Below are 114796 nucleotides of genomic sequence, written 5' to 3'. Positions count from 1 at the left end.
GCCGGCCAGGGCGACGGCGAGCGGCCCGAGGAACTCCAGGGTCACCGCGAGGCCCAGGCCGATGCGGTCGACGGCCGTGTACAGCGACAGGTTCATCGTCCCGAACACCAGCGCCAGCAGCACCACCGGCCACCACTGCCGGGCGGTGAACGACCTCAGCCGGGGTCGGCCGACGGCCACGAGGACGACCGCGGCGACGTACTGCCGGATCGCGACGACCCCGGCGGGCCCCAGCACCGGGAAGGCCAGCGCCCCGAGCGCGGCCCCGACCTGGTTGGAGGCACCGCACCCGACCATGGTGAGAACACCGGCCAGCCGCGAGCCACCCGGCCCGGGAAGAGGACCGGGAGCCGGGGCGGAGGCGGCGGACGCGGGGAGGGGACCGGAGGGGGCCGGCGCGGAGCCGGCGGCGGGGCGGGCGGCGGTGTCCATGGGCCGATCGTGCGCCCGGGCCCGTCTTGCGCAAAATGCATCCGCGTCCCGATCCATACGCCTCAGTCATCCATACGCTGGAGTCATGGACGCACACGGCGACACGGAACCGGTCGGGAAGGTCGAGCTGCGGCAGCTGCGCTGTCTCGTGGCGATCGTCGACGAGGGCACCTTCACCGACGCGGCCCTCGCTCTCGGCGTCTCCCAGGCGGCGGTCTCCCGCACCCTGGCCTCGCTCGAACGGGCCCTGGGTGTACGGATGTTGCGGCGGACCTCGCGCGAGGTGACGCCCACGCCGACCGGACTGCGGGTGGTCGCGCACGCCCGGCGGGTGCTCGGCGAGGTCGACGACCTGGTGCGGGAGGCCACCTCGGGGCAGGCGCGGCTGCGGATCGGGTACGCCTGGTCGGCGCTGGGCCGGCACACGCTGACGTTCCAGCGCCGCTGGGGCGCCGCGCACCCGGCGACGGACCTGCAGTTCGTCCGGGCCAACTCCCCCACCGCCGGGCTGGCGGAGGGCTCGTGCGACCTCGCGGTGGTCCGGCGGGCGGTGGACGACCGCCGGTTCGACTCGGCGATCGTGGGGCTGGAGCGGCGGCTGTGCGCGATGGCGAGCGACCATCCGCTCGCCCGGCGCCGCTCGGTGCGGCTCGCCGATCTGAGCGGGTTCACCCTGCTGGTCGACCGCCGCACCGGCACCACCACCACCGACCTGTGGCCGCCCGGTTCCCGTCCAGCGACGGAGCGGACGCACGACGTCGACGAATGGCTGACCACCATCGCCACGGGCCGGGCCGTCGGCGTGACCGCGGAGTCCACCGCGAACCAGTACCGGCGGCCCGGTGTCGTCTACCGGCCGGTGCGCGACGCCGAGCCGATCGCCGTCCGGCTGGCCTGGTGGCGGGACGACCCGCATCCCGCCGCCCCGGCCGCCATCGAACTGCTCACCGCGCTCTACCGCACCGGCTGAGCCGCCGCCGCCTCCCCCGTCCTCGGCGTCAGCCGCAGCACGGTGCCCTCACCGTTGGCGGACAGCAGGAGGGTGCCGTCCGGGGCGGCCGCGAGGCCCGCGAAACGCCGGGCCATCCCGGGCATGACGTCCGCGAACAGCGCCGGTTCGGTGCGCGGGACGACACCCGGCGGCGGGCCCACCGGCAGGTCCTCCGCGTCGGTCCGCCGCTCCCCGGTGGTGAGACGGACCGCGCTCAGCGTGCGGGACCCCGTCTCCACCACGAAGAGGTCGTCACCGAGGACGGCCAGCCCCTGGGGTGCGGCCAGCCCGTCCGCGACCACGGCCGTGGTGCCGTCCGCCTCGATCCGGAGCACGGTTCCGAGGCGCTCCTCGCTGACGTAGAGGCGGCCCTCCGCGTCGAGGGCCACGTCCGTGGGCCGGTCGAGGCCCTCGGCGAGCGCGGTCACGGTGGCCGCACCGGAGTCGGTGCCGTCCTCCGCGAGGGCCACCACACGGCCGGCGCCGGTCTCGGCGACCACGAGGGAACCGTCCGGCGCGACGGCGATGCCGATGGGCCGGTCCAGCCCGCGCGCCCGCTCCCGGAGCGCCCCGCACTTCGGGTCGTAGGTCTGCACCGTGCCGAACTGCGAGGTGTAGTGCAGCAGTTCACCGTCGGCGGTGACGCCGTGGGCGAAGGGCAGCAGCAGCGGCGTCGCCACCTCCTTCGGCGTCGGGCTCGCCAGCCGGTAGTGGTCGGCCGCGTAGACCGTGCCGCCGAGGTCGACGGTCACCCCGTAGGGGCCGTCGAGACCCGGCGGCACGATCTCGCGGGTGCGGCCGTCGGGGTGCAGCTCCGTGACGCCGCCGCTCGCGTAGCTGGAGACGAACATGCGGTTCTCGTCGTCGAACGCCGCGTTGTCGAGGCCCTTCAGCCCGCTGGTGACGAGGGTGCGGCTGCCGTCGCCGTGCAGGTCGACACGGGTGACGATGCCCTCGACGCCCCGGGAGAGGACGTGCAGGACTCCGCCCCGGTCGAAGCGGACCGCGACCGGCTCGTGCACGTCCTCGGCGACCACCTCGGGCCTCCCGCCGTCCGGTGGGATCCGCCAGACCTGACCGGTGATCATGTGCGGGTAGTAGAGGTGTCCGTCCGGGCCGAGCTGCATCGCGTTGCCGAGGGCGAGCCCCTCCGTGAGGACGACCGGGTCGTCGCCGTCCGGGAACAGCTCCATCAGCCTGCCGTCAGGCTTCATCTCGTTGACGAAGAGCCGGTCGCCGACACAGGTGATGCCGTTGGGGTTGGTGACGTCGTCGGAGACGAGGTGGTACGCCCCCGCCGGGCTCCGCCGCCACACCCGGCCCGGCACCAGGTCGGCTATGTACATCGAACCGTCGGCGCCGAAGGCGAGGTCGTCCGGCGACTGCACGGGACCGTCCATCGGGACGACGACATCCACGTCCCCGGTCGCGGTGTCGACGGCGCTGATCTGTCCCGCGAGGTACTGCGCCACGTACAGCCGTCCGTCGGGGCCGAAGGCGACGCCGTTGGAACCCCACAGCGGGTTCGGCGGGTTGAGCCGCCGCGCCTCCCAGCGGGCGCTGGTGGTCCGCAGCTCGCCGCTCTGGTCGTACCGGTTGGGCCGTCCGCTCCGGTGCTCACTCCGCGTGGTCATGTCTGCTCCCGCCCGTCTCACTCGGCGCCCACGAGGACGTCGTCGATGCCGCCGTCCGCACGCCATCGCCTCAGCAGTTCGTGGAAGGCGACCGGTCCGTCGCCGTACGACTCGCTGCGCTCCCTCGGCCGGCCCTCGTTGTTGTAGTAGCCGGGGGTGCACTCCGCCTGGAACTGGTACAGGTCGGCGGCCTTCTCGCGGATGGTGGCGACCCAGGCGTCCTGGGCCTCGGCGCTCGGCTCGACGTACCGGGCGCGGCGCCTGCGGGCCTCGGCGACGACCTCGCCCACATGGATCGACTGTTGGTCGAGGATGTGGACGTAGTTGACGGCGCTGGCGTTCTGCAGGGGGCCGAGCTGGAAGAGGTTGGGGAAGCCGTGGCTGTAGAAGCCGTGGAGGGTCTTCGGGCCGGCCGTCATCCAGGTCTCCAGCAGACCGACGCCGTCCCGGCCGTACGCCGGGAGCCGGCCGGAGAGCAGCCCTGAGACGCCGACCTCGAAGCCGGTGGCGAAGATGACGCAGTCCACCTCGTACTCGACCCCGCCGACCACCACGGCCTTCTCGGTGACCCGTTCGACGCCGTGGGTGTCGGCGGTGTCGACGAGCGTGACGTTGGGCCGGTTGAAGGTCTGGAGGTAGTGGTCGCTGAAGGTGGGCCGCTTGCACATGTAGCGGTACCAGGGTTTCAGCTTCTCGGCGGTCTCCGGGTCCTCGACGAGGGTCGCCACGCGGTCGCGCAGCTCGTTCATCTTCTGGAAGTCGGCGATCTCGTAGGCCTGTTCGCGCTCGTCCGCCGGGACGTCCGCGTACGCGTCGGTCGGGATCAGCTTCTCCTGAAGGCGGGCGCTGCTGGTCCAGGCGTCGTTCACCAGGTCCTCCCCGGTCCGGATCCCGGTGACGGTCCTCAGGAAGTTGTCCATGCGCTCGGCCTGCCAGCCGGGGGCGAGGGTCTCGGCCCACGCCGGGTCGGTGGGCCCGTTGTCGCGCACGTCGACCGTCGAGGGGGTGCGCTGGAAGACGTACACATGGGCCGCGTCGGCTCCCAGATGGGGGACGACCTGGATGGCGGTGGCGCCGGTGCCGATCACGGCCACGCGCTTGTCGGCGAGGCCGGTGAGGCCCCCGCTCGCGTCACCGCCGGTGTAGTCGTAGTCCCAGCGGCTGGTGTGGAAGGTGTGGCCCTTGAAGGTCTCGATGCCGGGGATGCCCGGCAGTTTGGGCTGGCTGAGCGTACCGCTGGAGACGACCACGTACCGGGCGCGCATGCGGTCGCCCCGGTCGGTGCTGACGATCCACTCCAACTCGGTGTCGTCCCAGCGCAGTTCGGTGGCGACCGTGCGGAAGGCGGCGTCCCGGTAGAGATCGAAGTGCCGGCCGATCGCCCGGCTGTGCTGCCGGATCTCCTCGCCGGGCGCGTACTTCCACTTCGGGACGTAGCCCAGCTCTTCGAGCAGTGGCAGATAGATGTACGACTCGATGTCGCAGTGGATGCCGGGGTAACGGTTCCAGTACCAGGTGCCGCCGAAGTCGCTCCCCTTCTCGATCACCCGGATCGACTCGACGCCCGCCTGGCGCAGCCGGGCCCCGGCGAGCAGCCCCCCGAAACCGCCGCCCACGACGATCGCCTCGACGCGGTCGGTGAGCGGTGCCCGGGTGAACTCCCCGTCGGCGTACGGGTCGTCGTCGTAGTGCTCGAACTCGCCGGCGATCCGCTGGTACTGCCGCCCGCCGTCCGGGCGGATCCGGCGTTCACGCTCGGCGCGGTACCGGGCGCGGAGGGCGTCCGGGTCGAAGCCCAGCTCCTCGAGGTCGAGGGACGGCGGGCCGGACGGAGTGCGGGGGGTGGACATCGGTGTCCTCTCTTCGGGCCTTGGACCTCTGTGGTCATGGAGTCGTGCGGTGGAGCCCCGGCGCCCGGGGCGTCAGGCCGGTCGGTGGTGTCGCAGCCAGGCGGCCTGGCCGCCGTCGACGAGCAGGTCCGTGCCGGTGATGTAACGCGCCTCGGGGCCGAGGAGGAATGCCACGGCATCGGCGATCTCCGCCGGAGTGCCGGTGCGGCCCGCGCCGCTCGCCTCCAGCATGGCCAGCATGCGCGCGCCGCTCGGGCCGTCGGCCTCGGCCTTCGCCATGGCGGTGGCGACGACCCCCGGGCTGACGCTGTTGATCCGGGCGCCGCGCCGGCTCCAGGCGAGCGCGGCGGCCTGGACGCGCAGCTGGTTGGCCCTCTTGGACACGATGTACGCCCGTGTCGCGCTGTCCCCGACGGCCTTCACGGCACCGATGTCGAGGAGTTCCGCGGCCGGGGCCGTGGCGAGGGCGGTCTCGTCCGCGCGGCCGAGGGAGGCGACGTGGCCGGCCATGCTGGAGACGCACACCATGGCCGTGCCGGGCCCCGCCACGCCCTCGAACGCGTCGATGACGTGGACGGTGCCCAGCAGATCGACCTCCAGGATCGTCTCGGCGGAGCCCTGCGCGGCGGAGACTCCGGCGGTGTGCGCGACGGCGGTCACCCGGCCCGCACCGGCGGCCGCCGCCGCGAGCGCGTCGACGGACCCGCGGTCGGACACATCGGTGAGGACGCCCCGCGCCGTGTATCCCTCGTCGCTCAACGCACCTACCACACGGTCGAGTTGACCGCGTGAGGCGTCGGCGAGCAAGACCGTGCGTCCGCTGCCGATCCGGCGGGCGATCGCCACGCCCATACCGCCGGCGCCGGTGACGACGACCACGTCACGCGACGGGCCGGACCGCTGTTGCGTCATGGTCGACCTCCTTCGATGCCGCCGGGCCCTCCGGCGGGAACGTCTCGCGCCATCCGGCGCCGGAGGCGATGGCCTGCCGCCACCGCCGGATCGCCTTGGGCGGCATGCCGACCGCGAGCGCGCCGGTGACCCGGTCGTCGGTGCGGTAGACGGCGACGAAGCGGCGCTCGGCCGGATCGCCGTCCACGACCGCCACCTCGTCGTGGCCGCGCAGCCAGCCGTAGGCCTGCACCTTCATGTCGTACTGGTCGGACCAGAAGTACGGCACCGGGGCGAAGGCCCGGCGGGCCTCCCGATCGGCGGCGAGCAGGTTGCGGGCGGCCGCCATGCCCTGCTCGGCGGCGTTCGTACGGTGCTCGACGCGCATCGAGGTGCCGAACAGCGGGTTGTACCAGCGGGCCACGTCACCGGCCGCGTACACGTTCTTCGCGGCCTCGCAGTACTCGTCGCACAGCACGCCGTCTCCGAGGCCCAGGCCGCTGTCCGCCAGCCATTCGGTGTTGGGCCGCGAGCCGACGGCGACCAGCACCTCGTCGGCCTCGACCACCTCGCCGTCCGCGAGCCGCACCCCGTCCTCGGTCACCTCCGTGACGGTGACGCCGGTGCGCAGGTCCACCCCGTGGTCGAGATGGGCCCGGGACAGCACCGCGCCGACCCGCTCGCCGACCGCGTGCGCCAGCGGCACCGGCGCCGGTTCCAGCAGGGTGACCTCGGCGCCGAGCCGCCAGGCGACGGCGGCGGCCTCCGCGCCGAGGAACCCGGCACCGACCACCACCAGCCGGGTCCCCGGCGTCAGCCGGTCCCGCAGCGCCAGCGCGTCGTCCAGGGTGCGCAGCACGTGCGCGCCCTCACCGGGCAGCCGACGCGGGCGTACGCCGGTGGCGAGGACCAGTCCGTCGTACGGCACGGTGTCGCCGTCGGCGAGCCGTACCCGGTGCTCCCGCAGGTCGAGGCCGGTCGCGGCGGTCCCGAGACGCAGGTCCAGGTCGAGGCCGGCCAGGTGGTCCGGGGCGCGCAGGGTGAGCCGGTCGGTGTCCCACTCCGCCGAGAGGAGCTGCTTGGACAGCGGGGGCCGGTCGTACGGGGCGTGGGGTTCGTCGCCGACGAGGGTGAGCGTGCCGTCGTAGCCCTCGCGGCGCAGTGTCTCGGCCGCCGCCAGTCCGGCGGCCGAGGCACCCACGACCACGATCCGCCTCACTGGCCCACCAGTCGGATCGCGGCGGCGGGGCAGATCGCGATGGCCTCCTGCACCCCGTCCATCAGGTCGTCGGCGGGGTGCTCCTCCAGCAGGATCGCGACGCCGTCCTCGTCACGCTGGTCGAACACCTCGGGGGAGGCCATCACACACTGGCCGGAGGCCACGCACTTGGGTTCGTCGAGTTCCACACGCATGGGGTGCTCCTTGATTGGCGTGTACTTGTGGGGGGGGTGTCACCAGGTGACCGGCAGGCACTTCACCCCGTAGGTGGTGCCGGTGTGGTTGAAGGCCAGCTGGTCGAGGGGGGCGGCCGGGCGGAGGGTGGGGACGCGGCGGTAGAGCGTGCCGTAGACGACCTGGAGTTCGAGGCGGGCGAGGTTCTGGCCGAGGCACTGGTGGGGGCCGTAGCCGAACGCGTTGTGCCGGCGGGCGGGGCGGCTCAGGTCCAGGCGCTCGGCCTCCGGGAAGGCGCCGGGGTCCCAGTTGGCCGTCTGGAGGTCGAAGACGAGGCCGTCGCCCTTGCGGATGACCTGGCCGCCGATCTCGATGTCGTCCTTGGCGACCCGGCGCAGGCCCGAGTGCACGATGGAGAGGTAGCGCAGCAGCTCGTCGACGGCTCCCGCGACGACCTTCGGGTCCTCGGTGTCGCGCAGCACGGCCAGCTGGTCGGGGTGCTCGAACAGCGCGAGCGTGCCGAGGCTGATCATCGTGGCGGTGGTCTCGTGCCCGGCGATCAGCATGGCGACGCCCATGCTGACGGCCTCCTCGTGGGCCATCTCGCCGCTCTTGACCCGACCGGCCATCTCCGACAGCACGTCGTCGCCCGGCTCGACGAGCTTCTCCCGGAACAGGGCGTCCAGGTATCCGCCCAGGTTGCGGGCGGCGGCGGCCGCCTCCTCCGCCGTCAGGGCGCTGTCGAGGGCCCGGTTGCTGTTCTCCTGGAAGAACGCGTGGTCCTTGTACGGCACGCCGAGCAGGTCGGCGATGACCAACGAGGGCACCGGCAGGGCCAGTGCGGTGAGCAGGTCGGCCGGGTCGGGGCCGGCCAGCATGTCGTCGATCAGGTCGTCGACGATCTTCTGCACCGCCGGGCGCATGGCCTCGATCCGCTTCACCAGGAACGGCGCGTTGACCGAGCGGCGCAGCCGGGTGTGCTCGGGGGCGTCGGTGTTGGTGATCAGTTTCGGGGTGTGCGGGGCGATGGCGGCGCGGTGGGCGTTGACGTGGGGGAAGTCGGGCTCGTGGTCGTCGTTGCTGACGCGCGGGTCGGTGAGCAGGGTGCGCTGGTCGGCGTGCCGGGTGATCAGCCAGGGGGTGGTGCCGTTCCAGATCCGCACCTTGGTGACGGGCCGGTCGCCGCGGAGTTCAGCGGCGGCCGGGGGCGGGGCGAGCGGGCAGCCCGTCGCCCTCGGCATGGGGTACTCGGGGATCGGGCCGCCGGTGTCGGAATCGGCGTCGGTGAGGGTGTCGGCCATGGTCTCTCCTCGGTCGTGGGGGCTCCTGCGGGGTGGGGAGCGCCGGGGGATGCGTCGAGGCCTCGATGAACACATGCAAACAGAGCGGTCTGACGGCTCCCGGTCAGTCACCTGACAGAAAGCTGACGTGACTTGGATCACATAGGGGGTGGGGATGATGGTGGTGGGCGCGCCGACGGGGCGGGTTTCGGCCAACCAATGGGCCTTCACCAGTGACCAGTTGACGAACTCAGGCGCCTCCGGGGCGGAGCCCCTTCGGGCACACGGAAGGGCGGCACCAGAGGGGTCCGGTGCCGCCCTGTCGCGGGTGGGGCGGGTGTCAGCCGCCTCCGCGTGGCCGGGATGATTTGCTTCCCTGCGTGTGCGGCGGGGCCGTGTGCGGGTGGCGCGTTCAGCGGTCCCCGGTGGGGGTGCCGAGCCAGTAGCCGAAGCCACGGCGGGTGTGGATGAGCGGCGGGGCCTCGCGGTCGACCTTGCGGCGGAGCCGGGAGACCAGTTGCTCGATGGCGTTGTCGCCGTGGAAGTCGCCCCAGACGTAGCGGCCGATCTGCTCCTTCGACAGCACCTTGTGCGCGTTGACGAGGAGGTAGCGCAGGAGGCGGTACTCCGCCGGGGTGAGGTGCAGCGCCCGGCCCGCGCGCCGGGCCTGGCAGGCGGGGTCGTCCAGGACCAGGTCGCGGTAGGACAGCTCACTGTCCCGGCGGACGGGTTTTCGGCCACGGAGCAGGACCTGGGCGCGGGCCAGGACCTCGGCGATGCGGAAGGGTTTGGTGACGTAGTCCTGTTCACCGAGGCCGACCTCCGGGAGGAGGCTGCCGAGGGAGTCGTACCGGGTCAGGAACAGGACGGGTGGGCGGTGGGCCAGGGGGCGGCGCTCCCGGCCCAGGCCCTCCAGGTCCGGCAGCGCGAGGTCCAGTACGACCAGGTCGAAGCGTTGCTCGGTGAGCCGGGCCACGGCTGCCGCGCCCGACTCGGCCGTGTGGATCCGGTATCCCGCCAACTCCAGTGTGGTGGAGAGGAGTTCGGCCACGTCCTGGTCGTCGGCGACGACGAGGACGTGCTGGCCCGCGCCCCTGGGGAGCGACGGTTTCTCACTGGCACCGCCGTGCGTGGTCAAGGCCATTCGCGTCCGTCTCTTTCCTCACGGGGCGGGTCGGGCGTCGGTCGACATGGACGACACCCTACCCCTCTCGTTGCTTGACTCAAGTAAGTCTCCTGTGCTTGCCTCACTCAAGCAAGCAGACGTCAGCAGCAACCACGGAAGAGGACCTCACATGAGCAGCAACGGCCTCGACGGCCGCGGTGTCGTCGTCACGGGAGCCGGGTCCGGCATCGGCCGGGCCGCGGCCCTGAAGTTCGCCGCGGCGGGAGCGAAGGTGCTGGTGGCCGACATCTCCGGGAAGACCGCCGAGGAGACCGTGGAGGCGATCACGGCGGCCGGCGGCACCGCGGTCGCGGTCGTGGGCGACCTCAGTGACCAGGCGGTCGTGGACGAGGTCGTCGCACGTGCCGTGGAGACCTTCGGCGGGCTGGACGTCCTGGTGAACAACGCCGGGATCATGGACCGGATGTCCGCCCTCGCCGATGTCGACGACAGCGAGTGGGAGCGGGTCATCCGGGTCAACCTGACCGCGCCGTTCCTGCTCACCCGGGCGGCCCTGCCGCACATGCTGAAGGCGGAGCGCGGCTCGATCGTCTTCACCGCCTCCGAGGCGGGCCTGCGCGGCAGCGCGGCCGGCGCCGCCTACACCGCGTCGAAGCACGGCGTGGTCGGCCTGGTGAAGAGCCTGTCGGTGATGTACCGCAAGCAGGGCATCCGGGCCAACGCGATAGCCCCCGGCCCCACGATGACCAACATCCAGGTCGACGCCGACCAGCAGGCGCACGGTCCGGCCGTCATCGGCGGACTGATCGGCGCCACCATCGGCCGGCTCGGCACGGCCGAGGAGCAGGCCGACGCGATCGTCTTCCTCGCCTCCGACGCGGCCGCCTTCGTCAACGGCGTGGTGCTGCCGGTCGACGACGCCTGGGCCGCCGTCTGACGTGGGCGCACCCGCCTTCGTTCTCGTAGCAAGCTCGCAGACGTCGCTGTCTCCGCACCGGCGGACGGCCAACGCGGCCCGGATTGGAGCCACATGGGCGGTTCGCACATGGAGGATGCTACGAATCTGAGGATTCTCTGAGCATTCGGTGTGCCTCTTACGTAGACGAGGACGCGCAAGACCCGTGCCGGATGACCCGCCGGCGCCGGAGTGTCCTTGAGAGGCCTGATGAGACGCAACACGCGAAAGAGATCGAACACCGCCCGCCGAGCGGTGGGTGCGGCAGCCGCGGTGGCCATCGGTGCCGGCGGCCTGGTGGCGGTCAACATCTACGCCTCGGCAGGCGAGACCGGCGCCAAGGCCCCCGCCCAGAACCAGGTGCTCGCGGCCGGGACGTCCACCATCGAGTGCCCCGACGTGGGCCAGAAGCTGACGTCGGTACCGGCCCAGGCGAAGGCTCAGGTCGACAGGGAACTGGCCCTGCTCGACAAGCAGATCTCCGAGGCGTACCAGCGCCTCTCCACCTCGCAGAGGGCGATCCAGCAGGACCCGGGCTTCGCGCAGAACGCGATCGTGGGTCCGCTGAAGGACAAGCGGAAGGCGACGATCGACCGGATCGCCACCGCCATCGGCCGGGTGGCCGCCAAGCCGCAGGGCCTGGACGCGCTGGCGGCCTGCACGCTGCGCGCCACCGGCAACCAGCCCGCCCCCGCGCAGGGCGGTGGCGCCAACCAGGGCGGCAACAACACCAATGCCGGAGTGGCCGGCAACGGTCCCGTGGCCGCCGACTTCGTGGACATCACCAAGGTGCAGCCCAACGTGCGCACGCCCGCCAGGTCGGCGCAGGCCTCGAAGGGCAACTTCGTCACCAAGTGCGGGGTGAACGCCAACAAGCTGTACAACAGCGACAACGTCATCGTCGCGCCCGGTGTCACCAACGGCGCCCACCACATGCACGACTACGTCGGCAACCAGGACAACGACGCCTTCTCCAGCGACCAGGACCTCGCCAAGGCGGGGACCAGCTGCCGGAACAAGGGTGACAGGTCGTCGTACTTCTGGCCGGTGCTGCGACTCCAGGACGGCACCAAGGAGTTCGACGCCGCCCAGCAGGGCGGCGGCGCCGAGGGCAACTCGGGCCGGATCCTGACGGCGAAGCAGGCCACCTTGAACTTCGTGGGCAGCCCCCGCGGCAAGGTGGTGGCGATGCCCAGGCTGCTGCGCATCATCACCGGTGACGCCAAGGCGTTCGTCAACGGCCCCGGCAACGCCAACGCCTCCTGGAGCTGCACCGGCTTCGAGAACAAGGTGCAGCTGAAGGACAAGTACCCGCTCTGCCCCGCGGGCAGCGACGTGGTGCGCACCTTCAAGTTCCAGAGCTGCTGGGACGGCAAGAACATCGACAGCGCCAACCACCGCACGCACGTGGCCTTCGCCGACGCGAGCGGCAACTGCCCGGCCGGCTTCAAGGCCATCCCGCAGCTGGTGCAGCGTCTGGTGTACGACGTGGACGCGCCGAGCGTGAAGGACAACGGCAAGAGCCGTCCGTTCTACTCGCTGGACAGCTTCCCCGAGCAGCAGCACAAGCCGGTCACCGACCACGGTGACTTCATCAACGTCTTCGACCAGAAGCTGATGAACAAGGCGGTCCAGTGCATCAACACCGGACGCAAGTGCAGCTGAGTTGAGACCCTGGGTGGGTGGGTGCCGTCGTGACGGCGCCCACCCACCTATGTGTTGTTCAGATACGCCAGCACGGCCAGCACCCTGCGGTGTCCGCTGTCGCCGGTCGGCAGGCCGAGCTTCGCGAAGACGTTGCCGATGTGCTTGCTGACGGCTCGTTCGGTGACCACCAGGGTGCGGGCGATGCCGGCGTTGTCGTGGCCCTCGGCCATCAGCTTCAGCACCTCGCGCTCGCGCGGGGTGAGCGAGTCGAGCGGTGAGTCCTTGCGGCGGGTGAGCAGTTCGGCGACGACCTCCGGGTCGAGCGCGGTACCGCCGGCCGCGACCCGGTCGAGGGCGTCGAGGAACTCGTCCACCCGGCCGACCCGGTCCTTGAGCAGATAGCCGACCCCGCCCGCTCCGCCGCCGAGCAGTTCGGCGGCGTACGACTCCTCCACGTACTGCGAGAGGACCAGCACCGGAAGGCCGGGGAGCCGCCGGCGGGCCTCCAGCGCCGCGCGCAGGCCCTCGTCGCGGAATCCGGGCGGCATCCGGACGTCCAGGACGGCGATGTCCGGGCGGTGTTCCAGCAGGGCGGGGAGGACCTCGGGGCCGCTGCCCGCGACCGCGACGACCTCGTGTCCGGCCGAGGTCAGCAGCAGTACGAGACCCTCTCTGAGCAGGGCGTTGTCCTCGGCGATCACCACACGCACGGCCGTACCACCTCATTCGTCGACCGCCGTGTGCGCGAGGTGCCCCGATCGGTCGTCGGTTCCCTTGCGCTCACCATACGCAGGGCAGCTCCACCGTGATCACGGTGGGCCCGCCGGCCGGGCTGGTCACGGTCATGGTCCCGTCGAGCGCGGCGACCCGCCGCCGCATCCCGAGGAGGCCGGATCCGCCCGTCGTGGCGGGCGCGGTGGCCGGGCCGGAGGCCTCGGCGCCGCCGCGGCCGTCGTCCCGCACCCGGATGTCCACGCCCCGGGCCGTGCGGGTGAGGCGAACCTCGGCGTGGTCGCAGCCGCTGTGCTTGGCGGCGTTGGTGAGGGCTTCGGCGACGACGAAGTACGCGGCGGCCTCCACCGCGGCGGGCGGGCGCGGGCCGTCGGTGTCCTCCAACCCGCTCACCTCGACGGCCACGTCGATCCCGCCGGCGGCGGCGAGGGCCCGTACGGCGCCGGCCAGGCCGCGGTCGGTGAGGATCGGGGGGTGGATGCCGCGGACGACGTGGCGGAGTTCGGTCAGTGCGGCCTCGGCCTGTTCCTGGGCGTCGAGCAGCAGCCTGCGAGCGGCATCCGGGTCGCGGTCGTACGCGCGGCGGGCGAGGCCGAGCCGCAGGGAGAGCGAGACGAGGCGGGCCTGGGCACCGTCGTGCAGGTCGCGTTCGATACGGCGGAGTTCGGCGCCGTGGGCGGCGATCGCGTCGGCGCGGGTCGCCGTCAGTTCCTCCACCCGCTCGGCGAGGCGGGCCTTGGGGGACGGCCTGAGCAGGGCCTCGGACCAGCTGGCGTCGAGGTCGGCGAGGCGGCTGATCAGCGGCAGGACCAGAGCGTCGCGGCGCAGCGGGCCGCACCGCACGCCGTCGACGACCAGGCCCAGCGGCCACAGCGGCACCGCGAGGAGGAAGAGGGCGCCGTAGACGTAGTACGCGAGCATCCAGCGGGCGTCGGTGCGGGTGCCGGGGTCGCGGACGGCGATCCGCAGGCGTTCGCGGAGGGTGCCCTCGATCGGCTGGTAGGCCTCGGGGACGGCCCGCCCGGTCCAGGCGGCCACGTGCCGGCGCTTCGCGCCGGCGATGCGGCGGATCAGGATCACGGTCTCGGGCAGCATCCAGGCGCCCACCACGGCGAGGGTGGCGACGGCGGTGATCAGCAGCACCGTGACGAAGAGATACATGCCGAACGCCATGGCGCCGGCCACCCCCAACCGCGACGTCGCCCGCCCGGCCCGCCGCACCGCTGTGCCCATGCGGGCCAGGTTAGGCGACGGGGTGAGGCGGGGTGGGCGGGCGGGCCGGGCGGTGGGCCCCGTGGTGACGTGCGCGCCGGCCCTACGACCGCACCCCGCCCAACGGCAGTCGGACCGTGAAGGTCGTCGTGCCCGGTTCGCTGGTCAGGGTGATCGTGCCGGCGTGGGCGCGGACCAGGGAGTGGGCCACGGCCAGGCCCAGGCCGCTGCCGCCGCGGTCGCGGCTGCGGGCCTTGTCGACGCGGTAGAAGCGGTCGAAGACGCGCTCCTGGTCGTCGGCCGGGATACCGGGCCCCGAGTCGGTGATCCGCACCTCCGCCGTGCCGGACACCACGACGACCTCCACGGAGACCTTCGTACCGGGCGGCGTGTGCACCGCGGCGTTGGTGAGGAGGTTGTCGAGAACCTGCCGGATGCGCAGCGGGTCGAGGCGCAGCCGCACGGGGTCGGAGCCGGTCGCCACGGCCAGCGGACGGTCGGGGTGCCCGGCCCGGAAGCCGTCCGCCGCCTGGCGCGCCAGCTCCACCAGGTCGGCCTCCTCCAGCCGCAGCGGTGCCTCCACATCGGCGGCGTCGAGGCGGGCCAGCATCAGCAGGTCGTCCAGGAGGACACCCATCCGGGCCGCCTCGGCACGCAGCCGGGCCAGGTGCTTGTCGCGCTCCTCGGGGCTGTGCGCGGCGGCGTACTGGAAGAGGTCGGCGTAGCCGCGTACCGACATCAGCGGGGTGCGCAGCTCGTGGGAGGCGTCGGCGACGAAGCGGCGCAGGCGCTGTTCCGCCTCGGTGCGGACGGCGAGCGCGTCGTCGATGTGCTCCAGCATGGTGTTGAAGGCGGTGCGCAGTTCCTCGACCTCGGGCCCGCCGTCGCGGTTGTCGTGGCGCACCGGCAGCCGCGCCGAGTCCGTCAGGTCGTGCGAGGTGATGCCGCGGGCGGTGTGCGCCATGTCGCTCAGCGGTTTCAGGCCCCGCCGCAGCATGGCCCGGCCGAAGACGACGAGCGCCATCAGGGCGAGGGCGAAGGTGACGACCTGGACCGTGATCAGCCGGCCCACGGTGTCCTCGATGTCGTCCATGGGGGCGGCGCTGACCAGGACCACCCCGGGCTCCACCTCGCAGGCCCGCAGCCGGTACTGCCCGTGGCCCTTGAGCTGCTCGGTGCGGGTGACGTCCTTGCCCTCGGTGGTCAGCGCCTTGGCCACGAGGGTGAAGTCGTCGATGTCCTCGGGCAGGTCGCCGGGGTCCTCGGGCTTCTGGAGCACCGGAGTGCCGCCCGAGGTGTCGTAGACGGCGTAGTACCAGCGGTAGTACTTCTTGCCCTGGAGGGTGCCGTAGTCCGCGATGCTCTTGGACTGGGCGATCTGGGCGATCTTGAGCTGTTCGTTGAGCTGCGCGGACAGGTAGTCGCGCATGTACATGGTCAGCGCGTTGCCGACGACGGCGAACACGACGAGCGCCAGGGCTCCGAGGCCGAGGGCCAGCCGGGTGCCGAGGCGCATACCGCGATAGCTCTGCTGGAGGCGGGAGATCACTCGGTGGCCTGCCGCAGCACGTAGCCGAATCCCCGGACGGTGTGGATGAGGGGTTCACCGGTGTCGTCGAGCTTGCGGCGCAGCCGGCTGACGACCAGTTCGACGACGTTGGAGCGGCCGCCGAAGCCGTACTCCCAGACGTGGTCGAGGATCTGCGCCTTGGTGAGGACGGTCGGGGACTTGCGCATGAGGTAGCGCAGGACCTCGTACTCGGTGGGCGTGAGGGTGAGCAGCTTGTCGCCGCGGCGGACCTCGCGGGTGTCCTCGTCCATCGTCAGGTCGGCGACCTGGAGCACCGAGCGCTGGAAGGCCGGCCCGGCGCTGCGGCGCAGCACGGTGCGCAGGCGGGCCATCAGCTCCTCCACGGCGAAGGGTTTGACCAGGTAGTCGTCGCCGCCCCGGGTGAGGCCGGCGACCCGGTCGGCGACGCCGTCGCGGGCGGTCAGGAACACCACGGGCACCATCGTGCCGGACCGGCGGAGCCGGTCGAGCACGCCGAAGCCGTCCACGTCGGGCAGCATCAGGTCCAGGACCACGATGTCGGGGCGGAACTCGGCCGCCTGCCGCAGCGCCTCCTCACCGGAGTGCGCCGTGACGGCGTCCCAGCCCTCGTAGCGGGCGACGGTCGCCACCAGGTCCGCGATCGGCGGGTCGTCGTCCACCACGAGCAGTCGTACTTTTTCCACGTGCTCATACTGCGCCACCGATCGCCGTGCGCCATAGCCGCTCACGGCCCGGCGGCCCGATCGATAAATACTTGAAAGTTGTCCGACAGCAAAACGACAGCAGTCACCGGAGAAGCTCGTATCCCCCACTCGATCAAGGAGCTCTCCCGTGACCACTGTCCAACAACCCCCCGCGGCGGCCAGCCGCTCGGGAGCGCGTCCCAAAGTGGTCGCCCGCGCCGGTCTGTACGCGGTGCTGCTGGCGAACGTCGCCGCGGTGACCTTCTTCTTCGTGCAGGCGGGCTTCGCCTCGAACGCCCTGATCGTGCTGGGCCGTCTGACCGGTCTGTACGGCGCGCTGCTGATGGCGTTCCAGCTGGTGCTGGTGGCGCGGCTGCCGTGGTTCGACCGGCGCATCGGCATGGACCGGCTGACCTCGTGGCACCGCTGGACCGGTTTCTCGGTGCTGTGGCTGCTGGTCGCGCACGGGGTGTTCATCACCTTCGGCTACGCCCAGTCCTCGGACCTGGACCCGGTCAGCCAGCTCGTCGACCTCGCCGAGACCGTCGAGGGCGTGCTGCGCTCGATCGTCGCGCTCGGCATCATCGCGGTGATCGGCGTGGTCTCGGCCCGCTTCGCCCGCCGCCGGCTGGCCTACGAGACCTGGCACTTCATCCATCTGTACACGTACGTCGCGGTGGTGCTGGCCTTCACCCACCAGGTCGCGGCGGGGACGTCGTTCGCCTCGTCGGAGACCGCGACGGCCTACTGGTACGTGCTGTGGGGCGTGGCCCTGGCCGCCGTGTTCATGGGCCGGCTGGTGCTGCCGCTGTGGCGCAACTGGCGTCACCAGCTCCGCGTCACCGCGGTCGTCCCCGAGGCCGACAACGTCGTCTCGATCTACATGACAGGCCGTGACCTGGACCGGATGCCCGCGCGGGCCGGCCAGTTCTTCCTGTGGCGGTTCCTGACCCGGGACCGCTGGTGGCAGGCCAACCCGTTCTCGCTGTCGGCCGCGCCCGACGGCAGCCAGCTGCGGCTGACCGCGAAGGCGGCCGGCGAGGGCTCGGCCGCGCTGCGGCACGTCAAGGTCGGCACCCGGGTGTTCGCCGAGGGCCCGTACGGCGCCTTCACCGCGATGCACCGCACCCGGCCCGAGTCCGTGCTCATCGCCGGCGGCGTCGGTGTCACCCCGATCCGGGCCCTGCTGGAGGAGATCGAGGGCCACGCCGTGGTCATCTACCGGGTCGCCACGCAGCGGGACGCGGTCCTCTACGACGAGCTCCAGCGGCTCGCCTTCGACAAGGGCGCCGAGCTGCACCTGGTCTCCGGCCCCGTCAGCCCCGACCTGCTGGCGCCGCGCGAACTGCTGCGGATGGTGCCGGACATCGCCGACCGGGACGTGTTTTTGTGCGGCCCGCCGCCGATGATGAACGCGGTCCTGGGCAGCCTGCGCGAGCTGGACGTGCCCAAGCCGCAGATCCACTTCGAACGCTTCAGCCTGGCCGGCTGAGGGACACCGGGACACGAGGACAGCACTGTGAAACGAGCCATACCCGCCCTGGTCCTGAGCGCCGCCGCGCTGGTGCCCGTCTGGCGTTACGCCCCCTCGACCGACACGACGTCCACGACGACGACCGCCGAGCCCGCGCCGTCGGCCTCCGCGTCCACGTCGTCGGGCGCGACCGTGGTCACGGGCCCGACGATCGACACCGAGAAGGGGCCCGTCCAGGTCCGGGCGACCTTCCAGGGCGAGAAGATCACCGCCGTCACGTTCCTCCAGCAGCCGGACCACCCGCAGACCGAGGCGGCGGTGCCGGTACTGATCGAGGAGACCCTGACGGCACAGAGCGCCGACATCGACACGGTCTCCGGCGCCACGATCACCAGCGACGCCTACCGGGAGTCCCTCCAGGCCGCGATCGACGAGAACGGGAAGTCGGCGTCCTCGGCGGACTCCTCCTCCTCGTCGTCGGGCTCGGGTTCGGGGGACTCGGAGGCGGCGCGGGAGAGCGCGAGCCAGACCGTCGCGGGGACCACGGTCGGCACCTCCAAGGGCGACGTCCAGGTCCAGGTGACCTTCGAGGGCGACGAGATCACGGCCGTGCGGATGCTGAAGCAGCCGAACCACCCGCAGACCGAGGCCGCCGTCCCGGTGCTGATCAAGGAGACCCTGACGGCGCAGAGCACCGACATCGACACCGTCTCCGGCGCCACCATCACCAGCGACGGCTACCGGGAGTCCCTCCAGGCCGCGATCGACGCGAAGGTCTGATCCGGTGCGCCGCGTCGAACACATCATGGGGTTCCCGATCTCGCTGCTGATCGAGGACGAGGAGGCCACCGCCGAGGCCGCGGAGCCGGCGTTCGCGTGGCTGCGCGAGGTCGACGCGCGGTTCAGCCCGTTCCGCGCCGACAGCGAGGTGTCCCGGCTGGACCGGGGCGAGCTGGCACCGGAGGAGCTGAGCCCGGAGCTGACCGAGGTCCTCGCCCTGTGCGAGGAGTACCGGGTGGCGACGGGCGGCGCGTTCGACGTACGGCTGCCCGGGCGCGGGCTCGACCCCTGCGCCATGGTCAAGGGCTGGGCCGTGCAGCGGGCGGCGGAGCTGCTGACGGGGCTGGGCGCGAAGCGGCTCTGCCTCAACGCGGGGGGCGACGTGGCGGCGACGGGCGGGCCGTGGCGGGTGGGGGTGCGTCACCCGGAGCGGGCCGACCGCCTCTGCGCGGTCCTGTCGGTCACGGACGGCGCGGTCGCCACGTCCGCCCGCTACGAGCGCGGCGACCACATCCTCGACGGCCGCACCGGGCGCCCGGCGACGGGCCTCCTCAGCCTCACGGTGGTGGCCCCGTCGCTGACCGAGGCCGACGCGACGGCGACGGCGGCGTTCGCGATGGGCTCGGAGGGTGTGGAGTGGGCGGCGGCGCGGGAAGGGTGCGAGGTGTTCGCGGTCGACGCCCGCGAACGGGTCTTCCGCACCCCGGGGTTGCCGATGGCGGCGTAGGGGTGCGGTGTGAGGGCGCGTCATGGCTCGGGGGTGCGGGTGGTACGGCGACTGCGGGTGGTACGGCGACTGCGGGTGGTACGTGGCTGATCGCGCAGTTCCCCGCGCCCCTGGAAGGGCTGCGCCCTTCATCCCGGCTCGTTGCTGCGGGCAGTCGTGCCGCTGGGGCGATGGGGGTCCCCCCGCTCGATCGAAGCCGAGAGTGGGGGGAGGGTGGGCGCAGGCGGCACCCTGTCAGCGCCGGCAAGCGCCCCCACCCCCGCCCGACCACGGCCACCGGGTGCCCCACTCACTCCCGGCCCACCGAAATCCCGTTGCGGCCCCGCCCCCGCCCCCCGGACAGTGGCCCCATGACCACGACGCACCCCGCCCCCCTCCCACCCGGCCTGACCGTACGTCCCGCGACGCTCGACGACGCGGAGGCGGTGTGCGCGCTGCTCAACGAGATCGACCTGCTGGAGATCGGCCGCGCGGAGACCGAACTCGTCGAGGTGCAGGCCGATCTGAAGCATCCGGAGGCGGACCTGGAGCGTGACTCCTGGCTGCTGTTCGACGGGGACCGCCTGGTGGCGTACGGCCTGCAGTGGGACGAGTCCGGCGGCGAACGCATCGACATGGACCACTACACGCTGCCGGACCGACTGCCGGGCGCGCTGCACCTGTTCGAGCTGATGGAGGCGCGGGCGGCGGAGCGCGCGGCGGCCAACGGCGTCGACCGGGCCGTCGTGCACATGCATCTCAACATCGCTCCCACGATGGACCTGGACGCACTGCGCGGGCGCGGCTGGCGCACGGTCCGCCGCTACAACGTGATGGACCGCCCCCTCTCCCCCGCCGAGCCCCTTCCGGCGCTCCCGCCCGGCGTCACCCTGCGCCCCTGCGCCTCCGAGCAGGACCGCAGGACGGCCCACGCCGTGCTACAGACGGCGTTCGCCGACCACTTCGACCACCAGCCGCGCACGTACGAGCAGTGGCTGGACGACATCGACGCCGAGAACGTCGACTGGTCGCTGCTGTGGATCGCGCACGTCGACGGTCTCGGTGACGTGGCGGCGCTGCGATCCCGCAACGACCGTTCGGCCACGGCCTGGATCTCCAGCATCGGTGTGCTGGGCGAGGCCCGCGGCCGCGGTCTCGGCAGTCTGCTGCTGCGCCACGCCTTCGGTCACTACGCGTCCCTGGGCCGCGATCGCATCGGCCTCGGCGTCGACACCGACAACAGCACCGGAGCCCTCGCCCTCTACGAACGGCACGGCATGCGGCGGGACTTCGCGGTCGACACATGGGAATTGATACGTCCCGTCCGGTAGGCACCGGTACCGGAGCCCCCGTTCCCCTTCGAGGACGGGGGCTCTTCGTTCGGCCTGTCGGACATCGTTCGAAACCCCTTGACGCCTCACCACGCGCCGATTGACACTCTCGCAACACGACGTCACATGGCCGAAACAGCGGGAGACCCGGGGCGAGGGTTCCCGCCCTTTCTCGACCCCGTTCCGCTGTCCTCCCGTCACTTCTCGCCTCCCTTCCTCTGTCGTGCTCTCAGCAGGGATACTCCACATGACGTACATCGCACGTCTGCGCGGCCGCGCGAGACGCTGGGTGGGTCCGCTCGCCGGACTGACCGCCGCGTCACTGCTTCTGGGCCTCGCCGGCCCCGCCGCTCCGGCCGCCGCGGACGACGCCGACCTCACCGACGGCCTGGCCCTCTGGTACAAGCTCGACGCCACCTCCGGCACCACCGTCACCGACGCCTCCGGCAACGGCCGGAACGGCACGGTGAACGGCACCGCCGGCTGGACCGGCGACGGGCAGGGCCTCGCCTTCAACGGTTCGGACACCTACATCAAGGTGCCGAACGACGTCATGAAGGGCATGAACTCGATCAGCGTCTCCATGGACGTGCTGATGGACGAGTCGCAGGCCGGGCCGTACTTCATCTACGGCTTCGGCAACACCACCAACGGCGCGGGCAACGGCTACCTCTTCGCCACCGGCAACTCCCTGCGCACCGCCATCGCGTCGGGCAACTGGTCGACCGAGCAGAACACCCGGCCCTCCGACTCGCACAACCTGACCCGTTCGGTGTGGAAGCAGCTCACCTACACCCAGACCGGCACCACGGGCGTGCTGTACGAGGACGGCGTGGAGGTCGGCCGCAACACCTCGGTCACCACCACCCCGGGGTCCATCGGCTCCGGCACCACGACCGCCAACTACATAGGCAAGTCGGTCTACACCAGCGACAAGCTCTTCAAGGGCAAGATCCGTGACTTCCGGGTCTACGACCGGGCCCTCGCGGGCTCCGAGGTCGAGCAGCTCTCGCTCCCCATCGCCGCGGAGGGCGTCGCCGCCGACAAGGCCGCCCTCACCCTGGGCGACACCAGCGCGGTGACCGCCGACCTGGACCTGCCGAAGACCGGCACGGCCGGCGGCTCGACCATCACCTGGAAGAGCGACAACACCGCCGTGGTCTCCGACTCCGGCGCGGTGACCCGCCCCGCCGCCGGTCAGCCCGAGGGCCACGCCACGCTGACGGCGACCCTGAAGAAGGGGCCCGCGAGCGCCACCAAGACCTTCGAGGTCACGGTCCTGCCCGCCTTCGACGACACCACCGCCGTCGACCAGGCCACCGAGGCACTGACCGTGCACAACCTCGACGACGCGCGGGGCAACCTCACGCTGCCGGCCACCGGCACCTTCGGCACCAAGGTCGCCTGGTCCTCCGCGAACACCGATGTCGTCACCGACGACGGAGTGGTCCACCGCCCCGCGCACGGCGACGGCGCCACCACCGTGGAGCTGACCGCGACCGTCACCAAGGGCGACGCGAAGAAGACCCGCGCCTTCACCGCGAAGGTGCCGGAGCTGCCGAAGAAGGAAGCCCTCAAGGGCTATATGTTCAGCTACTTCACCGGCGAGGGCACCTCGGACGGCGAGCAGCTCTACGCGGCCCTCAGCAAGGGCAACGACCCGCTGAAGTGGCGGGAGTTGAACGACGGCAAGCCCGTCCTGACCTCCACGCTCGGCGAGAAGGGCCTGCGCGACCCGTTCATCATCCGCTCCCCCGAGGGCGACAAGTTCTACCAGATCGCCACCGACCTCAGGATCTACGGCAACGGTGACTGGGACGCCTCCCAGCGCACCGGCAGCAAGTCCATCATGGTCTGGGAGTCGACCGACCTGGTGAACTGGACCAACCAGCGCCTGGTGAAGGTCTCCCCCGACTCGGCCGGCAACACCTGGGCCCCGGAGGCGTACTACGACGAGGAGCTCGGCGAGTACGTGGTGTTCTGGGCGTCGAAGCTGTACGACAACGAGGCCCACTCCGGCGACACGTACAACCGCATGATGTACGCGACGACCCGCGACTTCTACACCTTCAGCGAGCCCAAGGTCTGGATCGACCGCGGCTACTCGGTCATCGACTCCACGGTCATCCGGCACGACGGCGAGTACTTCCGTCTCTCCAAGGACGAGCGCAACAACTCCTCCTCCACGCCCAACAGCAAGTTCATCTTCGAGGAGAAGAGCGACACGCTCCGCAACCTCTCCTGGACCCCCGTCGCCGAGGGCATCGGCAAGGGTGCGATGAACGCCGCCGAGGGCCCGCTGGTGTTCAAGTCGAACACCGAGGAGAAGTGGTACGCGTTCCTCGACGAGTTCGGCGGACGCGGCTACATCCCCTTCGAGACGACCGACCTGGCCTCCGGTGTCTGGACCCCGTCCACCGGCTACGACCTGCCGTCCAAGCCCCGGCACGGCACGGTGCTCCCGGTCACCCAGGCCGAGTACGACCGGCTGCTGCAGACCTACCAGCCGGACCAGATCATCACCGACGTCGAGGACGTCAAGGTGAAGACCCGCGTCGGTGACGCCCCGGTCCTGCCGGCCACCGTCATCGCCGAGTCGGCGGACGGCGTGAAGCGCCCCGTCGCGGTCACCTGGGAGGCCGTGGACTCCTCGCAGTACGCCCAGGCCGGCACCTTCACGGTGAAGGGCGACATCGCCGGCGACTCGGCGATCGAGGTCACGGCGGAGGTCACGGTCTCCGCCGAGGGCCCGGACGTCCCCGCCGACCTGCTGCTGCACTACGACTTCGACGAGACCGGCGGCAGCATCGCCCGCGACTCCAGCGGCCACGGCTACCACGGCACCTACGTCCGTACGCCCGACTTCGGGACCGGCGTGGACGGCGGCTCGTTCAAGATGTCCGGCGGCAACAGCGGCTCCAGCTCGCCGTACGTCAAGATCCCGAACGGCGTCCTGAAGGACACGAACAGCGTCACCGTCTCCACGTACGTCAAGTGGAAGGGCGGCGACAACTTCCAGTGGCTGTTCGGGCTCGGCCCGGACAGCAACAAGTACCTGTTCGCCACGCCGTCCAACGGCGGCGGCAAGCTGTTCTCCGCGATCACCAAGGCCACCTGGTCCGGTGAGAAGCAGATGCTCGGCGGCTCCCAGCTCACCCCGGGCGAGTGGAAGCACCTCACCGTCACGGTGAACGGCGCGACCGAGACGGCGGTCCTCTACGTGGACGGCGCCGAGGTCGCCCGGGTCGGCGGGGTCACCGTCAAGCCGTCCGACCTGTACGACTCCGCCAAGGACCACTCCGGCTACATCGGCAAGTCGCTGTACTCGCCGGACCCGTACTTCGGCGGCGAGGTCGACGACTTCCGGATCTACAACCGGGCCCTGACGCCGGCCGAGGTCCTGGAGCTCGGCGGCAACACCACCGGGATCGCCGCGGCGACCCACCCGGCGCTCAAGACCGACGCGATCATCACCGACAAGGACAGCAAGGTCGTCCTCCCGCTCACCCCGGGCAGTGATGTCACCGCCCTGGCACCGGAGTTCACCCTCGCCCACGGCGCGACCATCAGCCCCGCCTCCGGCACCCTGCGCGACTTCAGCAAGCCGGTCACGTACGAGGTCACGGGCTCGGACGGGAAGAAGCGCACCTGGACCGTCTCGGCGGTGGTCATGAAGAGCCCGGTCCTGCCCGGTCTCAACGCCGACCCGAACATCGTCCGCTTCGGTGACACCTTCTACATCTACCCGACCACCGACGGCTTCGAGGGCTGGAGCGGTACGCAGTTCAAGGCGTACTCCTCCAAGGACCTGGTCCACTGGACCGACCACGGCGTCATCCTGGACCTGGGTCCGGACGTCTCCTGGGCGGACAGCAGGGCCTGGGCGCCGACGATGGAGGAGAAGAACGGCAAGTACTACTTCTACTTCTGCGCCGACGCGAACATCGGTGTCGCGGTCTCCGACTCGCCCACCGGCCCGTTCAAGGACGCTCTCGGCAAGCCGCTGCTGAAGGCCGGTGACCACACGGGCCAGATGATCGACCCGGCGGTCTTCACCGACGACGACGGCACGTCGTACCTCTACTGGGGCAACGGCCGCGCGTACGTGGTCCCGTTGAACGACGACATGGTGTCGTTCGACGCCGCCAAGGTCACGAACATCACCCCCAGCGGCTACAACGAGGGCACCTTCGTCATCAAGCGCAAGGGCACCTACTACTTCATGTGGTCGGAGAACGACACACGTGACGAGAACTACCGGGTCGCCTACGCCACCGGCTCCTCGCCCACCGGTCCCTGGACCAAGCAGGGCGTGATCCTGGAGAAGGACCTCTCGCTCGGCATCAAGGGCCCCGGCCACCACTCGGTGGTCCACGTCCCGAACACCGACGACTGGTACATCGCCTACCACCGCTTCGCCATCCCCGGCGGTGACGGCACCCACCGTGAAACCACCATCGACAAGCTGGAGTTCGACGCCGACGGCCTGCTGAAGAAGGTCGTCCCGACCCTGGAGAGCATCGACCCGGTCACCATCGCCCGGGCCGGCGCGGACGCCTCCGGCAAGGAAGGCGCCAAGATCCAGCTGAACGGCACGGTCTCCGGCGCGGGCACCGCCCAGTGGACGATCGGCAACGACGTGCCCTGCGTCTTCGCCGACGCCAAGTCCGCGAAGACCACGGTCACCTGCGCCGACAACGGCACCTACACGCTCACCCTGACCGGCGGCCGCAGCAGCGACACGGCGACCGTCACCGTCACCAACGCGGCCCCGAAGATCACCTCCGCGGCCGGCCCCAAGTCCCCGGTGGCGGTGGGCAAGGGCACCTCGGTCTCGGCGAAGTTCACCGACCCGGGCACCCGCGACACCCACACCTGCAAGGTCGACTGGAAGGACGGCACCAAGCCCACCGCCGGCAAGATCGGCGCCGGTGTCTGCAAGGCCGAGCACACCTACCGCAAGGCCGGTATCTTCCGCCCGGTGATCACCGTCACCGACGACGACGGCGCCTCGGTGAGCAGCACGCTCCCCGAGCTGATCGTCTACGACCGGGCCGCCGGTTCCGCGACCGGCAAGGGCAGCTTCACCTCACCGGCCGGCGCGTTCCCGGCGAGCCCGAAGCTGACCGGCACGGCGGGCTTCTCCTTCACCGCCAAGTACGGCAAGGGTGACACCCGGCCGTCCGGCAAGGCCGCGCTCGATTTCGCAAAGGCCAAGCTGAAGTTCCGCTCCACCGGCTCCGACTGGCTGGTAGTCACCGGCTCGAAGGCGGTCTACCAGGGCTCCGGCACGGTGGGCGGCAAGTCCGGCTACGCGTTCCGGATCACGGCCACGGACGGCCCGGACACCTTCAAGATCAAGATCTGGAAGAAGTCCTCGGGTGCGGTGGTCTACGAGAACAAGACGGCCGCGAAGACGAAGGGGATCACGATCGGTCGCAAGTAACCCCCGAGCAACGGCGAGACCTTGACCGAGCCGCGTCCGGAGTTTTCCGGGCGCGGCTCGGTTTCTTTTGGGGGTATCGGTGAGGGGTCTCGCGCGGGCCGGTGGGGCTTCTCGCGCAGTTCCCCGCGCCCCTGAAAGACCAGGCCCTGCGGGCCTGAAAAGCATGGGGCGCAGCCCCTGCTTTTCAGGGGCGCGGGGAACTGCGCGACCAGCCCCCACGCACCCGCAGTCCGCGACGTACGGGAATCCCCCCACCCCCAGAACGTTGAACCCCATATGCGCTTCTCCGTCCTCGACCGCTCCCGCACCCGCGAACACCACACCGCCCCCGAGGCCCTGCGGGACACCGTCCAGCTGGCCCAGGACGTGGAACGGCTCGGATTCCACCGCTTCTGGGTGTCGGAGCACCACGGCGTCCCCGGCGTGGCCGGCTCCGCCCCGACCGTCCTGGCCGCGGCCGTCGCCGCCGCCACCCGCACCATCCGCGTGGGCACCGGAGGGGTCATGCTCCCCAACCACCGCCCACTGATCGTCGCGGAGCAGTTCGGCGTCCTGGAGTCCCTGTTCCCGGGCCGCATCGACATGGGGCTCGGCCGCTCCGTCGGCTTCACGGACGGCGTACGCCGGGCACTGGGCCGCGACAAGGACGCCGCCGACGCCACGGATTTCGAGGATCAGCTCGACGAACTCCTCGGCTGGTTCGCCGGGACCTCCCCGACCGGCGTGCACGCCCGCCCGCCGGAGGGCCTCGCCGTCCCCCCGTTCGTGCTGGCGATGGGCGAGGGCGCCGACATCGCCGCACGGGCCGGCCTGCCGATGGTGATCGGCGACCTCCGCGACCGCGAGCGGATGCGGCGCGGCATCGACCGCTACCGCGCGGGGTTCCGTCCGTCCGTGTGGGCCGCCGAGCCGTACGTCGTCGTCTCCGGCACGATCGCCGTCGCCGACACCCCGGAGGGGGCGCGCCGGATCCTGCTCCCCGAGGCGTGGGCCATGGCCCACTCCCGCACCCACGGCACGTTCCCGCCGCTCGCCCCGGCGGAGGAGGTCGAGCGGCGGACCATGACGGCGAAGGAGCGCGGCTTCTACGAGGCCGGGCTGACCGGCCAGGTGTACGGCACCGAGGAGCAGGTGGCGTACGAACTGGAGTCGCTGATCAAGGAGACGGGCGCCCAGGAGGTCCTGGTCACGACGAGCACGTACGACCGCGAGGCGCTGCTGGACTCCTACACGCGGCTGGCCCGGATCGCGGGGCTCGGCTGAGCCGGCCGGCACCCGCCACGCGCTTCCGTCGCGTGTTCGACCATGGCCGCCACGTCGATCACCGCCGTCTGCGCGGCCGCCGCCAGCGCCCGCCGGTCGAGGTGGTCGGCCGGGCCGATGACGGGCCGTACGTCCACCTCGGCGACGACGCCGCGAGCGGTCACCACCCGCCACACGGAGGCGAACAGCGAGTCGTCCCCGACGTAGGCCGGTGCGGTGCTCGCCCCGCCCTCGGCGCACCGGTAGCGGACGCGGACCGGCTGCACGGGCACTCCGGCGTCGAGGGCGGCCTGGAAGACGGCCCGCCGGAAGCGGCCCTGGGCACGGCCGCACCAGGTGCTCCCCTCGGGGAAGGCGACGACGGCCGCCCCGCCACGCAGGGCGCCGGCGACACGGGTGACCGTGTCCGGCAGCGCGCGGATCCGGTCCCGTTCGATGAACAGCACTCCGCCGCGCGCCACGAGGGCGCCCGCCACGGGCCACTCCCGGATGTCGGCCTTGGCGAGCATCCGCGCCGGCCGCACCGCGCCGAGCAGCGGTATGTCCAGCCAGGAGACATGGTTGGCGACGAGCAGCAGCCCGCCGTCGGGCGGGGCGGTGCCCGAGATCCGTACCCGGACGCCGGACGCCCGTACGACCCCCCGGCACCACAGCCGCACGACCCCGGCCGGAGCCCGAAGACCGGCGGTGCTCACCAGTACCCCGACGAGGACCAGGACCACGACCGCCGTGAACCGGGCGACGGCCCGGGGCACGGCGGCGATCGACGTCCGCGTCTCCACACAGGCGCGCGGACTGCAGGGCGCGCTGGGCAGCCAGACGCTCATCGGGTCACGCCGCCGGTACGAGGGAGAGGAAGTGGCGCAGGTAGCGGGCGTCGACCCGGCGCATCGACAGCAGGACGTACAGGTCGGCGACCCCGAAGTCCGGGTCGTGCGCGGGCTCGCCGCAGACCCAGGCGCCGAGCCGCAGATAGCCGCGCAGCAGCGGCGGCAGCTCGGTACGGCCCTGCGGGGCCTCGCCCTGGGGAACCCAGGGCAGCAGCGGCCGCACCCGGTACGCCTCCGGTGCCAGGTTCCTGGCCCGCACCCGGTCCCAGGTGCCCGCCGCGAGCACCCCGCCGTCGGCGAGCGGGACGGAGCAGCAACCGGCCAGCCACTCGTGGCCGCCCTGGACCATGTAGCGGGCGATCCCGGCCCAGATCAGGCTGATCACGGCGCCGTCGCGGTGGTCGGGGTGGACACAGGAGCGGCCGACCTCCACCAGCGAGGGCCGGATGGCGTCGAGCGTGCCGAGGTCGAACTCGCCCTCCGAGTACAGCCGTCCGGCGACCGCGGCCCGCTCGGGCGGCAGCAGCCGGTAGGTGCCGACGACCTGTCCGGTGAGGGTGTCCCGGACGAGCAGGTGGTCGCAGTGGGCGTCGAAGGGGTCGACGTCCAGCTCCGGCTGCGGCGAGGCCAGCAGGGCGCCCATCTCCCCCGCGAACACCTCGTGCCGCAGCCGCTGCGCGGCGCGGACGTCCTCCTCGCTACGGGCCAGGGTGACGATGTAGCGGGTGGGGGCGGCCGACTGGGGCGGGCTGTCGAGGGTGGAGGCGGTCATGGCATCTCCCGGTCACGGGCCGACTCGGCGGCGTCAGGGGCGGACCTGGGGACGTGCGGTCCGCCGCCCTAGTTCTTCCGACACCGACTGACACGTGCGTGACCGGTCGCGAGAGCCCGGATGTGCGCTTGTTGAACGGCACGGTCCCGGTGGCCGTCACCTGGCCGGCGCGCAACTCCCGAGCCACGCGCGGGTTTCATCGGGGTCGAGGACCCGCTCCAGGAGGAGTTCGCCCGTCATGCCGGGGAAGAACCGTCCGGCGGGCCAGCTCCGCTCGTACGGCGGTGGGTCGAGCACCAGCAGCCGTACGCCGTCGACGACGGGTATGTCGCCGGGGGTCCCCTCGTTCCACAGCCATTCCCCGCCGGGTGTCACCAGATTGAACGCCCCGGTCGTGGGCACCTGCCCCGGCGCGTCCCGGCACACGGCGGCCTCCGGCGCGGACGGCGCCCGGCCGGGGACATGACCGCCCCCCACGAGCACGTCGGCGAGCAGCGTGTGCAACTGGAAGGTGTCCCCGATGCCGCTCATCCGCATCGCGTACCCGGTGCCGCTGGGCCGGTGCAGCACGACCAGCGGCTCGTCGTCGAGCACGAGCAGGGCGTACACGAGGCATTTGAAGGCGTGCCCGGACGCCTCCTCCACGGTCCGCAGCGCCCGGAGCACCCGTGCGCGCCACGCGGCGTCGAGACCGGTGCGTACGGCGGCGTGGTTGAGCAGGGCGAGGGCCGCCGTCTCCCAGCGCGGGAGCAGCCACCAGCCGAGGGCGGCCTCCATGCCGACGCGGTCGACGACCGCCGGGGCGGGGTCCCCGTGGTCCGGCTCGGGGAAGTCCCCGCCGCCGGTCGCGGACCAGCGCGCGCAGAACTCCCCGGTGGCGTCGAGCGCCCAGTCGAGCCCGTGGAAGATCGCGGGCGCGCAGCCCGCCGGGTCCGCGCCCCGCTCGACACAGGCACCGATCACGATGGCGACCATGGTGTCGGGCCCGGCCGGCAGCTCCGGCAGCAGCGCGGCCAGCCGGGGCGCCGCCTGGACGATCTCGTGCCGCTCGGCTCCCTCGAACCGCCGGTGCATCTCCCGGTAGGCGCGCCGGGTCCGGTCCTCGTCCCGCTCCCGCACCGCGGCATCGAACCCGGCGACGGCTTCGAGGAACCGCGGCCTCCCCCTCCGCCCGAACATCATGCGCGCAGCCTACCTACACAGAAAATCCAGACGGGGCCGGGACTGAGCACCACTCCCGACCCCGCCCGTCCGCACGATTCGGCGAACGTTCACTGGTGACCACGGCCCGCTGCGGCGCGCCCCTCAGGGGGGCGGGGAACTGCGCGACCAGCCACGACGAACCAGCGGCCCGACGCATACAGATCCCCGACGGCGCTACCGCTTCCCCGACTTCCTCGCAGCCCGCAACCACTCCTTGTTCATGGCGGTGATCGACACCAGCGGAATCCCCTTGGGGCAAGCCGTGGCGCACTCCCCCGCGAGCGTGCACCCCCCGAACCCCTCCGCGTCCATCTGCTCCACCATGTCCAGCACCCGCGTCTCCCGCTCGGGCGCCCCCTGCGGCAGCACGTTCAGATGGTTGATCTTGGCGGAGGTGAACAGCATCGCCGCCCCGTTGGGACACGCGGCCACACACGCCCCGCACCCGATGCACTCCGCGTGCTCGAACGCGAAGTCCGCGTCCGGCTTGGGGACGGCCGTGGCGTGCGCCTCCGGCGCGGCCCCGGTCGGCGCGGTGATGTACCCCCCGGCCTGGATGATCCGGTCGAACGCGGACCGGTCGACGACGAGGTCCTTGACCACCGGGAACGCCGACGCCCGCCACGGCTCCACGTCGATCGTGTCGCCGTCGGAGAAGGAGCGCATGTGCAGCTGACAGGTCGTGGTCCGCTCGGGCCCGTGCGCGTCCCCGTTGATGACGAGCGAGCAGGCCCCGCAGATGCCCTCACGGCAGTCGTGGTCGAAGGCCACCGGGTCCTCACCGCGCAGGATGAGTTCCTCGTTGAGCGTGTCGAGCATCTCCAGGAAGGACATGTCGGGCGAGATGTCGTCCACCTCGTACGTGGACATGGCGCCGTCGGCGTCGGCGGCCCGCTGCCGCCAGACGCGCAGGGTGAGCTTCATGCGTAGCTCCGCTGGGTGGGGTGGACGTACTCGAAGACGAGGTCTTCCTTGTGCAGGACGGGTGCCGTGCCGGTCCCCGTGAACTCCCAGGCGGCGGCGTACGAGAACTCCTCGTCGCGGCGCTCCGCCTCGCCGTCGGCGGTCTGGGACTCCTCGCGGAAGTGGCCGCCGCAGGACTCGGCGCGGTGCAGCGCGTCGAGGCACATCAGCTCGGCGAGTTCGAGGTAGTCGACGATCCGGTTGGCCTTCTCCAGGGACTGGTTGAACTCCTCGCCCGTCCCCGGCACCTTGATCCGCCGCCAGAACTCCTCCCGGATCTGCGGGATCCGCTCCAGGGCCTTGCGCAGTCCGCTGTCGGTGCGGGCCATGCCGCAGAACTCCCACATCAGTTCGCCGAGTTCGCGGTGGAAGGAGTCGGGCGTGCGGTCGCCGTCGACGGCGAGCAGCAGGTTCAGCCGGTCCTCGGTCTCGGCCAGCGCCTCCTGGACGGCCGGGTGTTCGGGGCCGATCCCGTCCTGCCGCGGATGCCGGGCGAGATAGTCGTTGATGGTGGCCGGGAGCACGAAGTACCCGTCGGCGAGGCCCTGCATCAGGGCGGAGGCGCCGAGCCGGTTGGCCCCGTGGTCGGAGAAGTTGGCCTCGCCGATCGCGAACAGGCCGGGGACGGTGGTCTGGAGGTCGTAGTCCACCCACAGCCCGCCCATGGTGTAGTGCACGGCCGGGTAGATCCGCATGGGGACCTCGTACGGATCCTCGTCGGTGATCCGCTGGTACATGTCGAAGAGGTTGCCGTACTTGGCCTCGACGGCCTTGCGGCCCATCCGGGCGATGGCGTCGGCGAAGTCGAGGTAGACGCCCTGTCCGCCGGGCCCGACGCCCCGCCCCTCGTCGCAGACGTTCTTGGCGGCGCGGGAGGCGATGTCACGGGGGACGAGGTTGCCGAAGGAGGGGTAGATCCGCTCCAGGTAGTAGTCGCGCTCGTCCTCGGGGATCTGGTTCGCCGGACGCTGGTCGCCCCGCGCCTTGGGCACCCAGATGCGGCCGTCGTTGCGCAGCGACTCGCTCATCAGCGTCAGCTTGGACTGGTGGTCGCCGGTGCGCGGGATGCACGTCGGATGGATCTGGGTGAAGCACGGGTTGGCGAACAGCGCGCCCCGCCGGTGCGCCCGCCAGACGGCGGTGGCGTTGGAGTTCATGGCGTTGGTCGACAGGTAGAACACGTTGCCGTACCCGCCGCTCGCCAGCACCACGGCGTCCGCGAAGTAGGTGTCGATCCTCCCCGTGATCAGGTCCCGGGCGACGATCCCGCGCGCCCGTCCGTCGACGACGATCAGGTCGAGCATCTCGGTGCGCGGGTGCATCTCCACGTTGCCGGCGGCGATCTGCCTGCTGAGGGCCTGGTAGGCGCCGAGCAGCAGTTGCTGGCCCGTCTGCCCCCGGGCGTAGAAGGTCCGGGACACCTGGACGCCGCCGAAGGAGCGGGTGTCGAGCAGACCGCCGTACTCGCGTGCGAACGGCACGCCCTGCGCCACGCACTGGTCGATGATCTCGACGGAGATCTGCGCGAGGCGGTGGACGTTCGACTCCCGCGCCCTGAAGTCGCCGCCCTTGACGGTGTCGTAGAACAGCCGGTGGACCGAGTCACCGTCGTTGCGGTAGTTCTTGGCGGCGTTGATGCCGCCCTGCGCGGCGATCGAGTGGGCGCGGCGCGGGGAGTCCTGGTAGCAGAACTGGACGACGTGGTAGCCCTGTTCGGCGAGGGTGGCACCGGCCGAGCCGCCGGCCAGCCCGGTGCCGACGACGATCACCGTGTGCTTGCGGCGGTTGGCCGGGTTGACGAGCTTGGCCTCGAAGCGGCGCCTGTCCCAGCGCTCGGCGATCGGGCCCTCGGGGGCCTTGGCGTCGACGACCGGGGCACCGGTCACGTAGTCCGCGTACGCGGAGTACTCGGAGGACGTAGTCATGGTCAGCTCACCACTCCGGTCATGACGGCGACGGGTACGGAGACGAAGCCCACGGTCAGCAGCAGGGCCAGGACGTTCGCGGTGGCCCGCAGCGCGCGGTCGCGGGTGCGGCTGCCGGCGCCGAGGGTCTGCGCGGCGCTCCAGAAGCCGTGCCGGATGTGCAGGCCGAGCGCGAGCATCGCGACGATGTAGACGACGTTGCCGTACCAGGTGGAGAAGGTGTCGATCACGTTCTGGTACGGGTGGCCGGCCTGGAAGCCGCCCGGGTGGACCGTGCCGGTCGTCAGGTCGAGGATGTGCCAGACGATGAACAGGCCGAGGATGACGCCGCCCCAGCGCATGGTGCGGGTCGCGTAGCTCGCCCGGCGCTTCCGGTGCGCGTACGGGGTGGGCCGGGCCCTGATGTCACGGCGGCTGAGCTGGTAGGCGGCCGTGGCGTGGGCGACGACCGCGGCGACGAGGACCACGCGGACGATCCACAGCGCCCACTCGTGGTGCAGGAAGGGCTCGCCGAGGGTGCGCAGCCAGTGCGCGTAGCCGTTGAACTCGTCGGAGCCGAAGAAGATCTTGAGGTTGCCGAGCATGTGGACGACCAGGTACGCCAGCATGATCAGTCCGCTGACGGCCATCACTGTCTTCTTGCCGAGGGAGCTGTCCCACACCGAGCGCGCCTGGGACGGTTTTCGTGCCGACCGTGCCGACCGTTCCGCCTGTTCCGTCCGCGTTGCCAGAGCCATGCCCCTGACGCTAGAGCCGCGTCCCCCCATCGGTCCAAGACATGAAACAGCTCGTTTCGATAGCCGGAGGCTATCGTCCCGTATCGTGGAGGGATGCAGTTCCAGCAGCTCCAGTACTTCGTGGCGGTGGCCGAGACCAGACATTTCACCCGGGCCGCGGAGCTGGTCCATGTGGCGCAGCCGTCGCTGTCGCAGCAGATCAAGGCGCTGGAGCGGGAGTTGGGGGCGGACCTCTTCCAGCGGGCGCGCGGCAACATCACCCTGACCGATGCCGGCGAGGCGCTGCTGCCGCTGGCCCGGCGCATCCTCGCCGACACCGAGACCGCCCGGCACGAGGTGCAGGAGCTGGCGCAGCTGCGGCGGGGCCGGGTCCGGCTGGGCGCGACGCCGAGCCTGTGCACCGGCCTGCTCCCCGACGTGCTGCGCGCCTTCCACGACCGCTATCCCGGCATCCGACTGCTGATCGAGGAGGGCGGCTCGCACGACCTCGTGCGCCAGCTCGCGCGCGGCGCGCTGGACCTGGCCCTGGTGGTCCTCCCGCTGCCCACGCCCTCCCCCGCGCTCACCACGGTGGAGCTGCTGCGCGAGGACCTGGTGGTGGTCTCCTCCCCCGACGCGCCGAAGCCCGGCAACGGCCGCAGGACGGTCCGGGTCCCCGATCTGGAGGGCGAGCGGCTCGTGATGTTCCGCCACGGCTACGACCTGCGGGAACTGACCGTCGCCGCGTGTCGCTCCGCGGGGTTCGAGCCGGATTTCGCGGTGGAGGGCGGAGAGATGGACGCGGTGCTCGGCTTCGTCCGGGCGGGACTGGGCGTGGCCGTCGTCCCGCGGATGGTCGCGACGCGCTCCGGACGGGGCCTGCGGGTGACCCCGCTGGCCCGGCCCGGGCTGCATCGGACGATCGCTCTCGCGCACCGCAGCGATGTGGCTCCGCCTCGGGCCGCGCGGGAGTTGCAGCGGATGTTGGTGGAGCGGTGAGGTGGACGGGCGGTCCGGGTCGCGCCGTTCACCGTGAGCGCCGTCGCGGAATTCCGGTACGTCATGGCTGATCGCGCAGTTTGAAGGGCGCTGCGCGCCCCCTAGAAGAACCCGGCGGCTGAAACGACCCCCTATCCCGTCGCGTCCACCAATGCCAGTTGGTGCAGGCGGTCCGGGGGGCCAGGGCGGGCGTAGTACCAGCCCTGGGCCGTGTCGCAGCCGAGTATGCGCAGTTGTTCGGCCTGGGCGCCGGTCTCCACGCCCTCCACGGTGACCGCGAGGTCGAGGCTGTGGGCGAGGGAGACGATGCCCTCGACGATCTTCAGATCGACGGGGTCGGCCGGGAACTGCTGCATGCTCTGGGTGAAGGACCGGTCCAACTTCAGGACCCGGACCGGCAGTCGGCGCAGGTTGGCGAGGTTGGAGTAGCCGGTGCCGAAGTCGTCGAGGGCGATGTCGACGCCCATCTCCGAGAGTCTGCGCAGGGGTTTGAGCAGGTCGTCGTCGGCGCCGATGAGGGCGGACTCGGTGACCTCCAGGCAGAGGGCGTCGGGTTCGAGGCCCGCGCGCTCCAGGATGTCGACGGTGTCCTGGACCAGTCCGGGGTGGGTCAACTGGCACGGCGACAGGTTGACGTTGACGCGCAGCGGCCCGGTGGCGCCCGCGCCTCCCTGCCGCTCCTGCCACTCCCGTGCCTGGCGCACCGACTGCTCCAGGACCCAGCGGCCGAGCGGCACGATCAGTCCGGTGCGCTCGGCGAGCGGGATGAACCGGTCGGGGCCGAGGACGCCGTGCTGCGGGTGGAGCCAGCGGACCAGGGCCTCCGCGCCGCGCACCGTGCCGTCGCCGAGGTGGACCAGCGGCTGGTACTCGATGAAGAACTCGCCCCGGTCCAGGGCGGCAGGCAGCGCGGTGGTGAGGCCGTGCCGGGTGATGGCGCGGGCGTCGGCCTCCGCGTCGGCGACCTCGTATCGGTTGCCGCCCGCCGACTTGGCGCGGTACATCGTGATGTCGGCGCTGCGCAGCACCTCCGCCGGGCCGCGCTCCCCCGCCGGGCCCTCGACGATGCCGATGCTGCCGCGCACCAGCAGCTCCCGGCCGTCGATGCGGACGGGGGTGACCAGCGCGTTCATGATGCGGTCGGCGAGTTCGTCGACCTCGCGCTCGGTGTCGGTGCCGGTGGTCAGCGCCACGAACTCGTCGCCGCCGAGGCGGGCGACCATCTCGCCGGGCGCGGTCGCGCAGGACTGCAGCCGGTCGGCGACCTCGACGAGCAGACGGTCGCCGGCGGCGTGCCCGAGGCTGTCGTTGATGGTCTTGAAGCCGTCGAGGTCGAGGTAGCAGAGGCCGAAGCGCTGGCCGTCGCCCGCCGCGAGGGCCTTCTCCAGGCGCTCGAAGAACAGGGTGCGGTTGGGCAGTCCGGTGAGCGCGTCGTGGGTGGCCTCATAGCGCAGGCGCAGGTTGAGCAGCCGGCGCTCGGTGGTGTCCTCCATGAGGGCCAGCTGGTACTGGGGCCGGCCGTCCGCGTCCCGCAGCAGGGAGACCGTGAGGTTGGTCCACAGGACCGTGCCGTCGGGTCGGGAGAACGCCTTTTCGGTGTGGTAGTGCTCGCGCTCGCCGCGGACCAACTCCTCGTAGAGGCGCCAGACCTGGGGCGCGTCGTCGGCATGTCGCCAGTCGGGGACGGGCCGCCCGCGCATGGCCTGCTCGGTGACGCCGAACATCCGCAGCAGCGCGCCGTTGACCTGGAGGACGTTGCCGTCGAGATCGGCGATGCCGATGCCTATGGCGGCGCCCTCGAAGACGGCGCGGAAGCGGGCCTCGGTCGCGTGCAGCGCCCGGGCGACCGCGCCCTGGGCCTCCAGCGCCGCGCGGGCGATCGCCTCCTGCTCGGCGAGGGTGCGCTGCCGCAGCGCCTCGGCGTATCCGGCGGCCATCGAGGACTGCAGACGCGCGGCGCGGGCCCGCAGATCCTCCTGGGGTCCGTCGCCGCCGCAGTAGAGCACCAGATAGGACTCGACGCAGTCCAGGGTCCGGCTGAGCGCCTCGGGTTCGGTGCAGTGCGCCGCCACGAGATCGGCGCCGACGGCCCTGCCCTCCTCGGCGTCGTACGTCCTGGCCCGCAGCGCCTCGCTGAGCCTGCGGGCCAGCGGCAGAAGTTGTTCCTCGAACTCGGGCCTGGTCAGCGAGGTGGAGGTGGCGGGGAAGACCGCGCGGCTCCAGATCGTCGCGAACCTGCGGAGTCTGTCCTCCGGCCCGTCCGGCTCCGCCCTCACGCTTTGGTCCCCACGCCGGCGAACTGTGCGTAGGCGTACGGATCGTCGTCCTCGGAAGCCGTGTCGGGCCGCCACTTCGCCATCGGCACCACTCCGGGTTCCACCATGTCGTACCCCTCGAAGAACCGCGCGACCTCGTCGGACGAGCGCATGGTCAGCGGATTGCGAATGTTCCGGTACACGTCCACCACGCCCGCCGCCCGCTCCTCGGGCAGCGGAATCCCCTCGCGGCAGGCGTGCGAGACGACGAGCAGGCTGCCCGGCGCGAACGCGTCACGCAGCTCGGCCACCGCTTCGTACGGGTCGTCCTTGTCCTCCACGAAGTGCAGTATGGCAACCAGAAGCAGGGCGACCGGCCGGTTCAGGTCGATCAGTCGCCGGACTCGGGGGCTCTCGAGGATGTCGTGGGGCTTGCGGAGGTCGGCCGCGACCACATCCGTGCCGTCGTTCCCCTCGAGAACGACCTGGCTGTGTGCTACGGCGACGGGGTCGTGGTCGACGTACACGACCCGGGCGCCGGGGCTGGCCTCCTGGGCGACCTCGTGCACGTTTCCGAAGGTGGGGATCCCGGATCCGATGTCCAGGAACTGGGTGACGCCCGCGTCGACGGCGTACCGCACCGCTCGCCGCATGAAGGCACGGTTCGCCTGCATGATCTTGGGCAGGCCGGGCACGAACTCCATGGCCCGGCGGGCCGCCTCGCGGTCGACCTCGAAGTTGTGCGAACCGCCCAGGTAATAGTCGTACATGCGGGCCACGGACGGCATCGAGATGTCGATGCTCCGCGGCGCCCAGGCAGGACGCTCCATCAGTGTTCTCCAACGCGTCGGGGGTGGCGTAGGCGATCCGGTGTTCGAGCTGAGGCTACTGATCGTCCGCCGAAGGAGCGAGCGAAAACGGAAATTGACCGTCCGTTCAAAGCCGCTGCCGATGGCACATGCCCAACCCCCGCCCCGGCCATGCCTGTTCGAAGCCGGACATGCCAAAGGGTCCGCCCCCTCCGGTGCGGTGCGGAGGGGGCGGACCTGGATCGGCCGCGCTGGTGCGGTGCGTGGGGAAGTCGCGGCCTACTTGTCGGCGCCGATCGGCTCGCCGTCACCGTTGATGGCGAACCAGGTGCCGCCGACGCCCTGGCCGTTGGTGTCGCCGGGGGCCTTGTCGTTGGCGAAGGTGTAGAGCGGGATGCAGTTGATGGTCTGCTGCTTGAAGCCGTCGGGGCGGTCGAAGACCGTGTAGCCCTTCAGCAGGATGCCCTCGGTGTCGTTCTTGTCGACCGGGGCGACGACGGGCCACTTGTCGAGGCAGTCACCGACGCACTTGGTCGACATCGGCCACTGGGTGTCCTTGAGGAACCGGTAGACCGTCATGCCGTTCTTGTCGACGACGATCTCACCGAGCTTGGCATCCTTGCGGGTGGTCAGACCGGCCTGCTCGACCGCCCCGGCACCGTTGCCGCCCGCGTCGGCGCCGCCGCCGCCACCCTTGATGGATGCCTTCTTGCCGTTGGGGGCCGAGGCGAACCACGTGCCCTTCAGGCCCTGGCCCTTGATGTCACCGGCCTTGGTGTCCTTGGCGAAGTAGTACATCGGCCAGCCGCCGACCGTCAGTTGCTTGGTGCCGTCGGGACGGCTGACCTCGCCGAGCAGGGCCTTGTCGACACCCTGGGCGGCGGTGGCGCCCGAGGCGGGCACCGGCGGCCAGGTGGTGGCGCACTCGCCCTCGCAGGTCGTCTTCGGCGGCTCGAAGGAGTCCTTGTCGAAGCGGTACAGGGTGCGACCGGCGCTGTCCGTGAGGACCTTGCCGTACTCGTCGCTGTTCCACACCGTCAGCTGGCCCGCGGAGGCCGCCGTGGTGGACTGGGCCTGGTCCGAGGTGCCGGACCCCGCCGCGCCGGCGCCGGCCGTACCGGCCCCGGTGCCCGCGATGGTGCCCGTGCCCAGCGTCGGGGTGGAAGCGGCGCCCACGTTCTGCGCGGACGTGGACCCCTGTTCCTGACCGCACGCCGTCGTCAGCACCAGCACAGCCGCAGCTGTCGCTACGAGTGAGGCGCTCCGCCAGGAGGTCTTCATTCCAACTCCCCGTGTATCCGGTGGGTGTTGCAGCGCCCTACTGCGCCGCTTGCTGGTCCTAGGTACGCGTGGGAGTGCCCGCCGCGTTCAACGCCGGGCGAATTTCTTTCCGAAGTCTGTGTCGCGGTGTGCGCCGCGGTGTGCGCCGCAGCCTGCGCCGGTATCGAAAAAGGGGTCAGCGCCGGGCATCCGCAGTCAAACCTTCGGGGCCCGTTCTTCGCTCTTTTGGAGCAATCCCTCCGTCGCTCCCGCGTACGCGCGGGCGCGAGCACGGATGATCTCCGACGTGCAAGGACCCCAGCGGACCCGATCCGCACTCGCCCTACGGCTGTCGGCCCTGCTCGCACTGACCTGGCTCCTCACCGGAACCCCGAGCGGTACGGCGGTCGCCGACGCCTGCGCGTACGCCGACGTCGGCCCGGACGGCGGAGGCAGGGTCGCCGTGGCGATCGGGAGCACCGACTCCTGCGAGCCGACCCCGTCGCCCACACCCCCACCGACCCCGTCGTGTCCGCCGGAGCCGACGCCCACCCCGACGCCGCCACCGCCACCGCGGCCGAAACCACCGGCGCCCACACCCACCCCCGACCCCACTCCGGACCCGCCGCCCGCCCCGAAGCCGACGCCTCCGCCACCCCCGAGGCCCGCCCCGCCGCCGCCCCTGCCACCACCGCCCGTGAAGGAGGCGCCCCGGCCCGTGGCCGCCCCGACTCCCCCGCCGAAGCCGAAACCCACGCCGAGCCCCCGCCCGAAGGTGTCGCCGACCCCGGTGAGCTACCCGCCGTACCGGGCCCCGTCGCACGCGCGGACCAAGCGCGCCGGCCCGTCCCTCGTCTCGCTCGCCCTGCTCGTCACCGTGCCCGCGGTGTTCGCCGCCGCCGCCCTGCGTCCGCGCTGATTCCTGGAGGAACCTCTTGTCGGAATGGCTTGTTCTCACCCTCGCGATGGGGGCGGCCTGTCTGGTCGTCCTCATCGTGGCCGTAGTACGGCATCACGCCGCACCCGCGGACGAGGACCCGTCCGAGACCCCGGACGTCATCGAGTACATCACCATGATGATCGGCGTGGTGTACGCCATCGTGCTGGGTCTGGCGATCGCCGGGGTCTGGGAGGCCCGCAGCGCCGCGCAGGACCAGGTGCAGGCGGAGGCCCAGGCCCTGCACGAGGTCAGTGAGCGGGTGCGGGTGTACCCGGAGGACGTGCGCGACCGGATCCGCGCGGACATCGACGCCTATGTCGGCCACGTGGTGACCACCGAGTGGAAGGTCATGGCCGAGAAGGGCGAGGTGACCGAGCGCGGCACCGAACTGTTCGACACCGTGCGCCACGAGGTCACCGACTACGCACCGCGGAGCGACTTCGAGGCGCAGGCCTACCAGCCGCTGCTGGACCAGATCGCCGCGGCCGACGCCGCGCGCGGCAGCCGCGCGGACTCCACCGGCGAGACGATGCCCGGCGTGGTCTGGTTCGGCCTGATCATCGGCGCGGTGGTGACGGTGGGCATGGTGTTCGCCCTACAGATCCGGCGTACGGCGCGCGAACTGATCCTCGCCGGGCTGTTCTCCGCCCTGATCGCGTTCCTGCTGTTCCTGGTCTGGGACTTCGACGCCCCCTACAGCCGGGGGCTTTCGGCCACGGCGGACCCGTTCCTCGCCCTGTTCCCGAACGCGGGCGACTGACGGTCCCGCGCACCCGGTCCACGGCCGGGGGACGGGCGCCGCACCGCGCCCGTCCCCCGGCCGTACGCGTGTCCGGTCCCCTGTGCGGAGCACACGCTTGCCCCGTTCGCGCGACTGCGGTCGCGCCACCGGGCGCACCTTCTTAACTTTTCGGTCATCGAGGTGCATTTCAGGCGCAGGCGGAAATGGTCCGCAGCAGGCTCCTCGGGGACCCGGAGGCTCCACCATGCGCGCGATACGCGTCGCCGCGGCCGTTCTGCCGGCCGTGACCGCCCTCTCCCTCTCCGCACCCGTCGCGCACGCGGCACGGGTCAGCGACCTCACGTCGTTCGGCTTCGGTGTGACGCCCTCCGCCGTCGCCCCCGGCGGGCAGGTGATCCTGAGCGTGGACGGCTGCCACCGCCGTACGACCGTCTCCTCGGGCGTCTTCGACGCCGTCCTCATCCCCCGGGGCCGGTCCTCGGCCACCGCGACCGTCGACCGGGACGCCCGGCCCGGCACGGTGTACGAGGTGACGTTCCAGTGCGGCGACGAGATCGGCCGGACGGATCTCACCATCGTCGGCGACCGCCCGACCCCTCACCCCACCCACCACCCCACCCGGGGCTCGCACGCCGGGGCCGGCGGCACCGTCGCGGGCTTCGACCTCTCCGAGATCGGCCTCGGCGCGGCACTCGTCGCGGGGTCGCTGGGCGTGGCCTGGCACCGGTCGCGGCGCCGCCCCGAGGACGGCAGCCACTCCTGACCGCCGCCGGCACGGCACCCCCCACAGCCCTTCGCCCCGGACCGTTACGGGTTCCGGGGCGTAGGGCTGTGCGGAAGGGGACCGGTCGTCGTCGTTCCCGTGTTTCTCAGATCTTGTTCTCGGAGCGGCGCCGCATCCAGAAGACGCCCCCGCCGACGACCGCCGCCGTCACCAGTCCGCCGCCGATCGCCATGTCGGTGGTCGTGGCCCCGGTGGAGCTGCTGCCGCCGAGCCCGCCGCGCACCCCGCCGATGACGGTGAAGACGCCGGTGAACGTCTTGCGCTCGCCCTCGCAGTGGGTGGTGACGCTGTACGAACCGGGACTGGCGTCGGAGTTGACCCGCACCCTGGCCGTGGCGGTCGTGCCGCCCATCGAGGCGAGGTTGGTGGTCGGGAAGGCGTTCGAGCTGATCGTGCTGCCGGCGGTCGCGCACGCGTCACCGCCCTTGACGGTGAGGACGAGCTGCCCGCCGCGGGCGATGACGTTGGGGACGGCCGTGACCGAACTCGGTTGGTCCCAGGCGGCGGCCGTCGGCGCGGCGACACCGACCAGGGCGGCCGCGGCGGCCGCGGCCGCCAGGACACGAGTAGTACGCATGTGATCCTCCGCGGAAGACGCCCCGGGTCCCGTCCCCGGTCGATCGGCGAGAAAGCGCCTCCCGGAACGACCCTCGGATGCCGTGCGCCCGGCCGCATTTCGGGGCTGGTCCGTCCTGGTGAGCCCCGGGAACGGGACACGCCGGGGATATCTCCGCATGATCGGATATCACCGCAGGTCACGGACCGTCAGAAATTTCCTTCGGGCGGCGAACTCGGATGGCGCAGAACTCCGCCGTGCCGCCACCCGTTCGTACCCGCCCCCGTCGCCGTCGCGCCGCGGCGCGCTTAGCGTTTCCGTACGCGCGACGCACACGGCGACGGCCGTGTCGAGAGGGGATGGCGAATGTCTTCGTCCGCACCGGCCGAGGCCGAATGGGAGGAGCCGCGGAAGAAGCGCGCTCCGTGGGGCGTGATAGCGCTTGTTCTGCTGACCGGTCTCGCGCTCATTCGCAACGGCTCGGGGGAGTTCGACGTGGGCCCGCCGCAACCGGCGTCGGCCGCCGCCGCCGACAGCCGCAGCACACCACGCGGCACCTTCGCGCACACCCCGGACCCGCTGCCGTACGCCATGGTCGACCGGGTGCGGATCCCGTCGATCCGGGTCGACGCGCCGGCCGTGGCCGTCGGGCTGGACCCGCAGGGCTGGGTGGACGCTCCCCCGGCCCGGGACCCGAACCTCGCGGGCTGGTTCACCGGCGCGGTCTCCCCCGGGGAGAAGGGCACGGCCGTCGTCGTCGGCCATGTCGACAACGACCAGGGCCCCGCCGTCTTCTACGGGCTCGGCGCGCTGAAGAAGGGCGCCAAGGTCGAGATCCGGCGCGCGGACCGCAGGTCCGCCGTGTTCGAGATCTACGGCGTCGAGGTCTTCGCGAAGGACGACTTCCCCGGCGACCGTGTCTACGGCAACAGCGGAGTTCCCGAGCTGCGGGTCATCACCTGCGGGGGCGGTTTCTCCAAGCAGAACGGTTACGACGGGAACGTCGTCGTGTTCGCCCGCCTGGTCGAGGTGCGCTGAGCGCTCCCGGCCGGCGGGCGAAAGCCCCCGTACGTCATCGGTCTGTCTCTACGTACTGGCGCTGCGGCACGGTGATGCGGTAGCCGTCCTCCAGCAGTCCGGGCAGATAGTCACGCAGGGCCGCCACGCTCTGCGAACGGTCGCCGCCCGCGTCGTGGGAGAGCACGACGACGCCGGGAGCCGCGCCGTCCTCCACACGCTCGGCGATGGTGTGCGCGCCCGGTCTCCGCCAGTCCAGGGTGTCCACGGTCCAGCCGAGCGGCTCCATGCCCAGCTCGGCACCGAAGCGGAACGCGGCCCGGTTCCAGGCGCCGTAGGGGGCGCGGAACCACAGCGGCGGTTCCCCGGCCGCCTTCTCGATGATCTCGCTGGTGCGGGCCATCTCCGAGTGGACCCTGGAGCGGGAGAGGGTGGTGAGCAGCGGATGGGTCCAGGTGTGGTTGCCGACGACATGGCCGTCGTCGGCCATCTCGCGCAGCAGGTCCTGGTGCTGGACCGCCATCTCCCCGCAGACGAAGAACATCGCCCGTACGTCGTGGTCGCGCAGGATCCGCAGGATGTCCGGGGTGTAGCGGGGATCGGGACCGTCGTCGAAGGTCAGCACCATGCTCCGGCCGCGCCCGTCGACCCGCAGGAAGGGCTCGTGCCGGACGCCGGCCCGGACGAGGGTGCGGCGGGGGGTGCGCGGGCCGTACCCGGCGATGGGTTCCAGACGGTACGCGGAGGGCTCGATCGCGGGGCGGCCCACCGGCCCGGCGGCCGGGGCGGGGGCGCCGGCCGTTGCCCGTCCGGCTCCCCCGTCGCCGACGAGCAGGGCGGCGGTGCCCGCCGTGCCCGCGGCGCCGAGCAGGGCGGCCGCGCCGGTCAGCAGGTGGCGACGTGTGAACAGGCGGCTTCCCGTGAGCATCTGATCCTTCGTCATGACTCATCAGTCGACCAAGGCGAGGACGGCGCACCACCACGACACCGGTGCGGCGGCATGAAATCACACGATGGGAGGAGTCTCCCGCGCCCCTGATGACCGCCCCGGCGCACGCCGGAGGCCGGATGCTCGGATAGCCTCGCCACCGTGACCGATCAGCAAGCGCACCGGTTCGAACGCGGCACCGACGGGCCCAAGGTCGTCCTCGTCGGACTGGACGGTTCCGACACCTCGCTGCGTGCCGTGGCCTACGCCGCCGGTCTCGCCCGCCGTCAGCACGCGCTGCTCGCCATCGTGTACGTGCAGCCGCCGCTCGCGACGAGCGCGGCGCTCGGGATGCCGGTGGCGGGGACGACCGAGGAGATCGCCGAGCAGCTGGTGGCGGAGATCCGGGAGGCCGCCGAGCAGGTGAAGGGGGTCTTCGAGGTGCGCTGGGAGTTCCACACCCTCCGCGGCGACCCGTACAGCGGTCTGGTGACGGCGGCGGACCGGCTCAAGGCGGACGCGGTCGTGGTCGGCGCCTCCCAGCAGGCCGGCCACCGCATCGTCGGCTCGGTCGCCCTGCGCCTGGTGAAGGCGGGCCGCTGGCCGGTGACGGTGGTGCCGTAGGCCCTCGGAGAACGGCCGGGGCCGCGCGGGCGGACCGCCCGCGGGGCGCGCCGACCGTTCGTCGCACCGTTCGTCGACAGGTTCGACCGCCCGCCGCACATCCGTGACCGCCCTCTGTCCCCGCGCGGCGCCCCGCGTTCCCATACGGCCATGACGGCCGGAACCACGATCACCAGAGGGACGACCGCCGAACACGAGCTGGCCGAGCTCCAGCGCGAACACGGCCGCCCCCTCTTCGCCCTGCTGCTGCGGCTCTCCGACGGGGACCGCCATCGCGCCGAGGACCTGGTGCAGGAGACCTTCGTGCGCGCCTGGCAGCATCCCGAGGCGCTGCGCGCCGACGACTTCGACTCCGTACGCCCCTGGTTGCTCACCGTCGGACGGCGACTGGCCATCGACGCGCGGCGGGCCCGTCAGGCCCGCCCGGCGGAGGTGGGGGACGCGGTGCTGGAGAACGCCCGAGTGATGTCCGATCACGCCGAACGGTCGGTCGCGACCCTCGATGTACGGGAAGCTGTGAAGACACTCACTCCCGAGCACCGGGAAGTACTGGTGCAGGTGTACTTCCAGGGGGCGAGTGTGGCGGAAGCAGCCGAAGCCCTCGGGATCCCGCCCGGTACGGTGAAGTCCCGCGCGTACTACGCACTGCGCGCCCTACGCCGGGTGCTTCCGGGATACGCGGCCGACCTGCGGTGAAACCCATGGCCGAGTCAAACCTCCGTAAAGCGCCTTGCTGAGGACCCCCGTTGAGCAATCAGCTGTCTTCTATCCGTGTTCCGGATGGGGGCCGGGGCCTGGTCTCCAGGCCCGGGGTCGGGCGACGCGCACGCACCGGAGGAAGGCAGGAAGGGATGCTGCACAGAGGTCAAGAGAGCACGGACGGCGCCGGCGGCGGCGAACTGGCCGTCCCGATGGCGTGGTTCTATGCCGAGTACATCGCGGAGGAGCTGCTGCGGACGGGCGACCTGATGCCGCCGACGTCCTTCGAGTTCCGTGCGGGGCGGGACGCCCTGGCGCTGACCATCTTCCTCTCGGACGCGGGCGGTGAGCTGTCCGGCATCCGGGTCGTCACCCAGCTGGAGACCTGGCTCTCGCTGACGGCGTACGACCAGCCGTGGCAGGACTGGGTGTGCGAGCGCATGGCGGACTTCACCGCCGAGGCGCTGGAGTCGGGCGGCCCGTCCCCGGATCTGGAACTGGCGGCCGCCGCGTGGCGCTGGCTGGAGGAGACGGAGCTGCTCGCGCCGGACCTGGACGCGGTGCCGGGCGGCGGCGCGGTGCTGGGCGAGGACGACGGGCCAAAGGTCTGGACACCGGCATGGCGGCTCGGTCTGCCGCTGGGGCACCTGGCGATCCACCTCTTCTAGCCGGGGCACCCCGTCTCCGGGTGGTGGCCCTCCACCTGTCCCGGCCTTGGTGAACCAACTTTTTCGGTCCGGGACCAATCCGCCCGGCGGAGGGCTCCGAATCTTTTGGTTGGCATTGTCGTGAGGCTTGAGTGATTCGCCGGTCTGGTCCGTACCGGTGGGGGCAGGAAGCAACCCCCACCGCACACCGGCCCGAGGAATCGCCATGTGGTCCCAGGATCGTCATCACGACGTCGGCGCGTACGCGCTGGGCGTGCTGGACGAGGTGGATTCGTTCCACTTCGAGGACCATGTCCGCGGCTGCCCGCAGTGCGCGGTACAGGTCACCGAGTTCCGTCCGGCTGCCCGCCAGCTGATGCTCTACCGCAGCGCGACACCACGCGCCGTGCACCCGTTCGCGGCGCCCGGCCCGCGGATGCTGGGACGGCTGCTCGACGAGGTGGCCGCCCGCCACCGGGCGAAGCGCAGGCGCTGGCTGTTCGCCCTCGCGGCCTCCGTGGTCATCGCCGTCGGCGGTCCCGCCGTGGCCGTTGTCGCAGGTCAGAGCGAGGCTCCGAAGACCGCCGTCACCACGGTCGCCGCCACCGACGCCAAGTCGGGCGTGTGGGCCGAGGTCAAGGCCGAGGAGCGGCTCTGGGGCAGCGACATCGAGCTGAAGGTCAAGGAGGCCGCCGGTGCCCACGCCTGCCGGCTCGTCGTGATCGGCAAGGACGGCTCCGAGGAGACGGCCGCCAACTGGAAGTCCCCCGAGGGCGCCGACAAGGCATCCGAGATGGTGGGGGGCACCGCCATGCAGCTCGAGGACATCGACCACTTCGAGGTACGCAGCCAGGACGGCGAGCTCCTGGTGACCATCGAGGCCCCGGCCGCGCGCTGAGCCGGTGCGAGGATTGGTCCGTACCTTCAATGGTTGCGGATCATGACCGGCCGTCGGATCCGGGCTGTTCGATCACTCGACCGGGGCTACTTGAGCAACCGTGACAGCCGTCGGTCGGCGAGGGGTTTGCCGCCCGTCTGACAGGTCGGGCAGTACTGCAGCGAGGAGTCGCTGAAGGCAACCTCCCGGACGGTGTCGCCGCACACCGGGCAGGGCTCGCCGGTACGGCCGTGGACCCGGAGCCCACTCTTCTTCTCCGCCTTCAGCCTCCCGGCCGCCAGCCCCCGGGAGCGCTCGACGGCCTCGGTGAGCGTGGTGCGCAGCGCCTCGTGGAGGTGGCGGACCTCCTCCGGTTTCAGCGACGAGGCCAGTTTGAACGGCGACATCCGCGCGGCGTGCAGGATCTCGTCGCTGTACGCGTTCCCGATCCCCGCGATCAGGCTCTGGTCCCGCAGCGCCCCCTTGATCTGCCGCCGCTCCCCGGCGAGCAGCCCGGCGAAGCGGGACACGTCGAAGTCGTCGGCGAGGGGGTCCGGGCCGAGCCGGGCGATGCCGGGCACCTCCGCCGGGTCCCGGACGAGGTGGACCGCGAGCCGCTTCTGCGTCCCGGCCTCGGTGAGGTCGAAGCCCTCGCCGGTCTCCAGAGCCACCCGTAGCGCGAGCGGGCTCCTGCCGCCGGGCTTCGGCGGACCGTCCGGCAACCGGTCCTTCCACTGGAGCCATCCGGCCCGCGCCAGATGCGTCACCAGGTGCAGCTCTCCCCCGTCCCCCGCGAGGTCGAGGAACTTCCCGTGCCGCCGTACGCCGGTGATCTCCCGCCCCTCGAAGGCGCTCAGGGGCGGGTCGTACGTCTTCAGCACGCTGACGGCCACGGGGAGCACGCGGACGACCTCATGGCCGACGAGTCTGTCGACCAGGAAGTCCCGGAGCGCCTCGACTTCGGGCAATTCAGGCATACAACCAGAGTGCCATGGGCTCCGCCGGGGGCGGGGGCGGGGGCGGGGGCGGGGGCGTTGTCGGCCGGCGGCCCGGTGGGGCTTCTCGCGCAGTTCCCCGCGCCCCTAAAAGCCCAGGCCCTGCGGGCCTGAAAGACCACGGCCCTGCGGGCCTGAAAAGCACGGGGCGCAGCCCCTGCTTTTCAGGGGCGCGGGGAACTGCGCGAGAAGCCCCACCGGAGCCGCACCCGCCGACGCACCCGAACCCCCGAGCTATGACGCGCCCGGCAACATGAACTCGCACCACACACACTTCCCCCCACCCCGCGCCTCCACCCCCCACACATCCGTCAGCCGGTCCACCAACAGCAACCCCCTCCCCGACACCCCCGCCTCCCCCGCCTCCCGCCGCCGCGGCAACGCGCTCGACGAATCCTCGACCTCCACCCGCAACCGCCGGTCGGACCCCGCGAGCGCCCGCAACGTCACGATCGCCGCCCCCTCCGTGTGCATCAGCGCATTGGTGATCAGCTCGTCCGCGACCAGCTCGATCTCGTCGGCCCGGTCCCGCGCGCCCCAGGTGCGGACCGCCGCGCCGATCATGTGCCGGGCCTCGGTGAGCGCCTCCGGATCGCCGGGGGCGACATGCTGCTGGAGCCGCCCACCGGGCTGCTCCGCACTGCGGCTGCGGCGTCGCAGCAGCAGGAGGGCCACGTCGTCGTCGCCGCCCCTCTCCTCCGCCACGTCGATGAGCCGGTCGGCGAGCTCGTCGACGTCGTCGGGGCCGGTGGCGATCAGCGCCTTCAGTGTCCGCAGGCCGTCGTCGAGGTCGGCGCCGGGCTGTTCGATGAGGCCGTCGGTGCACAGCAGCAACGTCTGCCCGGGGAACATCTCGACGGTGGTGACGGGGTACTCCAGGCCGCCGAACTCGGCGGACAGCCCGAGCGGCAGGCCCCCCTCCACACCGACCCGGTGGCAGGAGCCGTCGGTGTGCCGCACCAGCGGGTCGATGTGCCCGGCCCGGACGACCTGGACCACTCCGGTGGACAGGTCGGCCTCCGCGTACAGACAGGTCGCGAAGCGGTCGGTGTCGAGTTCGTGGAGGAAGGCGGAGGCGCGGGCCATGACGGTGGCCGGGGTGTGGCCCTCGGTGGCGTAGGCCTTCAGGACGATGCGGAGCTGGCCCATGACGGCCGCCGCGTGCGTGTCGTGGCCCTGGACGTCGCCGATGACCGCGCCGACGCGCCCGCCCGGCAGGGGGATCAGGTCGTACCAGTCGCCGCCGATGTCCCGGCCGAGCGAGCCGCCGAAGGACGCGGCGCGGTAGCGGACGGCGATGTCGGCGCCCGGGACGCTGGGGATGGACCGGGGCAGCATGGCTTGCTGGAGCCCCTCGGCGAGGTCCTTCTCCCCCTCGTAGAACATGGCCCGCTGGAGGCTCTGGGCGATGCTGCTGCCGAGCGCGATCAGGACGTCGCGCTCCTCGGAGCTGAAGCCGCGCCGGTCGTTGTAGAGCAGACCCATCGCCCCGATGGGGCGGGCCTGCACGATCAGCGGCAGATACGCGGCCGAGGTGATCTTGAGGTCGGTGATGTGCGGCCAGAGCAGCGGATAGGACTCGGCGAACTCCTCCGGCGACTCGATGAAGTGCGGGGCGAGGTGCCGTACGACCTCGTTCATCGGGTACTTCATGTCGAGGCGGGTGATCCGGGTGCCGGGCACATAGCTGTCCTCGGGGCCGGCGGCGACCATCCGGACCCGTCCGGCCTCCACCAGGCCCATGACCAGGCTGGTCGCGCCGAGGTGGGTGAGTCCGTCGGTGTCCTCCAGGACGTCGATCACGTCCTGCACGGTCCGGGCGTGGGCCAGGGCGGCCGTGATCACCTGGACGACGTTGGCCTGCTTGCGGCGGACCTCGTCGAGCGCGGCCTGCTCGGTGCGGGAGCCGATCTCGTTCAGTTCGCGGGTGGCGTCACGGACGATGCCGATGACCCGGTACGGGCGGCCCGTGGCGTCGCGGCGGATGTAGCCCTGGGTGTGGGTCCAGCGCAGGGTGCCGTCGCGCAGCCGGATGCGGAAGTAGGCGCCGTAGTTCTCGCTGCCGTCCTTGAGGGCCTGCGAGACCATGGCGTCGAGTCTGTAGCCCTCCATCGGGGGCACCCGCATGGAGAGGGTCTCGGGGTTGCCGTCGTACTCGTCCGGGCGCACGTCGAAGATCTCGTGGGCCTTGGCGTCCATGTGGAACGCACCGGCGTCGAGGTCCCAGTCGAAGGTGCCCATGAGATTGAGCGCCAGGACGGGGTCCGGGTGGGAGAGCCAGTCGTCCGGGACGTCCGAGTCGCTCGCTCCCCGATCAACCATGGGGCCACTTTGACAGCATTTGCCCGATTATTCGAGTGGAGGGATCGGCATCGGACCGGACGGCGTTCCGCTCACTATCGTCGGTACCGTGGACTGGTTCACCGCACCCGACCTCTGGCTGAGCCGACTGCTCCTCCAGCGGTCCCTGGCCGTGATCTATGCGGTCGCCTTTCTGGGGGCGGCCCTGCAGTTCCGCGCGCTGATCGGCGAGCGGGGCATGCTGCCGGTGCCCCGTTTCGTCGCACGGGTGCCGTTCCGGCACGCGCCCAGCGTGTTCCACCGCCACTACTCGGACCGTTTCTTCGCGGCGTGGGCGTGGACGGGCTGCGCGGTGTCGTTGTCGCTGGTCGCCGGGCTGGACTCCCTGCTTCCCCTCTGGGCCGGCATGCTGCTGTGGCTCGCGCCGTGGGCGATGTACCTGTCGATCGTGAACGTCGGCCAGACCTGGTACTCCTTCGGCTGGGAGTCACTGCTCCTGGAGGTCGGCTTCCTGGCTGTCTTCCTCGGCAACGACGAGGTGGCTCCGCCGGTCGTCGTGCTGTTCCTGCTGCGCTGGGTGCTCTTCCGGGTCGAGTTCGGGGCCGGGCTGATCAAGATGCGCGGCGACGAGTGCTGGCGGAAGCTCACCTGCCTCGACCACCACCACGAGACCCAGCCGATGCCCGGCCCGCTGAGCTGGTTCTTCCACCACCTCCCGAAGCCGTTCCACCGCGTCGAGGTGGCCGCCAACCACGTCACCCAGCTCGTGGTCCCGTTCCTGCTCTTCGCCCCGCAGCCGGTCGCGACGGCCGCCGCCGCGCTGATGATCGCGACGCAGCTGTGGCTGGTGCTCTCCGGCAACTTCTCCTGGCTGAACTGGATCACCATCGTGCTGGCCCTGTCCGCCGTGGACTTCGACACGACCGCACCGGACACCCCCGGCACACCCCTCTGGTACGCGGTCGTCGTGCTCGCCGTCGCCGCGCTGGTCCTCTGGCTCAGCTACCACCCCGTCCGCAACATGATCTCCCGCCGCCAGGTCATGAACCGCTCCTTCGACCCGCTGCACCTGGTCAACACCTACGGGGCCTTCGGCAGCGTCAGCCGGGTGCGGTACGAGGTGGTCGTCGAGGGCACGGCGGACGACGTGCCGCGCGAGGACTCCGAGTGGCGGGAGTACGAGTTCCGGGGCAAGCCGGGGGACCCGAGGCACTGGCCGCGCCAGTTCGCCCCCTACCATCTGCGGCTCGACTGGCTGATGTGGTTCGCCGCGCTCTCCCCCGCGTACGCCGGATCCTGGTTCGGCGCCCTGGTGGAGCGCCTCCTGGAGAACGACCGCGACACGCTCCGACTGCTGCGCCGCTCCCCCTTCCCCGCCGACGCCCCGCCCCGCTTCGTCCGCGCCCGCCTCTTCCGCTACCGCTACACGACCTGGCGCGAGCTACGGGAGACCGGGGCGTGCTGGGAGCGGAGTTACGTACGGGATTTCCTGCCGCCGACGCGGCTGGCCGCGTCGTCCGCGCGGAAACCCTGATGCCGGCACGCCTCTGTAATCAACTCCGTCCGTTTCGTTGACATCCAACCCAGGACCTCTACCGTTGGGAGCGCTCCCATGACAGCCTCGCAACCGGAAGGAGCTCCCCCACATGCGCAAACAGACTCCGTCGACCGGGCGTTCGCGATCCTCCCTCCACCGGCCCCTCCAGGCGCTCGTCATGCTGTTCGCCGTGCTTGTCGGCGCACTGACCTGGTCGGCCCCCGCTCAGGCTCACGGCACCATCGTCGGCCCCGCTTCCCGCGCGTACCAGTGCTGGAAGACATGGGGCAACAACCACATGGACCCGGCCATGCAGACTCAGGACCCCATGTGCTGGCAGGCCTTCCAGGCCAACCCCGACACCATGTGGAACTGGATGAGCGCGCTCCGCGACGGCCTCGGCGGCCAGTTCCAGGCACGGACCCCCGACGGGACGCTCTGCAGCAACAACCTCTCCAGGAACGCCAGCCTGGACAAGCCCGGGCAGTGGAAGACCACCACCGTCGGCAACAACTTCTCGGTCCACCTGTACGACCAGGCGTCCCACGGTGCCGACTATCTCAGGGTCTACGTGAGCAAGCAGGGCTTCAACCCCAAGACCCAGACCCTGGGCTGGGGCAACCTCGACTTCATCACGCAGACCGGCCGCTTCGCCCCGGCACAGAACATCACGTTCCCCGTCCAGACCTCCGGCTACAGCGGACACCACATCGTTTTCGTGATCTGGCAGGCCTCGCACCTCGACCAGGCCTACATGTGGTGCAGCGACGTGAACTTCGGCTGAGCCGGGGAGCGCCGCACACGGTACCGACCTCGGCCGGGCGCCGGTAACCCGCCGCCCGGCCGACCGAGTTCCGTCGGGGCGGGGACCCCTGTGGTCACCCCGCCCCGACGGGGCTTCCCGCGCTCCTGGCGCTGAAAACCTCGTCACGGGACCGGTCGCGTCACAGCGCCTTGTACATGATGTGCAGCCCGACCAGCCCGTCCTTCGGGTGCTCGAAGGCGTCGGGGACCGTGCCGATCACGGTGAAGCCGAGCGAAATCCACAGCCGTACGGCGGGGTTGGTCTCGACGACGGCGTTGAACACCATGCCCCGGAAGCCCTGGGCACCCGCTTCGGCGAGGACGTGCACGGCGAGGGCGCGGCCGATGCCACGGCCGCCGTGGTCGGGGTCGACCATGAAGCCCGCGTTGGCGACGCGGGCGGCGGGACCACCGTAGTTGGGGGTGAGATAGGCGGAGCCGACCACCGTTGCGGTCTCGTCCTCGACGACGTACACGCGTTTGGCGGGGGCCATCCACAGGGCGCGGGCGGCTTCCTCGGAGGTGTCCGGGTCCCAGGTGTAGGTCTCGCCCGCGGCGACGACGCGGTGCCAGAACGGCCAGATGCCGGCCCAGTCGTCGGCGGTGGCTTCTCTGATCTGCATGGGCGTGAGTCTGGCACGCCCATGCAGACGGCGATCGCGATGCTCCCGCTCAGTCCACGCTGGGCAGGATGTGGGGCTCGGCGAGGTCGTCCTCGTAGCCCGCCAGCCGGATCGGGGCGGACCTGGCCCACACGTCCAGGCTGCCCAGTTCCTTCTTCGACCGGCCGCCGCCCTCGGTGTGTTCCTCGGGACGTGGCTCGCGATTCGTCTTCTCTGGTGTCACCGCGCACTCCTTATGTGTCGGGTCACCCTCGGGACGTCGGCCCAGCCTGCCGCTGTGCGCCTGACGTCCGCTCGGGTCTGAGTCGATGTCAGTTCGGACGCGGTGGCGCCGGATTTCTGGGTGTGAGAGCAGGCCGTGGTGACCGGCTTGTCCCGGGACGGACCGTGGGTGTGGGTGGGACCCATATAAGGCTGTCCGTCCGGTACAGAGTAACCAAATGAGCGGGCACCCGCTCGATGGGGCTGAAAAGAAGAGGTAACTGTCTTGAGTCATTCAGCGCCCAGCAAGCCCTACCCTAGGGCAATTTGACCCATTTGTTCGGTTCTCATCACCCGTTCGGCTCAGTACTCGCACCCCGCACCGATCCGACGACCCATCGGATCGCCGCGCTCGGTACGTAGTTCAGGTCCTGTTGGCCGAAACGCAAGCCGACCATGATCTGCTCATGTGTCGCAACGGCATTTCTCGCGGGCGGACTCGGGAGGGACCGGCGGATGGAACTGCGCAGTGTCGAGGAGCTGATGGATCTGCTGCACGCCCGCCGGGGCGGCGGCACGGCACCGGAGCACCGCCGGGGCACCGCGGTCGATCCGCACGAACACGCGCTGCGGACCGCCGCGCTGTTGCGCCGGAGCCGGCCCGCCGACAAGGAGCTACAGGTGGCGGGCCTGGTGCACGCCGTCGGACGGCTGCTCCGTCCGGGTGACGACACCGGCCACGCCGACCTGGCCGCCGACACGGTGCGACCCCTGCTCGGCGAGCGGGTCGCCCGGCTCGTACGCCTGCACGCCCTCGGCACGGACGACCTCGTACGGCTGCACGCGGGTGGCTGGGCCGACGCCACGCTCGTCGAGGACGTGCTCGCCCTGCGGCACGCCGACGAGGCGGGCTGGACCCCCGGTATGGACGCCGGGGTCCTGGAGGACTGGCGGACGGTACTGGAGTTGGTGTCGGACCGGGCGAGGGCGACTCACCACTTGCCGGGCGCGTAGTCCTTCAGGAAGACGCCGTACAAATCCTCGCCCTGCTCACCGCGGACGACGGGGTCGTAGACGCGGGCCGCGCCGTCGACGAGGTCGAGCGGGGCGTGGAAGCCCTCGTCGGCGAGGCGCAGCTTGTCGAAGTGGGGGCGCTCGTCGGTGATCCAGCCGGTGTCGACGGAGGTCATCAGGATGCCGTCGCTCTGGAACATCTCCTGCGCGCTGGTCCGCGTGACCATGTTCATCGCGGCCTTGGCGGCGTTGGTGTTCGGGTGCCCGGCGCCCTTGTAACCACGGCCGAAGACGCCTTCCATCGCCGAGACGTTGACGACGTACGCGCGTGAGCTGCTCGCCTTCCGGGCGGCGTCGGCCATGACCGGGCGGAGCTTGCTGATCAGGATGAAGGGCGCCGTGTAGTTGCACAGCTGGGTCTCCAGCAGTTCCACCGGGGAGATCTGCTCGATGGTCTGGACCCAGGTGTTGCTGTCGACCACGTCGGGCACGAGGCCGCCCGCGTCGATGGCGGTGCCGTCGAGGTGCCGGGCGACGCTGGCGTTGCCCGCGACCAGGGCGAGGTCGGCGACCTGCTGCGCGTCGAGGCCGCTGGTGCCGACGGGCAGCGCGGCGAGACCGTCGACGGCGCCGGAGTTGAAGGCGCCGATCACCTGGTGCGCGGGGAGTTCACCGGCGGGCAGCGGGGCGCTCTCGCCGTCCACCAGGGCGGCGTAGGCGGAGGGCAGGCGGCGGACCGTCTGGGTCGCGTTGTTGATGAGGATGTCGAGGGGACCTGCCTCGGCGATCCGGTCGGCGAGGGCGACGGCCTGCGCCGGGTCGCGCAGGTCGATCCCGACGACCTCCAGGCGGTGCAGCCAGTCCGCCGAGTCGTCCATGGCCTTGAAGCGGCGGATGGCGTCCTTGGGGAACCGCGTGGTGATCGTGGTGTGCGCGCCGTCGCGCAGCAGCCGCAGCGCGATGTACATGCCGATCTTGGCGCGGCCGCCGGTGAGGAGGGCGCGCTTGCCGGTGAGGTCGGCGCGGGCGTCGCGCTTGGCGCGGTTCACGCCGGCGCAGTCGGGACAGAGCTGGTGGTAGAAGTAGTCGACCTCGACGTACCGAGCCTTGCAGGTGTAGCAGGAGCGCGGGCGCTGGAGTATCCCCGCGATCTTGCCGGCCTCGGTCACGGACGACGGCAGGATGCCCTCGGTCTCGTCGTCGATGCGCTGGGCGGAGCCGGTGGCCGTGGACTCGGTGACGGCCTTGTCGTGTGCGGTCTTGGCGGCGCGGCGTTCCTGGCGGCGGCGCTGCTTGACCGTGCGGTAGACGCCGGCGGTCGCCCGGCGTACCGCGATCGCGTCCGGGTGGTCGACCTCCAGCTTGTCCAGTTCCTCCAGCACGCTGAGGCACACGGCGAGCCGGTCCGGGTCGATGCCGGGGCCGTACACGACCTCGTCCGTGGTCGCGGGGCCGTCCTCTGTCACCGTCATCGCGCTGCCGTTTCCCTGATCACCCGCGGCGCGCCGTCCGCGTCCGCCACCGAACGAAGGATTGTACGGAGCACCGCCCCCGGTCACCAAAAAAATCGGCCCGCGCCCCCGCCCGCTCAAAGCCTCGGGGCTCCGCCCCGGACCCCGTTCGCGCAGTTCCCCGCGCCCCTGTGGAATGGCCGCAGGCCTTTCAGGGGCGCGGGGAACTGCGCGACCAGCCCCCACCGGACCCGCGGATGCGGGTCGAAGGGGCGCAGCCCCTGGAGGGTGGGACGGGTAGGGGCGGCGGGGGCGAGGAAGGATCGGGTGCCCGGCGTCGCGTGTCAGGGTTCACACGCCGCCAACAGCTCCCGCACCTCCCGGACGACCGCCCCGGACAGCCGGTCCAGGTCCGGCACGGCCTCCGCGTCGGCGACGAGACCGTAGTGGACGCTCCCCCGGTACGTGGAGACGGCCACGGCGAGCGACTGCCCGTGCGCGAGCGGAGCGAGGGGGTAGATCTCGGCGAGCGGACAGCCGCCGAGCCGCAACCCGAGACTGGGCAGCGGAACACTGGTCACGAGGATGTCGAACCACAGCCGCGCCGCCTGACTGACCAGCGGCCCCCCGATCCGGTGCCCCAACGGCAGCACATGATCGGCGAGCAGGGCGACCGCGCCGGCCCCCCGGTTCGGCCCGGCCTCCTTGTTGCGGTCCATCGCCGCACGCACCGTACGCAGCCGCCGCAGCGGATCCGGATCGTCCACCGGCAGTTTCATCAGGTACCCGGAGAGCCGGTTGCCCTGCGGGTGCGCCGTGCGCGGCCGGCGCTTGGAGACGGGGATGAGCGCCCTGGGCGCGACCCCTTCGCTGCCGTCCCCGCGCTCGTCCAGCCACCGGCGCAGCGCGCCCGCCACCACGGCGATGAGGACGTCGTTGACGGTGCCGCCGACGGTCTTGCGGATCCGGTGCACGTCGTCGAGGTCGATGAGCACCCCGGCGGTCCGGCGGGTGCCACTGGCCTCGGAGGTCAGCGCGGCCGGGGACCGGGCGCCGAGGGTCGCGTCGAGCGTGGTGCGGGCGACGGAGGCGCCGATGTCGAGGGCGCGCCCGAGATCGGAGAGGGTGCCTCTGACCAGGTCGGGGAGGTTGCGCACATCGCGCAGGCGGCCGCGCGGCGGCTCGGCGGGGCGCGGCCGGGGCGCGGGCATGTCGATGGGGTCCATGACGGCCGCGGCGAGCGTCAGCGCCCGCAGTCCGTCGGCGAGGGCGTGGTGGAACTTGAACAGCACCGCGAAGGAGGTGCCGTCCGCCCCCGGCAGCACGTGCGCCTCCCAGGGCGGCCGGCCGCGCTCCAGCGGGCGCTCCATCAGCCGTCCGGCCACCGCGTGGAAGTCGGCGGTCGGCGGGTGCAGCCGTACGTGGTCGAAGGGCTCGAAGTCGGCGACGGGCTCCCGGGTCGCGCCGCCGAAGGCCAGGGGCAGCCGGACGTCCGGGAACCACACGTCCCGGATCCGCATCCGCAGCGCGGGCACCGCGGCCGCCCGGGTGGCGAGCAATTCGGCGGCGTGGGCACCCGCGGTGGGCGAGTTCGCCGTGAAGACGCCGAGGGCGGCCAGGTGCATGGGGTGTTCGGCGGACTCGATGTTCCAGAACGCAAGGTCGAGGGGGGCGAGCAGGTCAGAAGTCAAGGGCTTGCCTCGCGTCGACGACGGGTGAGTCGGTAGTCAATCGCTGTTGGCCGATTACGGTCAAGTACGATCAAGCTACGCACAGTTAACAACAGATTAAGTCCCGCCTCTGATAAAAGGCGGGACTCATGCGACATCTGTGTGCAGCCCGGTCACCCGGTCACCCTGAAGGGCTAGGACACCTGCTGCCCCTTGCCCAACGCGATCACCCCGCCCCGGGAGACGGTGTAGAGCTCGGCGTCCCGCTCGGGGTTGACCCCGATGGTGGCACCCGGAGGCACCTGGACGTTCTTGTCGAGCACGGCGCCCCGGACGACCGCGCCGCGGCCGATGTGGACGTTGTCGTGCAGCACCGAGCCCTGGACGACCGCGCCCGGGTCCACGACGACCCCCGGGGAGAGGACGGATCTGGTGACCTGGCCGCGGATCAGGCAGCCCGCGCTGATGATCGACTCGCTGGCGATGCCGCCCGCGTTGAAGCGGGCCGGGGAGAGCTGGCCGGAGCTGGTGTAGATGGGCCAGCTGCGGTTGAAGAGATTGAAGGCGGGGCGCTCGGCGATGAGGTCCATATGGGCGTCGTAGTAGGCGTCGAGGGTACCGACGTCCCGCCAGTAACCCTGGTCGCGGGTGGTCTCGCCGGGTACGTGGTTGGCGCTGAAGTCGTAGAGCTGGGCCTCGCCCCGGTCGGTGAGCTGGGGCAGGATCGAGCCGCCCATGTCGTGCACGGAGTCCTCGTCCTCCGCGTCCCGCTGGAGCGCCTCCACCAGGGCCTTGGTGGTGAAGATGTAGTTGCCCATCGAGGCGAACACGCTTTCGGGATCGTCGCTCAGGCCCGGCGGGTCGGACGGCTTCTCCAGAAAGCGTTCCACGGTCCGGCCGTCGGAGCCGGGCGTGATCACCCCGAACGACGACGACTCCGTGCGCGGCACCCGGATACCGGCCACCGTCACCCCCGCGCCGCCCTCGATGTGCTGTGTCAGCATCTGGCGGGGGTCCATGCGGTAGACGTGGTCCGCGCCGAACACGGCCACGTACTCGGGCTGTTCGTCGTGAACCAGGTTCAGGGACTGCAGGAGCGCGTCGGCGCTGCCCAGGTACCAGCGCGGGCCCAGCCGCTGCTGGGCCGGGACCGGGGTGACGTAGTTCCCCAGCAGGCTCGACATCCGCCAGGTCGTGGTGATGTGCCGGTCCAGCGAATGGGACTTGTACTGCGTGAGCACGCAGATCCGCAGGATGTCCGCGTTGACGAGATTGGAGAGAACGAAATCCACCAGGCGGTACGTGCCGCCGAAAGTCACCGCCGGTTTCGCACGGTCGGCCGTGAGGGGCATCAGCCTCTTGCCCTCACCGCCCGCCAGTACGATTCCCAGCACCGAAGGTCCACCGCGCCGCATGCCGCCGCCCCTCTACTACGCCCGGTCGTGCCGAACGCTGATCCTGACTGCTCTGTGACTACCCCTGTTTGAGGACTTGCTCGTAAAGCCGGACGGTCCGCCGGGCGACCGCGTCCCAGCCGAACTCCCGCACCGCGCGCTCCCGGCCGGCCTCACCCATCCGGGCCGCCGCCACGGGGTCGGCGAGCACCGAGTCCAGGGCGCGGGCCAGACCGCTCTCGAAGTCGTCCTCGGTCGGCACGAGCAGACCCGTGACACCGTCCTCCACGACCTCCGGTATACCGCCGACCCGGGAGGCCACCACCGCGGTACCGCAGGCCATGGCCTCCAGGTTGACGATACCCAGCGGTTCGTACACCGAGGGGCAGGCGAACACGGCCGCATGGGTGAGGAGCTGGATCACGTCCGGGCGCGGCAGCATCTGCGGGATCCAGAACAGGCCCTCGCGGACGCGGCTCAGTTCCGCGAAGAGGTCCCGGAACTCGCGGTCGATCTCCGGCGTGTCCGGCGCGCCCGCGCAGAGCACGACCTGCGCGGCCGGGTCGATGTCCCGGACGGCCCGCAGCAGATGGGGCACGCCCTTCTGGCGGGTGATGCGGCCGACGAACAGGACGTACGGGCGAGTGGGGTCGACGCCGAGGCGGTCCAGGACGTCCGTGCCGTGGTCCGGCCGGTAGAGCGAGGTGTCGATGCCGTTGTGCACGACGTGCAGCCGCGCCGGGTCCAGGGCGGGGTAGCAGCCGAGGATGTCGTCGCGCATGGCGCCGGAGACGGCGATCACGGCGTCGGCGGACTCGATCGCGGTGCGCTCGGCCCAGCTGGACAGGGCGTAGCCGCCGCCGAGTTGCTCGGCCTTCCAGGGACGCAGCGGTTCCAGCGAGTGCGCGGTCATCACGTGCGGGACGCCGTGCAGCAGCTTGCCGAGGTGGCCGGCCAGGTTGGCGTACCAGGTGTGCGAGTGGACCAGTTCGCGGCCTTCGAGGCCGGCGGCGATGGAGAGGTCGACGGAGAACGTGCGCAGCGCGTCGTTGGCGCCGTCGAGCGCGGACCAGGGCCGGTGGCGTACGACACCGCGGGCGGCGCCCTCGCCCCAGCAGTGCACGTCCAGGTCGACCAGGGACCTCAACTCGTGGGCGAGGAACTCGACATGGACGCCCGCGCCACCGTAGACGTCGGGCGGATACTCCCGGGTCAGCAGGCCGACTCGCACCCGGAACCCCCTGTCTCAGCGGCTGGTTCCCACATGGTCACCCAGAAGGGTCGGTTGGGGAAGACCACGATGTTCGCGCGGGCGCACGCCCGGGGTCAGGAGCGAGGGCCGCGGTCTGGGCGGGTGCCGGGCGGCCGGTCGAAACAGCAGTCGCCGCACAGCCCGCCGCCGGGCAGCCGGTAGTAGAGGCAGCAGCTGCGGCGGCGGAGGGTGACCGGGTCGAGCGTGCCGGCCAGGGTGGGGTGCGCGAACAGGTCGGTGGCGAGGGCGCGGGCCCGACTCGCCTCCTGCGTACGGTCGTTGACGGCCGCCCAGCGGTCGATCTGTCGCACGGCGCCGATCAGCGCGGAGGCCGCGTTTCCCCACAGCAGACGCTCGGAGAGCCGCAGTTGAGCGCGCAGGGACGCCGCCAGCGGGACGAGGTGGCCCTCCCGTACGACCTCGCCGATCCGCTCTGCGGGCAGGCCGCGCACCTCGGTCAGCCACAGCTCGTCGGGGGCGCTCGCGTCGGGGTCCCAGCGCAGGAGGCGGGGGTCGAGATCGGGGACGCGTCCGTACAGGGCGGCCGAGCCAAGGGCCACCGACCACAGCCGGGCGGCGAAGCCGAGGTGGGCGATGGACGCGGCCACACGCGGCTCGGGCGCCCGGAGACTCCTCGCGACTTTTCGGGCACGGAAAATTACGGGATTCGCGTAAACCTCCTCTTTCACTTCGGCACCCCGGGCCGCATAGGCCTGTGCGAGCGTCGGCGGCCGACCGTGCGGTGGCCGCCCCGTGCGTAGTACGAAGAAGTCGCCGAGGGCCGAGAGGGCGGTGAGGCCGGGGTCGTGATCCACGAGGACGAGTAGTACCAGGGCCGCGACGCGCGTTCACCAGGCGCCCTGCACCCTGTGTCGCCCGTCTGAGGTATGACCGCGGGCCCCCCGTACTCCAACGGCAGTAGGACTCATTGAGTGCTCAGGTACGACGACGCGAACGCGTATCCGAGGCATCGTGGACACCATGAAAGCCGAGCGTTCACCGCGCCGGGCCGGGAGCCCCCGCGCCGCGCTGAGGAGCCGCACATGAGCGCCCTCGCGTTGTCCGTACTGCTGTCGTTCGTCTCCGCCGTGGCCTACGCGGGCGGGGCGATCGTGCAGGAGCGAGTCGCGGTGTCCTCCCCCGGCCGGTCCTACGCGCCGCTGCGCCGACCCGTCTGGTGGGCGGCCGTCGGGCTGAACGGCCTGGGCGGCCTGTTGCACGTGGTGGCGCTGGCCTACGGCCCGCTGAGCCTGGTGCAGCCGCTGGGCGCGCTGACCATCGTCTTCGCCCTCCCCATGGCGGCGCTCTTCGTGGGCCGCCGGGCGGGCGCCACGGCCTGGCGGGGCGCGATCATGGCCACGGTGGGTCTCGCGGGCCTGCTCTCCCTGGTCGGCTCGGCCGACGCCCAGTCGCTGGACACCGCTCAGCGGGTGCTGGTGGCCGTGGTCAGCGGCGGCGCGGTGGCCGCGCTGACGGTGGCGGGACGCGCGGCGCACCGGCACCCGGCGGTCCGCAGCATCCTGCTCGCGGTCGCCTCCGGGGTCGCGTTCGGCATGTCCTCGGTCTTCACCAAGACGGTCGCCGTCGACTGGACGCACGGCGTGGCCCTCTCCGACGTGCCGTCCCTCGCGGTCATCGGTGTCTTCGCGACGGCCGGTCTGCTGCTGTCGCAGGCCGCGTACCGGGGCGCCGGCCTGGCGGCCCCGCTCGCCACGCTCACCGTGGTGAACCCGGTGGTGGCGGCCGCGGTCGGCATCACGATGTTCGGTGAGACGTTCCGCTACGGCACGACCGGCACCCTGCTCGCGCTGGGCTGCGGGGTCGTCGCGGCGGGTGGCCTGATCCTGCTGACCACCGAGCGGCTCGGCGACGAGACGCGGGTGGACCGGACCGATGAGGGCCTCCCGCTTCCGGCCACCGGACAGCCGGCGACGGCGTCCGGGGCTGTGGCGTCCAAGGGCGCGGCGTCCGGGACCGTCGACCTGGAGTCGCTCACCGTGGAGCAGCTGGTCGCGGGTCTGCCGCGGCAGACCGTCGGGGCGCCGGCGGCGGACGGGGGCTCGATCGACCTGGGCAGGCCGGTGGTCGTACCGGCCCCGTTCCTGCGGCGGAGTGCGGAGTACGGGGAGGACGCCCTGCCCGGCAGCCTGCTGCCGCCGCCCTTCCACGGCGAGCCGTATGTGCCCGGGGCACTCCTCGACCGGCATCGCGACCGTGTGAGATCGTGAGCGGGAGGCCCGGACCGGGCCTCCCGCACCACGTCAGATCCGAACCCCTCCCGCCCGCAGATAGGCGATCGGATCGATGTCGCTGCCGAAGCCTGGCCCCGTCCGCACCTCGAAGTGCAGATGCGGGCCCGAGCTGTTGCCGGTGGAACCGGAGCGGCCTATGCGCTGTCCGGCGCTCACGCTCTGCCCGGCCTTCACGGAGATCGCCGAGAGGTGGGCGTACTGCGTGTACCGGCCGTCGGCGTGCCGGATCACCACCTGGTAGCCGAAGGAGCCGCCCCAGCCCGAGGTGACCACCTCCCCGGCCGCCACGGACTTCACCGTGCTGCCGGTCGAGACGGGGAAGTCGACGCCCGTGTGGTAGCCCTTCGACCAGGAGGAGCCGGAGGCGCGGTAGGGCGTGCCGAGGGAGGCGCTGACGGGAGCGACGAGCGACGCCGACTCCTGCCGCCTCTCGGAGGCCTGCTGCTTCTGTTGCTTCTGCTCCTTCTGGACCTTCTTCTTTTCCTGCTTCCGCTCCTGCTTGTGTTCCTTCTTGTGCTCCTGCTTCTGGCCGGCCGTGTGCAGACTCAGGCGCTGGCCCGGGATGATCACGTTCGGGTCGGAGCCTATGGTCGCCCGGTTGGCCGCGTAGAGCTTGCGCCAGCCGCCCCTGACGTCCTGGGAGTCGGCGATCTCGGAGAGGGTGTCACCCTGGACCACCGTGTACATCTCGACCTTGCCGGCCTGGGACTGCGGCGTGGTCTGGGGTTTCACGTCCTCGATCTGGCGGGTCGGCCCGCCGCCGCCACGGGTGAGGCCCGCGCGCTCCGAGCAGACGGGCCAGGCGTCGGGCCCCTGTCCGTCGAGGACCTTCTCGGCGATCGCGATCTGCTGTTCCTTGGTGGCCAGGTCCGCGCGGGCGGCGTACGCCGTGCCGCCGAAGGCCTCCCAGGTGGACTGGCTGAACTGCAGGCCGCCGTAGTAGCCGTTGCCGGAGTTGATGTTCCAGTCGTTGGTGGACTCACAGGCCGCCACCTTGTCCCAGGTCTCGACATCGGCCGCGTCCGCGACGCCGGTGCCGATCAGCGGGAGCGCCATGCCCGCGCCGCCCGCCGTGACGGTGAGTGAGGCGCGGTTGATCCTGTTCGGTTGGTACCGCCGGTGCCGACCGCGTACGGCCATGGAAAGCCCCCTCGCCTATGCCATGAGCCGCAAAAGTAAGTGCCGCGAACAGGCCAGGACAAGACGAAAATTCAGCCGCTCCCGTCCCGCCCGTGGCGGGTAAGCGACCTGCTCCGGCGCGTAAGTGCTCCTGTCCGGCGCGCGAGTGACCAGGGACGGCGCACAATGCACCGGGTTGCGCGCCCCATTGAGGCAGGTAGGGCCCTTCCCACGTACTCAAGCCCGGCAGGCCGCGCAGTGCGGACGGGGCCGGTGCACGTCAGGATGGCCCGAAGGACAATACTGGCGGGCAGGAACGGCACCACCGATATCAGGATCCATAGGAGCCAACCGTATGAGCACTTCAGCCCAGATCGGCGTCACCGGCCTCGCGGTCATGGGGAGCAACCTCGCCCGCAACTTCGCCCGCAACGGCTACACGGTCGCGGTCCACAACCGCTCCGCGGCGAAGACCCACGCGTTGATCAAGGAGCACGGGCACGAGGGCGACTTCATCGCGGCCGAGACCGCCAAGGACTTCGTACAGGCTCTTGAGCGCCCCCGGCGCCTGGTCGTCATGGTGAAGGCGGGCGGACCGACGGACGCGGTGATCGAGGAGTTCGCGCCGCTCCTGGAGCCCGGCGACATGATCATCGACGGTGGCAACGCGCACTTCGCCGACACCCGCCGCCGTGAGGCCGCGCTGCGCGAGCAGGGCATCCACTTCGTCGGCGCGGGCATCTCCGGCGGCGAGGAGGGCGCGCTCAACGGGCCGAGCATCATGCCCGGCGGCCCGGTCGAGTCGTACGACTCCCTCGGCCCGATGCTGGAGAAGATCTCCGCGAAGGCCGCCGACGGCGCGCCGTGCGTCACGCACGTGGGCCCGGACGGCGCCGGACACTTCGTGAAGATGGTCCACAACGGCATCGAGTACGCCGACATGCAGCTGATCGGCGAGGCGTACCAGCTGCTGCGCGACGTGGCCGGTTACACCCCCGCGCAGATCGCCGAGATCTTCCGCACCTGGAACACCGGGCGCCTCGACTCGTACCTGATCGAGATCACGGCCGAGGTGCTCGCGCACGTGGACGCGGCCACGGGCAAGCCGTTCGTGGACGTGGTCGTCGACCAGGCCGAGCAGAAGGGCACCGGCCGCTGGACCGTCCAGATCGCGCTGGACCTGGGCGTTCCGGTGTCCGGTATCGCCGAGGCCGTCTTCGCGCGCTCGCTGTCGGGCCACGCCGCGCTGCGCGACGCGTCCCGCTCGCTGGCCGGCCCGAAGGCCACCCCGCTCAGCGCGGCCGAGGCGGGCGCCTTCGCCGACCGGGTCGAGCAGGCGCTGTACGCCTCCAAGATCGTTTCCTACACCCAGGGCTTCCACGAGATCGACGCCGCGCGCGCCGAGTACGACTGGAACATCGACCTGGGCAAGGTCGCCTCGATCTGGCGGGGCGGCTGCATCATCCGCGCGGCCTTCCTGGACCGGATCCGCGCGGCGTACGACGCCCGGCCCGACCTGCCGAGCCTGCTCTCCGACGAGACGTTCGCCCAGGAGATCGCGGCGGCGCAGGACGACTGGCGCGAGGTGCTGGTCGCCGCGACGCGCCAGGGCGTGCCCACGCCCGGTTTCTCGGCGGCGCTGGCGTACTACGACGCGCTGCGCGCCGAACGGCTGCCCGCGGCGCTCACGCAGGGCCAGCGGGACTTCTTCGGTGCGCACACGTATCGCCGGGTCGACCGCGAGGGGTCGTTCCACACGCTGTGGGGGCAGGGCCGCGGCGAGGTCGAGGCCTGAGAAGCCGGTCCCTGAACACCGTGGGCCGTGGCCCGGCGTGAAGATCACGCCGGGCCACGCTCATGTACTGCGCCCCTCCCCTAGGACAGCGGGCCGGGCGTAGGTTCGCCCGGGACGGGCTCCGGGCCCGGAGGGTTGGGGATGGGGTCCGGTTCCGGGGTGGGACGGGGGTCGGGTGTGGGGACCGGGTCGGGGAAAGGGGGCTCCGGGAAGGGTTCCGGGCGGTCGGGGCCCGGACCCGGCGTGGGGCCGGGCTTCACGGGTTCCGGGTCGGGATGCGTCATCGCGTCCTCCAGCCAGGGATATGTCGGCCATGGACTGATGCCACGGGTACCCGTCACGGGCGGGGGCAGTCACCCGGTCGGCGGAGGGCGATCGAGCAGGGCCGGGGTGGCGGAGAGCGAGGCACCCACCGCCGGGGCGACGGAGAGCGAGGCACCGACCGCCCCTCCCGCTCTCCTCTCCCCCTCCCTTCCCTCCCCTGGCCGACGGGTTCCTCAGAAGCCCTCGGGGTGGGCGATCAGCCAGTCCTTCGCGGCCCGCAGCAGCTCGGGATCGGCGGCGGGGGCCTCCTCGGGGTGGCGTTCGGCCCACTTCACGACGTACGGGCACAGGGGGGCGACGACGACGCCCTCGCGGGCCGCGATGCCGTACAGCTCCCTGGCCAGCGAGCCGGCGACGCCCTGCCCCTCGTACGCGGGCTCGACGATGGTGTGGACGGGGACCAGCGCGCCCTGCGGGGAGGCGAGCACGAAGTACTGGATGTGACCGGCCAGTTCGTCACCGGCGAAGGCCTCGAGGCGGCCACCCGCCCGGTCGTCGCGGATCTGTACGTCGCTCATGGCTCTCCTCGCGTGGGGATCGGGGACGCCGGGGCGGTCGCCGGGGGCCTCAGACGGTGACGGCCTGCGGGCTGCGCCGCTGGTCCGATCCCGGCACCGGCTCGGAGGCGTCCGAACCGAGCGCGACGATCCGGTTGTCCTGGTCCACGTGCACGACCCTGGGCCGCAGTGCGCGGGCCTCGGCGTCGGAGACCTGAGCGTAACTGATGATGATCACAAGATCGCCGGGGTGCACGAGATGGGCCGCGGCGCCGTTGATCCCGATCACGCCGGAACCGCGCTCGCCCTCGATGACGTACGTCTCCAGCCGGGCGCCGTTGGTGATGTCGACGATGTGCACCAGCTCACCCGGCAGCAGGTCGGCGGCGTCGAGCAGATCGGCGTCGATGGTCACGGACCCGACGTAGTGCAGGTCGGCCTGGGTGACGGTCGCGCGGTGGATCTTGGACTTGAACAGAGTACGCAGCACTTTGGACTCCTGTAAGACGGCTCCCTGCCTGCTTTGTGCAGGTCAAGGGCGGTCTCGACTGTACACCGGGGCACGCCGGTCGAGGAAGGTGAGGAACATCGCTCCGCTCGGGCGAGACGGCTTCACGCCTGGGCTTTCGCGCCGCACCGGCGCCTGTTCAGGCAATCCCCCGGGAAAATCCGGCGACTCGTGCTGACCGGATGCCGACTTACCTGATGAGCCATCAAAGATGCGGGAGACCGCTCTGCGCACGGACGCCGTGCCTCCACGCACCGACTTGTCGGGCACCGGCATCGCTCTGGTTCGTGGAACACGGTCCCTTTGGCCCTCGGCCGGTCGGCGCTCGGCCGCCCCGGAAGCCGGCTCGCTGCCTGCCGACCGCCCAAGGCCCCTCGGCAGCGTGGAACTCACGAGCGAGGCGGGGCCAAGGCGCCGACACCGGCCCGCCCGGGCCAAAGTCCAGGTCACGCGCCCCTGCGCACTTGTGTGCGCCGTTCCTCCCTTCCGTACGGTCCAGCCGATGGCGAACCGGCCTCGCACACCGTGAAGGGGAGCTGTTGAAGCCGACCGAGGAAGTGCTCCAGGACCTGACCCGGCCCTCGAACGTCTCCGTCCACTCCGACGACGCGCTCGTCGGGAAGGTGAAGGCCGCCATCGCGGTGGACGACGAGAAGCGCAAGGAGAATGAGGACGAGCCGCTCCGCCGGAAGCCCGCCCTCGTCCCGATCCTGCCGACGGAGCTGCCCCGGCAGTTCAAAGTGACCCTCTGGGACGTGCTCCACACCCTCGCCCGGGCCACTGCCCTGTCGTGGCGTGGTGCGGGCCGGGGGCTGGCGGAGCACTGGGGCGCGCTCAAGTACGCCCAGGCCCTGGCCGGCGGTCGTGACTCCTTCCTCGGCCTGACCGACGAAGGCCACCGCATCGCGGACCACTACAAGTCGCTGCAGTCCGGCGAGCTCGGCATCGGCTTCGCGCTCACCCTCGCCGAGCACATGCTGCGCAGCCGTTTTCCCGACCATTCGGTGACGATCGTCCCCGCCGACACGGCGTTACGCGCGGGCTGGGCCCTCACCAGCAGGGACAAGGGCGAGAAGGTGAAGTACCGCTATCGTCCCCAGTACTTCGCCGAGGTCTGGCGGCCGGGCGAGCCGTCCCTTGCCATCCCCCTCGCCTGCAAGGGCAACCACAGCGACTCCGCCACCTCCGCCGAGCAACTGGCCTCCGCCTCGGCCCACGCCGAAGCGGTCCACATCGGCGCGTGGAACGAGACCCCCAGCCTGCTGTTCAGCACGCAGCTCCCGACGGACGGCGGCACGATGACCGTCCACGTCCTCCAGGCACCGGGCAGTGGTGGGCGGCTGTCCCCGGCAGAAGGGCGGGAAGTGAACCGGAACGCCCCGCCGTTCCAGGCGAACGTGATGCCGGACATCCACCCGCCGGCCGAGGGCCTGGTGGCACCGGAGCCCGTACGGGGCTGCCACGTGCAGCCGAAGGACCACGCCTGGTTCCAGGAGTCCCTGGCCCACACCACCGCGGCGAGCCTCATGGCTTTCACCGGCTCCGGCCACGCCACGGCCCGCCACCTGACCGACCGGCAGGGCCGCAAACGCTTCACCGGCCTCGAACACGCGGCCAGCATGAGCATCCAGGACGCCGTCCACACCCTCCTCGGCAACGAGTACGTCGGCACCGACCACGTCTTCCGCCTCAACGGCCCCCGCGTCGAGGCGTTCTCCGGCGTGGACGAGGAGGTCTTCCGACTCCTCGCCAGGGGCGACATCGAGGAGTACCGCGCCCTCGTCCACGCGAGCCGCCACGTCCGCCCCCGCCTCACCTTCGACAAGGACTGGGGCGGTCCGGTCTCGGTCCACGCCGACGGCTCTGTCTTCGCCCTGCGGCTGTTGCCGGGACAGGGCAAGGAGCCTCGCCCGGGCTCGGGCCGGTGACCCGCCCCTGAGGACAAGGTCGTGGCACAGCGCAGCCGAGACAGGCGCCGGAGCTCGCCCCGCCACGCGCCTTGCACGTACTGGGCCTCCGATACCGCGTTGCTCCCGGGGAAGACACAACTGCCAGTCGAGCGGACACGAGGCTGTGTCGGTGGCGGCATGGACACTGACCGCGACCTGGCAGTTCGCGCGTTCCCGAGCGCTCCGCGGTACTGGCGGGCGACCCCGACCGACGACGTGCCGCACTTGGGGAACGACACGTCGTCGATCACCCACACCTCAGGCGCGATCGCCTCGCTCAACCGCTCGGCGATCCGCCGCCGAACCGGCAGCCAATCCCACGGCGACTGGTTCAGAACTGCCGCAGGGCCTGCATGTCGCCGTCCGGCAGACGCCCGGCCATCGGCTGGATCGACTTGCGACGGCCGTCCAGCATCAGGCCCCGCAGACAACACTCGCCCCACCGCCGCCGATCCCGCCGCGGCACCGACCCGAACACATCCTCCACGAACAGCCACAACGCAGCCCGTGATCGGTTCACTTCACACGCGTCCACACTCTCAACATGCTCTTGACCAGCGAGCGGACCCTGACCAGCAGGACGACCGGGCCGGCCACCAAGCCCAGTGACGCACGCACATCACCGTTCCTGGACAACCGGGGTACGCCCGGAACTGGTCGATGGGGGGCGCACGCCATGGCGCAACAGCCCTGCCCACAGGCGGGCCCGGCCGGCCCGGTCCAGGGCCTCGTGGGCAGCCAGCAGGCCGCTGGTGACCGCGCCGAGGAAGCCGCCGGCCAGGCAGTCCTGGCCCGAGAGGTACAGGCCCTTGACCTCGGTTCGTGGGCGCAGCCAGTCCGCCAGGCCGGGGCGGTGGCCGTCGCCGAAGCCGGCCACGTCCTTGGCCAGCCCGTACAAGCTGCCGCCGGGCCAGCCGGCGAAGTGCTCGGCCGTCAGCGGGGTGCCGAGCTCGTGGTAGCCCACCCGGCCTGTGGTGCGGGGCAGTTGGCGGTGGAGTTGGTCAAGGAGCTGTGCGGTGAGCTCGGCTTTCAGGGTTAGGTAGGCAGGGTCCCGGTGCCGCCGTTGTGAGCCGTGGAACGGCTCGAACAGCTCTGGCCGTACGTAGGTCAGGATCTCTCCGGTCGACCGTCCGGGGTGGCGTGCGGTCCAGGTCGGGTCTTTGGCACAGGAGAACGAGAAGAAGTAGCCGCTGGTCCGCCCGCCCGTGCCGTCGAAGAGGGCGTCGCAGTCCTCGTCGGTCACCATCAGGTTGTGCCGCGGCAGCCCGAGTTCCGCAGGGTCGCCGTTCAGTCCGAGGAAGAGCACCACGAACGGGAATCCGCGCCGCATGCCGTCCAGCCGGTCTGCGCTACGCTCGGGTCGGGCCGGCAGCAAGGTGCGGTACGTGTTCTGGGCGCCTGCCGCGCTCACCACCACCGGAGCCCGCACACGCGTGCCGTTCGCCAGCACCACGCCCGTCGCGCGCGATCCGTCCAGCTCGATCCGGGCCACCGGCGCCCGCACGAAGACCTCGCCACCGGCGGCGCGGATCGGTTCGAGCATCGCGCGTGCGATCGCGGCACTGCCGCCCACCGGGTACCAGGCGCCGGTCCGGAAGTGCTCGAACAGCACCGCGAGGAGGAAGAACGGCAGCCTTGCCGTGGAGTCGGCCAGCAGCAGCGCGCTCGGGGTGAGCACAGCCTGCCGCAGCCCCTCATCGTGAACCAGTCCTTCCACCACCTCCCGGGCCGGCCGTAGCGCCTGGGGCGGCACGGCCGTCGCCCGCAGGACCCGCGCCAGCCGCCGCACCACCGGGCCTGTCAGCCGCCCCAGCGCGAGCGTGGGCAGGACCGCCCGGCACCGCCCGATCAGACAGAACAGCGCCTCGATGCCCGCTTGTTCGGCCGGGAAGCGCGCGATCAGACCGGCCTGGTAGGCCGAGAAGCCGACCGGCGCCTGGTACACCTGCCCCGCCAGGCGGTACTCGTCGTACGGGTCCCCCAGCGGGGCCCATTGCAGCGTGCCGCCGGTCAGATAGTCCGAGAGCACGCGGACCGGCTCCCGCTCCGTCAGCTGTCCCACGTAGTGGATGCCGACGTCCCACTCCCAGCCGCGCCGCCGGTACGCGTGCGTGTAGCCGCCCGCGGTGTAGTGCTGCTCGAACACCGCCACCCGCCGGCCCTGGCGCGCCAGGCATACCGCGGTGGTCAGCCCGCCGGCCCCGGACCCGACCACCACCGCGTCGTACTCGTCCGTCACCCCGCCCGCCGTCAACGACCGGCCCACCAGCACGCGACCCGTCACATCCACCACCTTCGCCGCAGTCCTAAAGGCCCCGGGAACGACGAACTGTTCGCCTCCCATCAGATTCGCGAGCGCCCCGTGGTCATTCCCTGGCGGGGCCCCTGGTCGCTCGGGACATCAGGGTGCGGTAGCAGACCTTCCCGGTGGGGCCGAGGGGCATCTCGTTGAGGACCAGGAGACGTTCGGGGTGCTTCCGGCGGGCCAGGCCACGACCCCCCAAGTGGGTCGTGAGGTCGGACAGCGTGGGAACGGGTGTGCCCCGGGCCGGGCGGATGCAGGCGCACAGTCGTTCCCCCAGGTCCGGGTCGGGCACCGGGACGCAGACCGCCTCGGCCACCGCTGGATGAGTGCCCAGTTCACGTTCGACCTCGGCGAGGCTGATGTTGAGACCGCCGCGCACGGCGATGCGTCTGAGCCGACCCAGGACGTGCAGCCTTCCGTGCTCGTCCAGCCGACCGAGGTCGCCCGTGCGCACCCAGCCGTCGGGGGTGCGGTAACGGGTGTCCAGTTCAGGCGCGTTGACATAGCACAGCGGCGTCATGGGGCCCAGGGCCTCGATCTGACCGGTCCGCCCGGCGGGGAGCGGCGCGCCGTCGGGTCCGGTGATCCGGATGCGGGCCACCGCGGGGTCCGGGGTGCCCACGCTGTCGCCCGGCGGGTGGCTCTCTCCCGCTGTGTGGCAGTTCACCCCGTCCGAGGAACCGTAGACGGTGACCACTGGTCGGCCGAACCGTTCGCGGCATGCCCGGGCGGTGGCCGTCGGCAGGGTCGCGCCGCTGGAGACGACGGCACGCAACGACGATGTGTCCTCGTCCGGCGGCGCCGGGAGGTCGGTGATGCGCCGGAGCATGGTGGGCACCGCGAAGAGGTGGGTGGGACGATGCTCGGCGACCATCCGCAGCGCTCCGGCCGGGTCGAAGGCCGACCGCACGATGAGGGTGCCGCCGAGGGCGGCGAGGGTGACCGGTGTGCCCAGGGAACCGAAGGAGGAGGCCAGCGGGACGAGGACCAGGTGGCGGGGCGGCACCGTGGTGTCGGTGTGCAGGCTCCGGACGTACCGCGCACGACCGCCGGCCAGGGCGTGATGGCTGTAGGCGACCATCTTCGGCTCGGCTTCGGAACCGGACGACACCAGGATGCGGGCGGGGCCGTACGGGTCGGCCTGCCGCGGCCGCCAGGGACGACGGGCCGGGGTGGGCGGGGCGTGCAGACCGTGCGTCCGTCCGTCGCCCGGGCCAGGGACGAACACGGTGCGCAGGTGCGGAAGAGCCGCGACGGCCTGTGCCCGGCGGGCCGATGCGAGGACGGCGCCGCGGGCCCGCGAGCGGGCGAGCAGCGCACGGACGTCACGCTCGTCGCCGCCCGGGGGGATCGGGAGGGCCACCGAGCCGATCGCGTAGACGGCGAGTTCCGCGGCCACGGCGTCGCGTCCGTTGGGCAACAGGAGTGCCACCACGTCCCCGTCTCCCAGCTCCGCCTGGGCGAACAGGGCGGCGAGCCGGTGCACTTCGGCGTCCAGTGCCGCGTAGGAGAGCACCCCGACGTCGTCCACCAGCGCCTGGCGGTCCGGGTGTTCGCGGACCTGGGCGGTGAACAGTGCGTAGAGGTCGGTGTCCGGGCACAGGCCCGCCGCCACCCAGGCACGTCGTTGGGCGCGGGGCACCAGATCCGGGAAGTGCACTCCGGCGCGTGAGGTCCACACCGGCTGCCCGCCCGGGCTCGCGGGCGGGGCGGCGGTACGGTGCCGGGTCGCGGGGGCGGGGGCGGCTGTCATGCGAACTCCCAGGGCGCGTAGGGGCGTGCGTGGCCGGTGACCGGATCAGGGGGTGCGACGGCCGCCCGGAAGGCCGGGGCGCGGGCCAGAGCCGTCAGGTCGGTGAGTACGGGTGTCGCGGTCAGACCGGCCTCGGCCAGGCGTGCCGTCCACTCCTCGGTGGTGCGGCGGGCGAAGCGGGCCGCGAGGTCCTCGGCGGCTGTGGGGCCGGCGCGGTCCAGCAGGCGGAGCACCGCCTCGGGGCACGTCCGGGCCGCGGGACCGAGACACAGATGGCCGTCCGCGGTGCGCAGCGGCCGGTCCAGTGCCGTCCAGCGGGCCCGGTGGGCGGGACGGGGGACGAGAGCGGCCGCGGAGACCAGGGAGGAGTCGACCCGGCTGCCCCGGCCGGTCGCCTCCCGAGCGGCCAGCGCGGCCAGCACCCCCTGGGCGCACACCAGCCCGCCGAGCACGTCGGTGAGGGTCATCAGGGAGGGGGCCGGGGGCTGGTCGGCCGGCCGTACCGCCGCGGCCAGTCCGCTGTGCACCTGGGCGAGGTAGTCGGTGCCCAGGGGCGGCCGGTCGTCGAAGGCGTCCCCGAAGCCGGACGCCCAGGCGTACACCAGGGCGGGGTGGCCGGGCAGCAGGTCGGACGCGTCCAGACCGAGCCCGGCGGCTTTCCCGGGGGCCCAGTTGTGCAGGAAGACGTCGGCCTCGGCGGCCAGCGCGCGGACCGTGTCCCGGCCCTGCCCGGTGGTGAGGTCGGCCTCGACCACCGGCTTGCCCGCGTTGAGAGCCGAGAACCGGGCCGAGCAGTCTCCCGCCAGCGGAGGGAGCCAGCGCATCGGGTCGCCGCCGGGCGGTTCGATCCGGACCACCTCGGCACCGAGCATCCGCAGGACGTGCCCGGCGAGCGGGCCCTGCACCCTGCGGGTGGACTCCACCACCCGCAGGCCCGTCAGGGGCAGGACGGCGCCGGAGACCGGGACCGCCGGGCGTGGGCCGGGCACGGCGGTGTCCGGGTGTGTCCGGGCCTTGGGGACCGGTACCGGTCCCGGAGTGAGGCGCCAGGGGGCGGAGCGGACGGCGGGGGCCGGGTCGGAGCCGACCGTGAGGAGACTGACTCCGGCGTGGTGGGCGGCGGCCCGCAACTCCGCCGGCGTTCGGCGTCGGGCGGCCTGGCGCAGTTCGTCGGGCAGCGGGCAGACGGCGGTGGCGAACCGCTGCTGGAAGGGCAGCCAGCCGCGGCCGGCGAGCGCGGGGGCCACGCCGAGCCGGGCCCAGAACTTCCGCCACGCCAGGGGGTCGAGGGTCTCGACCTCCACGCGGGCGTCGTCAGCCGTCTCCAGGGTCGCCAGGCCACCTGCCTGAGGCACGTCGGAGGCGGCCGGCGGCGCACCCGGCTCGGGCGGACCGGAGTTGTCGCGGGCCGTCGCGGCGGCGAGGTACTGGCCGACCGCCAGCAGCGCCCCCTGCGCCACCGAGGTTCGCACCTCGTGCAGGTCCAGGCCGCGGACCCGCGCGACGCGGAGAGCGGTGGCGCCCTGGGCGGCGAGCACCCCCGCCACCACCGAGGCGTAGTCGACGGCCAGTGGGAGCGGCCCGCCGGTCGCCCGCCCGTGGACCTGCATGAGACCGCAGGCGGCCTGTACGGCGCGCTCGTCCGGCAGGTCGGCGTCGACCGGACCCGCCCAGTCGACGGTGTACCGCACCGTTTCCCGGCCTGGGCCGCGCGTCTCCGGCAGGTCCGGTGCGGCGTGCCGCAGCAGCCGGCCGGCGATCGTGGCGGCGACGACCGGCCGGGCCGGGGCGCGCAGGCGCGGTGTCACGGTCGCTCCCGGCCGGGCCGACGGCCCTGTACCGAGTACAGGACGCTGGAGGCGGCGCGGAAGGACGGGTCCCGCATCAGCCGTCCCACCCGGTCCAGGTCCTCCTGGGTCATGCCCTGTTCCGTCAGCCGGTTCCGAAGGTTGCGGGTGTGGTTCAACTGGAGTCCGAGGCCGGGATCCTGGGCGTGCCGCACGCCGATGTGGAGGTGGACGTCGACAGCGGTCAGCCCCGCCGCCCGCAGGGCAGCCGGGACTTTCCGCCCCCAGTGCGGATCGCCGCCGGCGGCACGCAGCGCGGCCGTCTTGGCCCGCAGGAACCGGACATAGAGCGCCTCCGCCTCCGCGTCCGGGGTCAGCAGCGGCGGCTCGTAGGAGGCGTCGATCTCGTCGATCTGCAACAGACCGCCGGGCTTGAGAGCACGTACCAGTTTGTGCAGGACGGCGTCGCGGGTGGGCACGTGCTGCAGGACCAGGCGGGCCACCACCAGGTCGTAGGCCGCCTCCGGAAGCGGGTCGCGGGCCACGTCGAGGATGGCGACCTCCAGGCCCGGGGCGGGTGCCAGGTCGCGGGCGTCGACGTCGGTGGCGAGCACCGAGCCGCCCGGTGCCACCCGGCCCGCCAGCCAGCGCGCGATGCTGCCGCCGCCGGCGCCGACCTCCAGGCAGTGCCAGCCCGGGCCGACACCGGCGGCGGCCAGGCGGGGCAGGGTCACCGGGTCGTAGGCGGCGGCCACGCAGCGGTGCTGGTCGCGGCTGTGCGCGGTGCCGTTGCCGAAGACCGCCTGGGTGCCCTCCCGGGCGGGAGCGGGTTGGGACACGGTGTTGATCCTCTCGTCAGAACGCGGCCCGGACGGGCCCGGCGTCGTCAGGTGCGGCCCGGACGGGGCCCGGCGGACGACACCGGCGGGTTCGATACCGCCGGCATGCGCCCGGTGAGCGGGTGCCTGCCCGGGCGGGAGCCGGTCGCTCCGGCGAGACCCCTCACCGGAGCGGCCCGGACAGCCGCCGCCGTTGGACAGCGGCCGCCGTCGAACAGCCCTCTGACAGCCCGGCCTCGTCGAACGGCGGCCCGGTCACGTCCACCGGCCGGTGCGGGCGGGTGCGGCGCCGGTGAGCTGCCGGACCAGGGCCGCGCGGCGGACCTTGCCGGTGCCGGTGCGGGGCACCTCGTCCCAGGTGAGAACGGCCGGGTCGCACAGCGCCGGCAGTCCGTGCGTGGCCTGTTTCCAGGCGTCCGGGTCCAGTCGGCCGTCGGCGGTGACCACGACGGGCAATGGATCGCCGTCCGGGGCGCCGAGGATCACGCATTCCAGGGCCTGCGGCAGTCGCTGCTCCAGTACGTCCTCGGTCCGCAGGCAGCTCATACCGGGCAGGGTGTCGGCGGCGCGGTCCAGGAGGCTGACGCTGCCGTCACGGTGGTGGACGCCCATGTCGCCCGTGGACCACCAGTCGCCCACGCGTTTGGCGTCCCAGCGACCCTGTTCGGCGACATAGCCCAGGGCGAGGGCGGGGGTGCGTACGAGGAGCAGGCCGGGACGGCCGCGCGGCACCGGGCGCAGCGTGTCCGGGTCCACCGCGCGCAGCCGGGTTCGGCCCGGCACGGGACGGCCGAGCCGGCGCGCCGTGGTCTCCGCGTCCGGTGCGAGCGCGGAGCGACGCGTATGGAAGCGGAAGGTCAGCGGTCCGGTCTCGGTCTGGCCCCAGCCCTGCATCCACAGCGGGCGGGCGCGGCGGCTGGCGGTCAGGTACGCGCGCAGGGCGGGCGGGTGCACGGCGTCGTAGGTGCTGATGTACAGGCGCACGTCCCGGAAGGGGTTGTCCAGCCGGGTGGTGAGCGGCCGCAGCCGGATGTAGGAGGCGGGCAGGGCCTCGACGACGGTGGGCGGGTGGGCCCGCAGGAGCGGGTCGGCGGTCTCCGGGTTGTCGCCGGTGAGGACCACGATCCCGGCGGGCGCGAGCGACACGACCACGGCCGTCCAGCAGAAGGTGCGTCCGTGTCCGTACGCGCTGGCGTTGGCCAGGACGTCGTCCGGGCGGATGCCGATGCCCGGGTAGCGAACCGCTTCGAAGCGGGCCAGCTTGTGCACGAGGGTCCGCGTGGAGTGGACCACCAGCTTGGGCACGCCGGTCGTCCCCGAGGTGTGATGGATGACCAGGGGTTCGTCGTCGTGGCGCCCTACCGGTTCGCAGGGGCGGGACGCGTCCAGCGCGGCCAGGTGGACCGCGCCGGGCGCGACGGAGTCGACGGTGACGAGGATCCGGGCCGGTTCGCCGGCGGCGGTGTCCCGGCAGCGGGCCAGCACCGCTGAGGTGGTGACCAGCGCGGCAGGCCGCAGCCGCTCCAGCAGGGTGACGAGGTCCGCGGTGTCGAGCCGGGCGGACAGCTGCGCGGGTACGGCGCCGAGGCGGACCACGGCGCAGGCGAGCAGGTCGTAGTCCCAGTGGTTGTCCTTCACGATCGCCACGCGGTCGCCGGGCCTGACCCCGGCGTCGGCGAGGCGGGCTGCGGTGGCGCGGACCAGGCCGGCGAGTTCGGTGACGGTCCACCGGGTGCCGGCCCGCGGGGCGATGTCGAAGGGCCGGTCCAGGTGGACCACGGTCCGGGCGCCGCCTGCCGCCGCGTCGTCGAACAGGGTGCCCATGTCATGCGGTCGCACGGATCTCCTCCGCTCGGTCGGGGCCGGCCGGAGTGTTCCGTCCGAGCCTGCTCAGGACGCGGGACGCGGACAGCGCGCCCGCCCGGACGGCGCCCTCGGAGGCGGGCCGCAGCATGAGCCAGTCGCCGGCGTACTCCACGGCGCGCGCCGGTCGGGACAGGAAGCCGGCACGTTCGCGCAGGGCCTGGGGTGTGGCCTCCGGCAGGCCGTGGCGGAAGGCGTGCACGAGACGGTGGCGGCAGGCGTCGCCGATGCCCGGGGCATAGCGTTCCGCCGCGCGGACGAGGAGGTCGGCGGCCTCCTCGGGAGGGGCGTCCAACAGCTCGGGGACCCGGCGCGGAGCAGCCACGAGGGTGACCAGGCCCCGGCCGGCCGGGGCCCGGCCGGGGTCCTTGGCGTGGTCGACGACGACGCCGGAGAGCACGTCCTCCTCGGCGGCCGGGGTGAGCAGGATGTGCACCGGCCGCCGGGCGGCTGGGGCGAGGGGGCGGTCCAGCAGGCAGCTGACCTTCAACATGGGTGTGAAGGTGCAGGAGGTGAGGAACGGCAGCTCGTCGGCGGGGGCGTCAGGGTGGAGCGCCACCGCTGCGGGTGCCGGTACGGCGAGCACGGCGGCCCGCGCGGTGACCTGCCCGTCGTCGAACCGCAGTACGGCGTGCCCGCCCGCGTCGGTGACCTCGCGCACGGTGCGGCCGGTGACGACATCGGTGTCGGCGGCGAGCCGGCGGGCCAGGAAGTCCATACCGTCGCGGTAGGTGCGCCAATGGGAAGGGGAACCGGCCTCCAGCAGCAGGCTGACCATGGGGGCGGCCGTCGACCGGGCGGTGTCCCAGCCGAAGAAGCAGCCGGCGACCGGCTGGAAGAGGTAGTCGTGCAGGTCGCGGTGGTAGCGGGCGGCCACCTCCCGCACGGTGGCGGCGCCCAGCGGACTGTGCTCGGGACGGTCGCCGTCGAATCCGGCGCGGTGGCGGCCGGTCCAGGCGGAGAAGACGGCCAGGTCGAGCCGCGCCCGGGCGGACAGGCCCGCTCCGGTGGCCACGGCCGTGCCCTCGCCGACGCCCAGGTGGGCGCGTCCGCCGCGCCAGACGGCGACCCCGCCGCCGACCCGGGGCACGTCCGCGGGAGTGACCCGCAGCCGGCGCAGAAGCTCCCAGGTCGCGCGGTAACCACGGGAGGGGACCTGCTCGGCGCCCGTGTCCACCGTCCAGCCCTCCTGGCGGATGCTGCGCATCCGGCCGCCGACGTCCGGCAGTTGCTCGTACACCCGGACGGCCAGCCCGGCGCGGCGCAGTTCGTGGGCGGCGGTCAGGCCGGCGATGCCCGCGCCGACGACGGCGACGTCGAGATCGGGCGTCATCGGGCGGCTCCCGTTCCGACGACGACGTTGGCGGCGGTCATCAGCACCACGCTCAGCCGGTGCACCGCGAAGCCCGTCCGGCGGGCGGTCATGATGTCGCCGCGGACGAACCCGGTCAGGTACTGACGGGCCCGCAGCGCGGTCGCCGGCAGCATCAGCAGCACGAACCACCAGGGGGCCGCCCCGGTGGCCGAGGCGACCGCGCCGATGAGGAACTCGGCGGCCGACAGGGCTCCGATGAAGACGGCGTTGCCCCGCGCCGAGACCAGGGCGGCCACGGTCGGACGGCCCACGGCCCGGTCGCCGGCCACGTCGTTGGTGTTGGAGTAGACGCCGAACATCAGCGGCCCGAACCCGAACAGCACCGCCTGCACCATCAGAAAACCGGAGAAGCCCCCCGTCACCAGGCCGTACGGAACGATCACCAGCACGGCGCCGAGGGCGACCAGGAACACCTCCTGGAAACCGTGGTAACTGATCTTCAGGCCGTACGAGTACTGCAGCGACACCGCGAACAGCGCGCCCGCCGTCACCAGCGCCCACAGCGGGTGGTGCGGCGCGAGCGCGGCGGCGCCCGCCCAGAGCACCGCCCCTGCCGCTGCGCAGGCCCAGGCGAAGCGCAGCGCCTGGGGCACCGTCAGTGCCCCGGCGACCAGGGGTTTGCGTGCCTTGTTGCGCAGCGGGTTGTCAGGGGCGTAGTTGGCGAGGTCGCTGCCGTCCCGGAACCCGGTGACGTCGTCCAGGGCGACCATCGCCATGAGGACCGCGACTTCGCCGGCCAGGAACATGGCCAGCACGAGTGCCTGCCGGGTGGTGAAGGCGCCGGCCGGGAACAGAGCGGCGGTCAGGGCGAGGAAGATGCCGAGGTAGTAGTCGTACACGTCCAGCTTGCCGAGCCGCGCGTACGTGCGCAGTCGGCTGTGGCCGTGGGCGGTCGCGGCGGGACGGCCGGCCGCGATGCTGTCCGTCATGGGTGACCTCTTGGGGGGTGTCTGCGTCCGAAGGGGGGTGCCGCTCGCCCGGGCAGCGGGATGGGCGAGGCGGGCGGTCGCGGGTCAGCGGTGTCCGAGGCGGGCGGTCGCGAGTCAGCGATGCTCGGTGGCGAAGGCGCACACGAGGTCGGCGACGTGCTGGACCTGTGCGTCGGTCAGCAGGTGATGCACCGGCAGGGCGAGATGGCTGCGGGCGGCCTGTTCGGCGCGCGGCCAGCGGGCACCGGGCGGCGCGTAGGGAGCGAAGGCACGGTGGGCGGGCAGGGGGTGCGGATAGTAGACGTGCGTGGCCACCCCCCGCTCGGCCAGGTGGGCGCAGAGAGCTTCCCGGTCCTCGGCGAGGACCGTGTACACGTAGAAGCACCGGCCGTCCGGGCCGGGCGGCGGCGGTGCCACACCACGGTCGGCCAGCGGCGTGAAGCGTTCGGTGTAGTACTTGGCGATCTCCGCCCGCCGCGCCAGCCGCGCCGGGAAACCGGGGTAGCGGTGCGTCTGGAAGGCGGCCTGGATCTCGTCGAAGCGGCTGTTGAGTCCGACGGCGTGGTGGACGAACCTCCGCCCGGCGTACTGGCCGTGGTTGCGCAGCATCCGCACCTTCTCGCCCAGCGCCGGGTCCCGGGTGACGACCACGCCGCCCTCGCCGGGCATGCCGCAGGTCTTGACCTGCACGAAGGAGTAGAGCCCCGCGTCGCCCCACAGGCCGGCCGGGATGCCCCGCAGCACGCCGCCCTGGGCGACCGCGGAGTCCTCCAGCAGGCGCAGTCCGTGCCGCCGGGCCAGTTCGGCGAAGCGTGGCATGTCGGCCATGACGGAGAACATGTGGGCCGGCATCACCGCCTTGGTCCTCTCGGTGACGAGCGGCTCCGCCTCGTCCGGGTCCATGGTCATGGTGTCCGGCCGGATGTCGGCGAAGACCGGTGTGGCCCCGACGTCGACCACCGAGGCGGCCAGGGGCGCGCAGCCGAACGCGGGCACGATCACCTCGTCACCGGAACCGACGTCCATGGCCCGCAGCACCAGCGAGAGCGCCGAGGTGCCGCTGGAGCAGGCGACCACGTCGGCGGCCCCCAGGTCCTCGCGCAGCAGGTCCTCGAAGGCGGCGGTGCGCCTGCCCAGGATGAACCGCTGCTCCGGGTCGAGGCCCACCTCGCGGACCAGCCCGATCAGTGCGGAGCGGTCGGCTTCGAAGAGGGCCGGAGGGAAGAACGGGACGGCGGGAGGGAGCGTTGCGGTCATACGGTCGCCCTCGTTCCGGCGAGGAAGGAGCGGACGGTGTCGCAGACGCGGTCCAGGTCGTCGGACCGGAGATCGGGGTGGAGGGGCAGGGCGACGGCGTGCCGGGCCGCCGCCTCGGCGTGGGGGAACTCGCCCTGCCGGTGGCCCAGGTGCGCGAGGGCGGGCTGGTGGGGCAGCGCCACCGGGTAGTAGACCTCGGTGCCGATGCCGTGCCGGTCGAGGTGGTCGACGAGGGCGTCCCGGTGCTCGGTCTCGATCAGGTAGACGTAGTACACGTCGCGGTCGTCCGGTTTCCCGGCGGTGGTCCGCGGCAGGCGGACGATCCCCGGCGCGTCCCGCAGACGGGCGGTGTACGCGTCCGCCAGTTCGGCCCGGCGGGCGATGTGCTCCTCCAGGAGGGGCAGCTTGGCGAGCAGGACGGCCGCCTGGATGTCGTCCATCTTGCTGTTCGCGCCGGGCAGGGCGCTCTCGGTGGAGATGGCCGGGAAGTTGTTGAGTGTGCGGCCCGTCCTGCCGTGGTGGCGCAGCGCCGCGACGGTGGCCGCCACCTCCGGGTCGTCGGTGAGCACGGCTCCCGCGTCGCCGAGCGCGCCGAGCGTCTTGGACGGGAAGAAGGACAGGACGCCGCCGACCCCGTGCAGGCCCGCGTGCACTCCGTGCCGGCGCATGCCGATCGCCTCGGCGCTGTCCTCGACGACTGTCAGGCCGTGCTGCCGGGCGACGGCGGTGACGGCCGCCATGTCGGCCATCGTGTGGAACAGGTGCACCGGCATCACGAACCGGCTGTGCGGAGTGACGGCCGCCTCCAGGGCCACGGGGTCCATCGCGTACGTGTCCGGGTCGATGTCGACGAACTGCGGTGTCCCGCCTGCCAGTACGACGGCCGAGGCGGTGGCGAAGAACGAGTACGCCGGCACCAGGACACCGTCGCCGGGGCGGACTCCGCAGGCGCGCAGCAGCAGCACCAGCGCGTCGGTGCCGCTGTTGACGCCGATCACATGCCGGGCGCCGGTGTAGTCCGCGAGCGCCGCCTCGAGTTGCCCGACCTGTTTTCCGTGGGAGAACTTGCCGCTGTGAAAAACCTCGTCCAACGCCTTTTCGACGGAGGGCCACAGCCGTTCGAAAGTCGCAGCCTGAGAGAAGAAGGGGATTCGATCGTCCGTTACCGGCGTAGTCGGTAATGCGCCCACGGCGCGCGCCGAAATCTGTCCACTGGAAGGCAATCTCTCACCCTGTCTCCGTCGTTCCTGTGGAATGCCCACGCTAATCGGACTTCAGGTCGACGGAGAAAGGAAAGGATCGTCTTCACACGTTCTGGGGAATGATGTTCCGGACGTCTTGACCGTTTCCGCACGGGGCCACAACAGTGGTGCGGCGCACCGGAGTTGTGCGCGGCGCAGCGAATTGCGCGCGCCCGTTTTCCTTACCCGTTCTCTCTCAGGAGGCCCTGTGATGCAGCCCCTCGTGGTCGGGCTCGGCCGGTCCGGATCAGGACTGCATCTGAACACGCTCGTCCGTCTGGCCCGGCGGACCGCGGCCACGGGAGATCCGCTCGTCGCCCTGCCGGCGGTCGGTTGCGACCCGCGCGCCGGCGGTCTGCGGCCCCTGGGCGTGCCCGGAGAGGTCACGGCCGTCACCACGCTGGAACAGGCCCTGCGGTACGTGGACCCCGCCGCCGCGGTGGTCCACGTGTGCACACCGCCCCGGCTGCGCTACGACCTCCTCGCGGAACTGGCCGGACACGGCTTCCGCCGGATGATCGTGGAGAAACCCCTCGCCGCGTCCGCGGACGAACTCGACGCCCTCATCCGGCTCCGTCAGGAGGCCGGGCTCGATCTCGTGGCCGTCGCCCACTGGACCACCTCCCGGCTCGCCGACCGATTGCGCCGGCTGGTGGGCGGCGGACGACTCGGCTCCCTGCTCCGTATCACCGTCGACCAGCACAAGCCCCGTTTCCTGCGGTCCCTGGCGACCGACGGGCATCCGTCCGCCCTGGACGTGGAGATCCCCCACTCCCTGGCGCTCGCGCTCGATCTGGCCGGTCCGGCCGAACTCCGCGCCGCGCGCTGCTGGGACCTGCGCTGCGAGGACCGCAACCTTCCCCGCCTGGGCGGTGCGCATGTCGAACTGGAGCACCGTTCGGGAGTGGTGACGCTGTTACGCTCCGACCTCGGCGCACCCGTTCGGCAACGCAGCGTCGTCTGCGAGTTCGAGGGCGGGACAGCCACGGCCCACTTCCCGCTCAGCGAGGACGACGACCACGCGCAGTTGGTCATCGCTCCCTTCGACCCCGGTACGGCGGCCCCGCCGGCCGGTGTCCTCGACGCGGACGGGGTGCCCGGGATCGGACACCACGTCTTCCGGGACGACGCCCTGACCGGCTTCCTGGACGGCGTCTACCGCGGCTTCGCCTCCGGCACGGCAGGCGTCGGGAACTTCCCGCTCGCCTGCGCGGCCGCCCGGCTGCTGTGCGCGGCCCGGGAGCACTGCGCCGTCACCCCGCGCGCCCGCGCCGGGAGCCGCTGACATGTCCCGGCACAGCGCCGCCGGACCTCGCGTCCTGGGATTCGGGCCGCTCACCGGCATCGGCGACGAGGCGGCGCCCGGCACCGACGGGCAACTGGCCGCCCTGCGACGCCTGGGCTGGAACGCCATCGAACTGCGCACCGTCGACGGCACGGCCCTCGCCGACCTCTCCGCGGCCGTCTTCGGCACGCTGGCCCGGCGGCTTGCGGAGGCCGGCGTCACCGTGGCCGCCGTCGCCTCCCGGATCGGCAACTGGTCCCGTCCCATCACCGGCGGCCTCGGCCAGGACCTGGCGGAACTCGACGTCCTGGCCGAGCGTTGCGCCACCCTCGGCTGCCGTCTGGTGCGGATCATGTCGTACCCCAACGACGGTCTGACGGAGACCGAGTGGGCCGACCGCGTCCTGGCCCGCACGGCCGTCCTGGCGGACCGCGCCGAGCGCGCGGGCCTGGTGCTGGTGCACGAGAACTGCGCGGGCTGGGCCGGGGACCGGGCCGACCGCGCGCTACGACTGCTGCGCGCCGTGGAGAGCCCGGCCCTGCGGCTGCTGTTCGACACCGGCAACGGCGTCCCGTACGGCTACCGCGCCCCGGACATGCTCCGTGACCTCGCCCCGTACGTCGCCCACGTCCACATCAAGGACGCCGTCCTCACCCCGGACGGCGGCACCGCCTACACCCTGCCCGGCGAGGGTGAGGCCGGGGTGGTGGAATGCCTGGAGCTACTGGCCGCCCACGGCTACACCGGAGCGCTGTCCCTCGAACCCCATCTCGCGGTTCGCCCCCACGAGGGGCTGGCCCGGGCGGGTGAGGACGCCGCCGACCTGTTCGTACGGGCCGGACAGGCGCTGGCCGGGCTGCTGGGCGCCGGAGAGCCGGTCGCCGGCCCGCTGGACGGCTCGGCGTGAGCGGCCTGTTCACCGACCGGCACCGGGAGCTGCTGCTGGACCTGCTGCGCCTGCCGAGCGTCAACCCCCTGGAGGCCGGCCCGGACGATCCGCCGTCCCGGCTCCCCGAGATCCTCCAGCGGTACGCGACGGCCGCCGCCGAAGCGGGGTTTCGCACCGTCCGCCTCGCCAGTCCGCCCGCCGCCTGCCTGGACCGTCCGGGCGTGCCGTCCACGGTCCGCGCCGCTGCCCGCGATCCGCGCTTCCTCGTGGACCAGCCCAGTCTGCTGCTGCGGCTGGGCCCCGAGCGTTCCCGTGCGCACACCGTGATGTTCAACGTCCACCTGGACACCGTCGCCGGACACACCCCGCCCGCCTTCGACGGCGTGCGATTCACCGGCCGGGGCGCGGTCGACGCCAAGGGACCCGCCGTGGCCCTCCTCGCCGGGCTGTGGGCCGCCGCGTCCCACCCCGCCGTCGGACGGGACGTCACCGTCCTGCTCCAGGCCGTCGCCGGGGAGGAGGGCGGCGCCCTGGGCACCTACGGAACCCGTCCGCTGCTGGAGGCCGGGCACCACGGCCGGCTCAACGTGTTCTGCGAACCGACCGGACTGCGCGCGCTGCCCCGGGCCACCTCCGCGATGACCGCGCGGATCACCGTCGCGGGCGAGGACGCGGTGGACGACCACCCGGACGCCGGACACAACGCCACCGTGCTGCTGGGATTCCTGGCACAGCACCTCGCCGCCCGCCTGGACGGGGCCGTACCCGGTACGCGGGTGTGCCTCGCCGGACTGCACACCGGCCGCACGCACAACCGCGTCCACGGCACCGGCACCCTGCTGATGAATCTGTCGTACCGCCGCACCGCCGACGGCGACCGCCTGAAGACAGAGGTCACCCGGCACGTCGCCGACGGCCTGCACCGCTTCACCGAACTCTTCGCCACCGGCCGGGAGTTCGCCCGCACGGCGCGGGATGCGGCACTGATCACCCGGCTCGGCTGGGACAAGCAGGGCCTGCCCGCGCTGGACGACGCCGACCCGTGGGCCGAGGAACTCCTGGTGCGCGCGGGAGCCCGGCCGGCGGCCGGCGACCCCGGCTTCACCTGCGACGCCATCTGGGCGGCCGGCCTGGACGACGCCTTCACCACCGTGCTCGGGCCCGGCTGTCTCGCCGCCAACCGCGCCCACGCGCCCGGTGAGTTCGTCGACCTCGCCGACCTGGAGGAGTTCGCCGGCGTGGTCCGCCGGCTCGTCATGTTCTTCGCCGAAGCCGTGCCGGCGGTGTCAGTGCAGCGGCCTCCGTAGAGCACCACACCCCCGACCGAACGACCTACGAAGCCAACTGGCCCGCCCTGTTAAGGAATCCCGTATGACGGCACCCACCGCCCCGCGAGCGGCGGTCGAGCGCGCACCCGTCCTCGTCGACCACGCGGAGCTGCATGCCGCGCTCACCGGCCTGTTCACCGGCCACGGCATCCCTGACGCGCGGGCCCGGCTCGCCGCGGACGCGCTGTGCCACGGCGACCTGACCGGGCTCGACTCGCACGGCGTGTTCAATCTCGCCCGGCTCTACCTGCCGTTGCTGGAGTCCGGCCGCTGCGACCCGCGCGCCGAACCACAGACCCTCACCGACCTGGGCGCCTGCGCGGTCGTCGACGCCCGCCGCGCCCTGGGCCTGTGGGCCGCGGCCGAAGCCATGGACGACGCCGTGGCACGGGCCGGCCGGCACGGTATCGGGCTGGTGTCGGTGCGCGGGGCGACCCACTTCGGGTGCGCCGGCTTCCACTCCGTGCGCGCCGCGCACGCCGGGATGATCGGCGTGGTCGCGAGCAACTGCGGCGGCCAGCGCATCGCACGACCCCCGGGCGGCGCGGTGGCGATGCTCGGCACCAACCCGCTGAGCGTCGCCGCGCCCGCCCTCGACGGCCACCCGTTCCTGCTGGACATGAGCACCACCGTCGCGCCCACCGGACGGGTCCGCGTCGCCGCCCGCCGCGGCACCCCGGTGCCCGCCGGCTGGCTGGAGGACGCGGCGGGCGACCCGGTGACCGACCCGTCCGCCTTCGACCGCGGCGAGGCCTTTCTGCGCTGGCTGGGCGGTACGGCCGAGACCGGCGTCCACAAGGGCTACGGGCTCGGCATCGCCGTGGAACTGCTGGCCGCCGTGGTGTCCGGCGCGGCCGTGGGACCCGCGCCCGCCGCACTGGAAGGGGACGGCCGGCCGCACGGCAGCGACGACGACATCGGCTTCTTCCTCCTCGCGATCGCCCCGGAGGTGCTGCGGCCCGGCGCGGACGCGGCCGGCGCGGCCCGGTCCCTGTTCGGCACGCTCGTCGACTGCCCGCCGGTGCCCGGCGGCGAGCCGGTGCGCTATCCGGGCTGGCGGGAGGCGGAACTCGCCGCCGAGCGCCGCCGCCACGGCATCCCCCTGCCCCCGCACCTCCACGCGGAACTGACCGCCCTCGGTCTCCTCGCCAGCACCGGGAGCCCGCGATGACCCGGCCCATGCGGCTCGGCGTCGTCGGTCTCGGCGCCATCTCCCCCTACTACCTGGCCGCCGCGGAACGGCTGCCCGAGTGGCAGCTGACCGCCGTGTGCGACGCCCGTGCCGAGGCCCTGGAGCAGTTCCCCGGGCGGGCGGCACGCTTCAGCGACCTCCGCACCCTGCTGGACGGGGCGCGACCGGACGCCCTCGTCGTGGCCGTGCCCAACGATGTTCACCTGCCCCTGTGCCGGGATGCCCTGGCCGTCGGCGTCCCGGTCTGTGTCGAGAAACCCCTCGCCCTGACCGCGGCCGAGGGGTCCCTGCTGGTGGAGCTGGCACAGCGCGGCGGGGTCCCGCTGATGACGGCGTTCCACCGCCGCTACAACGACGCCGTCCGCGCACTGGTGAACCGGACGACGGGCGGGGAGATCCGCTCCGTCCGGGTGCGCTATCTGGAGCGCATCGAGGAGCATCTCGGCGGTGAGGACTGGTACCTGGACCCGGCCCACTGCGGCGGCGGCTGTGTGTCCGACAACGGTCCCAACGCCCTCGACCTGGTGCGGCTGCTGCTCGGTGAACTCGACGTCACCGGCTGCGAGATCCACCGCGACGGCTCCGGCGTCGACCGTCAGGCGATGATCCGTCTGCGTGGCCGTACGGGAGCCACGGCCACGGTCGAGCTGGACTGGTCGTACCCGGGGGAACTCAAGGACATCGAGGTGGAGCTGGTCGGCGGAGAGGTGCTGCACGCCGACATGCTGGCCGGACACACCGGCTTCAAGGCGTCGTTGTGGCACGAGTACGAGGCGATCCTGACCGAGTTCGCAGCGCTGGTCCGCACCGGCGCCCCGGCCGCCCCGGGAGCGCATGGCGGCCTACCCGCGCTGGAACTGGTGGAGGCTGCCTATCGCCGTGCCCGACCCGTACCGCATGTGACGGCAGCGGAGGCGGACCGGTGAATCCGGCGGAGGACGGCCCGAAGCGTGTGGTGCGCGGATCACTGGTCAAGGTGCTCGTGCACCGCCGCACCGACCGCGGCATGCGGCTGGAGGAGCACGCGGCACGCTGCGTACGCCGGGGCGAGGTGCACGAACTGGTCACCACCGACCAGTGGGACCCGCGCCCCGGCGCCCGGATCGACCGGGTGGGATTCCTGGGCTTCGCCGAGCTGCTGTGCAGCGGTGTCATCGACCGGGGTGATCTGGTGCGGATCGGGGACACTGTGGTCGGCACGGTGCTCGGCTTCGACGCCTGTCACCTTCCGAACCACTACAACATCCTGATCCACGCGGCGCGTCCGGTCAGCGGCCGGGACCTGGGCCTGCGGCCGGAGTCTGTCGTCACCTTCGTCCAGGGCCGGGCCGGGGGCCACGACACGGTCCACGCAGCGCCTGGTTCCTGAGGGGCCATCCGCGAAGCGGTTTCGGAAGGGCATCCGCGGATGCGGGTGCTGAAACCACCTCCGCAGAGGCGGTTCCGGACAGCGCTTCCGCACAAGCAGACGGGCACCTTCGCGCACAGGCAGTCGCGCACCGGATGGCGCCGGTCCGCTGAACGGCCGACGCCATCCGGTGGCCGTGGAACCCGGATGGTCGCCCACCCGGGTCACAGCTGCCGCTCCGGCAGGTCAGCCGAGCAGGTCGACCTCCAAGCGGCCGAAGTGGAAGTCACGGACGACCTGCAGCAGTTCGTCCTCGGACAGCTTTCCGTCGCTGTTCGTGTCCACCTTCTGGAACATCTTCCCGGCCTCGGAGGCCGGCACGCCGACGGCGGACAGCCAGGCCTGGAACTCACGGGCGTCGATCTCGCCGTCGTGGTTGTCGTCGCACAGGCGGATCAGCGCCTTCACGATGGGAGAAAGCGCGCGGTTGAAGCCTGCCTCACCCTCCTTGAACAGCATCTCCCCCGAGGCGTCGAGGAACTGCTCCCGGCTGATGGCGCCACCCGGGGCGCCGGCCTTCTGGGCGAGGTGCTCGTACAGCCCCTGGAAGGCGCTGTGGAGCTCCTGCACCTCCGGGGAGTCGGCGCTCTTGCCGAGGTTCTGGGCGATCCGGGCGGCCTCGCCCTGGAAGTCGCTCGCCTCCAGGACGCCGTTGCCGTCGGTGTCCCACTTCTCGAAGCGCTTCACCAGGCGGTCGTTGGCGACAGCGGTACTCATATGTCTCTCCTTCTCTCGGACGGAGTCCGAGGGTGTCGGGTGGTGCGTCTTGTTCCGGGTGGATGAACGGACGGCGGCACCTGGGCAGGGCCGCGACCGCGCAGGGCGATACCGCTGCGCGGGCTCTGGGGCCGGCGAGTGGCCGGCAGGAGGGGCACCGGCTCAAGGTCGGCGCGAGGTGACACCGGCTCAGGCCGGTGCGCGGGGATCAGAGAAGGGTGACCCGGCTGCCCGTGGCCTTGCCGCGGGTGTCGAGCAGGGCGCATCGGGCCTGGCCCAGTGCTTCCCTCGCGTAACAGGCGTGGTCCTGCAACAGGATCGCCACATCGGCCTGGGCCATGGCTTCCTGGAGGTTTTCGGCACGCGGCAATGACCGTCCGTCGACACTGAACCCGGCTACATACGGGTCGTGGTAGTACACCTCGGCACCGGCGGCGAGCAGTCCTGCCGCCACCGGGCGCGCCGGTGTCTCCCGGACGTCCGCCACATCCGCCTTGTAGGTGACTCCGAGCAGCAGGGCCCGTGCGCCCTCAGGGCGGCCCCGGACCTCGGTGAGCAGGGCAAGCGCTCGGTCCACGACGTGGTCCGGCATACGGCCGAGGACCTCGTGTGCGGCTGCCAGCGTACGGAAGGCGAAGCCCTGGGATTCGGCCCGCGCGGCGAGATAGCGGGGGTCGACGGGAACGCAGTGCCCGCCGACGCCGGGTCCGGGCCTGAAGGGTGCGAAGCCGAACGGCTTCGACGCGGCGCAGTGCAGCACGTCCCAGACGTCGATGCCGGAATCGTGGCAGAACAGTGCCACTTCGTCGACCAGGGCCATGTTGACGTACCGGTAGGTGTTTTCGAGGAGTTTGGCCATCTCCGCCTCCCGCGTGCCGCGGGCGATGACGAGATGGTCCACGAAGCGGGAGTAGAACGCGACGGCGTACTTGGCGCACAGAGCGCTGCAACCGCTCACGACCTTCGGCGTGTTGCGGATGGTCCACGTCTCGTTGCCGGGATCGATGCGCTGCGGCGAATACGCCAAGTGGAAGTCCTCGCCAGCCTGCAGCCCGCTGCCGTGCTCCAGCAGCGGCCGCACGACGTCCTCCGTGGTGCCGGGATAGCTGGTGGACTCCAGGACGACGAGCATGCCGGGGCGCAGCCGGGCGGCGACGGCCCGGGCTGCGTCCTCGACCGCGGACAGATCGGGTAAGCCCTCCGGTGTGAGTCCGGTCGGCACACAGATCACCACGGTCTGCGCGCCGTCCAGGACCGCCGGGTCGGTCGCGGCATGAAATCCCGCGTCCAGCATGACCGCGACCTCGGCGTCGCGAACGCCGCCGACGTGGGAACGGCCTGCGGCGAGTCCGGACACCACCGTGCCGGACACGTCGTACCCCACGGTCGCCAAACCGGCCGAGACCGCGGCTCTGGAGAGCGGCAGCCCGACATGCCCCAGCCCGATGACGACGAGATCGGCGGCCATGTGTGTACGTTCTCCTGGGTGTGTGGGGGGAACGGGAACAGCGGTGGCTCAGGCGGAGAAACTGCCGCTGCCGGGCGCCACGTGCGAGCCGTATCCGGGCTGCACGGTAAGCCCGGGGGTGAGACAGAACGGGTCGGCGTAGATGGTGACCGGACGATCGGTGCGGTTCGTCAGCACATGCGCGGCGGGCGGCAGCTTCTGGCACCCGTGCGGATCGTGATACACAGCCAGTGGCGCGACTTCCGTACTGAACACCACAACGTCGCCCTCATCCGCCGCGGCTGCAGTGCCGGTGGCGGCGCCTGCTGCGAGCAGCGCCCCGGCGGCAGCGAGCATGAATACACGGGCGCATCGCATGGATTGTGGTCCTTTCGGCAGCGTGTTGTCGAAATGATCCTTCTCTGGAGATGCACCGGCTAAGCACCAGCCCACCCTTGTGCGCCCGAACCAGTGATGCCGTCAAATTGAATTGACGCCTCGGTCGGTGATCCGCGCGCCCCGCCGGTATTGGACGCGCACGGAACCGGCACGGATTCACCGTCGCGGCGAGAAACCGGTTCCGGCTCAGGCGATCCCTCGTCGGCTGCCAACAGCGGCCACTTGGGGAAGAACATTCCGTCCCGCGACAGCGTTGCCGGCGAACTCGAGTGCGCGAAAGGCCTTTTTCGGTGCGGCAGCGCTCACCGGTGGCGTGGGCGAAACCCCCGGACCGGCCCCTTGAGCAACTCCGTCACCCCACCCGGCGGGGACGCCACTCGTGTGTTCCCCGACCGCCCGGGTCGCCTCGCGCAGCCGGAGCACTCAAAGAAGGACCCCATGTCGTAGGTGAGTCGTCGGGCGGAGTATCGAATCTTCCGTGCGGGCGTCGGGAACCCAGCACCACGTCTACGTAGCGGGCGGAGGTTCAGCAAGCGGAGACACTACTGCGACGCATGCTGACCTCGTGCTGACCGGGACGCGTCGATCATGACCCTGAGCTGCGAAAGCACCCAAAAGCTAGATCTTGGACTTGAACACGGTGCGAAGCCGACACGACAAGACACCCGAGAGCTACCTTGCCGGCCTCCACCTCCGTGCCTCGATGATCTGGGTCAACGACCTCCTGAAGACAACTGGTTGATCACAACATCACACAGGCCCTAGCTGTATTGATCACGAGCGTTGTCAACGCCGGTCGGACTTGATCGTGGCGAAGGCCTCCGTGTGTGGTGGAGGTGTCGAATCTTCACCGCACGGAGGCCTTCGTGTCCCACCGTAATGCCCGGCTGACCATTCACGGCAGGCGGCTGCTCGTCGAGCGTGTCCGCTCCGGCCGTCCCGTCGCCCATGTCGCCGCCGAGATGGGCATCTCCGTCCCACAGCCCACAAGTGGGCGGCGATCATCGGTGACACCCTGCTGGGCACCAGCTGGGTCCTGTTCACCTGGTCCGTTCTGCTCGGCGTCCTCTTGCGGCTCGCCCTGACCATGGCCGGTGTCGGCGAGAGTCAGGACCGCGCCCGGATCGTCACTTGGGCCGTCCTCGGCACAACCGCGGTACTACTCGTCTGGGGGTACGCCGAAGCCCGCCGCGTGCCACGCGTGCGCCGCCTCGACGTACAACTCCCGTGACTGGGTGCCGGGTTGGACGGCACCCGCGTCGTCCTCATCACCGACACCCACTACGGCCCGCTCGACCGCACTCGCTGGTCGGCGCGGGTATGCGAGACGGTGAACACGCTGGAAGCCGACCTGGTCTGCCACACCGGCGACATCGCGGACGGCACGGCCGAACGCCGCCGCGCCCAGGCCACCCCACTCGGAACCGTGCAAGCCACCCGGGCCCGGGTCTACGTCACCGGCAACCACGAGTACTACAGCGAGGCCCAGGGCTGGGTCGACCTGATGGACGAGCTGGGCTGGGAGCCGTTGCGCAACAGCCATCTGCTGCTCGAACGCGGAGGTGACACCCTCGTCGTCGCCGGCGTGGACGACGTCACCGCCGAGTCCTCCGGTCTGGCAGGCCACCGCGCCCACCTCGCCGGAGCCCTGAACGGCGCCGACCCCGACCTGCCCGTTCTGCTCCTGGCCCACCAGCCCAAGTTCGTCGACCGGGCGGCGGCCGCTGGCATCGACCTCCAACTCTCCGGCCACACCCACGGCGGCCAGATCTGGCCCTTCCACCACCTGGTCCGCATCGACCAGCCGGCCCTCGCCGGCCTCAGCCACCACGGCTCCCGCACCCTCCTCACACCAGCCGCGGCACCGGCTTCTGGGGCCCGCCGTTCCGCGTCTTCGCCCCCAGCGAGATCACCCTGCTCGTGCTCCGCTCCCCGCACCTGCCCACCTCGCCGTAGACGGGGCGGGCCACCCCATCCGCTTGGAGCAGTCCACGAGCCGAGGGGTGCGGCGGCGACAGACAACCAGGCTCCTCTCCCCGAGGACAAGATCTGGACCAATCCCGGGCCGAAGAAGCTCCCTGTCGGCGGGCTCGGCATCGCTCCGGCGACGTCAGCCGTCATGCTCCGCGCCGACGAGGACGAAGGCCATCGTCGCCGGCTGGTCACTGAGGTTGCGCCAGCTGTGGCGCGTGCCGTTCTGGATGACGATGTCCCCGGTCGAGAGGTGGGTGCGTTGCCCGTCGTCGAGTTCGAGGACGATGTCCCCCTGCAACACGATGCCGTAGTCGACGGTCGGTGTCGTGTGCATGCCGTCGGGCTCCATGAGCTCCGCCAGGCCGGGCGAGTCGGCGCGCTGCTCCTGATCGAAGGCAACGGGGTCGAACGTCGGGTCTGCCCACGCGGCGTCCGGCGGGAAGGTCAGAATGATGAACCGTGTGCCGCCGGGTGCCGGAAGCAGACTGGTGATCTTCGGTGTGGGGTCCTCGCCCGTCCGGCTGACCTGCTCGCCCGGTTCAGTGGCCCACGGCAGGCGGGACACCCAGCCCGGCAGGCTGATGAACTCCCGGCTGCGCGGTATGGAGCCGTCGCTGACAACGACTGACCTGCCGTTCTCGTCGTGGCCGGTGACTACTCTGCGCATACGTCTCTCCTCGGTCTGGTCCAGGTCCTTGGAACCCGCCGTACGCCGGATCCGTCGTCTCGGTCGGTTCAACCGGGCCGGCCGGTGCCGGGCTCGGTCTGGGCATCCAGCGCGGCCGCCCAGGCGTCCAGGGCATCTGCCATCGTCGGAGCGTGCGTCCGCAGCAGGCCCGACGCCACCGAGCGCACGAACAGCCGATGCCGATCGTCTGTGAGGTACTCCGCCGGTGACTTGCCGTCCACGCGCGCCAGCAGCAGTGCCGGCAGCAGTGACGCGGCGCGCGCTTGGAGGGCCGGCTGCGGCTCCCAGTCGACGCACCGCGTGTACGCCTCGGTGAGCCCCCGGGCCGAGCGGAGGAGACCATGCCTGTGACCGGGTACCACCAGGCTCTTCAGGAGCAGATGGTTGACGCAGAAGGCCAGGTCGAGGGCGGGGTCTCCGTACCAGGCGCACTCGGCGTCCAGCAGCACGGGCCCGGCCGGGCCGACGAGGATGTTCTTGGGGCTGACGTCGCCGTGCACCAAGGCCAGGTGGGTCGTGGCCGTGCGTTGAGCGAGGCCCTGGAGGATGTCGCCCAGCTCGGGGTGCGCCGCCGCGGTGGCCAGCAGGTACGGCTCGATGCGCAGCGCGTGGAAGTTGTCGTCGGTGGCGAACTCATCGGCGAGGGCGGCATCGCCGGCACTCGCCGCGTGCAACGTCCCGAGCAGTTCTCCGACGGCCACGGCGGTCGCCACCTCCACCTGGCCGCCGAACAGCTGCGCCTTCCACACCGGGTACTGCTCGGGGGGCAGGAACGCCATCGCGAAGAGTCCGGCCTCGGCGTCATGGGCCAGCAGCTCCGGCACGCTGTCCGGCCGGTGCCGGGAGGCGAACCGCATCCACGCCCATTCGTAGGCGTTGCGCGACACCGGTGCCTGCCAGTCCGCGGCGACCCGGAGCCGGGCCAGAGCCCGCTTGACGCACAGGGAGCGTCCCGGCAGATCCACCCGCCACAGGTCGGACGAGACGCCGCCGGCCAGCGGGGTCCAGCGCGCGGCCTCGCCGGGCACGGCGAGCTTGTGGGTGAGGAGGAAATCGGTGAGCGGGGTGTCCGGCACGGGTTCCGGGCTCACCGGCGTCAAGAGCGAGGTCATCGCAGGCCACCCGAGGTGGCAGACGAACCGCGGGGGCTGTTGCAGGCGTGGGCCGGTGCCTCGCCCGCCAGGACCCGTACGACCTCCTCGGCGGCTCTGCGGCGCAGCTCCGTGACCGAGGCGTCGGAGGAGAAAGCCACATGCGGGGTCAGCAGCGCACCCGGCTGGGCCAGCAGTCCGTCGGGGACGTGCGGCTCACTCTCCAGGACGTCGAAGGAGGCCCCGTCGAGGTGCCCGCTGTCGAGAGCCTTGATCACCGCGTCGGTGTCCACCAGGCCGCCCCGGCTGACGTTGACGAGCAGGCCGCCCCGCCGCATCAGCGCCAACCGCTCGGCTCCGATGATGTGGTGCGTGTCCGGCGTGAGCGGCACGTGCAGGATCACCACGTCGCTGCGGCGCAGCAGCTCCTCCAAGCCCACCATCTCGACTCCGGGGGCGTCCTTCGGCGGGTGAGGATCGTGGGCCAGGATCCGGCAGCCGAACGCGCCGAGTCGGCCGGCGGTGGCACGTCCGATGCGCCCATAACCGACGATGCCGCAGGTCAGCGTCGAAAGTCGGCGCAGCCGGGCACTGGCGGGGTCCCAACGGCCCGCACGGACGTCCCGGTCGAACACGGCCAGGCCCCGGGTCCAGGCCAGCACCATGCCGACGGCGTGGTCCGCGACCTCCTCGACACAGTAGTCGGGCACGTTGGTGACCCAGACGCCCCGGTCGGTGGCCGCCTGCACGGCGATGTTGTCGAGGCCGACGCCGAGCCTGGCCACGACGCGCAGGTCCGGCGAGGTGCCGATCGCGGTGGCGGAGACGGGCGCCCAGCAGGTCAGGATGCCGACAGGCCGGTGCTCGGCCACCAGGTCCTCGATGGCCCCGGCGGAGCCGGGCTCGGCGGGGCCGGTCACCAGGGTGTGGCCCGCCTCCTCGATGACGGATCGCTCGACGGAATCGTCGGGCCAGGCGTAGTCGGTGAGCAGCACGGTGCCTGGGCGGCTCGTTTGGTTCATGGCAGATCGTCCTCGCAGAGTCGTACGGCCGCGGCGGACGGTCGGGCGTCGCACCATGTCGCGTCCGGTGAGCGGGTCTGATCGCCACCCAGAGGCGGCCGACGGCATGTCCGATGGGCCGTCGGGCGCCCGGGATGGCTCGGAAAGGGTTACTGGGCTTGTCGGCGCCCGCCGACTTGTGGTCGGGGCGGGCGCCGCGGTACGCGCCTGGAACGGATCGCGAGACACCAGGGCACGTCGCATCACTTTGTCACAGCCACGGATGCTAACGATAGCATTCATGGCCTTCGGGACGTCAAGGGCGACGTACACCCGGTCGTCGAGACTCCGCCGCAGGGACCATTCCGGGCGGAGATACCGCGCCGGCACGGGGACAACGAGATGCGCCGAAGAAAACCCGTGCGCACACCTTGACGCGCCCGACACTTCCCTTCATGGTTTCTGCCAGCGTCGACCGTGCGACCGCGAAGTGTCCGCACGAAGTCCGGCTGTCGAAGACGTCATGGCCACGGACGTCACCGACGGGCGCTACACGACTGAATTCCGCATGCGGTGTCCGACCGCGCGGCAGCCCGCCCCCCTTTATGCCAGTCGACGACCGCACAGCCGTCGCCGACGCGAGTCCGTGTTCAGCTCACCGCTTCTCGCCATCGCCCCTACGGCCCCGTATGGGCGATGCATCCGCCGCGGCCCGCCGTGGCACATTCCTCTTCAGGAGCCGCTATGACTCACGCAGCGCAAGTCGACACCACCCCGGTGCCCGCCGGCGAAACACAGAAGGGCGACCGGTCGGCCATTTCCCGCCCCATGATCGGCGTGGGCTTCCTGCTGATCGTCCTGTCCTACATGGTCAACGCGATGGACCGCCAGGTCTTCCCTCCCCTGCTGCCCAACATCCGGGAGGAGTACGGGTTCTCCCTGGAGCAGGGCGGTCTGCTGGCGACGAACTTCACCCTCGGCATGGCGCTCGCCGGCCTTCCCGCCGGCTACCTGCTGGACCGCTTCCGCCGCAAGACCGTGCTGCTGGCCAGCATCGTGGTCTACTCCCTGGGCACGATGGCCACGCCACTGGCGACCGGTTTCGCCGACATGACCCTGTACCGGGTCGTCTCGGGCTTCGGTGAGGGCATGCAGTCAGCCGCCATCTTCGCGGCGATCGGCGCCTTCTTCGCCCAGCGGCGCGGACTGGCCTTCGGTGTCATCGGCGTGGGCTACTCGATCGGCGTGTTCATCGCGCCGCTGATCGGTGTCGGGCTGATGAGCATGCATGGCACCTGGCACTCGCCCTTCTACCTGTTCGGCGCCGCCGGGCTGCTGATCGCCGCCGCCTGCCTGTTCCTCGTGAAGACCGGCCTGACCGAGACCTCCGTCGAGAAGGTGGCCTCGACCAGGACGTACGAGTACATGCCGGCGTCCACGTACAACCGCAACACCATCGCACTGACCGTCCACGCGGTCATCAGCGGTGTGGCCCTCTACGGCTTCCTCGGCCTCTACCCGACCTTCCTCATCACCTCGCTGCACTACGCCCCGGAGCAGGCCGCACTGGCCATGAGCTTCCTCGGCTTCGGGGGCATGACGGCGGTGTTCGGCGGCTGGCTCGGCGACCGCTTCAACCAGCGCAACCTGCTGATCCTCAGCCTGCTGGCCGTCTCCGCCATCAGCGTGTGCATCTACACGACGCAGGCCGCGGTGGGGGTGCAGTGCCTGTTCGCCTTCCTCATGGGCGCCTTCGGGCTGGGCTTCATCTACCCCAACACCAACAGTGCGATCCAGCGGGCCGTCCGCCCCGAACAGATCGGACGCGCCTCCGGCCTCTTCGTCACCGGCTACTACGGGCCGGCGGCCTTCTCGGGTCTGCTCTTCGCCGCCCTGGTGGAGTCCTTCGGCTGGACCCAGGCCGGCCTGCTGCAGGTCGCGGTCCTGCCGCTGCTGGGCGTCACCGCCCTGGCCTTCGTCCGCACCGCGGAGTTCAACAACACGGTTCGCTAGCGAACCGGCCCATCGCGCCTCTGTCACTGTGTCGCCCCGGGCATCGGCCCGGGGCGACACAGCGGCATGTCACCGTCGGGGCGCGTCGGCACACCGCCGACATTCCACGGGGCCTGCCCACCGCCGAGCGGTGGGCAGGCCCCGGTGCGTGGTTCGCCCGACGGGCAACCGAGTCAGGGGCTCTCGGCCACGACCGGGTTGCGCAGAACGCCGATGCCCTCGATCTCCACCTCGACCTCGTCCCCGGGACGGATCGGCCCGACGCCGGAGGGCGTACCGGTCATGATCGCGTCACCGGGCAGCAGTGTCAGATAGCGGCTGAGGTAGCTGACGATGTCGGGAACGGCGAGCAGCAGGTCGGCTGTGCTCGCCGACTGCATGACGGCGCCGTTCACACGGGTCGTCAGCGTCAACGCCGAGGGGTCGAGTTCGGTCTCGATGACCGGTCCGAGCGGAGCGAAAGTGTCCTGCCCCTTTCCGATGAGAAGTGCGCCGAACGCGCTTTCTCTGCGCTGGACGACGCGGTCGCTGACGTCGTTTCCACACGTATAACCGAGGATGTACTCGTGCGCATCGGAGGGTTTCACATGACGGGCTTTCTTTCCGATGACAACCACCAACTCGCCCTCGAAATGGATCAGCTCGCCATCAGCCGGATAGACGATGGCGTCATCCGGACCCACCACCGCGGTGCTCGGCTTCATAAAGCAAACGGGAACCTCCGGAACCTCACGATCGGTTTCATCGATGTGTGAGGCGTAGTTGTACGCGAACCCGAAGATCCGGGGCCGTTCCAGCGGCGCGAGAATGACTACGTCACCGATTTCGTCGATGCGCCCGGTGGGTGACAGCCCGATGAAGGGATCTCCCTCGCGCCTCGCGATCCCGGCACCCCCGGATAGGAGTTCTCCGTAATGACGCACGCCACCGACGGCATACCTGACGATCCGCACGGAAACCTCCGTAGCTAGGCAGCCACAGACGGCTGCATGTATCCATCCAGCAGTGCTAACGTTAGCATGCAAGGAGCGATCGATCTCGCTACTCCCTTTGCCGACCACAGAGCGCGACATGAGCGCTATCGTTGGCACACGGAAAGCGACGGACGGGATCAGTCAGCCGGAGGAACCCTTACGTGATCACGACCAAAGACATCGCGGAACGCCTCGGGGTCTCCGTCTCGACGGTCGGCCGGGCGCTCGCCGACGATTCCCGCATCAGCGAGGAAACCAAGTTCAAGGTCCGTCAGGCCGCCTCCGAGATGGGATACGTCGGCAACCGCGCGGCGCGGATGATGCGCGGGGCTTCCAGCAACGTGGTCGCGCTGGTGATCCCGGACATCCGCAACAGCTTTTACTCGACCATCGCGCACGAGCTGTCCAAGAACATGGAGGCCGAGGGCTTCCAGCTGATGCTCGCGGAGACCGACGACGACCGCATGGTCGAGCTGCGCCATCTGCGGGAGCTGTCCGCGACCCGCGTGGCAGGCGTCATCATCGTGCCCACCGCGCGCCCGCACGGCGAGTCCGTCAAGCTTCTGCGCACGGTGCCGCACCTACAGCTGCTGCGCCGCCATCCGTCGCTCGGCTCCCAGTGGTTCGGCGTGGACGACCACGAGGCGCTGCGCCGGGCCACGGCCCACCTGGTGGGCGAGGGCCACACGCGTATCGCGTACATGGGCGGCCCTGAGGAACTACCCACGGGAGCGGAGCGCCTGCGCGGCTTCCGCAGCGCCCTGCGCGAAGGCGGTCTGCCGGACGACGCCGGGCGCGCGGAACTGGGGCCACCGTCGTCAGTGGAGCACGGCCGACAGACGGTACGCCGACTGCTGAAGGGCCCGGACACCCCCACCGCGCTTGTGCTGGGATCGATCCAGCTCACCCGGGGGGTGCTGGAGGAACTGTCCGAGCAGGGCGTGAAGGTGCCCGGGGAGCTTTCCGTGATCGGGTTCGGTGATGAGCCCGGGTTTTCCTGGTGGGGTCCGGGACTCACCACGATCGGTCTGCCGATCCAGGAGATGGCCACCGGCTGCGCGCTGTGGCTGATGCGCCGCCTGAAGACCAAGCCGGGCAACGACGGCCCGTACACCTCCGTCTCCCCCGGATCGCTGGTCCTCCGCGGCAGCACGGCATCCCCTGACGGAAAGACTTCGTCCGGGTCCCGCTGAACACCGGACGGCCGCACCCGCACACGAAGGCGCCCGGAGCGATGTGCTCCGGGCGCCTTCGCCCGCACTCGCCGAACGCGCCGGCAGGTCAGTCGGCTCCGCCGCGCAGTCGGCGCATGACGCGGGCGGTACGCGCGAGTTCGTCGAGCACCTGCTCGGCCGCGGCCTCGTGGATCTTGCCGGGCCGGAATGCGCCGGCCTCGACAAGCTCGTTGACGAACGGGATGCTCACGGTCGGACCTATGGGCAGCATCCTGAGGTTCGCCACGACCTGCTTGCCCATCTGCACCGCCCTGGTGCCGGCCGAGACACCTCCGTAGCTGACGAACGCGGCCGGCTTGTGCTGCCACTCCACCACCAGGTAGTCCCACGCGTTTTTGAGCGGGGCGGGAAAGCCGCCGTTGTACTCGGGTGTGACGAAAACGAACGCGTCCGACGCCTCGACGATCCGGCTCCACTCCCGGGTGTGGCTTTTCGTGTACTGCCGCAGCGCGGGCGGATGCGGCTCGTCGAAGAAGGGGAGGGCGAACTCCCCCAGGTCGACGGTGCGCGACTCGAACTGGTCACACTCCGCGGCCCGGGTGGTGAACCAGTCCGCGACCGACCTCCCCACCCGCCCGGGGCGAGTACTGGCCACCACGGTGGTGAGGGTCATCGGCGCCACAGAGGGTTCGGCTGCCATAGCGGGCTCACTTCCTTTCGGCCGCGACCCGGCCCGGCGGGCCCACCACTTCCTGTGCTGTCCGTCCGTCCAGGAAGCGCGCGGGCCCGCCGGGAGTCCTTGTCGTAGCGGGATTATGCGAACGATAGCACTGGCTCGGAGGCGATCCAAGAGCCTCTGCCGCGCAGCGACTCGACGAGAAGAGCGAGCACCCTCCCTCTTGACATCGTCGCTAGCAGTTCGCAGGATTGCGCTATCGTTAGCACTCGTCGATGAGAACTGCCCGAGCCTTCGCTCACTCTCAGCGTCGTCGTACCGGTCCGGGTGTCTCTCCCCAGGGTCCGCCCGCGCCCGTTGGCCGGCGACGACGTCCCCACGCCTTCCGTCCTGCGGACGTCCCTCCCCGACGGCAGGCACCCGTGACGGTCGTCCCGGTCGTCCGAACTCCGAAAGGTTGCACCGCATGACAGATGCGAGGATCGCCAAGCTCCAGGGCCGCAGGGTGTGGGATTCACGCGGTCGGCCGACCGTCGAGGTCGAGGTCCACCTCGCGGACGGCGCGGTCGGACGGGCCATCGCACCGGCGGGTGCCTCGACGGGCCGGGGCGAAGCACTCGACCTGCGCGACGGCGGCAGCCGCTTCGGCGGCCTCGATGTCCAGGGCGCGGTGAGTTCGGTGAACGATGAGATCGCACCCGCCCTCGCCGGCCAGGACGCGGACGATCAGGAGACGGTGGACCGGCTTCTGGTGGACCTCGACGGAACCACCGACCGCAGTCGTCTGGGCGGCAACGCGATCGTGGCCACGTCCATGGCCGTCCTGCACGCCGCCGCCGCTTCGGCGGGCGTACCGCTGTGGAAGCACCTGGCCGGCGAACGCCCGGTCCGCATCCCACTGCCCGAGATCCAGATCTTCGGCGGCGGCGCCCACGCGGACCGCCGCGTCGACGTACAGGACTTCATGGTGATGTGTCCGGCGGCAGGCAGTTTCTCCGAGGCCCTGGACTGGACCGCGGAAATCTACCGCGCGGCCGGAAGCCTGATGCGCGCGGCGGGGAAGGCCCAGGGCGTGGCCGACGAGGGCGGCTTCTGGCCCGCCTTCGACTCCAACGAGGAGGCGCTGGGGATGCTGACCCGCGCCATCGAGACCGCAGGCTTCGCTCCCTCGACCGAGGTCGGCATCTCACTGGACGTCGCGGCGTCGCAGTTCGGCAGCGGCGGGCGTTACACGCTCGCTCTGGACGACCGCACTCTCGACACCGCGGCACTGATCGACATGCTGGGCAGCTGGATCGAGCAGTATCCGATCCTGTCCATCGAGGACCCGGTGGGCGAGGACGACCACGACGGCATGCTGGAGTTCACCCGGCGCCACGGAGAACGCTGCCAGGTGATCGGCGACGACTACCTGGTCACCAACGCCAAGCGCGTGGAGGCCGCGGCAAGCGGGGGCGCGGTGAACGCCGTCCTCATCAAACCGAACCAGGCCGGGACGATCACGGAGGCGTTCCAGGCACTGCGTGCCGGCAAGGACGCCGGCTTCGGCACGATCGTCTCGGCGCGTTCCGGCGAGACCGAGGACATCACCATCGCCCATCTCAGCGTCGGCTGGGACGCCGGCCAGCTGAAGGTGGGCTCGTTCACCCGCTCCGAGCGTATGGCCAAATGGAACGAGGTTCTGCGCATCGAGGAGTCCCTCGGTGAATCCGCGGAATTCAGCGGATGGTCCGCCTTCACCTTCGCCGGTTCTCGCGACTTTACGGTCCAGCCGTAAATCCCGAGGCCCTTACCGCCGGGCCGAGAAACGGTTTCGAAGTATTACAGTCAGCCTAATCCGGACATCACGAGCCGATCCGAGCACGGAGACCAGCATGCTGCCACCCGTCAATCTGCGCCCGAGTTTCAACATCACCCGCTCCAGCCATGTCCGGCTCACCGTCGCCGATCTGGCCGAGAGCCGGAACTTCTACGTGAACGTGCTGGGACTCGTCGTCAGCGACGAGGACGAGCGCACCTGCTACCTCCGCGGGCTGTCGGAAGCCTGTCACCACAGCCTCGTCCTGGAGCAGGACGACGAGGGCGCGGGCGCCGGCTCCTGCCGGAGGCTCGGTTTCCGGGTCTTCTTCGACGAGGACCTCGACATCGCGTACGACTGGTTCCGTGAGCGGGGGCTGCCCGCCGAGTGGGTCGACGTCCCGTACCAGGGCCGGACCCTGCACGTCAGCGACCCCATCGGCACTCCGCTCGAACTCTGCGCGCACATGGAGACCCGGCCGCGGCTGCACATCGACTTCCAGCTCCACAAGGGCGCGCACGCGCAGCGGCTCGATCACTTCCAGACCTTCGCGCCCGACACCTACGAGCTGTGCGCTTTCTACGGCGAACTCGGCTTCCGCAACTCCGAGTACCTGGCGCACGGCGACAAACTGCTGGGCGCGTTCATGTACCGGAAGGGCACCTGCCTGGACCTCGCGATCGTCGAGAACACCGGCCCCGCCCTGCACCACTTCGCCTACACGGTCTCCGAGAGCCACGACATCTTCACCGCCTGCGACTTCGCGGGAATCCAAGGCTACGGCGAGGGCGTGGAGCGGGGCCCCGGACGTCACGGTCCGGGCGGCATGCTCTTCGCCTACCTCCGTGATCCCGACGGGCACCGGGTGGAGGTCTTCAACAGCCACTACCAGACGATCGACACCGAGATCGAGCCGGTGCGCTGGGACGCGGGATCACTGAGCACCAACGCCCGCTGGGGCCTTCCCGCACTGGAGAAGTGGTACTTCGAGGCATCGCCGTTCGTGGGGGTCAAGCAGATTCCGCCGGCCGAGCCGCCGAAGCCCATGTCGCTGGAACGGTTCCTGCGCGAACAGCCCCAGTCCACCCGCTGATCTTTTCGTCCCCGAGGAGACACCATGGCACGAGTGCCCTATCTGCGCCGCGAGGACGCCGACGAGTCGCAGAAGCCCCTGTACGACCGGCTGGAAACCGAACGCAAGGTCCCGACGGCGAACATCTTCCTCGCCCTGGCGGGTGCGCCGACCCAACTGGACGCCTTCCTGACCTACGCCAACTCGTTGCGGGCCGCCGATCTCAGCCCTCGCTTGCGCGAGCTGGCCATCCTGACCGTGGGGTACGCGACCCGGTCGGCGTACGAGGTCGCGCACCACCAGTCGCACGGGCTCAAGGCAGGGCTCAGCGAGGAACAGCTGGCGGCGGTGGCCGACTTCGAGTCGTCCGGCCTGTTCGACGCCACGGAGAAGGCGGTCATGCGCCTCGCCAAGGAATCCACGCTCCAGGTCGACGTCTCGGAGGAGACATGGCGCGCGGCCGCCGACCGCCTGACGGACAGGCAGATGGTCGAACTGTCGTTGTCCATCGCCTGGTACAACTCCGGCGTCCGCATCATGGGACTGCTGGGCATCGACCTTGAGGACAGCTACCCGAACCCTTTCCCGAAGTCGTAGGGAATTCTTGATGTCTCTGCCCCGGCCGCCTGGGGCGGAGCAGTTCCAAGGAGTATTTCAATGGCGAAAATGCTCGCTGCACGACTGCACGCGCTCGGTGAGCCGATGTCCGTGGACACCGTCGACGTGCCCACCCCTCGGCCGACCGACGTGCTGGTACGGGTCAAGGCGTGCGGGATCGTGCCGAACATGGCGAATGTGATCAACAACTGGCCCACCTGGTATCCGCACCAGCCGCTCCCGAAGCTGCCCGCGATCTTCGGTCTCGACCCCGCGGGCGTCGTCGAGGCGGTCGGGGATGCGGTCCTCAACACCAGGCCCGGGGACCGGGTCTATGTGAGCCCGCTGCGGTCCTGCGGCAGCTGCCAGGTGTGCCGCGGCGGCGAGCTCAGCCGGTGCCGCTACTTCACCCTGAACGGCTACTTCAGCACCTCGCGCGACGGCCAGCGGATCTTCGATCTCTACCCCTACGGCGGCTTCGCGGAGTACATGACCGCGCCGCAGCACGCGATCGTCAACATCCCCGACACCATGACGTTCGAGCAGGCAGGCAAGCTCGGCTACATCGGCACCTCCTACGGCGCCCTCAAGCACGCCGCGGCCGGCCCCGGTCAGGTGGCGCTGATCGACGGCATCACCGGCACGCTCGGTGTCGCCTCCACCCTCCTCGCGCTGGCCTCCGGTGTCTCGAAGGTGCTCGGGACCGGCCGCAACGAGGAGTTGCTCAAGCGCGTCAAGGAACTGGCCCCGGACCGGATCGAGGTCATGCGGCTCGGCGAGGGCTCCACCGGCGAGTGGGCCAAGGCCCGCACCGGTGGCGAGGGGGCGGACTTCGTCATCAGCGCACTCGGTGCCAAGGCCCCGGTGGCGACGATGCTCGACTCCATGCGGGGCGTCCGGCGGGGCGGCAAGGTGGTCAACGTCGGAGGCGTGGCCGACCGGCTGCCCGTGGACGTGAAGTGGCTCATGGACGAGCAGGTCCAGCTGATCGGCTCCAACTGGTTCACCACCGCGCAGGGTCAGGAAGTCGCCGACATGGTGGCGACCGGAGCCCTGGATCTGTCCTATCTGATCACCAAGCCGTTCCCGTTGTCCGAGGTCAACGAAGCGATTTCGGGACGCGCCGCGGATCTCGACGGCGGATTCAGCAACTACGTCGTGATTCCCTGAACCACAGTGTCCCCCTACCCACCCCGCGGCGGTCCTGTTCTGCCCTGACGCCGCCGCGGGGTGTTTCAGCAGGACGGAGGAGTCGATGGAACTCCGCTGGTTGGAATCGTTCGTCGTCGTCGCGGAGGAACTGCACTTCGCCCGGGCATCGGACCGTCTGCATCTCGCTCCGTCGGCGCTCAGCGCCCAGATCCGAGCGCTGGAGTCACATCTCGGCGTTCGGCTCGTCGACCGGGGGCGACGCACGCGCCCCGCGCTCACCGATGCCGGAACGCTGTTCCTCGAAGAGGCTCGGCTGACCCTCGCGCAGCTCGCGCGGGCCGAGGCGGTGGGCAGGCGTGCCGGCCGCGGGGAGCTGGGGCACGCCCAGATCGCCTACGTCGCCTCAGCCGCGTTCTCCGGGGTGCTGACCGATGTCCTCACCCGCTGCGCCGCCCCCGGCACCCAACTGACCGTGCAGGTACGCGAATTGGAGACCCCTGCCCAACTGGAGGCGTTGGCCTGCGGAGACATCGACATCGGCTTCCTGCGCTGGAGGCCGGAGTACCCACCCGAGGTCACGGCCACCTGCCTGCTCACCGAGGAGGTCGTCCTGGCGCTGCCGGCCACCGCGCCGCTGGCGGCGCACAAGGCGGTACCGGCGGCACGGCTGCGCGACGAGCAGTTCGTGGCCCCGCACTTCGACGAGGAGTTCGGCTGCCGCGACCAGATCCTCGAAGTGGCGGAGCGAGGGGGCTTCACACCGCGGTGCGCTCCTCCGGTACGGGACTTCATCGCGGCTCTCACGCTGGTGGGCGGCGGTCTCGCGGTGGCCCTGGTTCCCAACTCACTGCGCCTCGTACAGATCCCTGGAGTGGCGTACCGCCCACTGGCGGACGTGGCACTGACCACCCGGCTGGTCGGCGCCTACCGCAAGGGGGAGACTTCGCCCGCGGTTCGCGGCGTGATCCGCCGGCTGCGGGAGGCCGCTGCCGCCACGGCCACCGTCTGAGGCATCGACACACAGCAGGCGTCCGGCACTGGCCCGACGCCTCGTCGGCATGCGCGCGAGCACCCGGCCGTGCCCATTCGGGGCAGCGTACGCACAACCGCGTCGCGCAGTCCGCCGACGGCCGGGTCGACGTCGAACCGACGCATTTTTGTGCGCGGATTTCGCACCATTCGAGCAGGTCAGAGGGGGTGCGCCCGGCCTACGCTCGACACGACACCACACACCGTCGGGCGACGGTCGACCGCCGCCCGACGGAGGAACAGACGGAGAAACACATGACAGCGATTCTGCACGTGGGCGTCGTCGGCGCGGGCCAGATGGGCCGGGGCATCACCGAGGTGTGCGCCCGGGCCGGGCTGCACGTCACGCTGTGCGATGTGACCGAGGACAGGGCCCGTGCCGGTCTGGCGGGCGTGGCGGACTCCCTGCTCAAGGCGGAGAAGCGCGGTGCCATCGGGCCTGAGGACCGCGCACATGCCCTGGCCGGGATCTCGGTCACCGGCGAGCTCTCCCGACTGGGCGATGCGGACCTGGTCATCGAGGCCGCAGTCGAGGACGAGCAGGCCAAGACGGAGTTGTTCCGGCGGTTGGGCACGGTCACCGACCCTGCCACCGTACTGGCGAGCAACACCTCCTCGATCCCGATCGCCCGGCTCGCCGCCGCGGCCGGCCGACCGGAGTCGGTGGTCGGGTTGCACTTCTTCAACCCGGTCCCCGTCATGCCGCTGGTCGAGATCATCCCCACACTGCACACCTCGAAGGACACGGAACTGCGTGTGCGTGCCTTCGCGAGCGAGACGCTGGGCAAGCAGACGATCGTCGCGCAGGACCGCGCGGGCTTCGTGGTGAACTCCCTGCTGATTCCCTACCTGTTGGCAGCGGTGCAGATGGTCGGCTCCGGCGCGGCGACGGCCGAGGACATCGACACGGGGATGACCGCCGGCTGCGCTCACCCCATGGGGCCGCTGCGCCTCGCCGACCTGATAGGTCTGGACACGGTGGCGGCGATAGGCGAGGCGCTGTACGAGGAGTACCGGGAACCGCTGTACGCCCCTCCCCCGTTGCTGCGCCGCATGGTCGAGTCGGGTCTGCTGGGCCGTAAGTCGGGGCAGGGTTTCTTCAGCTATCGAACTGCCTGAGGGCCTGCCGACAGTCCTCGGGAGCAACTCCTTCGTCGGCCGCCGGCCGATGTCATCGACGGGCCCCGCGCGCCTCCCGGGGACTCATGCCGTACGCCGCCTTGAAGGCATGGCTGAAGTGGGCCGGGTCCGCGAAACCCCAGCGCCCGCCGACCGCGCCGACCGGCAGGTGGTCCAGGGCAGGATCGGCGAGGTCGCGGCGGCACCGGGCGAGACGCTGTTCCCGGATCCAGCCCGAGACCGTGTACCCCCGCGCCGCCAGCAACTTGTAGAGGTAGCGACGGGAGATGCGGTGGGCTGCCGCGATCCCCTCGGGGCTCAGCCCGGGATCGGCGAGCCGCTGCTCCATGTGCACGAGTACCCGCTCGGTGAGCCGGTCCGAGCCGTCCGCCTCGGATGTCCGAACGACGTCGGCGCGCTCCACGAGCAGGGTGCCGATCAGGTCGACGACGTTGTCGACGAGCCGTGGCGTGGCCCTAACCTCCAGGTGCTCCATCTGACGCGCCAGCCCTCGCAGGAGGGGCAGGACCACCTGTCCGAGGCCGTCGTGGCAGGGCACCGGCGTCGCCGTCACACGCGTCAGGTCACGTTCCGTCAACTGCAGCATGCTCTGCGGGAACATCAGGACGAGGCCGGTGTGGGACTGGTCGAGATCGTAGGTGAAGGGGCGGCGCGTGTCGTAGATGACCAGTTCGCCCGGGCCGATCCGGGCCTGACGGTCCAGCTGGGTGAGCACGCCCTGTCCGGTGAGTTGCAGCGTGAGCTGGAAGAAGTCGGGGGCGTCGGAGGCGATGTGCCGACGGGTACGAGCGATTCTGTGCGGTGCGGCCGAGATGACCGACATCTGCACCTGGCCGACCCTCACGGCGTGCAGTGACGCCCTGAAGTCGGTGCTCTCGCGGGGCAGGACCTCCAGGGGCACCAGGTTCTCGCTCACGGCGTTCCGCCAGCATTCCAGCCGCTCGGTGTCCGTGCCGTCGCTGGGCGTCGTGATCCGGGGCATGCGGCTCTCCTCCCGGTGCGTTCGGCCCCTTGGGAACGGGCTCGGACGGCACTCCTGGCGAGGAATGGTAAATCCTCCGGGGCGATCCGCAAACGGCTCCGTAAGTGTTCTCAGGCACGCAAATTACCTGTGCTCCCGGACACAAGCAGGACCTTCGTTCGGCCCCGCATCATGCGAGCAGTTACCGAGGCGCCTCGTACGGCGTTCGTGCAGGACGAGCACGGACGCCCCCGCGAAGGCGGGCGGGTACGGCCACGGGCGACGCTTCCCCGTCCACGCCGACCGTCCCGGAACGGCCGCCGTTCTCTCACCGGGACGGCCGTTCCGCGCAAACCGTGTGAGGCATCCTCCATCAGCCACGAAGCGGCCCGGACGCTCCCCGACCGCACACATCCCCAAGGATCGATCATGACGACGTTGCTCGAAGCGAACTCGCCCAACGATTGGGCAAGCGATGACGGCGTACTCAGCCGCGTCCGTGCGCATCTACCCGAGATCGCCGCACGGTCAGCCGAGGCCGAGGAGGCCCGGGCCGTTCCCGCGGAGATCGTCGCCGCTCTGCGCGAGGCCGGTGTGTTCCGGATGAGCCTGCCCAGGGCATGGGGCGGCGAGCAGCTCGACCTGGTGCGGAGCGCTCGGGTGGTCCGGGAGATCTCACGGGCCGACGGGTCGACCGGCTGGACCGTTCAGGCGGCCTCGATGGCCTGGTTCTTCGTACGATCGCTGCCGCGGGAGACGCTTGAGACAGAAGTGTTCGGCGACGGCGCCGACCTGATGCTCCGTGGGGCGATAGCCCCCAAGGGCAGAGCGACCCCCGTGGCGGGCGGCTACCGGCTCAGTGGGCGCTGGCCGCTGGCCAGCGGCTCGTTCACCCCGGACTGGCTGCTGGCGGGCTTCGTGGTCGACGGCGCTCCCCCGCTGCCGGACGGCCGCCCGGACATGCGTGTCGCGCTGCTCCGGCCCGAGCAGGCCACGTTCCTCGACACCTGGGACGCGGTGGGCCTGCGAGCCACGCAGAGCACCGACTTCACGATGGACGACGTCTTCGTTCCCGAGCGTTTCACGGGGCCGCTGGTGGGCGACAACCACATCCCCGCGCCCTTCTACGGCCTGCCGTACGCCGCCACCGGCGCCTCGCACGACGCCGTCATCATCGGTTGTCTCGACGGTGCGCTCGGCGACCTCGCGGATCTGGCCGTCACCAAGCGGCCGGCGTTCGATCCGAGGATGGTCATCGGTGAGGACCCGGTGTTCCAGGAGAAGTTCGCCGAGCTGCATCTGCGCACCGCCGCGCTGTGGGCACTCCTTGAGCAGACCGGCCGCACGGTCATGAACCGAGCGCTCGCGGGAGACGAGCCCACCCCGACCGAGTGGTTCGGTCACACCGGCGGCCACCAGCACATCCACCACGAGGGCATCCGGATCCTCAACGAGATCATGACGCTGTCGGGCAGCTCCGGGCTCTACAGCTCGAACCCCATGCAGCGGCGCTGGCGCGACGTCCGCTGCGTCTCCCAGCACGTGGCCGGCAACAACGGCTCGCTGCGGCGTCTGGGCGCGGTCCTGTCGGGTCTGGAGGACGTCCGATGAGCCCGCTCGTGACGACGCCTACGGATCCCGCCGTGCTGCGCCAGGCGTTCGGCTGCTTCCCGTCCGGGGTGACGGCTCTGTGCGCACTCGATGCGGGTACGCCGGTGGGCATGGTCGCCAGTACGTTCACGCCGGTGTCTCTTCAACCGCCCCTGGTCTCGGTCTGTGTCCAGGACACCTCGGCGACCTGGCCGAAGCTGCGCGGACAGGTCCGGCTGGGTCTGAGCGTCCTGGCCGAGGGACAGGATCTGGTCTGCCGCTCGCTGGCCGGCCGGGACGGCGACCGGTTCACGAGCGTCGACTGGGAGAACGGCGAGAACGGCGGCGTGTACATCCACGGTGCCAACCTCTGGCTGGACTGCTCGGTCCATGCCGAGCTCCCCGGCGGCGACCACACCATCGTCCTGCTGGAGATCCACGGGCTGAGGGCTGATCCCGACCGGGAACCGCTGGTGTTCCACGGCAGCCGGTTCCGGCGCCTGGCCGCCTGACGAGCCGACGGCCGAGGCGGAGCTCCGGCCCTCACCATGGGTGACGGGCCGGCAGCTCCGCCTCGGCACGTCGGGGCGGGCTCGCGTCAGCTGCCGGCGCGGCGGGCCGTCACGTCCCGCGTGCGCTGGGGAGCCACTGCGAACAGGTCACCCACGACGCCGTAGTCGGCCAGGCCGAAGACGGAGGCTTCCGGGTCCTTGTTGACCGCGACGATCGTCTTGGAGGTCTGCATACCGGCGAGGTGCTGGATGGTGGCGCGCTCGTTGATCTCGTCCAGGACGAGGTCGGCGTCCTTGCGGTCAAGGGTGTGATCGGACTCGGAGAGCGTGCGTTCGGCAGCCGTGCCCGGGACCTGCTTGACGAGTACGACGATGTTCACGGTCGTCTTCCTTCAGTCCGGGCGGTCACCGGAAAGCCGGGTAGCCGGTGATCGCCTGCCCGACGACCAGGGTGTGCATCTCGCTGGTGCCTTCGTAAGTGAGGACGGACTCCAGGTTGTTGGCGTGGCGCAGCGGCGAGTACTCCAGGGAGATGCCGTTGGCGCCGAGGATCGTGCGGCACTCCCGCGCGATGGCGATCGCCTCCCGAACGTTGTTGAGCTTTCCGACGCTGATCTGCTCGGGCCGGATGCGGTGCTGGTCCTTGAGCCGACCGAGGTGGACGGCGAGCAGCGCGGCATTGCCCACGGAGACGCTCATGTCGGCGAGCTTCTTCTGGGTGAGCTGGAAGGCGCTGATGGGCTTGTCGAACTGCACCCGGGAGTCGCCGTACTCGATGGCCGCCTGAATGCAGTCGCGGGCCGCGCCGACCGCGCCGAAGAGGATGCCGAAGCGGGCCTCGTTCAGGCAGGACAGCGGTCCGCGCAGGCCCTCGGCGAGCGGCAGTCGCGCCGAGTCGGGCAGTCGTACGTTGTCGAAGTACAGCTCCGAGGTGATGGACGCGCGCAGCGACATCTTCTGCTTGATGTCCTGGGTGGTGAAGCCGGGAGTACCGCGCGGGACGAGGAAGCCGCGGACTCCGTCCTCGGTCTGCGCCCAGACGGTCGCCACATCGGCGATGCCGCCGTTGGTGATCCACATCTTGGAACCGTTGAGGATCCAGTCGGCGCCGTCACGGACGGCCCTGGTACGCATCCCTGACGGGTTGCTGCCGAAGTCGGGTTCAGTCAGGCCGAAGCAGCCGATCGCCTCACCGGCGGCAAGCCGGGGCAGCCACTCCTGCTTCTGCTCCTCCGAGCCCCACCTCCAGATGGAGAACATCGACAGCGAGCCCTGCACGGAGACGAAGCTGCGGAAGCCGGAGTCCGCGGCCTCCAGTTCCAGGCAGGCGAGGCCGTAGCTGACCGCGTTCGTCCCGGCGCAGCCGTAGCCTTCGAGGTGCATGCCGAGCACGCCCAACTTGCCCAGTTCCGGGGCGAGTTCACGAGCGAAGTGGGCGTTCTCGAACCACTCGCCGATGTGCGGGCGCACCCGGTCGGTGAGGAACTTGGCGACGGTGGCCTGGATCTCGCGTTCCTCGTCGGTGAGGGTGGAGGAGAGGTCGAGCAGGTCGAGGGGGTCCTTCATCGGCTTGGCGCCGTTCATGGTGAAGCTCCTGGGTTCGTGGTGATCAGTTCGGTCATGTACCGCGCCGGGGGTCAGTCGGCCGGTTCTTCCGGCGCGGAGGTGTGTTCGCGGGGGCGGTGCAGAACCTCGGTGGTGTGCTGTCCGAGGCGCGGTGGCGGCAGGCGGTAGCGCGCGGGCGTGTCGCTCAGCGTGATGGGGCTGGCGACCTGGCGGAAGGACCTGCCCACCGCTCCGTCGGCGGGGATGTCGACGATGCCGGGGAGGCCCAGCTTCTGGGCGAAGTCGAATGCCTCGTCGAGGGTGTTGACCGGGCCGGCGGGCACCCCGGCGGCCAGGAGGACGGCCGACCAGTGGTCGGCCCCGGCGGCGCTCAGCCGCCGCGTCAGGATGTCCCGCAGTTCTGTGCGGTGTGCGACCCGGTCGGCATTGGTGCGGAAACGGTCGTCGAGCGCGAGCCCCGGTTCCCCGACGAGGTCGGCGAGCGCCGCGAACTGCCGGTCGTTGCCCACCGCGATGGCGATCGGACGATCGGCGGCCGGGAAGGTCTCGTACGGTGCGATGCTCGGATGCGCGTTGCCCATACGACTGGGCACCACACCGGCGACGACGAAGGCCGACGCCTGGTTGACCAGGGCCGACAGCAGCGAACTGAGCAGGTTCACCTCCACGAGCTGTCCCTCCCCGGTGGCGTCCCGGTGCCGGAGGGCGGCGAGGATGCCCAGCGAAGCGTGCAGGCCGGTGATCACATCGACCAGGGCCACGCCCGCCTTCATCGGCTCCCCTGCCACGTCGCCGGTCACGCTCATCAGACCGCCGACGGCCTGCACCAGCAGGTCGTATCCAGGGATCGTCGCGCCCGCGCCGCCGCCGAAACCGCTGATCGAGCAGTAGACCAACCCCGGTTGCCGGGCGCGGAGTTCGCCAGGGCCGAGTCCGAGTCGTTCCATCGTTCCGGGACGGAAGTTCTCCACGAGCACGTCGGACTCGGCGACCAGGGCGCGGGCCTGTTCGCGGCCGACGTCGGTCGTCAGGTCCAGTGCCACGGACCTCTTGTTCCGGTTGACGCCGAGAAAATAGGTCGACGTGCCGTCGTGGTCCGCCGGCGGGTGCCAGGCCCGGGTGTCGTCTCCGATGCCCGGCCGTTCGACCTTCACCACATCCGCCCCGAGGTCGGCGAGGAGCATGGTGGCATAGGGCCCCGCGAGAACCCGGGAGAAGTCGGCGACGCGCAGTCCGTCCAGCGCGCCACGCCCGGCCCCCGCGACAACGTCGGCCCATCCGACCGGCGCATTCTGCTGGGTGCTCACGCACCCTCCTCTCTGATCGTCCGTCCTTCGCTCGCGCATGGCTTCGTCCCGGTCGTTCCCCTCACCAGCGGCGCTCGCAAGCCGGCGGGCGGGTGGGTTCGACGACGGGAAGTCCCTGACCGAGGGGAGCGACGGCCCGTACGACACTCACCCTCGATCCGACGGCGACCGACGCCGTGTCGGTGGCCCGGCAGAGCAGGTTGAAGCCCTCGTTCATCGCGACGAACCACGTGTTGTGCGGGACCTGGCCGTGGCGCCGAACGACAACCCCGTCGCCGGCGCTGCGTTCGCGTCGAAACGTCACGGACCCGCAGGCACGGCAGAACGAGCGGCGGTAGGCCGGAGTGCCGCACCAGAGGCAGCACTGGAAGAAGAGTTCGCCGCTTTCCGCCGGTGCCTTCGGCGTGGCGGATGCGGTCGTGGCGGATGCGGTCGTGGCGGCGGCAGCCGCTTCGCGGTCTTCCACGAGCTCGTAGTGTTCACGGATGTCTGTCTGGAGCATCACAGCCTCCTTCACGCAGTTCGGTGACCCGGAACGGGAGATCGCCGATCCGATCCGGCTCCACCACCCTGGCCCTGCCTCGGACGGCCGGTCAACGACGAACTGACGCATCTTTGTGCGCGGAACGCGTTCCATTCACCGAGGTCAGAGCCACTTTCCAGGCGCTACGCTCGCAGCGGCCCAGAGAACCTGTCAGCGTGGGAAGAGCACCTTCACAGGGACGGATCTGTGCCCACGGGGGCTGCGATGCGAGGACCTCTGCGGCAGGGCTTCGCAGTCCCGCGCCAGACGGCGGTGTTGCCTCAGCCGACCGAAGGTGCGCTCGATCACCCACCGCTCGGGCAGCGGATCGAAACCCTTGGTCCGTGGGTCACCGCACGACCTCCACGTCGATGCTCAGGCCGCCGTGCGTGAAGATGCCGCTCCGGTGGCCGCCGTCGGCCCATACCTCGGTTGGCCGCGACGCGGCCCCCATGAAGTGAGCGCGAGTTGTCGCCACGGCAGCCGGCACGCGAAATCGGGGTCAGCCGGCGAGGGTTACGCCCCCTGAGCTCGTCGGCGGTCCGGGCCAGATGGAGCAGGTGCGCGCGTTCGGCTTCGTCGAGCTGGAAAGCGCGGGCGACGGCTTCGAGGACGCCCGGGGAGACGCCGGAGAGGTTGCCGCGCTCCGGTGTCATGACGTCGAGCTCTCCACCCGCTGAGCGGAGGGCTCCACCGCCGATGCCTCCCTCCTCGGGCACCGGCCCGCCACCGTGCCGGAGCGCCACCGCTCGGCCTGCCGCGACGACTCAGGCTGAGGCCACGCACCCGCACATCTGGCCATCGGCCGGGGTCGCACTATCGTTGAAGGCATGGGCGATCTCGCCGGCCCGGACGACGACGGGCTCCCTCCCGATCGGACCCAGGCCATCCTCGAAGCGGCCAAGGAGGTCGCTTCGCTGCTCAAGGCCGGTGGGCATCCCTTCGCGCTGGCGGGCGGCGTCGCCGTGTACGCCCACGGCGGCCCGGGGACGCTCCAGCACGACGTCGACTTCTGTGTGCTGCCGGAGGACATCGAGGCGGTCACCGCCACCCTGGAGGCCGCGGGGCTGACCGTGGTGGAGCCGCCCGAGGACTGGCTGCTGAAGACCCGGAGCCAGGGCCAGGAGGTCGACCTGATCTTCCGGCCGTCCCGGGCCCCGGTCAGCCGCGAACTGCTGGACCGGGCGGAGGTGCTGTCGGTCCAGTCCGTGTGGATGCCCGTGCTGGCGGCGACGGATCTGCTCGTCGGGCGTCTCCTGGCGTTCTCCGAGCACTACTGCGACTTCGGTGCCGTGCTGCCGATCGCCCGCACCCTGCGCGAGAAGATCGACTG

97 protein-coding genes and 5 pseudogenes (2 of these 102 only partly in view) are annotated in these 114796 nt (G+C 71.4%); 42 read left to right on the top strand and 60 right to left on the bottom strand.

The window, feature by feature from the left end; translation table 11 throughout:
- A protein-coding gene (locus ACZ52C_RS25720) for an EamA family transporter (protein ID WP_469076963.1) crosses the window boundary here: on the bottom strand, positions 1 to 432 show its 5' portion. It extends 507 nt beyond the left edge of the window; only the first 432 of its 939 coding nucleotides appear in the window; the start codon lies at positions 430 to 432; the stop codon falls past the left edge of the window.
- 85 nt (positions 433 to 517) lie between these two features.
- On the opposite strand from ACZ52C_RS25720, the gene ACZ52C_RS25715 reads away from it, so the two are divergent.
- Positions 518 to 1402 carry a LysR family transcriptional regulator gene (locus tag ACZ52C_RS25715; protein WP_469076962.1) on the top strand — a complete coding sequence of 295 codons (885 nt, stop codon included), beginning with the start codon at positions 518 to 520 and terminating at the stop codon, positions 1400 to 1402.
- On the opposite strand, the gene ACZ52C_RS25710 is transcribed toward ACZ52C_RS25715, so the two are convergent.
- The 7 genes from ACZ52C_RS25710 to ACZ52C_RS25680 form a co-directional block, all read right to left on the bottom strand.
- A complete protein-coding gene (locus tag ACZ52C_RS25710) occupies positions 1387 to 3057 on the bottom strand; it encodes a hypothetical protein (RefSeq protein ID WP_469076961.1) in 1671 nt (556 codons plus the stop codon). The two genes, ACZ52C_RS25715 and ACZ52C_RS25710, sit on opposite strands and share 16 nt — an antisense overlap.
- Positions 3058 to 3074: 17 nt before the next feature.
- Entirely contained in the window at positions 3075 to 4907 is a 1833-nt protein-coding gene (locus tag ACZ52C_RS25705) for a flavin-containing monooxygenase (RefSeq protein WP_469076960.1), read from the bottom strand.
- A 72-nt stretch (positions 4908 to 4979) separates the two neighbouring features.
- The gene (locus tag ACZ52C_RS25700; protein ID WP_469076959.1) at positions 4980 to 5819 is read right to left on the bottom strand and encodes an SDR family oxidoreductase; all 840 of its coding nucleotides are present in this window, start codon (positions 5817 to 5819) and stop codon (positions 4980 to 4982) included.
- A complete protein-coding gene (locus ACZ52C_RS25695; RefSeq protein ID WP_469076958.1) occupies positions 5788 to 7017 on the bottom strand; it encodes an NAD(P)/FAD-dependent oxidoreductase in 1230 nt (409 codons plus the stop codon). The genes ACZ52C_RS25700 and ACZ52C_RS25695 overlap by 32 nt, the downstream gene beginning before the upstream one ends.
- Entirely contained in the window at positions 7014 to 7211 is a 198-nt protein-coding gene (locus tag ACZ52C_RS25690) for a ferredoxin (RefSeq protein WP_469076957.1), read from the bottom strand. Before ACZ52C_RS25690 ends, ACZ52C_RS25695 begins: the two co-directional genes overlap by 4 nt.
- Before the next feature lie 39 nt (positions 7212 to 7250).
- Positions 7251 to 8492 (bottom strand): cytochrome P450, encoded by a 1242-nt coding sequence (locus tag ACZ52C_RS25685; protein WP_469076956.1) that lies wholly within the window; start codon positions 8490 to 8492, stop codon positions 7251 to 7253.
- A 391-nt stretch (positions 8493 to 8883) separates the two neighbouring features.
- Positions 8884 to 9615, bottom strand: coding sequence for a response regulator transcription factor (locus ACZ52C_RS25680; RefSeq protein ID WP_469076955.1), 732 nt, complete (start codon positions 9613 to 9615; stop codon positions 8884 to 8886).
- Between the two features lie 151 nt (positions 9616 to 9766).
- On the opposite strand from ACZ52C_RS25680, the gene ACZ52C_RS25675 reads away from it, so the two are divergent.
- Both ACZ52C_RS25675 and ACZ52C_RS25670 read left to right on the top strand, forming a co-directional pair.
- Positions 9767 to 10534 (top strand): SDR family NAD(P)-dependent oxidoreductase, encoded by a 768-nt coding sequence (locus ACZ52C_RS25675; protein ID WP_469076954.1) that lies wholly within the window; start codon positions 9767 to 9769, stop codon positions 10532 to 10534.
- Between the two features lie 228 nt (positions 10535 to 10762).
- On the top strand, positions 10763 to 12217 hold the full coding sequence (locus ACZ52C_RS25670; RefSeq protein ID WP_469076953.1) for a DUF1996 domain-containing protein: 1455 nt from the start codon (positions 10763 to 10765) through the stop codon (positions 12215 to 12217).
- A 47-nt stretch (positions 12218 to 12264) separates the two neighbouring features.
- Here ACZ52C_RS25670 and ACZ52C_RS25665 read toward each other — a convergent pair whose 3' ends face one another.
- From ACZ52C_RS25665 to ACZ52C_RS25650, 4 genes are all read right to left on the bottom strand, one after another.
- Positions 12265 to 12909 carry a response regulator gene (locus ACZ52C_RS25665; RefSeq protein WP_045561560.1) on the bottom strand — a complete coding sequence of 215 codons (645 nt, stop codon included), beginning with the start codon at positions 12907 to 12909 and terminating at the stop codon, positions 12265 to 12267.
- Positions 12910 to 12979: 70 nt separating this feature from the next.
- The gene (locus tag ACZ52C_RS25660; RefSeq protein ID WP_469076952.1) at positions 12980 to 14164 is read right to left on the bottom strand and encodes a sensor histidine kinase; all 1185 of its coding nucleotides are present in this window, start codon (positions 14162 to 14164) and stop codon (positions 12980 to 12982) included.
- An 82-nt stretch (positions 14165 to 14246) separates the two neighbouring features.
- A complete protein-coding gene (locus ACZ52C_RS25655; RefSeq protein ID WP_469076951.1) occupies positions 14247 to 15692 on the bottom strand; it encodes a sensor histidine kinase in 1446 nt (481 codons plus the stop codon).
- Positions 15689 to 16378 carry a response regulator transcription factor gene (locus ACZ52C_RS25650; RefSeq protein ID WP_469076950.1) on the bottom strand — a complete coding sequence of 230 codons (690 nt, stop codon included), beginning with the start codon at positions 16376 to 16378 and terminating at the stop codon, positions 15689 to 15691. Before ACZ52C_RS25650 ends, ACZ52C_RS25655 begins: the two co-directional genes overlap by 4 nt.
- Positions 16379 to 16526: 148 nt before the next feature.
- Between ACZ52C_RS25650 and ACZ52C_RS25645 the strand changes: the two genes are divergently transcribed.
- The 6 genes from ACZ52C_RS25645 to ACZ52C_RS25620 all read left to right on the top strand — a co-directional run bounded on the left by ACZ52C_RS25645 (position 16527) and on the right by ACZ52C_RS25620 (position 27378).
- Positions 16527 to 17870 (top strand): ferredoxin reductase family protein, encoded by a 1344-nt coding sequence (locus ACZ52C_RS25645; protein ID WP_469076949.1) that lies wholly within the window; start codon positions 16527 to 16529, stop codon positions 17868 to 17870.
- Positions 17871 to 17897: 27 nt separating this feature from the next.
- Positions 17898 to 18632 (top strand): FMN-binding protein, encoded by a 735-nt coding sequence (locus ACZ52C_RS25640; RefSeq protein WP_469076948.1) that lies wholly within the window; start codon positions 17898 to 17900, stop codon positions 18630 to 18632.
- A gap of 4 nt (positions 18633 to 18636) precedes the next feature.
- The gene (locus ACZ52C_RS25635; protein ID WP_469076947.1) at positions 18637 to 19359 is read left to right on the top strand and encodes an FAD:protein FMN transferase; all 723 of its coding nucleotides are present in this window, start codon (positions 18637 to 18639) and stop codon (positions 19357 to 19359) included.
- Between the two features lie 350 nt (positions 19360 to 19709).
- Entirely contained in the window at positions 19710 to 20669 is a 960-nt protein-coding gene (locus ACZ52C_RS25630) for a GNAT family N-acetyltransferase (RefSeq protein WP_469076946.1), read from the top strand.
- A 247-nt stretch (positions 20670 to 20916) separates the two neighbouring features.
- Positions 20917 to 26115 carry a family 43 glycosylhydrolase gene (locus ACZ52C_RS25625; RefSeq protein ID WP_469076945.1) on the top strand — a complete coding sequence of 1733 codons (5199 nt, stop codon included), beginning with the start codon at positions 20917 to 20919 and terminating at the stop codon, positions 26113 to 26115.
- Between the two features lie 276 nt (positions 26116 to 26391).
- Entirely contained in the window at positions 26392 to 27378 is a 987-nt protein-coding gene (locus tag ACZ52C_RS25620; protein WP_469076944.1) for an LLM class flavin-dependent oxidoreductase, read from the top strand.
- Here the strand turns inward: ACZ52C_RS25620 and ACZ52C_RS25615 are convergent.
- The 6 genes from ACZ52C_RS25615 to ACZ52C_RS25590 all read right to left on the bottom strand — a co-directional run bounded on the left by ACZ52C_RS25615 (position 27342) and on the right by ACZ52C_RS25590 (position 33808).
- Entirely contained in the window at positions 27342 to 28205 is an 864-nt protein-coding gene (locus ACZ52C_RS25615) for a lysophospholipid acyltransferase family protein (RefSeq protein ID WP_469076943.1), read from the bottom strand. The genes ACZ52C_RS25620 and ACZ52C_RS25615 overlap by 37 nt on opposite strands.
- 4 nt (positions 28206 to 28209) lie before the next feature.
- Positions 28210 to 28980, bottom strand: a complete 771-nt coding sequence (locus ACZ52C_RS25610; protein WP_469076942.1) for a GNAT family N-acetyltransferase — start codon at positions 28978 to 28980, stop codon at positions 28210 to 28212.
- 156 nt (positions 28981 to 29136) lie between these two features.
- The gene (locus tag ACZ52C_RS25605; RefSeq protein WP_469076941.1) at positions 29137 to 30162 is read right to left on the bottom strand and encodes a hypothetical protein; all 1026 of its coding nucleotides are present in this window, start codon (positions 30160 to 30162) and stop codon (positions 29137 to 29139) included.
- Between the two features lie 195 nt (positions 30163 to 30357).
- Positions 30358 to 31107, bottom strand: a complete 750-nt coding sequence (locus ACZ52C_RS25600; protein ID WP_469076940.1) for a succinate dehydrogenase/fumarate reductase iron-sulfur subunit — start codon at positions 31105 to 31107, stop codon at positions 30358 to 30360.
- Positions 31104 to 33071: a fumarate reductase/succinate dehydrogenase flavoprotein subunit gene (locus ACZ52C_RS25595; protein ID WP_469076939.1), complete on the bottom strand. Its 1968-nt coding sequence runs from the start codon at positions 33069 to 33071 to the stop codon at positions 31104 to 31106. Before ACZ52C_RS25595 ends, ACZ52C_RS25600 begins: the two co-directional genes overlap by 4 nt.
- Positions 33072 to 33073: 2 nt before the next feature.
- On the bottom strand, positions 33074 to 33808 hold the full coding sequence (locus ACZ52C_RS25590) for a succinate dehydrogenase (RefSeq protein WP_469076938.1): 735 nt from the start codon (positions 33806 to 33808) through the stop codon (positions 33074 to 33076).
- A 93-nt stretch (positions 33809 to 33901) separates the two neighbouring features.
- Between ACZ52C_RS25590 and ACZ52C_RS25585 the strand changes: the two genes are divergently transcribed.
- Positions 33902 to 34786, top strand: a complete 885-nt coding sequence (locus ACZ52C_RS25585; protein WP_469076937.1) for a LysR family transcriptional regulator — start codon at positions 33902 to 33904, stop codon at positions 34784 to 34786.
- A 131-nt stretch (positions 34787 to 34917) separates the two neighbouring features.
- Here ACZ52C_RS25585 and ACZ52C_RS25580 read toward each other — a convergent pair whose 3' ends face one another.
- The 3 genes from ACZ52C_RS25580 to ACZ52C_RS25570 form a co-directional block, all read right to left on the bottom strand.
- Positions 34918 to 37062 (bottom strand): putative bifunctional diguanylate cyclase/phosphodiesterase, encoded by a 2145-nt coding sequence (locus tag ACZ52C_RS25580; protein ID WP_469076936.1) that lies wholly within the window; start codon positions 37060 to 37062, stop codon positions 34918 to 34920.
- Positions 37059 to 37871, bottom strand: coding sequence for an SAM-dependent methyltransferase (locus ACZ52C_RS25575; RefSeq protein WP_469076935.1), 813 nt, complete (start codon positions 37869 to 37871; stop codon positions 37059 to 37061). Before ACZ52C_RS25575 ends, ACZ52C_RS25580 begins: the two co-directional genes overlap by 4 nt.
- Positions 37872 to 38129: 258 nt before the next feature.
- Positions 38130 to 39131, bottom strand: coding sequence for an SCO0930 family lipoprotein (locus tag ACZ52C_RS25570; protein WP_469076934.1), 1002 nt, complete (start codon positions 39129 to 39131; stop codon positions 38130 to 38132).
- 286 nt (positions 39132 to 39417) lie between these two features.
- Here ACZ52C_RS25570 and ACZ52C_RS25565 point away from each other — a divergent pair, with 286 nt between their 5' ends.
- The 3 genes from ACZ52C_RS25565 to ACZ52C_RS25555 all read left to right on the top strand — a co-directional run bounded on the left by ACZ52C_RS25565 (position 39418) and on the right by ACZ52C_RS25555 (position 41555).
- Positions 39418 to 40029: a hypothetical protein gene (locus ACZ52C_RS25565; protein WP_469076933.1), complete on the top strand. Its 612-nt coding sequence runs from the start codon at positions 39418 to 39420 to the stop codon at positions 40027 to 40029.
- 16 nt (positions 40030 to 40045) lie between these two features.
- Positions 40046 to 40810, top strand: a complete 765-nt coding sequence (locus ACZ52C_RS25560) for a bestrophin-like domain (RefSeq protein WP_469076932.1) — start codon at positions 40046 to 40048, stop codon at positions 40808 to 40810.
- Positions 40811 to 41036: 226 nt separating this feature from the next.
- Positions 41037 to 41555 (top strand): hypothetical protein, encoded by a 519-nt coding sequence (locus ACZ52C_RS25555; protein ID WP_469076931.1) that lies wholly within the window; start codon positions 41037 to 41039, stop codon positions 41553 to 41555.
- Between the two features lie 106 nt (positions 41556 to 41661).
- On the opposite strand, the gene ACZ52C_RS25550 is transcribed toward ACZ52C_RS25555, so the two are convergent.
- Positions 41662 to 42153 (bottom strand): hypothetical protein, encoded by a 492-nt coding sequence (locus tag ACZ52C_RS25550; protein WP_469076930.1) that lies wholly within the window; start codon positions 42151 to 42153, stop codon positions 41662 to 41664.
- Between the two features lie 345 nt (positions 42154 to 42498).
- Between ACZ52C_RS25550 and ACZ52C_RS25545 the strand changes: the two genes are divergently transcribed.
- The gene (locus tag ACZ52C_RS25545) at positions 42499 to 43170 is read left to right on the top strand and encodes a class F sortase (RefSeq protein WP_469076929.1); all 672 of its coding nucleotides are present in this window, start codon (positions 42499 to 42501) and stop codon (positions 43168 to 43170) included.
- 34 nt (positions 43171 to 43204) lie between these two features.
- Here the strand turns inward: ACZ52C_RS25545 and ACZ52C_RS25540 are convergent, their stop codons facing one another.
- Positions 43205 to 44092 (bottom strand): polysaccharide deacetylase family protein, encoded by an 888-nt coding sequence (locus tag ACZ52C_RS25540; protein ID WP_469076928.1) that lies wholly within the window; start codon positions 44090 to 44092, stop codon positions 43205 to 43207.
- 147 nt (positions 44093 to 44239) lie between these two features.
- Here ACZ52C_RS25540 and ACZ52C_RS25535 point away from each other — a divergent pair, with 147 nt between their 5' ends.
- The 4 genes from ACZ52C_RS25535 (at position 44240) to ACZ52C_RS25520 (ending at position 46945) form a co-directional block, all read left to right on the top strand.
- Positions 44240 to 44701, top strand: a complete 462-nt coding sequence (locus tag ACZ52C_RS25535; protein WP_469076927.1) for a universal stress protein — start codon at positions 44240 to 44242, stop codon at positions 44699 to 44701.
- 150 nt (positions 44702 to 44851) lie between these two features.
- Positions 44852 to 45397, top strand: coding sequence for a sigma-70 family RNA polymerase sigma factor (locus ACZ52C_RS25530; RefSeq protein WP_045561669.1), 546 nt, complete (start codon positions 44852 to 44854; stop codon positions 45395 to 45397).
- 155 nt (positions 45398 to 45552) lie between these two features.
- Entirely contained in the window at positions 45553 to 46068 is a 516-nt protein-coding gene (locus ACZ52C_RS25525; RefSeq protein ID WP_319245168.1) for a hypothetical protein, read from the top strand.
- Positions 46069 to 46273: 205 nt separating this feature from the next.
- The gene (locus ACZ52C_RS25520; protein WP_469076926.1) at positions 46274 to 46945 is read left to right on the top strand and encodes a hypothetical protein; all 672 of its coding nucleotides are present in this window, start codon (positions 46274 to 46276) and stop codon (positions 46943 to 46945) included.
- Between the two features lie 86 nt (positions 46946 to 47031).
- Here the strand turns inward: ACZ52C_RS25520 and ACZ52C_RS25515 are convergent, their stop codons facing one another.
- Both ACZ52C_RS25515 and ACZ52C_RS25510 read right to left on the bottom strand, forming a co-directional pair.
- Positions 47032 to 47901 carry an Fpg/Nei family DNA glycosylase gene (locus ACZ52C_RS25515; protein WP_469076925.1) on the bottom strand — a complete coding sequence of 290 codons (870 nt, stop codon included), beginning with the start codon at positions 47899 to 47901 and terminating at the stop codon, positions 47032 to 47034.
- Positions 47902 to 48153: 252 nt separating this feature from the next.
- Complete coding sequence (locus ACZ52C_RS25510; protein ID WP_469076924.1) at positions 48154 to 50241, bottom strand: SpoIIE family protein phosphatase; 2088 nt, start codon at positions 50239 to 50241, stop codon at positions 48154 to 48156.
- Positions 50242 to 50329: 88 nt separating this feature from the next.
- Here ACZ52C_RS25510 and ACZ52C_RS25505 point away from each other — a divergent pair, with 88 nt between their 5' ends.
- Both ACZ52C_RS25505 and ACZ52C_RS25500 read left to right on the top strand, forming a co-directional pair.
- Positions 50330 to 51754 (top strand): lipase maturation factor family protein, encoded by a 1425-nt coding sequence (locus ACZ52C_RS25505; protein ID WP_469076923.1) that lies wholly within the window; start codon positions 50330 to 50332, stop codon positions 51752 to 51754.
- Between the two features lie 112 nt (positions 51755 to 51866).
- On the top strand, positions 51867 to 52541 hold the full coding sequence (locus tag ACZ52C_RS25500; protein WP_469076922.1) for a lytic polysaccharide monooxygenase auxiliary activity family 9 protein: 675 nt from the start codon (positions 51867 to 51869) through the stop codon (positions 52539 to 52541).
- A 160-nt stretch (positions 52542 to 52701) separates the two neighbouring features.
- On the opposite strand, the gene ACZ52C_RS25495 is transcribed toward ACZ52C_RS25500, so the two are convergent.
- Positions 52702 to 53184 carry a GNAT family N-acetyltransferase gene (locus ACZ52C_RS25495; RefSeq protein WP_469076921.1) on the bottom strand — a complete coding sequence of 161 codons (483 nt, stop codon included), beginning with the start codon at positions 53182 to 53184 and terminating at the stop codon, positions 52702 to 52704.
- 49 nt (positions 53185 to 53233) lie between these two features.
- Positions 53234 to 53407, bottom strand: a complete 174-nt coding sequence (locus ACZ52C_RS25490) for a hypothetical protein (protein ID WP_177261694.1) — start codon at positions 53405 to 53407, stop codon at positions 53234 to 53236.
- A gap of 494 nt (positions 53408 to 53901) precedes the next feature.
- On the opposite strand from ACZ52C_RS25490, the gene ACZ52C_RS25485 reads away from it, so the two are divergent.
- Complete coding sequence (locus ACZ52C_RS25485; protein ID WP_469076920.1) at positions 53902 to 54399, top strand: hypothetical protein; 498 nt, start codon at positions 53902 to 53904, stop codon at positions 54397 to 54399.
- On the opposite strand, the gene ACZ52C_RS25480 is transcribed toward ACZ52C_RS25485, so the two are convergent.
- The 5 genes from ACZ52C_RS25480 to ACZ52C_RS25460 all read right to left on the bottom strand — a co-directional run bounded on the left by ACZ52C_RS25480 (position 54378) and on the right by ACZ52C_RS25460 (position 60981).
- Positions 54378 to 55871 carry an SDR family NAD(P)-dependent oxidoreductase gene (locus ACZ52C_RS25480; RefSeq protein WP_469076919.1) on the bottom strand — a complete coding sequence of 498 codons (1494 nt, stop codon included), beginning with the start codon at positions 55869 to 55871 and terminating at the stop codon, positions 54378 to 54380. The genes ACZ52C_RS25485 and ACZ52C_RS25480 overlap by 22 nt on opposite strands.
- Positions 55872 to 56194: 323 nt before the next feature.
- A complete protein-coding gene (locus tag ACZ52C_RS25475) occupies positions 56195 to 57541 on the bottom strand; it encodes a wax ester/triacylglycerol synthase family O-acyltransferase (RefSeq protein WP_469076918.1) in 1347 nt (448 codons plus the stop codon).
- Between the two features lie 173 nt (positions 57542 to 57714).
- Positions 57715 to 58935 carry a glucose-1-phosphate adenylyltransferase gene (gene glgC / locus ACZ52C_RS25470; protein WP_469076917.1) on the bottom strand — a complete coding sequence of 407 codons (1221 nt, stop codon included), beginning with the start codon at positions 58933 to 58935 and terminating at the stop codon, positions 57715 to 57717.
- A 58-nt stretch (positions 58936 to 58993) separates the two neighbouring features.
- The gene (gene glgA, locus ACZ52C_RS25465) at positions 58994 to 60145 is read right to left on the bottom strand and encodes a glycogen synthase (protein ID WP_469076916.1); all 1152 of its coding nucleotides are present in this window, start codon (positions 60143 to 60145) and stop codon (positions 58994 to 58996) included.
- 95 nt (positions 60146 to 60240) lie between these two features.
- Positions 60241 to 60981 carry a (2Fe-2S)-binding protein gene (locus ACZ52C_RS25460; RefSeq protein ID WP_469076915.1) on the bottom strand — a complete coding sequence of 247 codons (741 nt, stop codon included), beginning with the start codon at positions 60979 to 60981 and terminating at the stop codon, positions 60241 to 60243.
- Positions 60982 to 61209: 228 nt separating this feature from the next.
- Here ACZ52C_RS25460 and ACZ52C_RS25455 point away from each other — a divergent pair, with 228 nt between their 5' ends.
- Positions 61210 to 62394 carry a DMT family transporter gene (locus ACZ52C_RS25455; protein ID WP_469076914.1) on the top strand — a complete coding sequence of 395 codons (1185 nt, stop codon included), beginning with the start codon at positions 61210 to 61212 and terminating at the stop codon, positions 62392 to 62394.
- A 33-nt stretch (positions 62395 to 62427) separates the two neighbouring features.
- On the opposite strand, the gene ACZ52C_RS25450 is transcribed toward ACZ52C_RS25455, so the two are convergent.
- Positions 62428 to 63558, bottom strand: a complete 1131-nt coding sequence (locus ACZ52C_RS25450; RefSeq protein ID WP_469076913.1) for a transglycosylase family protein — start codon at positions 63556 to 63558, stop codon at positions 62428 to 62430.
- Between the two features lie 334 nt (positions 63559 to 63892).
- Between ACZ52C_RS25450 and gndA the strand changes: the two genes are divergently transcribed.
- On the top strand, positions 63893 to 65332 hold the full coding sequence (gene gndA / locus ACZ52C_RS25445; protein ID WP_045561597.1) for an NADP-dependent phosphogluconate dehydrogenase: 1440 nt from the start codon (positions 63893 to 63895) through the stop codon (positions 65330 to 65332).
- A 497-nt stretch (positions 65333 to 65829) separates the two neighbouring features.
- Here the strand turns inward: gndA and ACZ52C_RS25440 are convergent, their stop codons facing one another.
- Both ACZ52C_RS25440 and panD read right to left on the bottom strand, forming a co-directional pair.
- The gene (locus ACZ52C_RS25440; RefSeq protein WP_469076912.1) at positions 65830 to 66174 is read right to left on the bottom strand and encodes a GNAT family N-acetyltransferase; all 345 of its coding nucleotides are present in this window, start codon (positions 66172 to 66174) and stop codon (positions 65830 to 65832) included.
- 49 nt (positions 66175 to 66223) lie between these two features.
- Positions 66224 to 66643 carry an aspartate 1-decarboxylase gene (gene panD / locus ACZ52C_RS25435; RefSeq protein WP_469076911.1) on the bottom strand — a complete coding sequence of 140 codons (420 nt, stop codon included), beginning with the start codon at positions 66641 to 66643 and terminating at the stop codon, positions 66224 to 66226.
- Between the two features lie 557 nt (positions 66644 to 67200).
- Here panD and ACZ52C_RS25430 point away from each other — a divergent pair.
- Complete coding sequence (locus ACZ52C_RS25430) at positions 67201 to 68589, top strand: hypothetical protein (protein ID WP_469076910.1); 1389 nt, start codon at positions 67201 to 67203, stop codon at positions 68587 to 68589.
- Positions 68590 to 68688: 99 nt separating this feature from the next.
- Here ACZ52C_RS25430 and ACZ52C_RS25425 read toward each other — a convergent pair.
- The 10 genes and pseudogenes from ACZ52C_RS25425 to ACZ52C_RS25380 form a co-directional block, all read right to left on the bottom strand.
- Positions 68689 to 69076 (bottom strand): annotated as a pseudogene (locus ACZ52C_RS25425) (transposase); the annotation flags it as partial.
- 153 nt (positions 69077 to 69229) lie between these two features.
- Positions 69230 to 70894, bottom strand: a complete 1665-nt coding sequence (locus ACZ52C_RS25420; RefSeq protein WP_469076909.1) for a phytoene desaturase family protein — start codon at positions 70892 to 70894, stop codon at positions 69230 to 69232.
- An 82-nt stretch (positions 70895 to 70976) separates the two neighbouring features.
- Positions 70977 to 72668: a class I adenylate-forming enzyme family protein gene (locus ACZ52C_RS25415; protein WP_469076908.1), complete on the bottom strand. Its 1692-nt coding sequence runs from the start codon at positions 72666 to 72668 to the stop codon at positions 70977 to 70979.
- Positions 72665 to 74476, bottom strand: a complete 1812-nt coding sequence (locus ACZ52C_RS25410; RefSeq protein ID WP_469076907.1) for a CoA transferase — start codon at positions 74474 to 74476, stop codon at positions 72665 to 72667. Before ACZ52C_RS25410 ends, ACZ52C_RS25415 begins: the two co-directional genes overlap by 4 nt.
- Positions 74473 to 75294, bottom strand: coding sequence for a class I SAM-dependent methyltransferase (locus ACZ52C_RS25405; protein ID WP_469076906.1), 822 nt, complete (start codon positions 75292 to 75294; stop codon positions 74473 to 74475). The genes ACZ52C_RS25410 and ACZ52C_RS25405 overlap by 4 nt, the downstream gene beginning before the upstream one ends.
- A 255-nt stretch (positions 75295 to 75549) precedes the next feature.
- Entirely contained in the window at positions 75550 to 77133 is a 1584-nt protein-coding gene (locus ACZ52C_RS25400) for a class I adenylate-forming enzyme family protein (protein ID WP_469076905.1), read from the bottom strand.
- Positions 77120 to 78490, bottom strand: a complete 1371-nt coding sequence (locus ACZ52C_RS25395; protein WP_469076904.1) for an FAD-dependent oxidoreductase — start codon at positions 78488 to 78490, stop codon at positions 77120 to 77122. The genes ACZ52C_RS25400 and ACZ52C_RS25395 overlap by 14 nt, the downstream gene beginning before the upstream one ends.
- Positions 78487 to 79461 (bottom strand): UbiA family prenyltransferase, encoded by a 975-nt coding sequence (locus ACZ52C_RS25390; RefSeq protein WP_469076903.1) that lies wholly within the window; start codon positions 79459 to 79461, stop codon positions 78487 to 78489. The genes ACZ52C_RS25395 and ACZ52C_RS25390 overlap by 4 nt, the downstream gene beginning before the upstream one ends.
- Positions 79462 to 79575: 114 nt before the next feature.
- Positions 79576 to 80718, bottom strand: a complete 1143-nt coding sequence (locus ACZ52C_RS25385) for a DegT/DnrJ/EryC1/StrS family aminotransferase (protein ID WP_469076902.1) — start codon at positions 80716 to 80718, stop codon at positions 79576 to 79578.
- Positions 80715 to 81809, bottom strand: a complete 1095-nt coding sequence (locus ACZ52C_RS25380) for a DegT/DnrJ/EryC1/StrS family aminotransferase (protein ID WP_469076901.1) — start codon at positions 81807 to 81809, stop codon at positions 80715 to 80717. The genes ACZ52C_RS25385 and ACZ52C_RS25380 overlap by 4 nt, the downstream gene beginning before the upstream one ends.
- A gap of 361 nt (positions 81810 to 82170) precedes the next feature.
- On the opposite strand from ACZ52C_RS25380, the gene ACZ52C_RS25375 reads away from it, so the two are divergent.
- From ACZ52C_RS25375 to ACZ52C_RS25350, 6 genes are all read left to right on the top strand, one after another.
- Entirely contained in the window at positions 82171 to 83244 is a 1074-nt protein-coding gene (locus tag ACZ52C_RS25375) for a Gfo/Idh/MocA family protein (RefSeq protein WP_469076900.1), read from the top strand.
- A 1-nt stretch (position 83245) separates the two neighbouring features.
- On the top strand, positions 83246 to 84151 hold the full coding sequence (locus ACZ52C_RS25370) for a sugar phosphate isomerase/epimerase family protein (RefSeq protein WP_469076899.1): 906 nt from the start codon (positions 83246 to 83248) through the stop codon (positions 84149 to 84151).
- Positions 84148 to 85440 carry a M20/M25/M40 family metallo-hydrolase gene (locus ACZ52C_RS25365; RefSeq protein ID WP_469076898.1) on the top strand — a complete coding sequence of 431 codons (1293 nt, stop codon included), beginning with the start codon at positions 84148 to 84150 and terminating at the stop codon, positions 85438 to 85440. The genes ACZ52C_RS25370 and ACZ52C_RS25365 overlap by 4 nt, the downstream gene beginning before the upstream one ends.
- Before the next feature lie 64 nt (positions 85441 to 85504).
- Positions 85505 to 86632 carry an Ldh family oxidoreductase gene (locus tag ACZ52C_RS25360; RefSeq protein WP_469076897.1) on the top strand — a complete coding sequence of 376 codons (1128 nt, stop codon included), beginning with the start codon at positions 85505 to 85507 and terminating at the stop codon, positions 86630 to 86632.
- Positions 86629 to 87579, top strand: coding sequence for a Gfo/Idh/MocA family protein (locus tag ACZ52C_RS25355; protein WP_469076896.1), 951 nt, complete (start codon positions 86629 to 86631; stop codon positions 87577 to 87579). Before ACZ52C_RS25360 ends, ACZ52C_RS25355 begins: the two co-directional genes overlap by 4 nt.
- The gene (locus ACZ52C_RS25350; RefSeq protein ID WP_469076895.1) at positions 87576 to 88022 is read left to right on the top strand and encodes a DUF6917 domain-containing protein; all 447 of its coding nucleotides are present in this window, start codon (positions 87576 to 87578) and stop codon (positions 88020 to 88022) included. The genes ACZ52C_RS25355 and ACZ52C_RS25350 overlap by 4 nt, the downstream gene beginning before the upstream one ends.
- A 225-nt stretch (positions 88023 to 88247) precedes the next feature.
- Here ACZ52C_RS25350 and ACZ52C_RS25345 read toward each other — a convergent pair whose 3' ends face one another.
- The 3 genes from ACZ52C_RS25345 to ACZ52C_RS25335 form a co-directional block, all read right to left on the bottom strand.
- Positions 88248 to 88778 carry an EF-hand domain-containing protein gene (locus ACZ52C_RS25345; RefSeq protein WP_469076894.1) on the bottom strand — a complete coding sequence of 177 codons (531 nt, stop codon included), beginning with the start codon at positions 88776 to 88778 and terminating at the stop codon, positions 88248 to 88250.
- Positions 88779 to 88986: 208 nt separating this feature from the next.
- A complete protein-coding gene (locus ACZ52C_RS25340) occupies positions 88987 to 90246 on the bottom strand; it encodes a nucleotide sugar dehydrogenase (protein ID WP_469076893.1) in 1260 nt (419 codons plus the stop codon).
- A gap of 48 nt (positions 90247 to 90294) precedes the next feature.
- Positions 90295 to 90582 (bottom strand): hypothetical protein, encoded by a 288-nt coding sequence (locus ACZ52C_RS25335; RefSeq protein ID WP_469076892.1) that lies wholly within the window; start codon positions 90580 to 90582, stop codon positions 90295 to 90297.
- A gap of 908 nt (positions 90583 to 91490) precedes the next feature.
- Here ACZ52C_RS25335 and ACZ52C_RS25330 point away from each other — a divergent pair.
- A pseudogene (locus ACZ52C_RS25330) lies at positions 91491 to 92326 on the top strand (metallophosphoesterase); the annotation flags it as partial.
- 408 nt (positions 92327 to 92734) lie between these two features.
- Here the strand turns inward: ACZ52C_RS25330 and ACZ52C_RS25325 are convergent.
- The 3 genes from ACZ52C_RS25325 to ACZ52C_RS25315 all read right to left on the bottom strand — a co-directional run bounded on the left by ACZ52C_RS25325 (position 92735) and on the right by ACZ52C_RS25315 (position 95399).
- A complete protein-coding gene (locus ACZ52C_RS25325; RefSeq protein WP_469076891.1) occupies positions 92735 to 93265 on the bottom strand; it encodes a cupin domain-containing protein in 531 nt (176 codons plus the stop codon).
- A 68-nt stretch (positions 93266 to 93333) separates the two neighbouring features.
- Positions 93334 to 94398, bottom strand: a complete 1065-nt coding sequence (locus tag ACZ52C_RS25320) for a phosphotransferase family protein (RefSeq protein ID WP_469076890.1) — start codon at positions 94396 to 94398, stop codon at positions 93334 to 93336.
- Entirely contained in the window at positions 94395 to 95399 is a 1005-nt protein-coding gene (locus ACZ52C_RS25315; RefSeq protein WP_469076889.1) for a C-terminal binding protein, read from the bottom strand. Before ACZ52C_RS25315 ends, ACZ52C_RS25320 begins: the two co-directional genes overlap by 4 nt.
- A gap of 723 nt (positions 95400 to 96122) precedes the next feature.
- On the opposite strand from ACZ52C_RS25315, the gene ACZ52C_RS25310 reads away from it, so the two are divergent.
- Positions 96123 to 97391, top strand: coding sequence for an MFS transporter (locus tag ACZ52C_RS25310; protein ID WP_469076888.1), 1269 nt, complete (start codon positions 96123 to 96125; stop codon positions 97389 to 97391).
- A 173-nt stretch (positions 97392 to 97564) separates the two neighbouring features.
- On the opposite strand, the gene ACZ52C_RS25305 is transcribed toward ACZ52C_RS25310, so the two are convergent.
- On the bottom strand, positions 97565 to 98344 hold the full coding sequence (locus ACZ52C_RS25305) for a fumarylacetoacetate hydrolase family protein (protein ID WP_469076887.1): 780 nt from the start codon (positions 98342 to 98344) through the stop codon (positions 97565 to 97567).
- A gap of 182 nt (positions 98345 to 98526) precedes the next feature.
- On the opposite strand from ACZ52C_RS25305, the gene ACZ52C_RS25300 reads away from it, so the two are divergent.
- Entirely contained in the window at positions 98527 to 99558 is a 1032-nt protein-coding gene (locus ACZ52C_RS25300; protein WP_469076886.1) for a LacI family DNA-binding transcriptional regulator, read from the top strand.
- A gap of 88 nt (positions 99559 to 99646) precedes the next feature.
- Here the strand turns inward: ACZ52C_RS25300 and ACZ52C_RS25295 are convergent, their stop codons facing one another.
- Complete coding sequence (locus ACZ52C_RS25295; protein ID WP_469076885.1) at positions 99647 to 100240, bottom strand: NADPH-dependent FMN reductase; 594 nt, start codon at positions 100238 to 100240, stop codon at positions 99647 to 99649.
- A 442-nt stretch (positions 100241 to 100682) separates the two neighbouring features.
- On the opposite strand from ACZ52C_RS25295, the gene eno reads away from it, so the two are divergent.
- The 6 genes from eno to ACZ52C_RS25265 all read left to right on the top strand — a co-directional run bounded on the left by eno (position 100683) and on the right by ACZ52C_RS25265 (position 106983).
- The gene (gene eno / locus ACZ52C_RS25290) at positions 100683 to 101993 is read left to right on the top strand and encodes a phosphopyruvate hydratase (RefSeq protein WP_469076884.1); all 1311 of its coding nucleotides are present in this window, start codon (positions 100683 to 100685) and stop codon (positions 101991 to 101993) included.
- A gap of 97 nt (positions 101994 to 102090) precedes the next feature.
- Positions 102091 to 103107, top strand: coding sequence for a VOC family protein (locus tag ACZ52C_RS25285; protein ID WP_469076883.1), 1017 nt, complete (start codon positions 102091 to 102093; stop codon positions 103105 to 103107).
- A gap of 24 nt (positions 103108 to 103131) precedes the next feature.
- Positions 103132 to 103683 carry a carboxymuconolactone decarboxylase family protein gene (locus tag ACZ52C_RS25280; protein WP_469076882.1) on the top strand — a complete coding sequence of 184 codons (552 nt, stop codon included), beginning with the start codon at positions 103132 to 103134 and terminating at the stop codon, positions 103681 to 103683.
- Between the two features lie 69 nt (positions 103684 to 103752).
- Positions 103753 to 104853, top strand: a complete 1101-nt coding sequence (locus ACZ52C_RS25275) for an alcohol dehydrogenase catalytic domain-containing protein (RefSeq protein ID WP_469076881.1) — start codon at positions 103753 to 103755, stop codon at positions 104851 to 104853.
- 85 nt (positions 104854 to 104938) lie between these two features.
- Positions 104939 to 105844 (top strand): LysR substrate-binding domain-containing protein, encoded by a 906-nt coding sequence (locus tag ACZ52C_RS25270; protein WP_469076880.1) that lies wholly within the window; start codon positions 104939 to 104941, stop codon positions 105842 to 105844.
- Positions 105845 to 106119: 275 nt separating this feature from the next.
- Entirely contained in the window at positions 106120 to 106983 is an 864-nt protein-coding gene (locus ACZ52C_RS25265; protein ID WP_469076879.1) for a 3-hydroxybutyryl-CoA dehydrogenase, read from the top strand.
- A 52-nt stretch (positions 106984 to 107035) separates the two neighbouring features.
- Here the strand turns inward: ACZ52C_RS25265 and ACZ52C_RS25260 are convergent, their stop codons facing one another.
- Positions 107036 to 107986 carry an AraC-like ligand-binding domain-containing protein gene (locus ACZ52C_RS25260; RefSeq protein ID WP_469076878.1) on the bottom strand — a complete coding sequence of 317 codons (951 nt, stop codon included), beginning with the start codon at positions 107984 to 107986 and terminating at the stop codon, positions 107036 to 107038.
- Positions 107987 to 108394: 408 nt separating this feature from the next.
- Here ACZ52C_RS25260 and ACZ52C_RS25255 point away from each other — a divergent pair, with 408 nt between their 5' ends.
- Together ACZ52C_RS25255 and ACZ52C_RS25250 are read left to right on the top strand one after the other, a co-directional pair.
- The gene (locus tag ACZ52C_RS25255) at positions 108395 to 109576 is read left to right on the top strand and encodes an acyl-CoA dehydrogenase family protein (RefSeq protein ID WP_469076877.1); all 1182 of its coding nucleotides are present in this window, start codon (positions 108395 to 108397) and stop codon (positions 109574 to 109576) included.
- A complete protein-coding gene (locus ACZ52C_RS25250; RefSeq protein WP_469076876.1) occupies positions 109573 to 110067 on the top strand; it encodes a flavin reductase family protein in 495 nt (164 codons plus the stop codon). Before ACZ52C_RS25255 ends, ACZ52C_RS25250 begins: the two co-directional genes overlap by 4 nt.
- An 86-nt stretch (positions 110068 to 110153) precedes the next feature.
- Here ACZ52C_RS25250 and ACZ52C_RS25245 read toward each other — a convergent pair.
- The 6 genes and pseudogenes from ACZ52C_RS25245 to ACZ52C_RS25220 all read right to left on the bottom strand — a co-directional run.
- A pseudogene (locus ACZ52C_RS25245) lies at positions 110154 to 110318 on the bottom strand (electron transfer flavoprotein subunit alpha/FixB family protein); the annotation flags it as partial.
- A gap of 154 nt (positions 110319 to 110472) precedes the next feature.
- Positions 110473 to 111651, bottom strand: coding sequence for an acyl-CoA dehydrogenase family protein (locus ACZ52C_RS25240; protein WP_469076875.1), 1179 nt, complete (start codon positions 111649 to 111651; stop codon positions 110473 to 110475).
- Positions 111652 to 111704: 53 nt separating this feature from the next.
- Entirely contained in the window at positions 111705 to 112940 is a 1236-nt protein-coding gene (locus tag ACZ52C_RS25235) for a CaiB/BaiF CoA transferase family protein (protein WP_469076874.1), read from the bottom strand.
- Positions 112941 to 113001: 61 nt separating this feature from the next.
- Positions 113002 to 113442: a PhlB family protein gene (locus tag ACZ52C_RS25230; RefSeq protein WP_469076873.1), complete on the bottom strand. Its 441-nt coding sequence runs from the start codon at positions 113440 to 113442 to the stop codon at positions 113002 to 113004.
- Between the two features lie 264 nt (positions 113443 to 113706).
- Positions 113707 to 113805: pseudogene (locus tag ACZ52C_RS25225) on the bottom strand (IS5 family transposase); the annotation flags it as partial.
- 191 nt (positions 113806 to 113996) lie between these two features.
- Positions 113997 to 114110: pseudogene (locus ACZ52C_RS25220) on the bottom strand (transcriptional regulator); the annotation flags it as partial.
- A 183-nt stretch (positions 114111 to 114293) separates the two neighbouring features.
- On the opposite strand from ACZ52C_RS25220, the gene ACZ52C_RS25215 reads away from it, so the two are divergent.
- Positions 114294 to 114796, top strand: the 5' portion of a protein-coding gene (locus ACZ52C_RS25215) for a nucleotidyltransferase family protein (RefSeq protein WP_469076872.1). The gene runs 115 nt beyond the window's last position; only the first 503 of its 618 coding nucleotides appear in the window; its start codon is at positions 114294 to 114296; its stop codon lies beyond the right edge, outside the window.

The sequence above is a fragment of the Streptomyces sp. NPDC034049 genome (assembly GCF_055575575.1).
The sequence above is the reverse complement of the archived record's forward strand: the minus strand, read 5'-3'. Positions and strand labels throughout refer to the sequence as shown.

Coding starts and splice junctions, on each gene's coding strand:
- ACZ52C_RS25315 (WP_469076889.1), bottom strand. CDS start 95,399: ATGAACCAAACGAGCCGCCCAGGCACCGTGCTGCTCACCGACTACGCC.
- ACZ52C_RS25275 (WP_469076881.1), top strand. CDS start 103,753: ATGCTCGCTGCACGACTGCACGCGCTCGGTGAGCCGATGTCCGTGGAC.
- ACZ52C_RS25540 (WP_469076928.1), bottom strand. CDS start 44,092: ATGACGAAGGATCAGATGCTCACGGGAAGCCGCCTGTTCACACGTCGC.
- ACZ52C_RS25700 (WP_469076959.1), bottom strand. CDS start 5,819: ATGACGCAACAGCGGTCCGGCCCGTCGCGTGACGTGGTCGTCGTCACC.
- ACZ52C_RS25510 (WP_469076924.1), bottom strand. CDS start 50,241: ATGGTTGATCGGGGAGCGAGCGACTCGGACGTCCCGGACGACTGGCTC.
- ACZ52C_RS25295 (WP_469076885.1), bottom strand. CDS start 100,240: ATGGCAGCCGAACCCTCTGTGGCGCCGATGACCCTCACCACCGTGGTG.
- ACZ52C_RS25620 (WP_469076944.1), top strand. CDS start 26,392: ATGCGCTTCTCCGTCCTCGACCGCTCCCGCACCCGCGAACACCACACC.
- ACZ52C_RS25570 (WP_469076934.1), bottom strand. CDS start 39,131: ATGAAGACCTCCTGGCGGAGCGCCTCACTCGTAGCGACAGCTGCGGCT.
- ACZ52C_RS25590 (WP_469076938.1), bottom strand. CDS start 33,808: ATGGCTCTGGCAACGCGGACGGAACAGGCGGAACGGTCGGCACGGTCG.
- ACZ52C_RS25520 (WP_469076926.1), top strand. CDS start 46,274: ATGTGGTCCCAGGATCGTCATCACGACGTCGGCGCGTACGCGCTGGGC.
- ACZ52C_RS25595 (WP_469076939.1), bottom strand. CDS start 33,071: ATGACTACGTCCTCCGAGTACTCCGCGTACGCGGACTACGTGACCGGT.
- ACZ52C_RS25605 (WP_469076941.1), bottom strand. CDS start 30,162: ATGATGTTCGGGCGGAGGGGGAGGCCGCGGTTCCTCGAAGCCGTCGCC.
- ACZ52C_RS25685 (WP_469076956.1), bottom strand. CDS start 8,492: ATGGCCGACACCCTCACCGACGCCGATTCCGACACCGGCGGCCCGATC.
- ACZ52C_RS25340 (WP_469076893.1), bottom strand. CDS start 90,246: ATGGCCGCCGATCTCGTCGTCATCGGGCTGGGGCATGTCGGGCTGCCG.
- ACZ52C_RS25255 (WP_469076877.1), top strand. CDS start 108,395: ATGACGACGTTGCTCGAAGCGAACTCGCCCAACGATTGGGCAAGCGAT.
- ACZ52C_RS25230 (WP_469076873.1), bottom strand. CDS start 113,442: ATGCTCCAGACAGACATCCGTGAACACTACGAGCTCGTGGAAGACCGC.
- ACZ52C_RS25310 (WP_469076888.1), top strand. CDS start 96,123: ATGACTCACGCAGCGCAAGTCGACACCACCCCGGTGCCCGCCGGCGAA.
- ACZ52C_RS25270 (WP_469076880.1), top strand. CDS start 104,939: ATGGAACTCCGCTGGTTGGAATCGTTCGTCGTCGTCGCGGAGGAACTG.
- gndA (WP_045561597.1), top strand. CDS start 63,893: ATGAGCACTTCAGCCCAGATCGGCGTCACCGGCCTCGCGGTCATGGGG.
- ACZ52C_RS25260 (WP_469076878.1), bottom strand. CDS start 107,986: ATGCCCCGGATCACGACGCCCAGCGACGGCACGGACACCGAGCGGCTG.
- ACZ52C_RS25240 (WP_469076875.1), bottom strand. CDS start 111,651: ATGAACGGCGCCAAGCCGATGAAGGACCCCCTCGACCTGCTCGACCTC.
- ACZ52C_RS25625 (WP_469076945.1), top strand. CDS start 20,917: ATGACGTACATCGCACGTCTGCGCGGCCGCGCGAGACGCTGGGTGGGT.
- ACZ52C_RS25265 (WP_469076879.1), top strand. CDS start 106,120: ATGACAGCGATTCTGCACGTGGGCGTCGTCGGCGCGGGCCAGATGGGC.
- ACZ52C_RS25585 (WP_469076937.1), top strand. CDS start 33,902: ATGCAGTTCCAGCAGCTCCAGTACTTCGTGGCGGTGGCCGAGACCAGA.
- ACZ52C_RS25370 (WP_469076899.1), top strand. CDS start 83,246: ATGTCCCGGCACAGCGCCGCCGGACCTCGCGTCCTGGGATTCGGGCCG.
- ACZ52C_RS25500 (WP_469076922.1), top strand. CDS start 51,867: ATGCGCAAACAGACTCCGTCGACCGGGCGTTCGCGATCCTCCCTCCAC.
- ACZ52C_RS25615 (WP_469076943.1), bottom strand. CDS start 28,205: ATGAGCGTCTGGCTGCCCAGCGCGCCCTGCAGTCCGCGCGCCTGTGTG.
- ACZ52C_RS25600 (WP_469076940.1), bottom strand. CDS start 31,107: ATGAAGCTCACCCTGCGCGTCTGGCGGCAGCGGGCCGCCGACGCCGAC.
- ACZ52C_RS25495 (WP_469076921.1), bottom strand. CDS start 53,184: ATGCAGATCAGAGAAGCCACCGCCGACGACTGGGCCGGCATCTGGCCG.
- ACZ52C_RS25670 (WP_469076953.1), top strand. CDS start 10,763: ATGAGACGCAACACGCGAAAGAGATCGAACACCGCCCGCCGAGCGGTG.
- ACZ52C_RS25455 (WP_469076914.1), top strand. CDS start 61,210: ATGAGCGCCCTCGCGTTGTCCGTACTGCTGTCGTTCGTCTCCGCCGTG.
- ACZ52C_RS25480 (WP_469076919.1), bottom strand. CDS start 55,871: ATGACGGTGACAGAGGACGGCCCCGCGACCACGGACGAGGTCGTGTAC.
- ACZ52C_RS25335 (WP_469076892.1), bottom strand. CDS start 90,582: ATGCTCGCTGCCGCCGGGGCGCTGCTCGCAGCAGGCGCCGCCACCGGC.
- ACZ52C_RS25450 (WP_469076913.1), bottom strand. CDS start 63,558: ATGGCCGTACGCGGTCGGCACCGGCGGTACCAACCGAACAGGATCAAC.
- ACZ52C_RS25515 (WP_469076925.1), bottom strand. CDS start 47,901: ATGCCTGAATTGCCCGAAGTCGAGGCGCTCCGGGACTTCCTGGTCGAC.
- ACZ52C_RS25415 (WP_469076908.1), bottom strand. CDS start 72,668: ATGACAGCCGCCCCCGCCCCCGCGACCCGGCACCGTACCGCCGCCCCG.
- ACZ52C_RS25375 (WP_469076900.1), top strand. CDS start 82,171: ATGCAGCCCCTCGTGGTCGGGCTCGGCCGGTCCGGATCAGGACTGCAT.
- ACZ52C_RS25715 (WP_469076962.1), top strand. CDS start 518: ATGGACGCACACGGCGACACGGAACCGGTCGGGAAGGTCGAGCTGCGG.
- ACZ52C_RS25575 (WP_469076935.1), bottom strand. CDS start 37,871: ATGGAGCGTCCTGCCTGGGCGCCGCGGAGCATCGACATCTCGATGCCG.
- ACZ52C_RS25555 (WP_469076931.1), top strand. CDS start 41,037: ATGCGCGCGATACGCGTCGCCGCGGCCGTTCTGCCGGCCGTGACCGCC.
- ACZ52C_RS25355 (WP_469076896.1), top strand. CDS start 86,629: ATGACCCGGCCCATGCGGCTCGGCGTCGTCGGTCTCGGCGCCATCTCC.
- ACZ52C_RS25550 (WP_469076930.1), bottom strand. CDS start 42,153: ATGCGTACTACTCGTGTCCTGGCGGCCGCGGCCGCCGCGGCCGCCCTG.
- ACZ52C_RS25250 (WP_469076876.1), top strand. CDS start 109,573: ATGAGCCCGCTCGTGACGACGCCTACGGATCCCGCCGTGCTGCGCCAG.
- ACZ52C_RS25705 (WP_469076960.1), bottom strand. CDS start 4,907: ATGTCCACCCCCCGCACTCCGTCCGGCCCGCCGTCCCTCGACCTCGAG.
- ACZ52C_RS25690 (WP_469076957.1), bottom strand. CDS start 7,211: ATGCGTGTGGAACTCGACGAACCCAAGTGCGTGGCCTCCGGCCAGTGT.
- ACZ52C_RS25345 (WP_469076894.1), bottom strand. CDS start 88,778: ATGAGTACCGCTGTCGCCAACGACCGCCTGGTGAAGCGCTTCGAGAAG.
- ACZ52C_RS25675 (WP_469076954.1), top strand. CDS start 9,767: ATGAGCAGCAACGGCCTCGACGGCCGCGGTGTCGTCGTCACGGGAGCC.
- ACZ52C_RS25280 (WP_469076882.1), top strand. CDS start 103,132: ATGGCACGAGTGCCCTATCTGCGCCGCGAGGACGCCGACGAGTCGCAG.
- ACZ52C_RS25360 (WP_469076897.1), top strand. CDS start 85,505: ATGACGGCACCCACCGCCCCGCGAGCGGCGGTCGAGCGCGCACCCGTC.
- ACZ52C_RS25610 (WP_469076942.1), bottom strand. CDS start 28,980: ATGACCGCCTCCACCCTCGACAGCCCGCCCCAGTCGGCCGCCCCCACC.
- ACZ52C_RS25325 (WP_469076891.1), bottom strand. CDS start 93,265: ATGCGCAGAGTAGTCACCGGCCACGACGAGAACGGCAGGTCAGTCGTT.
- ACZ52C_RS25440 (WP_469076912.1), bottom strand. CDS start 66,174: ATGAGCGACGTACAGATCCGCGACGACCGGGCGGGTGGCCGCCTCGAG.
- ACZ52C_RS25630 (WP_469076946.1), top strand. CDS start 19,710: ATGACCACGACGCACCCCGCCCCCCTCCCACCCGGCCTGACCGTACGT.
- ACZ52C_RS25385 (WP_469076902.1), bottom strand. CDS start 80,718: ATGACCGCAACGCTCCCTCCCGCCGTCCCGTTCTTCCCTCCGGCCCTC.
- ACZ52C_RS25395 (WP_469076904.1), bottom strand. CDS start 78,490: ATGACGCCCGATCTCGACGTCGCCGTCGTCGGCGCGGGCATCGCCGGC.
- ACZ52C_RS25285 (WP_469076883.1), top strand. CDS start 102,091: ATGCTGCCACCCGTCAATCTGCGCCCGAGTTTCAACATCACCCGCTCC.
- ACZ52C_RS25710 (WP_469076961.1), bottom strand. CDS start 3,057: ATGACCACGCGGAGTGAGCACCGGAGCGGACGGCCCAACCGGTACGAC.
- ACZ52C_RS25680 (WP_469076955.1), bottom strand. CDS start 9,615: ATGGCCTTGACCACGCACGGCGGTGCCAGTGAGAAACCGTCGCTCCCC.
- ACZ52C_RS25320 (WP_469076890.1), bottom strand. CDS start 94,398: ATGACCTCGCTCTTGACGCCGGTGAGCCCGGAACCCGTGCCGGACACC.
- ACZ52C_RS25545 (WP_469076929.1), top strand. CDS start 42,499: ATGTCTTCGTCCGCACCGGCCGAGGCCGAATGGGAGGAGCCGCGGAAG.
- ACZ52C_RS25525 (WP_319245168.1), top strand. CDS start 45,553: ATGCTGCACAGAGGTCAAGAGAGCACGGACGGCGCCGGCGGCGGCGAA.
- ACZ52C_RS25390 (WP_469076903.1), bottom strand. CDS start 79,461: ATGACGGACAGCATCGCGGCCGGCCGTCCCGCCGCGACCGCCCACGGC.
- glgC (WP_469076917.1), bottom strand. CDS start 58,935: ATGCGGCGCGGTGGACCTTCGGTGCTGGGAATCGTACTGGCGGGCGGT.
- ACZ52C_RS25530 (WP_045561669.1), top strand. CDS start 44,852: ATGACGGCCGGAACCACGATCACCAGAGGGACGACCGCCGAACACGAG.
- ACZ52C_RS25660 (WP_469076952.1), bottom strand. CDS start 14,164: ATGGGCACAGCGGTGCGGCGGGCCGGGCGGGCGACGTCGCGGTTGGGG.
- eno (WP_469076884.1), top strand. CDS start 100,683: ATGACAGATGCGAGGATCGCCAAGCTCCAGGGCCGCAGGGTGTGGGAT.
- ACZ52C_RS25485 (WP_469076920.1), top strand. CDS start 53,902: ATGGAACTGCGCAGTGTCGAGGAGCTGATGGATCTGCTGCACGCCCGC.